Origin of the sequence: Nocardia amikacinitolerans (assembly GCF_900215415.1) — a bacterium.
GTDB lineage: Bacteria > Actinomycetota > Actinomycetes > Mycobacteriales > Mycobacteriaceae > Nocardia > Nocardia amikacinitolerans.
Genome location: NZ_OBEG01000006.1, coordinates 230,687 through 346,029 on the forward strand (window position 1 = coordinate 230,687; position 115,343 = coordinate 346,029).

94 protein-coding genes, 2 tRNA genes, 3 pseudogenes and 1 riboswitch (2 of these 100 running past the window's edge) are annotated in these 115,343 nt (G+C 68.1%); of the genes and pseudogenes, 65 read left to right on the forward strand and 34 right to left on the reverse strand.

What is annotated here, in order from left to right; translation table 11 throughout:
* From CRP45_RS25675 to CRP45_RS25685, 3 genes are all read left to right on the forward strand, one after another.
* Positions 1–1,253: the 3' portion of a vWA domain-containing protein gene (locus tag CRP45_RS25675; RefSeq protein ID WP_097247366.1), read on the forward strand. 163 nt of this gene lie to the left of the window's left edge; 1,253 of the gene's 1,416 nt are visible here — the last part of the coding sequence; the start codon falls outside the window, past its left edge; it ends in the stop codon at positions 1,251–1,253.
* A 147-nt stretch (positions 1,254–1,400) separates the two neighbouring features.
* A complete protein-coding gene (locus tag CRP45_RS25680; RefSeq protein ID WP_097247367.1) occupies positions 1,401–2,408 on the forward strand; it encodes a DNA cytosine methyltransferase in 1,008 nt (335 codons plus the stop codon).
* A complete protein-coding gene (locus tag CRP45_RS25685; RefSeq protein WP_097247368.1) occupies positions 2,405–3,721 on the forward strand; it encodes a DNA cytosine methyltransferase in 1,317 nt (438 codons plus the stop codon). Before CRP45_RS25680 ends, CRP45_RS25685 begins: the two co-directional genes overlap by 4 nt.
* Here CRP45_RS25685 and CRP45_RS25690 read toward each other — a convergent pair.
* Genes CRP45_RS25690 through CRP45_RS25700 form a run of 3 tightly spaced genes read right to left on the reverse strand, consistent with a single transcriptional unit; the run spans position 3,690 to position 9,108 of the window.
* Positions 3,690–4,577: a DUF6339 family protein gene (locus CRP45_RS25690; protein WP_097247369.1), complete on the reverse strand. Its 888-nt coding sequence runs from the start codon at positions 4,575–4,577 to the stop codon at positions 3,690–3,692. The two genes, CRP45_RS25685 and CRP45_RS25690, sit on opposite strands and share 32 nt — an antisense overlap.
* Positions 4,574–5,566 carry a hypothetical protein gene (locus tag CRP45_RS25695; RefSeq protein WP_179831016.1) on the reverse strand — a complete coding sequence of 331 codons (993 nt, stop codon included), beginning with the start codon at positions 5,564–5,566 and terminating at the stop codon, positions 4,574–4,576. The genes CRP45_RS25690 and CRP45_RS25695 overlap by 4 nt, the downstream gene beginning before the upstream one ends.
* Entirely contained in the window at positions 5,563–9,108 is a 3,546-nt protein-coding gene (locus CRP45_RS25700) for a sigma-70 family RNA polymerase sigma factor (RefSeq protein WP_179831017.1), read from the reverse strand. The genes CRP45_RS25695 and CRP45_RS25700 overlap by 4 nt, the downstream gene beginning before the upstream one ends.
* Positions 9,109–9,289: 181 nt before the next feature.
* Here CRP45_RS25700 and CRP45_RS25705 point away from each other — a divergent pair, with 181 nt between their 5' ends.
* From CRP45_RS25705 to CRP45_RS25720, 5 genes are all read left to right on the forward strand, one after another.
* Positions 9,290–10,906, forward strand: coding sequence for a nuclease-related domain-containing DEAD/DEAH box helicase (locus CRP45_RS25705; protein ID WP_097247371.1), 1,617 nt, complete (start codon positions 9,290–9,292; stop codon positions 10,904–10,906).
* Entirely contained in the window at positions 10,903–14,067 is a 3,165-nt protein-coding gene (locus CRP45_RS25710; protein ID WP_097247372.1) for a helicase-related protein, read from the forward strand. Before CRP45_RS25705 ends, CRP45_RS25710 begins: the two co-directional genes overlap by 4 nt.
* Positions 14,064–15,956: a DUF1998 domain-containing protein gene (gene drmB, locus CRP45_RS33515; protein ID WP_143861543.1), complete on the forward strand. Its 1,893-nt coding sequence runs from the start codon at positions 14,064–14,066 to the stop codon at positions 15,954–15,956. Before CRP45_RS25710 ends, drmB begins: the two co-directional genes overlap by 4 nt.
* Positions 15,953–17,053 carry a DEAD/DEAH box helicase gene (locus tag CRP45_RS25715; RefSeq protein WP_097247373.1) on the forward strand — a complete coding sequence of 367 codons (1,101 nt, stop codon included), beginning with the start codon at positions 15,953–15,955 and terminating at the stop codon, positions 17,051–17,053. Before drmB ends, CRP45_RS25715 begins: the two co-directional genes overlap by 4 nt.
* An 89-nt stretch (positions 17,054–17,142) precedes the next feature.
* Positions 17,143–17,649, forward strand: coding sequence for a hypothetical protein (locus tag CRP45_RS25720; protein ID WP_245910435.1), 507 nt, complete (start codon positions 17,143–17,145; stop codon positions 17,647–17,649).
* A gap of 6 nt (positions 17,650–17,655) precedes the next feature.
* On the opposite strand, the gene CRP45_RS25725 is transcribed toward CRP45_RS25720, so the two are convergent.
* The 3 genes from CRP45_RS25725 to CRP45_RS25735 all read right to left on the reverse strand — a co-directional run bounded on the left by CRP45_RS25725 (position 17,656) and on the right by CRP45_RS25735 (position 20,157).
* Positions 17,656–17,946 carry a hypothetical protein gene (locus CRP45_RS25725; protein ID WP_097247374.1) on the reverse strand — a complete coding sequence of 97 codons (291 nt, stop codon included), beginning with the start codon at positions 17,944–17,946 and terminating at the stop codon, positions 17,656–17,658.
* Between the two features lie 154 nt (positions 17,947–18,100).
* Positions 18,101–19,114: a Gfo/Idh/MocA family protein gene (locus tag CRP45_RS25730; protein WP_097247375.1), complete on the reverse strand. Its 1,014-nt coding sequence runs from the start codon at positions 19,112–19,114 to the stop codon at positions 18,101–18,103.
* A gap of 41 nt (positions 19,115–19,155) precedes the next feature.
* Entirely contained in the window at positions 19,156–20,157 is a 1,002-nt protein-coding gene (locus CRP45_RS25735) for a LacI family DNA-binding transcriptional regulator (protein ID WP_097247616.1), read from the reverse strand.
* Between the two features lie 277 nt (positions 20,158–20,434).
* Here CRP45_RS25735 and CRP45_RS25740 point away from each other — a divergent pair, with 277 nt between their 5' ends.
* From CRP45_RS25740 to CRP45_RS25785, 10 genes are all read left to right on the forward strand, one after another.
* The gene (locus CRP45_RS25740) at positions 20,435–21,331 is read left to right on the forward strand and encodes a TIM barrel protein (RefSeq protein ID WP_097247376.1); all 897 of its coding nucleotides are present in this window, start codon (positions 20,435–20,437) and stop codon (positions 21,329–21,331) included.
* A 12-nt stretch (positions 21,332–21,343) separates the two neighbouring features.
* Positions 21,344–22,342 carry a sugar ABC transporter substrate-binding protein gene (locus CRP45_RS25745; protein ID WP_097247377.1) on the forward strand — a complete coding sequence of 333 codons (999 nt, stop codon included), beginning with the start codon at positions 21,344–21,346 and terminating at the stop codon, positions 22,340–22,342.
* 11 nt (positions 22,343–22,353) lie between these two features.
* A complete protein-coding gene (locus CRP45_RS25750) occupies positions 22,354–23,406 on the forward strand; it encodes an ABC transporter permease (RefSeq protein ID WP_179831018.1) in 1,053 nt (350 codons plus the stop codon).
* Positions 23,403–24,188: an ATP-binding cassette domain-containing protein gene (locus tag CRP45_RS25755; protein ID WP_097247378.1), complete on the forward strand. Its 786-nt coding sequence runs from the start codon at positions 23,403–23,405 to the stop codon at positions 24,186–24,188. Before CRP45_RS25750 ends, CRP45_RS25755 begins: the two co-directional genes overlap by 4 nt.
* Positions 24,185–25,141 carry a 5-dehydro-2-deoxygluconokinase gene (gene iolC / locus CRP45_RS25760; RefSeq protein ID WP_097247379.1) on the forward strand — a complete coding sequence of 319 codons (957 nt, stop codon included), beginning with the start codon at positions 24,185–24,187 and terminating at the stop codon, positions 25,139–25,141. The genes CRP45_RS25755 and iolC overlap by 4 nt, the downstream gene beginning before the upstream one ends.
* Entirely contained in the window at positions 25,138–26,043 is a 906-nt protein-coding gene (locus tag CRP45_RS25765; protein ID WP_097247380.1) for a Cgl0159 family (beta/alpha)8-fold protein, read from the forward strand. The genes iolC and CRP45_RS25765 overlap by 4 nt, the downstream gene beginning before the upstream one ends.
* Positions 26,040–26,933, forward strand: coding sequence for a 5-deoxy-glucuronate isomerase (iolB, locus tag CRP45_RS25770; protein ID WP_067781899.1), 894 nt, complete (start codon positions 26,040–26,042; stop codon positions 26,931–26,933). Before CRP45_RS25765 ends, iolB begins: the two co-directional genes overlap by 4 nt.
* Positions 26,924–28,768 (forward strand): 3D-(3,5/4)-trihydroxycyclohexane-1,2-dione acylhydrolase (decyclizing), encoded by a 1,845-nt coding sequence (iolD, locus tag CRP45_RS25775; protein ID WP_097247381.1) that lies wholly within the window; start codon positions 26,924–26,926, stop codon positions 28,766–28,768. Before iolB ends, iolD begins: the two co-directional genes overlap by 10 nt.
* Before the next feature lie 221 nt (positions 28,769–28,989).
* Positions 28,990–29,196, forward strand: coding sequence for a cold-shock protein (locus tag CRP45_RS25780; protein ID WP_011210759.1), 207 nt, complete (start codon positions 28,990–28,992; stop codon positions 29,194–29,196).
* 155 nt (positions 29,197–29,351) lie between these two features.
* Positions 29,352–29,558 carry a cold-shock protein gene (locus tag CRP45_RS25785; RefSeq protein WP_067781904.1) on the forward strand — a complete coding sequence of 69 codons (207 nt, stop codon included), beginning with the start codon at positions 29,352–29,354 and terminating at the stop codon, positions 29,556–29,558.
* Positions 29,559–29,596: 38 nt separating this feature from the next.
* Here CRP45_RS25785 and CRP45_RS25790 read toward each other — a convergent pair whose 3' ends face one another.
* Positions 29,597–30,406, reverse strand: coding sequence for a nucleotidyltransferase domain-containing protein (locus CRP45_RS25790; protein ID WP_097247382.1), 810 nt, complete (start codon positions 30,404–30,406; stop codon positions 29,597–29,599).
* Between the two features lie 1,286 nt (positions 30,407–31,692).
* Between CRP45_RS25790 and serA the strand changes: the two genes are divergently transcribed.
* The 3 genes from serA (at position 31,693) to CRP45_RS25805 (ending at position 35,259) form a co-directional block, all read left to right on the forward strand.
* Positions 31,693–33,291 carry a phosphoglycerate dehydrogenase gene (gene serA / locus CRP45_RS25795; RefSeq protein ID WP_067781910.1) on the forward strand — a complete coding sequence of 533 codons (1,599 nt, stop codon included), beginning with the start codon at positions 31,693–31,695 and terminating at the stop codon, positions 33,289–33,291.
* A gap of 264 nt (positions 33,292–33,555) precedes the next feature.
* Entirely contained in the window at positions 33,556–34,563 is a 1,008-nt protein-coding gene (locus tag CRP45_RS25800) for a 3-isopropylmalate dehydrogenase (RefSeq protein ID WP_097247383.1), read from the forward strand.
* 96 nt (positions 34,564–34,659) lie between these two features.
* Positions 34,660–35,259: a Uma2 family endonuclease gene (locus CRP45_RS25805; RefSeq protein ID WP_097247384.1), complete on the forward strand. Its 600-nt coding sequence runs from the start codon at positions 34,660–34,662 to the stop codon at positions 35,257–35,259.
* Positions 35,260–35,592: 333 nt separating this feature from the next.
* Here the strand turns inward: CRP45_RS25805 and CRP45_RS25810 are convergent, their stop codons facing one another.
* Positions 35,593–36,774, reverse strand: a complete 1,182-nt coding sequence (locus CRP45_RS25810) for an MFS transporter (protein ID WP_067781927.1) — start codon at positions 36,772–36,774, stop codon at positions 35,593–35,595.
* A gap of 296 nt (positions 36,775–37,070) precedes the next feature.
* Here CRP45_RS25810 and CRP45_RS25815 point away from each other — a divergent pair, with 296 nt between their 5' ends.
* The 4 genes from CRP45_RS25815 to CRP45_RS25830 all read left to right on the forward strand — a co-directional run bounded on the left by CRP45_RS25815 (position 37,071) and on the right by CRP45_RS25830 (position 39,878).
* On the forward strand, positions 37,071–37,844 hold the full coding sequence (locus CRP45_RS25815; protein WP_097247385.1) for a fumarylacetoacetate hydrolase family protein: 774 nt from the start codon (positions 37,071–37,073) through the stop codon (positions 37,842–37,844).
* 13 nt (positions 37,845–37,857) lie between these two features.
* A complete protein-coding gene (gene gltX / locus CRP45_RS25820; RefSeq protein WP_097247386.1) occupies positions 37,858–39,333 on the forward strand; it encodes a glutamate--tRNA ligase in 1,476 nt (491 codons plus the stop codon).
* 252 nt (positions 39,334–39,585) lie between these two features.
* Positions 39,586–39,657 (forward strand) — tRNA-Gln (locus CRP45_RS25825).
* Between the two features lie 148 nt (positions 39,658–39,805).
* Positions 39,806–39,878: transfer RNA gene (locus CRP45_RS25830), tRNA-Glu, on the forward strand.
* 772 nt (positions 39,879–40,650) lie between these two features.
* Here CRP45_RS25830 and CRP45_RS25835 read toward each other — a convergent pair.
* The 3 genes from CRP45_RS25835 to CRP45_RS25845 form a co-directional block, all read right to left on the reverse strand.
* A complete protein-coding gene (locus CRP45_RS25835; RefSeq protein WP_067782659.1) occupies positions 40,651–40,833 on the reverse strand; it encodes a DUF5302 domain-containing protein in 183 nt (60 codons plus the stop codon).
* 527 nt (positions 40,834–41,360) lie between these two features.
* Positions 41,361–41,861, reverse strand: coding sequence for a pyridoxamine 5'-phosphate oxidase family protein (locus tag CRP45_RS25840; protein WP_097247387.1), 501 nt, complete (start codon positions 41,859–41,861; stop codon positions 41,361–41,363).
* Positions 41,862–41,894: 33 nt separating this feature from the next.
* Positions 41,895–42,596 (reverse strand): IclR family transcriptional regulator, encoded by a 702-nt coding sequence (locus CRP45_RS25845; protein WP_067781941.1) that lies wholly within the window; start codon positions 42,594–42,596, stop codon positions 41,895–41,897.
* Between the two features lie 188 nt (positions 42,597–42,784).
* Here CRP45_RS25845 and leuC point away from each other — a divergent pair, with 188 nt between their 5' ends.
* The 3 genes from leuC to CRP45_RS25860 all read left to right on the forward strand — a co-directional run bounded on the left by leuC (position 42,785) and on the right by CRP45_RS25860 (position 45,661).
* On the forward strand, positions 42,785–44,209 hold the full coding sequence (leuC, locus tag CRP45_RS25850) for a 3-isopropylmalate dehydratase large subunit (RefSeq protein ID WP_097247388.1): 1,425 nt from the start codon (positions 42,785–42,787) through the stop codon (positions 44,207–44,209).
* 37 nt (positions 44,210–44,246) lie between these two features.
* The gene (leuD, locus tag CRP45_RS25855; protein WP_097247389.1) at positions 44,247–44,855 is read left to right on the forward strand and encodes a 3-isopropylmalate dehydratase small subunit; all 609 of its coding nucleotides are present in this window, start codon (positions 44,247–44,249) and stop codon (positions 44,853–44,855) included.
* A gap of 158 nt (positions 44,856–45,013) precedes the next feature.
* The gene (locus CRP45_RS25860; RefSeq protein ID WP_067781950.1) at positions 45,014–45,661 is read left to right on the forward strand and encodes an HU family DNA-binding protein; all 648 of its coding nucleotides are present in this window, start codon (positions 45,014–45,016) and stop codon (positions 45,659–45,661) included.
* 118 nt (positions 45,662–45,779) lie between these two features.
* Here the strand turns inward: CRP45_RS25860 and CRP45_RS25865 are convergent, their stop codons facing one another.
* The 3 genes from CRP45_RS25865 to cofC form a co-directional block, all read right to left on the reverse strand.
* A complete protein-coding gene (locus CRP45_RS25865) occupies positions 45,780–46,724 on the reverse strand; it encodes an NUDIX hydrolase (RefSeq protein WP_097247390.1) in 945 nt (314 codons plus the stop codon).
* Positions 46,725–46,744: 20 nt separating this feature from the next.
* Positions 46,745–48,919, reverse strand: coding sequence for an RNA degradosome polyphosphate kinase (locus tag CRP45_RS25870; RefSeq protein ID WP_097247391.1), 2,175 nt, complete (start codon positions 48,917–48,919; stop codon positions 46,745–46,747).
* Between the two features lie 71 nt (positions 48,920–48,990).
* Entirely contained in the window at positions 48,991–49,674 is a 684-nt protein-coding gene (gene cofC / locus CRP45_RS25875; protein ID WP_097247392.1) for a 2-phospho-L-lactate guanylyltransferase, read from the reverse strand.
* Between the two features lie 31 nt (positions 49,675–49,705).
* Here cofC and CRP45_RS25880 point away from each other — a divergent pair, with 31 nt between their 5' ends.
* Together CRP45_RS25880 and CRP45_RS25885 are read left to right on the forward strand one after the other, a co-directional pair.
* Entirely contained in the window at positions 49,706–50,716 is a 1,011-nt protein-coding gene (locus CRP45_RS25880; protein ID WP_067781961.1) for an NAD(P)H-dependent glycerol-3-phosphate dehydrogenase, read from the forward strand.
* Positions 50,717–50,803: 87 nt separating this feature from the next.
* Positions 50,804–51,895 carry a D-alanine--D-alanine ligase family protein gene (locus CRP45_RS25885; protein WP_097247393.1) on the forward strand — a complete coding sequence of 364 codons (1,092 nt, stop codon included), beginning with the start codon at positions 50,804–50,806 and terminating at the stop codon, positions 51,893–51,895.
* A 151-nt stretch (positions 51,896–52,046) separates the two neighbouring features.
* On the opposite strand, the gene CRP45_RS25890 is transcribed toward CRP45_RS25885, so the two are convergent.
* Positions 52,047–53,015: a DUF3515 domain-containing protein gene (locus tag CRP45_RS25890; RefSeq protein WP_097247394.1), complete on the reverse strand. Its 969-nt coding sequence runs from the start codon at positions 53,013–53,015 to the stop codon at positions 52,047–52,049.
* A 189-nt stretch (positions 53,016–53,204) separates the two neighbouring features.
* On the opposite strand from CRP45_RS25890, the gene CRP45_RS25895 reads away from it, so the two are divergent.
* From CRP45_RS25895 to CRP45_RS25910, 4 genes are all read left to right on the forward strand, one after another.
* Positions 53,205–54,173, forward strand: coding sequence for a thiamine-phosphate kinase (locus tag CRP45_RS25895; RefSeq protein ID WP_097247395.1), 969 nt, complete (start codon positions 53,205–53,207; stop codon positions 54,171–54,173).
* A gap of 11 nt (positions 54,174–54,184) precedes the next feature.
* Entirely contained in the window at positions 54,185–54,868 is a 684-nt protein-coding gene (locus CRP45_RS25900; RefSeq protein WP_097247396.1) for a uracil-DNA glycosylase, read from the forward strand.
* Positions 54,869–54,944: 76 nt separating this feature from the next.
* Positions 54,945–55,199 carry a hypothetical protein gene (locus tag CRP45_RS25905; RefSeq protein WP_067781970.1) on the forward strand — a complete coding sequence of 85 codons (255 nt, stop codon included), beginning with the start codon at positions 54,945–54,947 and terminating at the stop codon, positions 55,197–55,199.
* A gap of 58 nt (positions 55,200–55,257) precedes the next feature.
* Positions 55,258–56,139, forward strand: a complete 882-nt coding sequence (locus CRP45_RS25910) for an alpha/beta fold hydrolase (RefSeq protein ID WP_097247397.1) — start codon at positions 55,258–55,260, stop codon at positions 56,137–56,139.
* A 1-nt stretch (position 56,140) separates the two neighbouring features.
* On the opposite strand, the gene CRP45_RS25915 is transcribed toward CRP45_RS25910, so the two are convergent.
* The 3 genes and pseudogenes from CRP45_RS25915 to rpmB all read right to left on the reverse strand — a co-directional run bounded on the left by CRP45_RS25915 (position 56,141) and on the right by rpmB (position 57,792).
* Positions 56,141–56,929, reverse strand: a complete 789-nt coding sequence (locus CRP45_RS25915; protein ID WP_097247398.1) for an enoyl-CoA hydratase/isomerase family protein — start codon at positions 56,927–56,929, stop codon at positions 56,141–56,143.
* A 187-nt stretch (positions 56,930–57,116) separates the two neighbouring features.
* A pseudogene (locus CRP45_RS25920) lies at positions 57,117–57,491 on the reverse strand (N-acetyltransferase family protein); the annotation flags it as partial.
* 109 nt (positions 57,492–57,600) lie between these two features.
* Positions 57,601–57,792 carry a 50S ribosomal protein L28 gene (rpmB, locus tag CRP45_RS25925; protein WP_039799620.1) on the reverse strand — a complete coding sequence of 64 codons (192 nt, stop codon included), beginning with the start codon at positions 57,790–57,792 and terminating at the stop codon, positions 57,601–57,603.
* Positions 57,793–58,069: 277 nt separating this feature from the next.
* Here rpmB and CRP45_RS25930 point away from each other — a divergent pair, with 277 nt between their 5' ends.
* The gene (locus tag CRP45_RS25930; RefSeq protein WP_097247399.1) at positions 58,070–59,917 is read left to right on the forward strand and encodes a DAK2 domain-containing protein; all 1,848 of its coding nucleotides are present in this window, start codon (positions 58,070–58,072) and stop codon (positions 59,915–59,917) included.
* 10 nt (positions 59,918–59,927) lie between these two features.
* Positions 59,928–62,204 carry an ATP-dependent DNA helicase RecG gene (gene recG / locus CRP45_RS25935; protein WP_097247400.1) on the forward strand — a complete coding sequence of 759 codons (2,277 nt, stop codon included), beginning with the start codon at positions 59,928–59,930 and terminating at the stop codon, positions 62,202–62,204.
* Positions 62,205–62,250: 46 nt separating this feature from the next.
* Here the strand turns inward: recG and CRP45_RS25940 are convergent, their stop codons facing one another.
* Positions 62,251–63,720, reverse strand: a complete 1,470-nt coding sequence (locus tag CRP45_RS25940; RefSeq protein ID WP_245910438.1) for an MFS transporter — start codon at positions 63,718–63,720, stop codon at positions 62,251–62,253.
* A 184-nt stretch (positions 63,721–63,904) separates the two neighbouring features.
* Here CRP45_RS25940 and sigJ point away from each other — a divergent pair, with 184 nt between their 5' ends.
* Positions 63,905–64,819: an RNA polymerase sigma factor SigJ gene (gene sigJ, locus CRP45_RS25945; protein ID WP_097247402.1), complete on the forward strand. Its 915-nt coding sequence runs from the start codon at positions 63,905–63,907 to the stop codon at positions 64,817–64,819.
* A 3-nt stretch (positions 64,820–64,822) separates the two neighbouring features.
* Here sigJ and CRP45_RS25950 read toward each other — a convergent pair whose 3' ends face one another.
* A complete protein-coding gene (locus tag CRP45_RS25950; RefSeq protein ID WP_174554785.1) occupies positions 64,823–66,244 on the reverse strand; it encodes a short-chain fatty acyl-CoA regulator family protein in 1,422 nt (473 codons plus the stop codon).
* Between the two features lie 158 nt (positions 66,245–66,402).
* Here CRP45_RS25950 and CRP45_RS25955 point away from each other — a divergent pair.
* The 4 genes and pseudogenes from CRP45_RS25955 to CRP45_RS25970 all read left to right on the forward strand — a co-directional run bounded on the left by CRP45_RS25955 (position 66,403) and on the right by CRP45_RS25970 (position 70,478).
* A pseudogene (locus tag CRP45_RS25955) lies at positions 66,403–67,771 on the forward strand (MmgE/PrpD family protein).
* Positions 67,771–68,694, forward strand: a complete 924-nt coding sequence (prpB, locus tag CRP45_RS25960) for a methylisocitrate lyase (protein WP_097247403.1) — start codon at positions 67,771–67,773, stop codon at positions 68,692–68,694. Before CRP45_RS25955 ends, prpB begins: the two are co-directional and overlap by 1 nt.
* Entirely contained in the window at positions 68,691–69,833 is a 1,143-nt protein-coding gene (locus CRP45_RS25965; RefSeq protein ID WP_097247404.1) for a bifunctional 2-methylcitrate synthase/citrate synthase, read from the forward strand. Before prpB ends, CRP45_RS25965 begins: the two co-directional genes overlap by 4 nt.
* A 267-nt stretch (positions 69,834–70,100) precedes the next feature.
* On the forward strand, positions 70,101–70,478 hold the full coding sequence (locus CRP45_RS25970; protein ID WP_097247405.1) for a nuclear transport factor 2 family protein: 378 nt from the start codon (positions 70,101–70,103) through the stop codon (positions 70,476–70,478).
* 485 nt (positions 70,479–70,963) lie between these two features.
* Here the strand turns inward: CRP45_RS25970 and metE are convergent, their stop codons facing one another.
* Positions 70,964–73,231 carry a 5-methyltetrahydropteroyltriglutamate--homocysteine S-methyltransferase gene (gene metE / locus CRP45_RS25975; protein WP_097247406.1) on the reverse strand — a complete coding sequence of 756 codons (2,268 nt, stop codon included), beginning with the start codon at positions 73,229–73,231 and terminating at the stop codon, positions 70,964–70,966.
* Positions 73,232–73,380: 149 nt separating this feature from the next.
* Positions 73,381–73,588, reverse strand: a riboswitch (cobalamin riboswitch).
* 248 nt (positions 73,589–73,836) lie between these two features.
* Here metE and CRP45_RS25980 point away from each other — a divergent pair.
* Genes CRP45_RS25980 through coaD form a run of 3 tightly spaced genes read left to right on the forward strand, consistent with a single transcriptional unit; the run spans position 73,837 to position 78,301 of the window.
* On the forward strand, positions 73,837–77,241 hold the full coding sequence (locus CRP45_RS25980) for a pyruvate carboxylase (RefSeq protein ID WP_097247407.1): 3,405 nt from the start codon (positions 73,837–73,839) through the stop codon (positions 77,239–77,241).
* Entirely contained in the window at positions 77,238–77,795 is a 558-nt protein-coding gene (gene rsmD / locus CRP45_RS25985) for a 16S rRNA (guanine(966)-N(2))-methyltransferase RsmD (RefSeq protein WP_097247408.1), read from the forward strand. Before CRP45_RS25980 ends, rsmD begins: the two co-directional genes overlap by 4 nt.
* Before the next feature lie 20 nt (positions 77,796–77,815).
* Entirely contained in the window at positions 77,816–78,301 is a 486-nt protein-coding gene (coaD, locus tag CRP45_RS25990) for a pantetheine-phosphate adenylyltransferase (RefSeq protein ID WP_067782022.1), read from the forward strand.
* A 69-nt stretch (positions 78,302–78,370) separates the two neighbouring features.
* Here the strand turns inward: coaD and CRP45_RS25995 are convergent, their stop codons facing one another.
* A complete protein-coding gene (locus tag CRP45_RS25995) occupies positions 78,371–78,883 on the reverse strand; it encodes a GtrA family protein (RefSeq protein ID WP_067782026.1) in 513 nt (170 codons plus the stop codon).
* Positions 78,884–79,187: 304 nt separating this feature from the next.
* Between CRP45_RS25995 and CRP45_RS26000 the strand changes: the two genes are divergently transcribed.
* The 8 genes from CRP45_RS26000 (at position 79,188) to CRP45_RS26035 (ending at position 85,930) form a co-directional block, all read left to right on the forward strand.
* Positions 79,188–79,934, forward strand: coding sequence for a DivIVA domain-containing protein (locus CRP45_RS26000; RefSeq protein WP_067782028.1), 747 nt, complete (start codon positions 79,188–79,190; stop codon positions 79,932–79,934).
* A gap of 151 nt (positions 79,935–80,085) precedes the next feature.
* Entirely contained in the window at positions 80,086–80,712 is a 627-nt protein-coding gene (locus CRP45_RS26005; RefSeq protein ID WP_067782035.1) for a YceD family protein, read from the forward strand.
* Positions 80,713–80,766: 54 nt separating this feature from the next.
* Positions 80,767–80,949 carry a 50S ribosomal protein L32 gene (gene rpmF, locus CRP45_RS26010; RefSeq protein WP_014987105.1) on the forward strand — a complete coding sequence of 61 codons (183 nt, stop codon included), beginning with the start codon at positions 80,767–80,769 and terminating at the stop codon, positions 80,947–80,949.
* Between the two features lie 22 nt (positions 80,950–80,971).
* Positions 80,972–81,694, forward strand: coding sequence for a ribonuclease III (rnc, locus tag CRP45_RS26015; protein WP_067782039.1), 723 nt, complete (start codon positions 80,972–80,974; stop codon positions 81,692–81,694).
* Between the two features lies 1 nt (position 81,695).
* The gene (gene mutM, locus CRP45_RS26020; RefSeq protein WP_097247409.1) at positions 81,696–82,556 is read left to right on the forward strand and encodes a bifunctional DNA-formamidopyrimidine glycosylase/DNA-(apurinic or apyrimidinic site) lyase; all 861 of its coding nucleotides are present in this window, start codon (positions 81,696–81,698) and stop codon (positions 82,554–82,556) included.
* Positions 82,557–82,622: 66 nt separating this feature from the next.
* Positions 82,623–83,204: a dihydrofolate reductase family protein gene (locus CRP45_RS26025; RefSeq protein ID WP_097247410.1), complete on the forward strand. Its 582-nt coding sequence runs from the start codon at positions 82,623–82,625 to the stop codon at positions 83,202–83,204.
* Between the two features lie 4 nt (positions 83,205–83,208).
* Positions 83,209–84,267 (forward strand): PHP domain-containing protein, encoded by a 1,059-nt coding sequence (locus tag CRP45_RS26030; RefSeq protein ID WP_245910440.1) that lies wholly within the window; start codon positions 83,209–83,211, stop codon positions 84,265–84,267.
* A 100-nt stretch (positions 84,268–84,367) separates the two neighbouring features.
* A complete protein-coding gene (locus tag CRP45_RS26035; RefSeq protein ID WP_245910442.1) occupies positions 84,368–85,930 on the forward strand; it encodes a substrate-binding domain-containing protein in 1,563 nt (520 codons plus the stop codon).
* 30 nt (positions 85,931–85,960) lie between these two features.
* Here the strand turns inward: CRP45_RS26035 and CRP45_RS26040 are convergent, their stop codons facing one another.
* The 5 genes from CRP45_RS26040 to CRP45_RS26060 all read right to left on the reverse strand — a co-directional run bounded on the left by CRP45_RS26040 (position 85,961) and on the right by CRP45_RS26060 (position 91,417).
* A complete protein-coding gene (locus tag CRP45_RS26040; RefSeq protein ID WP_097247411.1) occupies positions 85,961–86,146 on the reverse strand; it encodes a hypothetical protein in 186 nt (61 codons plus the stop codon).
* Positions 86,147–86,219: 73 nt separating this feature from the next.
* On the reverse strand, positions 86,220–88,355 hold the full coding sequence (locus tag CRP45_RS26045) for an amylo-alpha-1,6-glucosidase (RefSeq protein ID WP_097247412.1): 2,136 nt from the start codon (positions 88,353–88,355) through the stop codon (positions 86,220–86,222).
* Entirely contained in the window at positions 88,352–89,539 is a 1,188-nt protein-coding gene (locus tag CRP45_RS26050) for a glycosyltransferase family 4 protein (protein WP_067782056.1), read from the reverse strand. The genes CRP45_RS26045 and CRP45_RS26050 overlap by 4 nt, the downstream gene beginning before the upstream one ends.
* A gap of 289 nt (positions 89,540–89,828) precedes the next feature.
* The gene (locus tag CRP45_RS26055; RefSeq protein ID WP_097247414.1) at positions 89,829–90,917 is read right to left on the reverse strand and encodes a winged helix DNA-binding domain-containing protein; all 1,089 of its coding nucleotides are present in this window, start codon (positions 90,915–90,917) and stop codon (positions 89,829–89,831) included.
* A 59-nt stretch (positions 90,918–90,976) separates the two neighbouring features.
* Complete coding sequence (locus CRP45_RS26060; protein WP_245910446.1) at positions 90,977–91,417, reverse strand: carboxymuconolactone decarboxylase family protein; 441 nt, start codon at positions 91,415–91,417, stop codon at positions 90,977–90,979.
* 192 nt (positions 91,418–91,609) lie between these two features.
* Between CRP45_RS26060 and CRP45_RS26065 the strand changes: the two genes are divergently transcribed.
* On the forward strand, positions 91,610–92,131 hold the full coding sequence (locus tag CRP45_RS26065) for a hypothetical protein (RefSeq protein WP_097247416.1): 522 nt from the start codon (positions 91,610–91,612) through the stop codon (positions 92,129–92,131).
* 97 nt (positions 92,132–92,228) lie between these two features.
* Here the strand turns inward: CRP45_RS26065 and CRP45_RS26070 are convergent, their stop codons facing one another.
* From CRP45_RS26070 to CRP45_RS35350, 4 genes are read right to left on the reverse strand one after another with little or no spacing between them, the layout of a single operon-like run.
* Complete coding sequence (locus CRP45_RS26070) at positions 92,229–93,113, reverse strand: potassium-transporting ATPase subunit C (protein ID WP_097247417.1); 885 nt, start codon at positions 93,111–93,113, stop codon at positions 92,229–92,231.
* A gap of 1 nt (position 93,114) precedes the next feature.
* Positions 93,115–95,268, reverse strand: a complete 2,154-nt coding sequence (kdpB, locus tag CRP45_RS26075) for a potassium-transporting ATPase subunit KdpB (RefSeq protein WP_097247418.1) — start codon at positions 95,266–95,268, stop codon at positions 93,115–93,117.
* Position 95,269: 1 nt separating this feature from the next.
* Positions 95,270–96,940: a potassium-transporting ATPase subunit KdpA gene (gene kdpA, locus CRP45_RS26080; protein WP_097247419.1), complete on the reverse strand. Its 1,671-nt coding sequence runs from the start codon at positions 96,938–96,940 to the stop codon at positions 95,270–95,272.
* Entirely contained in the window at positions 96,941–97,168 is a 228-nt protein-coding gene (locus CRP45_RS35350) for a potassium-transporting ATPase subunit F (protein ID WP_097247420.1), read from the reverse strand. It abuts the gene before it with no gap.
* A gap of 327 nt (positions 97,169–97,495) precedes the next feature.
* Between CRP45_RS35350 and CRP45_RS34035 the strand changes: the two genes are divergently transcribed.
* The 8 genes and pseudogenes from CRP45_RS34035 (at position 97,496) to CRP45_RS26120 (ending at position 104,914) form a co-directional block, all read left to right on the forward strand.
* Positions 97,496–97,654, forward strand: a complete 159-nt coding sequence (locus tag CRP45_RS34035) for a hypothetical protein (protein WP_157107645.1) — start codon at positions 97,496–97,498, stop codon at positions 97,652–97,654.
* Positions 97,655–97,725: 71 nt separating this feature from the next.
* Positions 97,726–100,200, forward strand: a pseudogene (locus CRP45_RS26090) (DUF4118 domain-containing protein); the annotation flags it as partial.
* Between the two features lie 605 nt (positions 100,201–100,805).
* Positions 100,806–101,477 (forward strand): response regulator, encoded by a 672-nt coding sequence (locus CRP45_RS26095; RefSeq protein ID WP_253809573.1) that lies wholly within the window; start codon positions 100,806–100,808, stop codon positions 101,475–101,477.
* A 137-nt stretch (positions 101,478–101,614) separates the two neighbouring features.
* Positions 101,615–102,082, forward strand: coding sequence for an OsmC family protein (locus tag CRP45_RS26100; RefSeq protein WP_067782082.1), 468 nt, complete (start codon positions 101,615–101,617; stop codon positions 102,080–102,082).
* A 138-nt stretch (positions 102,083–102,220) separates the two neighbouring features.
* The gene (locus CRP45_RS26105) at positions 102,221–102,529 is read left to right on the forward strand and encodes an acylphosphatase (RefSeq protein ID WP_067782085.1); all 309 of its coding nucleotides are present in this window, start codon (positions 102,221–102,223) and stop codon (positions 102,527–102,529) included.
* Between the two features lie 31 nt (positions 102,530–102,560).
* Positions 102,561–103,259 (forward strand): hypothetical protein, encoded by a 699-nt coding sequence (locus tag CRP45_RS26110; protein WP_097247421.1) that lies wholly within the window; start codon positions 102,561–102,563, stop codon positions 103,257–103,259.
* The gene (locus tag CRP45_RS26115; protein WP_067782091.1) at positions 103,259–104,425 is read left to right on the forward strand and encodes a glutathionylspermidine synthase family protein; all 1,167 of its coding nucleotides are present in this window, start codon (positions 103,259–103,261) and stop codon (positions 104,423–104,425) included. Before CRP45_RS26110 ends, CRP45_RS26115 begins: the two co-directional genes overlap by 1 nt.
* 39 nt (positions 104,426–104,464) lie before the next feature.
* Positions 104,465–104,914, forward strand: a complete 450-nt coding sequence (locus CRP45_RS26120; RefSeq protein WP_097247422.1) for a DUF350 domain-containing protein — start codon at positions 104,465–104,467, stop codon at positions 104,912–104,914.
* A 59-nt stretch (positions 104,915–104,973) separates the two neighbouring features.
* Here CRP45_RS26120 and CRP45_RS26125 read toward each other — a convergent pair whose 3' ends face one another.
* Together CRP45_RS26125 and CRP45_RS26130 are read right to left on the reverse strand one after the other, a co-directional pair.
* The gene (locus CRP45_RS26125; RefSeq protein WP_097247423.1) at positions 104,974–105,600 is read right to left on the reverse strand and encodes an MBL fold metallo-hydrolase; all 627 of its coding nucleotides are present in this window, start codon (positions 105,598–105,600) and stop codon (positions 104,974–104,976) included.
* The gene (locus CRP45_RS26130) at positions 105,597–106,682 is read right to left on the reverse strand and encodes an S-(hydroxymethyl)mycothiol dehydrogenase (RefSeq protein ID WP_097247424.1); all 1,086 of its coding nucleotides are present in this window, start codon (positions 106,680–106,682) and stop codon (positions 105,597–105,599) included. The genes CRP45_RS26125 and CRP45_RS26130 overlap by 4 nt, the downstream gene beginning before the upstream one ends.
* Positions 106,683–106,853: 171 nt before the next feature.
* On the opposite strand from CRP45_RS26130, the gene CRP45_RS26135 reads away from it, so the two are divergent.
* The 3 genes from CRP45_RS26135 to CRP45_RS26145 all read left to right on the forward strand — a co-directional run bounded on the left by CRP45_RS26135 (position 106,854) and on the right by CRP45_RS26145 (position 112,767).
* Positions 106,854–107,279 carry a DUF1707 SHOCT-like domain-containing protein gene (locus CRP45_RS26135; protein ID WP_067782105.1) on the forward strand — a complete coding sequence of 142 codons (426 nt, stop codon included), beginning with the start codon at positions 106,854–106,856 and terminating at the stop codon, positions 107,277–107,279.
* 65 nt (positions 107,280–107,344) lie between these two features.
* Positions 107,345–108,280: a DUF4231 domain-containing protein gene (locus tag CRP45_RS26140; RefSeq protein ID WP_097247425.1), complete on the forward strand. Its 936-nt coding sequence runs from the start codon at positions 107,345–107,347 to the stop codon at positions 108,278–108,280.
* Positions 108,281–108,396: 116 nt separating this feature from the next.
* Positions 108,397–112,767 carry an nSTAND1 domain-containing NTPase gene (locus CRP45_RS26145; protein WP_097247426.1) on the forward strand — a complete coding sequence of 1,457 codons (4,371 nt, stop codon included), beginning with the start codon at positions 108,397–108,399 and terminating at the stop codon, positions 112,765–112,767.
* Positions 112,768–112,778: 11 nt separating this feature from the next.
* Here the strand turns inward: CRP45_RS26145 and CRP45_RS26150 are convergent, their stop codons facing one another.
* Positions 112,779–114,203, reverse strand: coding sequence for a hypothetical protein (locus CRP45_RS26150; protein ID WP_097247427.1), 1,425 nt, complete (start codon positions 114,201–114,203; stop codon positions 112,779–112,781).
* Between the two features lie 465 nt (positions 114,204–114,668).
* Here CRP45_RS26150 and smc point away from each other — a divergent pair, with 465 nt between their 5' ends.
* A protein-coding gene (gene smc, locus CRP45_RS26155; RefSeq protein ID WP_097247428.1) for a chromosome segregation protein SMC crosses the window boundary here: on the forward strand, positions 114,669–115,343 show its 5' portion. Its footprint extends 2,940 nt past the window's final position; the window shows 675 of its 3,615 coding nt (coding positions 1–675); its start codon is at positions 114,669–114,671; its stop codon lies beyond the right edge, outside the window.

Sequence of the window (115,343 nt, forward strand, 5' to 3'; positions counted from 1 at the left end):
GCGAACGCCTGCGCTCCGGTCTCGCCGCCTGCCTGCTGCGCCGCAACGGCCAACGCGCCGTCTTCGACCAGCTCTTCGACCTCTATTTCTTGACCGCCGAACGGCCTACTCTCGCAACGGTTCCCGAGTCCGTCGAGACGCTGCGCGAACGTCTCGCCGCCGCGCTGGCCGCCGACGACCAGGCCGCGCTCGCCGAACTCGCCAGCCAATCCCTCACCGAACTGGGCGGTTACGGAGGTGCGGGTGGGGCGGGCCAATCGTCCCGCCCGGTCACCACCGCGTCCGGCGCGGGCTGGTCCTCGTACCAGACCATGAAAGCCCTTCGCCCGGAAGAACTTCTGGATCGTATCGTCGCGAGTATGGGCGGCGCGGGCGAACTCGACTCCGCCGTCCAAACCATCGAGGCCCAACGCAGGCTGCGCTCCTTCCGCACCGCCGTCCAAACCCAGGCCCGTCTCCGCTCGGCCGACCTGCGCGGCACCGACTACATCGCCCGGCGCGGCGTCGAAATGGCAACGGACCGAATAGATTTTCTCGGCGCCCGCGAACAGGACCTCGCCGAGATGCGCCGCCTCGTCAACCCGCTGGCCCGCAAACTCGCCACCCGCCTCGCCGCCCGCCGCCGCAAGGCGGTCCGCGGCCAGATCGACATGCGCCGCACCCTGCGCCGCTCCATGGCCACCGGCGGCGTCCCCGTCGACCCGGTACTGCGCGCCCGCAAACACGGCCGCCCCGACCTCGTCGTCCTCGCCGACCTCTCCGGCTCCGTCACCGGCTTCGCCGAATTCACCCTCCAACTCGTCCAGGCGCTGCAGGACCAATTCAGCAAGGTCCGCAGCTTCGGTTTCATCGATACCTGCGACGAGATCACCGGCTTCTTCACCCCCGGCGAACCACCCCAACCCGGCCTCTCCGCCCGAATCATCCGCGAGGCCAACGTCTCTCGCTTCGGCAGCAGCAACTACGGCGAAGCCCTCCGCACCTTCGCCGACACCCACCTCGATGCCCTCGGCCCCCGCACCTCCCTCCTCATCCTCGGCGACGCCCGCACCAACCGCACCGACCCCAACCTCCCCGCCCTGCAATCGATGACCGATCGAGCCAAACACGCCCACTGGCTCAACCCCGAACCCGCCCGGTCTTGGTCCACCGGCGACTCCGCCGCGTTGACCTACGCGGAGCACGTCACCATGCACGAATGCCGCAACGTGCGCCAGCTGACGGAAGTAATCAGTCGGCTACTTCCTATATGAGGCGCGAGTGAATCGCCCTATAGCATGTGCCTCCGAATTATGTTCTCTCACTAGATGATTGGGAACACGACTTACCGGAACTCGTCATGCGCCAGGTGGCTGCGGCTGTCGAGTGGGAGAATGCGAGCATCCCACGAAGGGGGTCCGATGACCGAACTACGATTCGTCGATGTGTGCGCGGGAGCGGGTGGGTTGGCGTTGGGACTCGAGCAAGCTGGCTTCGAACCCGTACTGCTTTTGGACAAGAAAGCCGTGGCCTGCGGCACGTTGCGATTGAATCGTCCAGCTTGGCAGGTAATAGAGACGGATTTGCTGGACTTTGCCCCTGCGCTGCACCAGGAGGTATACGACGTCGATCTCCTGTCGGCCGGGCTGCCCCGCGTCAAATCCAGCGCGACTGTCGCCCGGACCGAAACGGAGGAGGAGCTGCGTTTGCTGGAGGCAACGGTGTATCTTGCCCACGCTGTCCAGCCGAGGGCGCTGCTCATAGAGAACGTGCCGGAGCTGGCGAGTGCGCCGAGCTACGAGCCAATACGTGACTTCATTCGCAAGGAGCTCGATCACCTCGGCTACCGCTTCCGCTGGTTCGTTTTGAACGCAGCCCACTACGGGGTACCGCAGGACCGTAAGCAAGGGGTGCTCGTCGCGCTCAAAGAGCCCTACTTCGATGCATTCCGCCCACCGGAGCGAAAAGTGCGCGAACATCAGTCCGTCGGACAAGCTTTGCGTCAGTCCATGGCCATGGGTGGTTGGCAGGACGTCGATCGTTGGGCAGCCCAGGCGGTCAGCGTGGCCCCAACCCTAGTGGGCGGGTCAGACAGACGGGGTGGTGCAGACCTCGGACCGACAGGAACGAGGAAGGCGTGGGCCCGCATGGGTGTCGACGGAGGCACCGTCGCTGACGATGTGCCCCGCCCGGACTTCGTCTGGGCACCGGAGACGGGACGGCAAGGGATGGTGAGGATCACGACGGACCAGGCCGCGCTCCTGCAGGGTTTCCCGTCCGAGTGGAAGTTCGTCGGAAAGAAGACGGCCCGCTATCGACAGATCGGGCACGCCTCCCCACCGCCGGTGAGCAACGCACTTGGGCTGGCCATCCGAAGCGCATTGGCGAAGCCCGGAACCCCTGTCGCCGGCTACACTTCAACCCCATGAACAACCCGGAAGCACTGGCCCGTCACCTCGACGGAGTGCGCATTCTAGACCTCTTCGCCGGCCCTGGTGGACTCGACGCGGCGGCGCACTTTCTGGGTTTCAAAAGCATTGGGATAGAATTGGATCAGAATGCGTGCGAAACGCGTTATGCGGCAGGCCTGCCGACTATTCATGCCGATGTGAGCGTCATGCGCGAGACCCGCTTCGATGAGATCCCGAAATCGGTTGACGTACTTGCTGGGGGGCCTCCCTGCCAGTCTTACTCCGTTGCGGGGAACGGTGCGGGACGGCGGGCGCTGGACCTGGTAGAGCAGTTCATCCACCGTCTCGTGAGCGGGGAGGACGAAGCCAAGATCGATGAGGATCTACGCGCCCTCGACGACTCACGCACAGCCCTGGTCCTGGAACCACTTCGTTGGCTCCTCAAAGCGATTGAAACAGAGGGCCGCGATCCGTACGAGGTGATCGTCCTTGAGCAGGTACCTGCGGTTCTGCCTCTCTGGGAGGTTTATGCGGAAATTCTGCGCGGTGGCGAAGGAAGGCTGCAAGGCGTCAAGTACGAAGCCGAATGCTGGGAGTTGAAGACAGAGCAATTCGGGGTGCCGCAGACCCGGACGCGCGCCCTACTCGTCGCGCGCCGCCCGGGGCGTGGAGCCATCGAACCGATCAAGACGACCCACCTGGCATTCGACGTGCGTCGGGGCAAACGTATCTCTGCCCAAACGGATACGCTGCTGACCGACTCTGCGATACCCGGAACCATGCAGCCCTGTGTTCCCATGGCAGACGCCCTTGATGCCGCGGGCCAACTGCAAGACTCTCCCGTGGATGTGTCTCGACTTCGCACAACAGACCAGTTGAACTTCTTCGTCGTCTCGAACTACGGCTCCGGAGGGGACCCGAAGAATCGAGGCAGGCGCCTGTCCTCCGAGCCCGCATTCACGGTCACCGGAAAGGTCTCTCGAAACAAGATTTACAAGAGCATCGCGGACTATGAGGCAGGCCGGTCCGACCGTTTCACCATTCCAGAGGCCGGAGTTCTCCAGACCTTCCCGCACAATTTTCCCTGGTCCGGAAAGGACCAGGCCCAGCAGGTCGGCAATGCTGTGCCTCCGCGGCTGGGCATGCATGTACTCAGCGCGGCAGTACGCGGATACGCCCCTTCGGAAGACGAATTGGCGGCCGCAATTACATGGCCGACCGCGTCAAGGTCAACCTCGGATGAGCTGCGTCAACTCGGCTGTGGTGACCAGGGCAAATGTCCTCCCAAGTCACACAAGGTCACTCGCTCCGATCGGACTTCCGCCCTCTGACCTGTGCATCTATGAACAGCTCCTCGAAGTGTCGGACTAGTCTCTCGACAGCCTCTTTCGGGGCCGGATCTTCTTCCGGGCCTTCGGGCAGGCTATTCCTGGGATATGGAAGCGATGATTCGGCACCTGCAATCCAGTCGCGCAACGGCTCACCGTCCCGCTCCACATCCGGAGCGATCACGTCGTACATCAAGGTCGCGGCCGCCGCGTTGATCGCGGTCGTCAGGGCGTTTACTTCTCGACCGGTGCGCACAGTCCCGCGTTCCATCAGCCTGACGAGAGCTAGAGCGGTAGGGCGGTGGTCGATGACATCGAGTCGAAGTGCAGAGTTGAGCATGTCTTGATTCCCACAGGCCACCACAACGGGTTGGTAGTCCGAGCCGTCGCGGAAGAGTTCGGCTGCCCACCAGAGCCGGGCGAACACCTGCTTGTAGTGCGCACCGACGAATCTGTCGCGGGCTACGCGAGTGCGTGGCGAATCTGCTTTGGGCTCAGGCAGATGCCGCCACACGACGTAATCCGGCGCCACACCGAGGGCCAGGTACGTCCAAAGCCCTTTCTCGGCCGCTTCTCGACGAGTCAGTCGAAGGGTCTGATGAAGACGGGGTGCCAGCCACGCATCCGCTGCCGTGGTGCGCTGGTCCCGGAATCTCGCCATGGTGTCATCGATTAGATCTCGTACGCGGTGCACGCCCCAGCGTGCTTCGTTGCCCGGCAGCGTGTTGGCAATCTTGTTCAGCGCGATGGAAGGAACATCCTCGCGGCCCTCGAGCAACCCTGTCGAGATGTACTCGGCGGCCTGCGAATCGGAGATCAAAGCAAGCCGTTCCGGTAGGTACTCAGGACGGGATGTCATGCGTGGGTCTCCTGATTGAGTCGCTCGATGTCACGGATCGCGTCGGCCAATACCTTAGGGACATCGGCACGACGTGCGGCTGCATACTGGATACGCGGTTGCAAATCCGTCCAGCTTCCCTCACCGGTGCGTCGGATGTGTACCTCTCGCAGAGCGTCCTCGGGCGATCGCCCCGGCACAATATCCGGTAGCATTTCTCTGAGTACCGCTCCTCGCCAGTCAGGTGGGAAGAGCGGGGTTCCATCGTCCTCGATCTCCAGATCGCCTATAGCGGTATGGAATACAGCAGTCCACACGTCTGCACAAATATGGGCTAGCAGCATCTCGCCCATGACGCTCTCTGCCTTCGAGCCCCGGCCGTCTACGAGTGCAGTGAGGCCCTCGAAATCCGAGTTCAGGCGGACGGCGGGCATCCGGCCCGCGGTGTCGACAATCCAGGGCATGTCACGAAAACTCCCCAGTCGCTCGGCGCTACGAGCGAAACTGACTGTGCTCACCTCGAGTTGACGGTCTCGGAGTGGCGCGTCGGCCGTCATATCGATTATCCAATCCTCGTCGGTGGAAGCTATGACCCGACCCTCTGTACCCCCGACCGTGGCCACCATGTGGACCGCCAGAGACGCACGGTCCAGATAGTCGTCTCGGTTGAGATCGATATTTCCGGTCCATTCCCTGCCGGCCACCGAACCAGGCTCCAAGCGGGCAACTGTACGTGCGTTTGTGGCTCCCTCCGTCAAAACGGCGACAACCACGATGTCGGACCAGTGGCCCTTCGTCTCGATCTCACGGATGGGCACGTTCGCAGTCAGGGAAAGTCTTGCAGTTTGCCAGTTTTCGCGTTCGGCCCTACCGAGTGCTACGACCTGCTCGACAACCGAGTATCCCTTTGAGTCCAGCTGTTCGCTGCTTTCACCAGGTCCGCGGAGTCGTACGGCCGTAACCCGCATCGTCACCGCCCCGGTCAGTCGCGGGTAAGGATATGCCCTCACGCAGCACCTCCATGGCTCTCCTGGAGTTCGACGACGAGACCGGTCAACGTGGCCCGCACTGGATGCGCGGAAACGTCGGTAGTGCCCCGAAATACGGCGCGGCGGGCGCCCGGCGTGAACTGGAGTACTCCGTCGGTCAGGTCGCAGTTGCTGACAGCGATGAGGCTGGCCCATTTCACCACTGGACGCGGACCGGAGCGAACCTCGAGCTTGGCGATGGGGCACATGCGCCAGGAGTTTTCTCCGGGCGGCAACTTGATCTCTGCGGTGATCTGCCACGCGCCGGAGGAGTCGACGACGGCCTCCAGACTGTCCAGCCTTGGAGGCGTCGGCGCTCCTTTGGACTTGGCACTTCGCTTGTCTGAGATCTTGAGTCGCTTGCTCACTTTGGTCGTGCCACCGGGCTTCTTCTCCTTGGGAATCGCCACGAGCTCGTGCACGGCCCTGTTGGTCGCCGCCGTCAAGGCTGCGATCCGCCGATGGGCCGATGGGGAGTAGCGCATCCTCAACTCCTCGGTCTGGCCCCACTTGTTGTGCTCTGGTGGCTCGGCCGAACGTAAAAACTCCTCTGCTTCGGCTGCGAACGGCGCGTTCTCACCAGCCGCCATGCCTGCGAGGAGAACAGCCTGGAAGGGGTTAGTTCCAACTGGAAGGCCAGGCACCCAGCTGGTTTTGACGGTCATGCGATTGGCCCGCATCGCGGTAACCTGATTGATTTTGCCGTCGTCGTCCGTAGCTTCGGTGACGAGGAGCACCGCCCGGTGCTCACCGGCCGTTCCGGTACGGCGATCCCGATCGGGCACATTCAACGGCACGGTTGTGAGCGCTACTTGGCCCGCCTCAATGAGACGGTCCACCGTGGTGCCGTTCAGGAAGGCCTGGAGCGCACGTGTGCGGGCGGGTTGATGAATCTGTGGTTCGACCCGCTCCTCTTCGAGGTACTCGACGCCATTGCGCAGTGTCCGTACGGATGCCTCCAACAACGGTGGGCGGTTGCCTCCCGCTGTCATCGCGGCCCAGAAGTTGCGTCCAAGAGCACGAACCAACCTCTGATGCATACGCTCCAGGCTGTCCTCATCGTCAGTCATATCGCCATCTCGATCGTGGTCAACCTCAGCAAGGCTGGCCACGTCGTGTGCTCCGACAATCAAGAAAGATGTACCGGGATCATCGTCTTCGCGGGTGAGATGCAGTTTCTCCACGATTTCTTCGTCTGCCCACCACGAACGGGCGACCTCAGCGTTCTCCGCTGCAGTATCCGGCCGACCCAACCAAGCGGGACCTGCGAATCTCCTGCCGTCAACTTCCCGCCACGGCAGATCGAGTCGTCCGATCAGACGTCGCTGGGTTTGTCCCTCGTGTGGCTCAGAGAGCGTGGAATTGATGAGGACGAGACCCAGCCGGCTGGTCGCCCAGAGAGTGGCCTTTCCGAGTCCGTACGACCCGCCCGCCACCGCATCCTCTTTACGGCTTTCGAGTTGGCGGCGCACAACGGCGGCGAATCGGCCGTCTTCGTAGTCGTCACCCGTCAGCCCGTTTGCGTTGTAGTCATCGACGCGAAGAAGTATCAACCGATCTCGCTCATACATCTCTTTCAGTCCAGCGCTGATTACGCGGCCGACCTTCTGATCCTGTGCTGCGGCCGCTTCGTAATGCGGGCGAAGGTCGTTCCAGCGGATCGCCGTGCGGAATCGAGCCAAAGCCTCACCGGTCAGCTCGTTCAGGATGTAACGGACTCGAACCGGTCGGTCGTTGTGCTTGTCGCGCTCGTCCAGGCTGTTCTGCGTGGCTTCGCGAGCCAGAACCTCCAAATCGGCCTCGAAGGCGAAAGCCGCTGCGTTGCCGAAATCGCGACCACCGTCGTCATGTCCAGGTCGGTGGTACCACACGATCGCGGGTTCGTCCTGGCACTCCGAACCGATTGCGGCCTCTTGTCGGGTTTCGTCCGCAGGGCCAAAAATCTCCTTCACCTTGACCAAAAGGTCCGGGTGGGGCTCAGAACGGTTATCGAGCCAGGCGCCGACTAGCGCCCGTGTCACGCCCAACCGGTACGCTAGGTCGCGTTCGTCCATGCCATTTCCTTGCATCCGCTCGGTCAACCATCGACCGAAGCCCATGTCCTTTGGAACCACCGTTCCCTCTCTGATGTCAGAACTACTTTCTGTCTCGGGTATGTCGACGGTGTCGCGTGGCCGCGGCTCGACATCTTTTGATTTCTTCCACCCGCCCGGCCTGCTATTTATTCGGGCTTGTTTGTTGTAGTCTCGGGAAAGTTTTCGAGCAGCCTTCGCGCGACGTCGTTTCGGGGCGGGATCCCCAGGTGCCAATCCAAGCTTAATCCTCAAGCCCTCCAGGGCACTCTTCTCGATCTGTCGAATGCGTTCGCGTGTGACGCCGAATTCTTTTCCGATATCATCCAACGTCCATTCTGTGTCATTGATGAATCCGAATCGCAGTAAAAGAATATTCCGTTCCCTCTCCTGGAACTTGCATGCGTCGAAGAGTTGGAAGAGCGCCTGGCGAGTAAATGTCTGCCAGAGTGCCTGCTCAGGAGAGGGGGCAGTCAGGGACTCGTCGGCGACAAGTTCCCCGAGGGCGATATTATTGCCGACTGGCATGTCGAGAGACAGAATATCCCGCTGGCGACTCAAGTGCAGGAGTTGTTGAATCTTTGTGGTGCTGATCTCGCAAGCCAGGGAAAAATCATCTAGATTTGGAGTCCGGCCCTGTTCGAAAAAATTTCGCTCGACTTTCCGTAACTTTTCAACAGCACTCCATACATGAACCGGAATCCTGATGGGCGCCTCTTCGTCGGCAACAGCGCGAGTTATTCTCTGGCGAATCCACCAGTTGGCATAGGTTGAAAATTTGCATCCGAGGGATATGTCGAACTTCTCCACGGCGCGCATCAGGCCTATTGCGCCATGCTGCGCAAGATCCTCGTACATAGGGTTATCTCTAAACCGCCCCAAGCTGCTCAGGGCTTTATGAACGAGCTTTTGGTTGTGCAGGACCATCGCGGCAAATGATCTGTACTCCTCGCTGTCCCGCGAAAGTCGCTTCACATAGTCATCGGGCAACGGATCCGAGGGATTCGCATCCCCTCGGAACAAGAGGCAGAGCCCCACTTCTTCCTCGGCGCTCAGTATGTACTTTTCAGGGTGCGCTCGCCAACGATCGGCCGTGAGCAGGTCGCGAGCGGCGTGCCGAGCCGCTTCCAGGTCTTCGACACGGACCGTCCCCCGGAGGGACTCGAGGTCCGGGACCTCATCTTCCTCTTCCTCCTCCTCTGGGTGCCTGAAGTCGTGGGGAAGCTCATCGATGCCACCGCTCGCGTCGTCGGATTCACTTTGCGTGCAGCCCTGCCCTGCTTCGGCATATCCGTTCGCCGTAGCAGTCACGGCTGAATGCAAGACTCGAGCTCCGCGCGTGTCCAGACGTGCAGCCCGCACAACCTGATCCAAAGCTGTGTCGAGCTCGATCCCCTCGGCGATGAAGCGGCGGACGAGATCGATGAGACGACCCCGGTCGAACTCGTTCATCCGTCTATCGGATTCACTGTTCGGCGCCATGGTCACTCGCCCCGCCCCCACTCTGTCACCGCTCGGCAGTAGTCGTCACTCGGTGTGCTGCCGCTGTCCTAATCACCTCGTCAGATTCGCTCCCTGAGCGAATCTGGCCCGATAGCTTGATGATACGTTTACGAGACCGTTGGGAGGGTATATGCGGGTCGTTCCGAGTGAGATCTCGAGAAGCACCAAGAGTCACGCCGAGCGCAGTGTGTTCGCAGCGCTCAAGAAGATCCCTGATGATCAGAGCGTCGCACTGCACGCCGTTCATCTGCCCCAACACCACAAGAAGCGCGTCGGCGAGATCGACTTCGTCGTCATCATGCCGCACATGTTGCTCTTCATCGAAGTCAAAGGTGGCCGCGTCTGTGTCCGAGACGGGCGCTGGTACTACGGGCCACCTGGCCGTGAAGAAGGCCCGAAGGAGAGCCCTTTCGCACAGGCTAGTGGAGGTATGCACGAGTTCGAACGCGAGATCGGCGAGCGGATCGGCCACCTGCGAGACCACGGTGTCCCCAGCGGATATCTCGTGATCACTACGGATGTCGACATCCAACGCACGACCGAGTTCGAGCCGGAGCAGTACATCGGCGCAACTGCGTACGCAGGAGGACGAGGCCTGGAGCAAGGCATTAAGCGCGCCACTCGTTTCTGGCTGGCGCGAAACAGGTGGGCCCGTACTCCCATCTCCGCCTCGCTGCGTGCGAAGATGCTCGATGCCGTACGGCCTGAGTTCGACCGTGTACCCAATCTGCAGTCCCGGTTGACGAGTCTCGAGGTCGCCTTCGAACGCCTCACCAATGAACAAATCGACAGACTCGACGAGCTGGAGTCCAACCCGCGCCTCATATGGACCGGCGGCGCAGGCACCGGCAAGACGTTCCTCGCCGCCGAGGCAGCTCGACGAAAGTCCGCCCACGGCAGCGTCCTATTCACCTGTGCGAGTCCTACACTGGCTACCCACCTGCGTCGAATCCTCGCCGACCACCCGATCACCGTCCTGCCGTTCGACCGCCTGGACGAACTCCGCGGCCGTACCTTCGACCAGCTCATCGTAGACGAGGCACAAGACCTGATGACCTTCGAGAGTCTTGGCATCTTGGAGGAACTCGTCTCCGACGGCCTCACCGGCGGCCGATGGATCTTCATGCTCGATCAGAACAACCAGGTATTGGCTCCGGACACCTACGAGGCCGACGCGTGGAACCTCCTGCAGTCTATGGGCTCCACATACGGGCCAATGAAACGGAATTGCCGCAATACTGTGCAGATCGTCACCCAGGTTCGCGCCTACACCGGAGCGGACCTCGGCGTCGCGTCTGCAGGCGAGGGAGAGCCGGTCCGCTTCATCGACGTACAGAATGCTCAGGAGGAGGCCACTGCTCTCGACGACTACGTGAACGAACTCGTGGCGGAGGACGTTTCGCCGCGTGACGTCACGCTGTTGTCCGCTTCCGGGGAGTGGGAATCGAGTTCGGCTCGCCTGTCGCAGCGATCCTCCAGGATCGAGCGATTCACGGACGTAGTCGGGGCTGACCGTAGGAAGCCCCGTCTAACCTGGTCCTCCGTCTCGGACTTCAAGGGGCATGAGAATCACGTCGTCTGCCTGATCGACTTCGGACCGGAGCACCTCGAGGATCGCCTCGACGCGCTATATGTAGCTTGGACCAGGGCTCGTGCCCAGCTCTGGGTCGCTTGCCAGCCTGGCGTTCGCGAGAGATTGAAAGAGTTGAGCATCGCCGTACTGGTGGAGGAGGGGCGTCTGGTATGAACGACTCGGAATCGGCACTTTCTGAGCACCGGCGCCAGTTCGTGAGATATCTCCGCCGGCAATTGGTCGGCCCGGCAGGCGCCGACGACGAGACTCTCGTCGACCCCCCTGACCGACGGTACTTGATGGGCACGTTATATCCGCGTGGAGCTTCCTTACTGGAGCACTCGCAGGAGGATGCCGAGCAGACTTTCAGCGAGACGGCGGCCGGCAACGGTGAGGAGGACAGGTTCGCCGACGATCCTGTGGCCGAAGCAAATGCGTGGCTTCCCTCATCGCTCGGATTCTCCTTTTTCACCGATGCCCGACAGATCGAGGTGTCCTGCAAGGCTTCTCGCTACTTGACACTGCGCGAGGGAGGGCGCCGCAGCTGGCAACGACAACCTCGACTTTCCGCAACGGTGCCCGTCGTTGCGGAACAGCAGACAACAGCGATCGATGTTCTCGATGGGCACGGTCGTCTCCATATACGTTGGCGCCCTTATGGACTGGGACATCTCGTAACTTGTGTGCTGGCGAATGCGCACAACGAAGAGGAGAGTGCTCACCGGGACCGGGATCTGATGCTTTTCCAGGCTGAGTTGGAGGCAACAACACTCGGAGGAAAGATCCTCGAGTATCCGAGCACCCGTCTCAACAGTCGAGACGAAGAAGAGCAGGAGCTTCGCGTTCAATACCGGCACATCGTTACCAGAGCGGTGGGTCACGGCTGTGCCGTCGTGTGGAACGAAAAGTCCGACCAAGTCACCACAGTGCGAGCGCAGGTCATGCCTGAGCAGGTGGTTGAGCACATCAAACCTGATGGGCCCAAGGATCTCCCGGTACTCAATCTCGCGCACTTGTCCCAACCTGAGCTTGCGGAAGACGACCTCCGGACCGGTCTGCACTCTTTTATCCTGGGCTATCGAAAGTGGTTCGAAACCCAGCAGTCGGAAGCGGAATCCCTGAAGGAATGGGCGGCCAACCCCGCCAAGCGCATCCTCGAACGCATCGATACCGTGCTCGAACGCATGACGTCAGGTGTGGAGGCACTTACTGCATCGACACTGGCAGGAGCCAAGGCGCGCGAGGCATTCCGTCTTGCCAACCGGGCTATGGCGCTTCAGATGCTCCACAGCCGTCGGGAACTGGCGGGCAGCCGTCGGCGCAGGGGAAGTGAAGTGCTCGAACAGACAGAGCCTGACGGAGACTATGCGTGGCACCCGTTCCAACTCGCCTACTTTCTTCTAGTGGTCGAGAGCCTGATGTATCCAGGTAGCGAACACCGCAAGACAGTCGACCTCATCTGGTTTCCCACCGGTGGCGGCAAGACAGAGGCGTACCTTCTCACTGCCTGCTTCGAGATCCTTTGGCGCCGACTTCGATACGGACCAGAGGGAGGCGGTACAGCAGTTCTGAGCCGATACACACTGAGTCTGCTCACCACCCAGCAGTTCCAGCGCACGGCGACGGCTGTCTGTGCACTGGAATACATCAGGAGAGGACACGACGGCCCCCTACTTCACGACCTGGGAGACGAGCCCATCTCCATCGGGCTCTGGGTCGGTCGGGAAACGACGCCCAACAGGATCTCCGCCGCTCAAGACGAGCTTCATGTGTTGAAGGGGATGCCCAAACCTGATGATCGCTTTCTGCTGGAGCGCTGCCCCTGGTGCGGCACCGAAATCGTTCCGAAACGAGGCGGGAAGGACAAGGACTTCGGTATTCGTGCTGACGGAGTCACCACCTCGTTCTTCTGTCCCCGCAACTCGTGTGTCTTCCACGACTGGCTTCCGGTTTCCGTTGTAGACGAACAGATCTACAAGGAACCTCCGACCTTCGTGCTCGGGACCGTGGACAAGTTCGCGCGCCTGGCGTGGGAGCCAGACGCGGGGAACCTATTCGGTAGCGAGGGGAAGCGCGCGCCTTCCCTGGTGATTCAGGACGAGTTGCACCTGCTGGCTGGACCTTTGGGAACAACGGTCGGTCTGTACGAGTCGGCGATCCTCGAACTGTGTGCCTGGGGCGGCACCGTGCCGAAGATTGTCGCCTCGACCGCTACCATCCGACGTTCGCAGGATCAGATTCGCCACCTTTATGGGCGCCCGGCGCAACTCTTTCCACCGGCGGGGATCAACGCTGGGCGCTCCTACTTCGCCTCGCCAGACGAAGAAAAGCCCGGACGTCTGTACGTGGGTGTCATGGCTCAGGGGCACACCGCCTCCACCGCGACAATTCACGTGGGGGCCGCCGCGCTACAGGCACCGATGGAGATCTGCGCCGACGACGCCCTTCGCGATGCCTACTGGACGGTGGTTGCGTACCACAACAGCCTTCGGGAACTTGGTCGAACGGTCACGATCGCGCGCGACGACATCCCTGCACGTCTCGAGCATCTGACCAAGGACCACACTCTGCGCAGGAGTTTGAGCGACGATTCGGTAGCCGAGCTCACGAGCAATATTCCGCGCACTGATCAACCGGAGCTTCTCGACCGTCTGGGCAAAAGCTTGGAAGAACATGACAGCATCTCGTTTCTCGCCACTACCAACATGCTTGCTGTGGGCGTCGACGTGCCACGGCTCGGCCTCATGCTCATGAACGGGCAACCCAAGACGACGTCGGAGTACATCCAGGCCACTAGCCGGGTGGGTCGAAAAAAAGTGCCCGGATTGATCGTCACGCTCTTTCGCTCGACCAAGCCCCGCGACCGTTCTCACTACGAGTCGTTCGGCGCCTACCATCGCTCGCTGTACCGGCACGTCGAGCCCACCAGTGTCACACCGTGGTCCATGCCCTCCCGCAACCGCGCCCTACACGCGGTGCTCACGATCCTCGTTCGTCACGGAATCGGCTTGAACGCGGAGAACAAGGCGGGGGAAATACTCGATCACACAGACGAAGTGGTGCGCGTCCGCGACATTGTCGTGAATCACGTACGGCGGGCCGATCCAGAGGAGGCCGATGCCGCGGCCGAACAACTCGACGCGCTGATAGCGGCTTGGCAGCAGGAGGCTGAGATCTTGCGCGGTGACGGCGGCCGACTCTACTACCAACCGCAGGGTCGCTTGTACACATCGCTCCTCACCGATTTCGGCAAGCAAGGTGGCCTGTGGGAGACGCCACAGTCGATGCGCAACGTCGATCGCGAGTGTCTTGTTGCCGTGAGAGGAACGCCGTGAAGGATATTCGCCGCAAGGTGCGCAGAGCACAGACCATTGTTCCCTTCGGCGTCGGCGGGATTATCGACCTCCGCGGCGAATCATTCGTAGGTGCCGATATCCGGAGTTGGGCAGCCAATGGCGAGCGCGTGGAATCGCCGCGGCTCGCAATGAAGCTGGGGGTTGAGGGCTTCCGATCAGCCCCCGTCATCCCCTCCGGCAAGGCTGCTTACACGACCCGTATCGGGCCTACATACGTACGATTTCCGAAGTGGCTGTTCTGCCCTCAGTGCAGAGGCATGCAGTACTGGCGCCAGGATCTCGAGCAGCGGGACAAGCCACCGACCTGCCGTCGGTGTCCAGCAAAGGCGCACCTGGCTCCGATGCGTTTCATCCAGGTATGCAGGGCAGGTCACATGTCTGACATCGATTGGCACTGGTGGGCTCACTCCAAGCACGAAGGACATGCTCAGCGCCAATGCCAGGTTGTTGACAGGCTACGATTCGTCGCTACTCCCGAATCCTCCGGGTTGGAGGCCCTCCGAGTCGTCTGCCTCGTCTGCCGGGCCGAACGCAGTCTGGCGGGGCTCAGCCAAAAGGACATCCTCAAGCAGTCACGCGTGAAGTGCCGCGGAACCCATCCCTGGCAGTACGGGACCGATGAGGCCGTTTCATGCGAGGAAGTGCCCCAAGCGGTACAGCGTGGTGCATCCAACGTGTACTTCCCAATCACGCACTCGGCGCTCGACATTCCGGCGCCCAGTGGTTTGCCCGAAGATGACGAGTTGACACAGAAAGTCATCAACAACGCGCTGTGGCCAGATTTCGTCAGTTCGGATAGCAGCCCGGCCGCCGACGCCTACAAAAAGGTTATTGCTATTCAGTGTGGAGTGTCGGAGGAATTCGTCGAGAATTTGCGAAACCATCATGTTTCCAGGGCTAGGTCGAGCGTGAAGGCGGTTGACCCGGACGAGGATCTCAGCATTGCTGAATGGGCGGCTTTCTCCGCGCCTGAATCCGTCGCTGAATCGCAGACGTTCTCGGTCCGCCGAACTGATCTCGGTATCAGGCCAGGTGATCCCGGATCCATGCGAATATTGGCCGCGGCGATCTCTGCGGTCGTTGTGGCGGATCGTGTCCGTGAGGTTCGTGCGCTCGAAGGATTCTCACGTTACGAGCCCAGCGCGGGCGACGAGGAGGATAGGGGCGGGATCGTGGTGTCGGTCAACACAGCGAGCCGGGCGCGGTGGCTGCCCGCCATCGAAACGTATGGCGAAGGTATCTTCATTGCCGTTGACGAGAAAAGGTTGAGTGCCTGGGAGCGTCTTGAACCGGTCCGCGGATGGACGCGACGGATCGAGCGCAACTTGGACGCCTCCTTTCAAGCCGATCGTCTGAGAAGTAAGTCCGGTCCGGAACTTCTCCCGCGATTTGTGATGCTGCACACCCTTGCTCATCACTTCATCCGCCAGCTCTCCTACGACAGCGGGTATAATGCCGCGGCGCTGCGAGAACGTGTTTATGCTCGAAGTCATCCCACGGCTAGTAAACTTCCGCCACAATCAGGGGTTTTCATCTACACGGCGGCTGGGGACGCTGAAGGGACATTGGGCGGACTCGTTCGCCAGGGGCAACCACCGAACCTCTCGGAGACTCTTATCCGTTTGCTCGAATCGGCGCAGTGGTGCTCCCAGGACCCGCTATGCGCCGACTCCACCGGAAGGTCTCTGGCAAACCTCAACCGAGCTGCGTGCCACGCTTGTACGCTTCTCCCCGAAACATGCTGCGAGATCGGAAACACCCTTTTGGACAGAATATTGCTGATCGGAAACGGCGAAGTTCCCGGGTTCTTCCAGGAAGTCGTTCAGGCCGCACTCGAGGAATCGGCCGAAGCTGTCGATCGACAATGAATGTCCCTTCCCTCCTCGACCTCGACGGTGAGCAGCGGAAAGTCATTGATCTTCCGTTCGATGGATGTTACATCATCACTGGAGCCACTGGGGCAGGAAAGAGCGTAATGGCAATTTACCGCGCGTGGATGCTGGCAACTGCTGGGCGCGCAGTCACCTTGTTGACGCACTCCAATCTCCTGCATCAATATCTCGGACAACTGGCCCCTGATCTCACGGAAGCCCTCGATGTCACCACCTATCATCGGTGGATCAGAAAATTCTGGTGCGAACATTTCGAAACCGATCTCCCAAAGATAGACGATGATGGCTGGAACTACGACTGGGTTGAGATGCAGCGGAATTGCATCCGTAAGAAGGTCAGATCTGCCGCGCATTTGGTGATCGACGAGGGGCAGAACCTGCCCGTCGGCTTGTATCAATTTTGTCGCATCATTGGTATCGACATCACAATTATTGCGGACCAGAATGAGCCAATCGGTGATGATCAAACTACTGTGGCTGAGATGTGCCGTATACTGGCCGTTGGTGCTGATCCGATCGTGCTGCATGAGAACCGCCGGAGCACTCGTGAAATTGCCTTGCTGGCATCAAAATTCGCTATGGACACCCGCCGCGAGATGTCCTTGCCGCGACGCGGCGGCTGTTCCCCGAGGGTACTGAGAGTGTCCTCTCTGAAACAATTCCTCGGCGAAGTCCGCCAACGCTTCGACAAACATCCCGAGCAAAGTGTGGGGATCATATGTCGGTCAACTTATCTGCTACGAGAGGTTCAGGGCGAACTCACGCAGCTTGGCCTATCGAAATACACCCAGGCCTATGTGAACGGCGATCAGTATCGCAATACTGTCGATTTCTCGATGCGCCCAATACGGATCCTCAGCACGGCCAGTATGAAGGGCCTGGAGTTCGACAGCGTCTTCGTCCCGGACCTGGACGCGTACACGGAGGATCCGACGAGTGTAGAGGCGCGCCTTCGATTTTTCGTGCTATGCAGTCGCGCTCGCGAAGATCTCTGCTTTGCCCACCGCGGCCCTCGAGAGCCAGCCATAGTGGCAACCATCCCGGAGTCCGTGCTGCTACGCCTCACCGGCTGACTTTGCAGCGCCGTGCAACGCGGCATCGACGTTGCACCCCATGACCCACACTTGCCGCATCGGCGATCGCATGGGTGCGCACCCGCCGCGTGAGGCTCGGCCTCGACGGCGTGGGGACGTTCGCCGCGACGACGTTGATAGAGCGGGCGAAGTGGCGGAGAAATCAAGATGGGCGGTGGGACGACAAGCGGTTGGCCGCGCATTCGGAGTACGCGAACTCCGTCAAAACCTGTGCGCAGCTGGCTTATCGGGTGACGGCGACGAGGGGGTATCCCGCGAACGATCAGCCGATCGACGGGCTGATGGCCTTGGCGTCGGCGGATGCGGACAGAACAGTGAAGTGGGAGAGCGTGCTGCTGCTCGGTTCTCCCGCGGCGATCTCCGCCTCCGCTGCACGCCATTGGCACGAAGGGATGTGGAAGCTGAGCCTGGTCGCGAGGCTGCAGGATGTCGATCACGCGGTGTACGTTGAGCTGTTCGATTCGATCGGGCGGAGGCGCAACGAATTCTACGAGTGCGCCCGCGCCGATCTCGGTATCAGGAGCGGCACTCTCCCGCCGGATGACCGAGCTTGGCTTCCTCCGGCGGGGGCGTGAGACCGGTCAACGCGCGGTGTGTATGAACTGCCAGGCCGCCAATCCCAGCACTGCGATCCCGACAACTAACGTCACCAACCCACTCATCATCAACCGCACCGTAATCCGGTGCAGCCGCTCATGCCGCTGGCGGTTCTCGAAGAACTTGTCGGTAGGGACGATGTCGCCGATGAAGCAGGATTCGGAGGATTTGATGGCGCGGGCGGCGAGGGAGTCGGTGATGCCGCCTGCGGTGAGGGTGAGGAGGGCGGTGGCGATGCAGGTGATGGAGACGGTGGTGAGCGCGACGTTGAGCATGGGACCCCCGGTGAGCCGGGCCCGCCGGTGTGCGGCGGGCAGTTGTCCTGGTGGCACTAGTTTGGCGGTGGGGTCCGACATGTTCGGCTGACATCTGGGATCGTTGCGGCGGGGTGGGCGAGGGGCTCCTTTCGGGAAAGGGCAGGCGGCGGGCTCAGCGGCGCACTTCGGTGAGGGCGACCGGCCGGCGCTCGGCGCGGGAGAGTTCGCAAGCCTCGGCGATGTAGAAGGCTTCGAGGGCGTCGGCGATGGTGCAGGGGCTGGGTGCGGTTCCGGTGGCGACGGCGACGAAGGTGGTGAGTTCCTCGGTGTAGGCGCGGCGGAATCGTTCCATGAAGCCGGGGTAGGCGGGGTCGGGGGAGGTGGGGTGGTCGGGTTCGACGGAGTGGAGCGGGGCGCGGTCGTCGAGGCCGACGATGGCGTTGCCTCGGGAGCCGAGCACTTCGAGGCGGACGTCGTATCCCGCGCCGTTGTAGCGGCCGAGGTTGACGGTCGCGAGGGTGCCGTCGTCGAGGGTGAGCAGGACCGCGGCGGTGTCGATATCGCCTGCGGCGGTGAAGAATTCGTCGCCGCGGTTGGCGCCGCGAGCGTAGACCTCGGTGACTTCGCGGCCGGTGACCCAGCGGATGATGTCGAAGTCGTGGACGCCGCAATCGCGGAAAAGGCCACCGGAGCGGGGGATGTAGTCGGCGGGTGGCGGGGCGGGGTCCAGTGTGGTGGCTCGCAGGGTGTGCAGCCAGCCGAGTTCGCCGCCGGCGACGGCCGCGCGGGCGGCGCGGTAGCCGGCGTCGAAGCGGCGTTGGAAGCCGATCTGCACGGGAACGGCGCTGTCGCGCACACGGTCGAGCACGGCCAGCGTGCCGTCGATGTCGCGGGCGACCGGCTTCTCGCAGAAGACCGGGATACCGCGGTCGATGGCCGCCGCGATCAGCGCGGGATGGGAATCGGTCGCGGTGGCGATGACGAGCCCGGTGAGGTCGGCGGCGAGGAGCGTCTCGATGTCCCCAACAGCCTCGACGCCGAGTTTGGCCGCGGTGGTGCGCGCGCGGGTGGCGTCGAGGTCGGCGACGACGACGCGATCGACGCCGGGGAGTCCGTGCAGTGTTTCGGCGTGCGCCGTGCCGATGCGGCCGACGCCCGCGAGGCCTAATGTGACGGTGCTGCTCATCGATCCTCCTCGGTGGGAATGCGATTGCGTGCCTGAAGGTTTCAGCCGGGCGCGGCGGTGGTGCCGCGGACGACGAGCTCGGGTTCGAGCCTGCGACGGACGGGGTCGGTGCGGTTGTCGCGCAGACGTTCGGCGAGCGCTTCCACGGCCAGCTCGCCCATCCGGACGCGCGGCTGGTCGATGGTGGTGAGCGCGATGTGGCGCAGCGCGGCGAGCGAGGTGTTGTCGTAACCGACGACCGAGACGTCCTCCGGCACACGCAGTCCGGCTTCCTCGAGCGCGGACATGGCGCCGACCGCGTTGAAGTCGTTGCCGCACACCAGCGCGGTGGGAAAGTTGCCGGGCGAGAAGATCTTCAGCAGTTTGCGCACCCCGGCCATGCCTGCCGAGTCGGTGTGTTCGCTGGAGATCACCATCGGTTCCAGACCGTGTCGCGCCATCGCGATGCGGTAGCCGCGGCGGCGCGCGGCGGCGGTGAACGCGGCTCCGCCGTCGAGGTGCACGATTCGACTGTGGCCCAACGAGACCAGATGGTCGACGGCCAGTGCCGCGCCGAGTTCGCCGTCGTCGTTGACGGTGTCGACGCCCGCGATCGTGGAGCCGCGTGAGACCAACACGAGCGGAACCTGCTGCGCCGCTTGACGAATCGCCGCAGCGGGCAACACGGGGGAGAGCAGGATGATCCCGCCGGGCCGGAACGACAGCAGGCTCTCCAGCGCGGTGCGCTCGCGAGCGGCACTGCGGCGGCCGGTGTTCAGGATCAGTTCGAGCCCCGACCGCTGCGCGGCGGCGTCCATCCCCTCCACCACGTCGGCGAAGAAGGCGTTGCGCAGATCCGAGACGAGGACGCCGACGATATTGGAGGTCCGGCTGGCCAGCGATCTCGCCATGATGTGCGGCTGATAGCCGAGCTCACGCGCGGCCTCGAGCACGGCACGGCGCCGGTGCGCGCTGACCTTGGGCGAATCCCGCATGACAAGGGAGACCAGCGCGCGGGAGACGCCCGCGCGTGCGGCGACGTCCTCCATCGTCGGTCGCGCCATCTCGCCTCCGTCCGCCATTCCGAACCCCGGCTCGCCGAAGCCGCGCCGGCTGCCGGATCGGACGTTACACGGGGCGCGGCGCGGCATCAATGGAGCGCTCTAATCGGACATTGCCAGACGATCGCCCCGCGTCCTCTTGCCATGCCGGGCAAAGAAATACGAGGTGGAGGCGCGGAAACGCGCGGGAGTCGCACCCCTTGACACGATGTGGCCTGCGTTACATAGTTGGAGCGCTCCAAAGCGAGGGCACCTGTTCACCTCGAAGGTCGGAGAGACGATGACCGAACCTCTCTACCCGCTACGCATCGCGGCCGCACCGATCTCCTGGGGCGTGTGCGAAGTCCCCGGCTGGGGCCATGTGCTCGAGGCGGGAACCGTGCTGGCCGAGATGGCGCGGTTGGGCATCACCGCGACCGAACTGGGCCCACCCGGCTACCTCCCGGATGACCCGGCGGTGCTGCGCGCTTTGCTGGACCGCTTCGGCATCCGCGCCGTCGGCGGGTTCCTCGCGCTGCCGCTGCACCGTGCGCCGGAGGACGCGCTGGCCGCAGCGCAACGAGCGGCCGCGCTGTTCGCCGCCACCGGAGCGGAGGTCCTGGTGCTGGCCGCTGCCACCGGCCTGGACGGTTACGACGCGCGCCCCGAACTCGACGTCGCCGAGTGGCGAACCCTGCTGGACACCGCCGCGGCCGTCCGCGACCTCGCTGCGGCGCACGGCCTGCGCACCGTGCTGCACCCGCACGTCGGCACGCACGTGGAGACCGAGGCCGAGGTCGAACGGTTCCTCGCGGACTCCGACCTCGATCTCTGCCTCGACACCGGCCATCTGCTGATCGGCGGAACCGACCCCGTCGACCTGGCCCGCAGGCACCCGCGCCGCATCGGACACGTCCACCTCAAGGACGTGCGCGCCGAACTGGCCAACGAAGTGCACAGTGGCGCAATCGAATACAGCGAGGCGGTGCGACGCGGGCTCTACGCACCGCTCGGCCGGGGCGACATCGATATCGCGGCACTCGTGCGCGCGGTCCGCGAGGCGGGCTATCGCGGCTGGTACGTCATCGAGCAGGACACCGCGCTGCGACCGACCGACCCCGTGACCTCGGCAAGCCGCGACGCGCAACACAGTCTGCGCTACCTCGCCGAGCTGGGCGTCGCATCGGCGTCACGGTAGGAGGCGTGCCGGATGTTCGGACGAAAAGTCGCTGCCACCCAGAGATTCTCGTTGCGCGCGGCCCTGTCGCTGGCGGCCGTCGCGGCACTGGCCGCATGCAGCGGCCCGGGCGCGGACGTAGTCGGCACCACCCAATCACCTGTCGCCGCAGGCGAATTGGAGTCCGTCGCGGTGGTGACCCACGGCAGCGCGGGCGACGCCTTCTGGAACGTGGTCAAGAACGGTGCGGAGGCCGCGGGCAAGGAACTCGGCGTCGCCGTGCAATACAACTCTTCCGGCGATCCCGGCCAGCAGGCGAAGCTGATCGACAACGCGGTGGCGCAGGGCGTGGACGGTCTGGTGGTCTCGATGGCCAACCCGGAGGCGCTGCGGCCCTCGGTGGAGCGCGCGGTGGCGGCCGGAATCCCGGTGGTCACCATCAACTCGGGCGAGAGCGAGAGCGCGAAGTACGGCGCGTTCGCGCACGTCGGACAAAGCGAGGGCTTGGCGGGCCAGGCGGCGGGCAGGCGGCTCGCCGACGCCGGACGCACGAAGCTGCTGTGCGTCATCCACGAGGCGGGCAATATCGGTGCCAATCAGCGCTGTGACGGCGCGACCCGCGCGTTCGGCAACGGCGCGACGCTCCAGGTCGACATCAACAACCCCACCGACGCCCAATCCCGAATCAAGGGGGCGCTGGAGGCCGATCGCTCGATCGATGCCGTGCTGACGCTGAACTCCCAGGTCGCGGCCCGCGCGGTGGACGCGGTGCGCGAATCGAGATCCGCCGCCACGGTGGCGACGTTCGACCTGAACACCGACGTGGTCGAGGCCATCCGGGCGGGTGCGCTGCTGTTCGCGGTCGATCAGCAACAGTACGAACAGGGCTACCTGCCGATCGTGCTGCTCCAGCTGTATCGCACGAATCTGAACACGGTCGGCGGCGGCGCGCCGGTGCAGACGGGCCCCGGCTTCGTGGACGCCGACAACGTCGAGGCCGTCGCCACGCTCGTCGCCCAGGGCACCCGGTGAGGAGCACGAACATGACCACGACGACCGAGCCCACCGAGGTCACGCCGACCGGCCGCGCCGAAGGACCGAGCCTCCTACAGCGCTTGGCGGTGCGACCGGAGATCGGAGCCGCCCTCGGCGCGCTGCTGGTGTTCGTCTTCTTCTCGCTCGTCACCGACCGCTTCCTCAGCCCGCTCGGGATCGCGACCTGGCTGGACGACGCGTCCACGCTCGGCATCATGGCGGTCGCGGTGGCGCTGCTGATGATCGGCGGCGAATTCGACCTCTCGGCGGGCGTGATGACCGCCTCGACCGCGCTCGTCACGGCGCTGCTCGCGGTGCACGCGGGGTGGAACGTCTGGTTCGCGCTGCTGGCCTCGCTGGTGTTCGCGCTGACCGTCGGCGCGTTCAACGGCTGGGTCGTGATGCGCACGGGGCTACCGAGTTTCATCGTCACGCTCGGCACTTTCCTTGCGCTGCAAGGGCTCAACCTCGGCGTCACCCGGTTGGTCACCGACACGGTCCAGGTGTCCGGCGTGCGGGCCGCGGACGGCTACGAGTCGGCGGGCTGGGTGTTCGCTGCCACGCTGAACATCGGCGACGCGCGCATCCAGGCCTCGGTGGTGTGGTGGATCGTGCTCACCGCGATCGCCTCGATCATCCTGGTGCGCACCAAGTTCGGCAATTGGATCTTCGCGGTCGGCGGCTCGCTGACCAGCGCGCGGGCGGTGGGTGTCCCGGCGGACCGGACGAAGATCCTGCTGTTCATGGGGACCGCGTTCGCGGGCTGGGTGGTCGGCTCCTGCAACATCTTGCGTTTCGCCAGCGTGCAGGCCAACCAGGGCGTCGGACTCGAGCTGCACTACATCATCGCGGCCGTGGTCGGCGGCTGCCTGCTGACCGGCGGCTTCGGCTCGGCGATCGGCGCGGCCATCGGCGCGCTCATCTTCGGCATGGCGCGCCAGGGCATCGTGTTCGCGCGCTGGGACAGCGACTGGTTCATGCTGTTCCTCGGCGTGCTGCTGCTGGCCGCGGTGCTGGTGAACAACAGATTCCAGAAGCGAGCGGAAAGGGTGCGCCGATGACCGCCCCCCTGATCGAGACGATCGACATCGGCAAGAGCTACGGCGGCGTCGTCGCGCTGCGCGACGTGTCGACCGTAGTGCGGGCGGGCGAAGTCACCTGTGTGCTCGGCGACAACGGCGCGGGCAAATCCACACTCATCAAGATCCTCGCCGGTGTGCACCGGCACGACAGGGGCGAATTGCGCGTCGAGGGCGAGCGGGTCCGATTCGATTCGCCGCGTGCGGCATTGGATCGCGGCATCGCGACCGTGTACCAGGATCTCGCGGTGGTGCCGTTGATGAGCGTCTGGCGCAACTTCGTGCTCGGTTTCGAGCCCACGATCGGATACGGGCCTTTCCGGCTGCTCGATCGCAACGCCGGGCGCGAGATCGCGCGAAAGGCGCTGGCCGACATGGGCATCGAGATCGAGGACATGGAACAGCCGGTCGGCACCCTCTCCGGCGGACAGCGGCAGTGCGTCGCGATCGCCAGGGCCGTACATCGCGGCGCCAAGGTGCTCATCCTCGACGAGCCGACCGCCGCGCTGGGCGTGAAACAGGCCGGGGTGGTGCTGAAATACGTGGTGCAGGCGCGCGAACGAGGCCTCGGCGTCGTCCTGATCACGCACAATCCGCACCACGCCTACCCCGTCGGCGATCGCTTCCTGTTGCTCGAGCGCGGCACGGTGCTCGGCGCCTACGAGAAGTCCGAGATCGACCTGCCCGAGCTGACCAGGCAGATGGCGGGCGGAGCCGAATTGGACGCGCTGCAACACGAATTGGCGCGGGTGATCGGCTCGTGACCGGGTCCGCAGGGGCGGGCACGATCGAGGCGCTGACCATCGGCCGCGTCGGGGTCGATCTGTATCCGGAGCAGAGCGGCGTCCCGCTCGCCGAGGTGCGGTCGTTCGCGAAATCGTTGGGCGGCACGGCGACCAACGTCGCGGTCGCCGCCGCGCGCCTCGGCCGTCGCTCGGCGGTCCTCACCAAAGTCGGCCCGGACGGCTTCGGCGCGTACGTGCGCGCGGCGCTCACCGAGTTCGGGGTCGCGGCGGACTATGTCGGCACCGCGCCGAATCTGCTGACACCCGTGGTCTTCTGCGAGCTGAACCCGCCAGCCGATCCGCCGCTGCTCTTCTACCGCGCCCCGATCGCGCCCGACCTCACCCTCACACCCGAGGACGTGCCGTGGGATCTCGTCGACGCCGTGCCGCTGCTGTGGGTGACCGGCACCGGCGTCAGTGCCGAACCCGCGCGCGGCACCCAGCGCGCGATCCTGGAGCGCCGCGCCCGGCGCGGCTACACGGTCCTCGACCTGGACTATCGGCCGATGTTCTGGCCGGACGAGGCGACCGCGCGCGCCGAGATCGGCTGGATGCTCGACCACGTGAACGTCGTCGTCGGTAACCGCGCCGAGGTCGGCATCGCGGTCGGCACGACCGATCCCGACGCGGCGGCCGATCGGCTGCTGGCGCGCGGGGTCCGGCTGGCGGTGATCAAGCGCGGCGCCGAGGGCGTGCTCGTGGCCACCGCAGACGGGCGCTGGACCGTACCGCCGTGCCCGGTGGCGGTGGTCTGCGGGCTCGGCGCGGGCGACGGCTTCGGCGGCGCGCTGATCCACGGGCTGCTCGCCGACTGGGACCCGCACCGCATCGGCGTCTACGCCAATGCGGCGGGTGCGCTGGTCGCGTCCCGGCTGGCCTGCGCGGACGCCATGCCGACGGCGGCGGAGATCGAGGAGCTGCTGTGCCGATGAACCCCGTTCCGCACCTGACCGACGAGCGCTGGGCCGAGCTGCTGCGCGTGCGCGCGACGGACCCCGCCGCCGTCGAACGGGCCTACGCCAAGCGAATGCGGCGGTCCGCCCTGCTCTCGGAACGCGAGACGCTGTTCCTCGTCGCCGCCGACCATCCCGCGCGCGGCGCGCTCGGCGTCGGTTCGGACCGCACCGCGATGGCCGATCGGCGCACCCTGCTGGAACGGCTGCTGATCGCGCTGGCCGACCCGGCGGTGGACGGCGTGCTCGGATCGCCGGACGTGGTCGAGGAGCTGCTGTTGCTCGACGCGCTGGACGACAAGGTGGTGATCGGTTCGATGAACCGCGGCGGCCTCGCGGGCGCCGAATGGGAGATCGACGACAGGTTCACCGGTTACGACGCCGACGCCCTGGTCCGCTACCGCCTCGACGGCGGCAAAATGCTGCTGCGCCTTGTCGATTCGGATCCCGGCACGGTGCCCACCCTGCACGCCTGCGCGCAGGCGGTGTCCGAACTCGCCGCGCACGGGCTGATGGCGATGGTGGAACCGCTGCCGTACCACCGCGACGCGTCCGGCGCGCTGGTGATGAGCAAGGACGCGCCCTCGCTCACGCGGGCCATCACGGTCGCCTCGGGCCTCGGGGTCACCTCGGCCTACACCTGGCTGAAAATTCCGGCCCCCGAGGACAGTTCGGTGTTGGACGCCACCACGCTGCCGGTCGTCGTGCTCGGCGGCGTGCCCTCCGGTGATCCGGCGGCGGACCTGGCCGCCTGGGGCGGCGCGCTGCACCACGACGTCGTGCGCGGCCTTGTGGTCGGGCGCACCTTGCTCTATCCGCCGGACGGCGATGTCGCCGCCGCCGTCGACGCGGCGGCACGAATGCTGAAGGAGTCCCGATGACACTGCATCGTCCGGCCGGGACATTGGCCGACGGCCGAGATCCGGTCCTGCTCACCGCCGAGGACGCCGGATGGCGCTACACAGGGCTGCGGGTGCTCGAGCTCGCACCCGGCGAGACCAGAACCCTGTCCACCGGCGAGTACGAGGCGTTCGTGCTGCCGCTGTCCGGCTCCTGCGTCGTCCGGGCGGACACGCTCGTCCTCGAATTGCGCGGGCGCGACTCGGTTTTCACCCGCGTCACCGACTTCGCGTACGTACCGCGCGATGCCGAGGTGACGTTGTCCAGCGCCGGTGGCGCGGTCCTTGCCATGCCCATGGCCAAATGCGGGCGGCGGCTGTCGCCGAAATACGGCCCGGCCGAAGAAGTTCCGGTCGAGGTGCGGGGCGCGGGCCGGGCGACGCGGCAGGTCAACAACTTCGGCGTGCCCGGTGTGTGGGCACACGCGGACAAGCTCAACGCCTGCGAGCTGATCACGCCGGACGGCAACTGGTCGTCGTACCCGCCGCACAAGCACGACGAGGCGAGCGCGTGCGAGGTGGTCAACGAGGAGATCTACTACTTCCGCATCGCAGGCCGCGACGGCGTCACCCCATCCCGCGAGGGCTTCGGCCTGCACCGCGTCTACACCGCCGACGCCGAGGTGGACGAGAACGTGGCGGTGCGCGACGGCGACGTGTTCCTGGTGCCGCGCGGCTACCACGGTCCGTGCGTGGCGGCGCCCGGCTACCCGATGTACTACCTCAACGTGCTGGCCGGTCCGGCGCCCGAGCGGTCGATGGCCTTCTGCGACGATCCGGCGCACGCCTGGATCCGGGACGGCTGGGCGGGGGAGCAGCCCGACCCGCGCTGCCCGGTCACCGGCCCGGAGGGGCGGTCGTCGTGGAACTGACCACCGCGCAGGCCCTGGTGTCCTGGCTGATCGCGCAGCGCTCGGAGACGCTGGACGGCGCGGACGTGCCGCTGTTCCCTGCCGTCTTCGCGATCTTCGGACACGGCAACGTGCTCGGCCTCGGCACCGCGCTGCACGAACGCCGCGACGAGCTGCCCGTCTGGCGCGGACACACCGAGCAGGGGATGGCGCTGGCGGCCGTCGGCTACGCCAAGGCCACGCATCGACGCCAAGTCGGCGTCGCCACGTCCTCCATCGGGCCGGGTGCGCTGAACATGGTGACCGCCGCCGGCGTCGCGCACGCGAACCGGCTGCCGCTGCTGCTGCTTCCCGGCGACACGTTCACCGGACGCGCCCCCGACCCGGTGCTGCAACAGGTCGAACACTTCGGGGACGCGACCGCGACGGTGAACGACGCGTTCCGCGCGGTGAGCCGCTACTTCGACCGGATCACCAGACCCGAACAGCTCATCGCGACGCTGCCGCAGGTGGCGCGGGTGCTGACCGATCCCGCCGACGCCGGACCGGTCACCCTTGCGCTGCCACAGGACGTGCAGGCGGAGACCTTCGACTTCCCTGACGCGCTGTTCACCCCCGTGCAGCACCGCGTACCGCGTCCCCGCCCCGATGTGCGCGCGCTGACCGAGGCCGCCGCGGCCATACGCGCCGCGCGGCGACCGCTGCTGGTGCTCGGCGGCGGCGTGCGGTACGCGGGCGCGGGCGCGATCGCGGTGGAATTCGCGGAGCGGCACGGCATTCCGATCACCGAGACCACCGCAGGCCGCACACTGGTGCCGCACGACCATCCGTTGCACGCGGGCCCACTCGGCATCACCGGCTCCGCGTCGGCGAACACGCTCGCCGCGGACGCGGACCTGGTGCTCGCCGTCGGCACCCGGTTGCAGGACTTCACGACGGCCTCGTGGACGGTCTTCGCGCCCGACGTCCGCGTGGTCACGATCAACGCGGCCCGCTTCGACGCGGTCAAGCACGGCGCGTTGCCGGTCGTCGGCGACGCGGCCGCCACCCTCACCGAGCTGGGCGAACACCTGCCCGGATGGACCGCGCCTGGCGACTGGACTCGGCGCGCCGCACCGCTGCGGGAAACCTGGGACGCCCAGATCGACAAGCTGCGCGCGCCGACGCCGGGCACGCCCAGCTATGCCCAGGTCGTCGGCATCGTCAACGAGCTCTCGACGCCCGAGGACTACGTCATGACGGCTTCCGGCGGGCTGCCGGGCGAGCTGATCGGCGGCTGGCGCGGCGCGGGCGGGACACCGAGCATGGACGTGGAGTACGGATTCTCTTGTATGGGTTACGAACTCGCGGGAGCGTGGGGCGCCGCCATGGCGCACGGGGGCGGTCTGGTCACCACGTTGCTCGGCGACGGCTCCTACCTGATGCTGAATTCGGAACTGTTCTCGGCGGCCTTCGCCGGGCACCCGTTCGTCGCCGTGGTGTGCGACAACGACGGCTACGCGGTGATCGCGCGCCTCCAGGAGGGACAGGGCGGCGCGGCGTTCAACAATCAGTACGCCGACTGTCGGACCACCCTCGCCGACCCGCCGCGCGTCGATTTCGCGGCGCACGCCACCGCGCTCGGTTGCTCGGTATTCGCTGCAACTAGTACCGACCAGTTTCGAATCGCCTACCACCGAGCGCGGGCGGCCGCGGTCGCGGCGTCGCGTCCGGCGGTCGTCGTCGTGCGGACGCGGGCCGCCGACTGGACCGAGGCCGGTGCGTGGTGGGAAGTCGGTGTGCCGCAATACCTTTCCGGCCGCGGCGACTACGATGCGAACAAGCCCGCGCAGCTGCGCTATGTGCGGGGGCGATGACCCGTTCGCATGCTCGGCCGTGTACGTCGGTGTACAGACCTGTTCGCTGGGCGGTCGACACCCGGTCCGGATGCGAGGTGACAGACACAGACCCCGATGAGCGTTGAATAGCTCACAGTGGATGGGGCCGAATGTGGAGAAATTCGTCGGATGATGGCATTGTGGATCTACGAGACCGGGGTGTCAATGCAAGTCCCTGGCTCGTCAACAGAAAGTATGAAATGGCTCAAGGCATCGTTAAGTGGTTCAACAGCGAGAAGGGCTTCGGCTTCATTGCCCAGGACGGCGGCGGTCCCGACGTCTTCGTGCACTACTCGGCTGTGAGCGGCTCGGGTTTCCGGTCCCTCGATGAGGGGCAGCGCGTGGAGTTCGAGATCGGCCAGGGACAGAAGGGTCCGCAGGCCCAGGACGTCCGCGTCGTCGCCTGATTCGACACGCACTTCGAGGCTCCGCACCAGTACGGTGCGGGGCCTCTCGTCTTTCTCGGCTCGGTGGGACTCGCCGGAACCGGCACACGATGGACCGAGCGGCACCGGCCGTTGTACCCTTCCCCGGTTCTGCGCGTTCGGAGAAGGTGCGGCGTATGGCTCTGGGCACAGTGATGTGGTTCGACACCGAAAAGGGATTCGGTTTCATCGCCCAAGACGGTGGTGGCAAGGACGTGTTCGTGGACTACCTGGATCTCCAGGGTTCCGGGTTCCGATCCTTGACGGCCGGGCAGCGGGTGGAGTTCGAGCTGCGCCAAAGCAAGTCGGGGCCGGAGGCGATCGCCGTGCGGGTCATCGAATAGGCGTACCCCGGCGCGTGACCGCCACCTTCCAACGGCGTCTACCGAGTCGACAGTGCTTGCGCGCGGAAGAACTCAGCGGTCAGCGCCCGTGCGCGTCCCAGGTCCCGCTCGCCGGGCCGCGGGAAAGCATCTGCCGCGCCGTCGAATTCGCTCGCGATGAACCTGGCGATCGGCGTGGGCACGGCGCCGCTGCCCATTTCCCTTGTCCGCGATTTGAGTTCGGTCAGCTCGGCCACGGCCGCGACCAGGTCGGCGGGCAATGCGCACTGCGCGAGCAGCGTCGGCAGATGCATCGGCGCCACCGCGGCTTCGGGATGCTCGCGCAGCCACCGCAGCGCCATCGCGGGACGCAGCGCGTAGAAGACCTTCTTCAGTGATCGGTTGCGGTCGAACAGTTCCCACTGCCGAGCGCCGAGGTGCAGGTAGTGCCGCGCCACCTGATCGCGGGCGGCGACCTGCTCGGCCAGCGCCCGCAAGTCGGCGCGAAAGCTCGCGTCGCCGCGGTACACGATCGGCGACATCAACCACTCGATCAGCACCGCGTTGCCTTTGGCCAACAGCCGCAACGCTTTACCCAGATCCCAGCCGTTGACGTCGAGCAGCCCGACGAGCGGCGTCTCGATCACATCGCGCGTCCGCCACGGCGACAGATAGGTGTCCAGCGGCGCCACGTACACGAAGCGGCAATCGTAGTCGGAGTCCGGCGAGGGGAAACCCCAAGCCCGGCTGCCACTTTCGATGGCCAAGCGCACCTGGACGCGCTGCTCGCGCTCGATCCGGTCCAGCTCGGCGTCGACGGACCCGACCACGGTCGGATCCATCGACTCCGGAACAGCGCGCAACGACATGGGCCGATCGTATGCGCGAGGGTGTGTTCGCTTCAGCTCATTTTCGGGCCTGCTGGGACGCCGCCGGACGCGGTGCGATGGTGTTGCGTGTCGTGACCGCGGCGTATCCAGGTCGGTCCTCGGCGGCGTTCGTCGCCGGTGCGCGGTCCACGAAACCCCGCCGGGATCCTGCGGCGTCGCGTGACGGAGAACGGGCGGGTTCGTGCGTTCTCGCAAGCTCAGGGCGGCGGTGTACGGAAGGAGGCTCGGGGGAGTGTCCAGCCCGCCGTCCGCACCGCGCCGCGCGGTTCGGCTCGACCGACGTCGCGGGTCGCGCAGCCGGTTGCTGTGGCGCGCGGTCGGCATCCGTGTCCCCCGTGGAATCGGCGTTTTCGGCTGCCATTGTCGAATATGCAGCGAATTGCCGACCAATAACCCGAGTGGATGCGAGCCGAAAAATATCGGCATTACCACGACCCCCGTTTCCGGGCGGGTTCGTGCCCGCAGTGGGCCCGTGAGCCAATTCCGCGACCGCCTCGGAAGTCGCCATTCTCAGAGTTTCTCCGGCGATTCCTCAGAGTTCTCTCAGAAATTGACATAAGCTGCACGCGCGTATGATCTGGACGGCTGACCATCCTCTGGCAGCTGCAAACATGCAGGTAGATGCCTGTTTTTGGAGGCAGATTCATGGGATGTGTAGTGATCGGCGCCGCATCGAATATTCGAATGTAGTGTGCGTCACAATTTTCCAGAATTTCGTAACCGCGTTCGCGACACCGCCGATGTGCCGTGTGTCAGCCAGTTCGACTGGATAATTTCGAGGAAGAGGAATTCTTATGATCCCCGTTATCATCGACACCGGTAGTGCCGCCATCGACGGTCTGTTCAACACTCTCGGTGCCGCGCTGCACGGTGTGCTGAACACCCTGTGGACGGGTTCCTTCGGCGGCCGCTGATACGACTCCGCGATCGAGCGACTCGATCGTGTCCGTGCCGTCCGCTCGGCACGACCATGGAAGACCCCGCATCCCCTCGGTGCGGGGTCTTCCCGTCTTTTCCGCGTGTTTCGGACCCAACGCTGGTCTCGGAGAACGCGCTCGTCCGGGGCGTGCGCCTGACCCCCGACGTCCAGATGGACCCGGTGGCCTTACGGCAGAACGCCATTCGCTTTCGTCCGCCCGCCGCCCCGCCGCGCCGCCCGCACACTGACGGCAGCCGCCTACCGGGTGGTACAGCCGGATGAAATGCCGACCACTAAGCTTGTCGGCGGTAACTGCCGACCCCCATTTCCCCAGGAGTACCCCACAGTGAGCCAAGCAGGCCGTCCTGTTGTTCTGATCGCCGACAAGCTCGCCCAGTCGACCGTCGACGCGCTCGGTGACGGTGTCGAGGTTCGCTGGGTCGACGGCCCCGACCGCCCGGCCCTGCTCGCCGCGGTTCCGGAGGCCGACGCGCTGCTCGTGCGTTCCGCCACCACCGTCGACGCCGAGGTGCTCGAGGCAGGCAAGAACCTGAAGATCGTCGCCCGCGCCGGCGTCGGCCTCGACAATGTCGACGTGCCCGCGGCCACCGAGCGCGGCGTCATGGTCGTCAACGCGCCGACCTCCAACATCCACACCGCCGCCGAGCACGCGGTCACCCTGCTGCTCGCCGCCGCCCGCCAGGTCCCCGCCGCCGACGCGACCCTGCGCGAGCGCACCTGGCAGCGCAGCAAGTTCAACGGCGTCGAGATCTTCGGCAAGACCGTCGGCGTCGTCGGCCTCGGCCGCATCGGCCAGCTGTTCGCCGCGCGCCTCGCCGCGTTCGAGACCAAGCTCATCGCGTACGACCCCTACGTCTCCCCGGCCCGCGCCGCCCAGCTCGGCATCGAGCTGGTCACGCTGGACGAGCTGCTGCAGCGCGCCGACCTGATCTCGGTGCACCTGCCCAAGACCCCGGAGACCAAGGGTCTGCTGAGCAAGGAGAAGCTCGCCCTCACCAAGCCGGGCGTCATCATCGTCAACGCCGCGCGCGGCGGCCTGATCGACGAGGCCGCGCTGGCCGAGGCCATCAAGTCCGGCCACGTGCGCGCCGCCGGTCTGGACGTGTTCGACACCGAGCCGTGCACCGACAGCCCGCTGTTCGAGCTGCCGCAGGTCGTCGTCACCCCGCACCTGGGCGCGTCCACCTCCGAGGCGCAGGACCGCGCGGGCACCGATGTCGCGAAGTCGGTGCTGCTTGCCCTGGCGGGCGAGTTCGTTCCCGGCGCGGTGAACGTCACCGGCGGCGCGGTCGGCGAAGAGGTCGCCCCGTGGCTGGAGATCGTGCGCAAGCAGGGCGCGCTGGTCGGCGCGCTGTCCGACGAGCTGCCCGTCAGCATCGAGGTGCAGGTGCGCGGCGAGCTCGCCTCCGAGGACGTCGCGGTGCTGGAGCTCTCGGCGCTGCGCGGCATCTTCTCGGCGCTGGTCGAGGACCAGGTCACCTTCGTCAACGCGCCCGCGCTGGCCAAGGAGCGCGGCATCACCGCGCAGGTCACCACCGCGTCGGAGAGCCCGAGCCACCGCAGCGTCGTCGACCTGCGCGCCGTGTTCGGCGACGGCCGCACCCTGAACGTCGCGGGCACGCTCACCGAGCCGCAGCAGGTGCAGAAGATCGTCAACATCAACGGCCGCAACTACGACATGCGCGCCGAGGGCCTGAACCTGGCGATCCTGAACTACGAGGACCGTCCTGGCGCGCTGGGCAAAATCGGCACCAAGCTCGGCGAGGCCGACATCGACATCCTGGCCGCGCAGCTGAGCCAGGACGTGGACAAGGAAGGCGCCACCGTCGTCCTCCGCGTGAACAAGGAAGTGCCCGCCGACGTGCAGGCCGCCATCGCCGAGTCGGTCGGCGCCGCCAAGATCGCGCTGGTCGACCTGTTCTGATCCGATCGGCGCGTCCAGCGCCGAGGGAAACAAGTGCCGCGCGCCGTCACCGCAGGGTGGCGGCGCGCCGCACGTTCCCGGCGGGTCGGCCGGGAGGGCGTACCTCCGCCTTCGCTCCGGCCGTGCGCGCAATGGACGAACTGTGTCCGGCTGTGTGGATCAGCGTTGTCCCGCCCGGCCGGCCGGACGCGGCGGGGCGCCTAGTACCGTGTCGGTGCTCGCCGAGCGTCCGGCCAGATCCGGTCGAAAATGAACGGAGTTGTCATGAAGCTTGCTGTCATCCCCGGTGACGGTATCGGGCCCGAGGTCATCGCCGAGGCGCTCAAGGTGCTGGACGTCGTCGTGCCCGGCGTCGAGAAGACCGAGTACGACCTCGGCGCGAAGCGCTACCACGCGACCGGCGAGATCCTGCCGGACTCGGTGCTGCCCGAGCTGAAGCAGCACGACGCCATTCTGCTCGGCGCCATCGGCGATCCGTCGGTGCCCAGCGGCGTGCTCGAGCGCGGTCTGCTGCTGCGCATCCGGTTCGCGCTGGACCACCACGTGAACCTGCGCCCGTCGAAGCTGTTCCCCGGCGTCACCAGCCCGCTAGCGGGCAACCCCGACATCGACTTCGTCGTGGTGCGCGAAGGCACCGAGGGCCCGTACACCGGCACCGGCGGCGCGATCCGCGTCGAGACCCCGCACGAGGTCGCCACCGAGGTGAGCACCAACACCCGCTTCGGCATCGAGCGCGTCGTCCGCTACGCCTTCGCCAAGGCGCAGGCCCGCCGCAAGCACCTCACCCTGGTGCACAAGAACAACGTCCTGACCTTCGCCGGATCGCTGTGGCAGCGCACCGTCGACGAGGTCGCCGCGGAGTTCCCCGAGGTCACCACCGCGTACCAGCACATCGACGCGGCGACCATCCACATGGTCAACGATCCCGGCCGCTTCGACGTGATCGTCACCGACAACCTGTTCGGCGACATCATCACCGACCTCGCGGCCGCGGTCAGCGGCGGCATCGGCCTGGCGGCCAGCGGCAATATCGACGCGTCCGGCGCCAACCCGAGCATGTTCGAGCCGGTGCACGGCAGCGCCCCCGACATCGCGGGCCAGTCGAAGGCCGACCCGACCGCCGCGATCCTGTCGGTCTCCTTGCTGCTCAACCACCTCGGCAACACCGAGGGCGCCGCCCGCATCGAGGCCGCCGTCGCCAAGGACCTGTCCTCGCGGTCCGGCGCGTCGTCCACCGTCGAGGTCGGCGACCGGATCGCCGCTTCGGTCTGAGCGATCGTCCGCGAATCCCCGCGTCCGCCCGCGGCGCGGGGATTCGTCGTGCTCGAACCGGTTACCCTCGGGTCGAGTGCGGAACAGGGAGATCAGGTGGCCAAGCGACGGACCAGCCGTAAGCCGGAGCCGGGTCCCTACACGATTCGGGACCTGCACGCGCTGCCCGCGCGGGGCAAGAGCTTCGAGCTGGAGGACGGCTGGCTCGTCGAGGTCGACCGCGGCGCGCGGCACAATCACGTGGCGCAGCGGCTGGCACGGTTCCTCGACGTCGCCGCCGACGTCGAGGTGCACGTCTGCCTCGGCGGCGGCTGGGAAGTGAGCACGCCGGGCGGAATCCGCAAACCCGACATCGTCGTGGTGCCGCGGGAAGTGGTGCGCTCCGCCCTCGTCGCCGACCCGCCGCGGCTGCTGCCCGGCTCCGAGGTGCAGCTGGCCGTGGAGGTGATCGCGCCGGGGACCGGCAGCGAACGCACCGACCGGGTGCGAAAGGTCCACGAGTACGCGGCCGTTGGTATCCCGCAGTACTGGATCGTCGAACACCACCCGAACGTACGAATCCACCCGCTGGTCCTCGACGGTGACATCTATCGCGCAGAACCGCCGGTCGGCCCCGGTTCGACACTCCGTGCGAACATCGGCCACCACAACCACTTTCGCGTCGAGGTGGATCCGGCGGCGTTGCTCGAAGTGTGAGTAGGCTTCGCCCACCAGCGGTTTCACGCTCCAGCCCTGGTTCGGGCTGCCCCGGTGCGCATTCCGTCGAGGGGCGGGTTCTCGGGTGCGTCCGGTGTGCTTGGGCGCGGCGGACTTCGGTGCCCGATATTACGGAGATGGACATGGTTGGCGCCGTCGATGATCGTCCAACGCGTCCAACGCGTCCAACGCGTCCGACGCGGTGCGCGCGAGGTCGGTGCGCCGTAGCAGGATTCGGTACGCGCGACCCGAATGCCGGTCGAGGGCGAAGGCGCGGTGCGGAGGGGAGCCCCGGTCGCTGCCGACCGGGGCTCCCCTCTGGAAACGGCGCGATCAGCGCGGATTTCGGCTGTCGGTGGGAACCAACGGGATTGCGGCCGTGGCAAGCGCTGCGGCGGCCAAGTAAGCGGCGGGGAAACCTCCGACGGTGATCAGTGCGCCGAAAACCGGTGGGATGGCGGCGATCGCGAGGTTCTGGCCGGTGTTCTGGATGCCGAGTCCGCGTCCGCTCCAGTACGGGCCCGCGATCTCGGCGACGGCCGTGAAGGCGAGACCGTTGTCGGACACCGTGATCACCGAGGCGACGATCAGCAGCGGGATGGCGGCCCACCACCACTGCGTCCACGCGGTGAGACCCAGTGCGGCCATGGACAACACGGCCGCCACGGCCACCGTCCGCAGCGGACCGAGCCTGCTGCCGACCCGGTCGGACCACGCGCCCGCGCCGATTCGACCGAACGCACCGAGGATTTGGGTCACGGTCACCAGCGCGCCCGCGGCGGGCAGCGACCAGCCGATGTCGCGGTGCAGCCACAGCAGCGCGAAGGTCCACACCACGCCCTGCGGCACGCACAGCAGCACAGACACGGCGTGGATACGCCACAGCGTGGCGTCGCCGCGATACGGATTGGCCCGGTCGACGCCCTTGCCCTCCGGGCGCGGGGGATCGATGATGCCCAGGTAGCAGGCGGCCGCAGCGACGCCCGCCATGATCGCAGGCACCAGAATCGCGGTCGAAATGCCGTGCGCCGCAGCGACTGCGGGAACGGCGAGCGCGCCGACGCCGACACCGAGGGGCTGCGCGGTCTGCCGGATGCCCATCGCCAGCCCGCGCCGCTCCGGTGGGAACCAGCCGACGATGACGCGACCGCTCGCGCCGTTGGTGCTTGCCGCACCCGCGCCGCCGAGGAACAGCAGCGCACCGAGCGTTATGTCGTTGGTGGTGACCGCTGCCGCGGCGCCCGCGACGAACATGACCAGCGGCCCGCCGACCAACACCTTCCGCTCACCGATGCGGTCCACCACGTACCCCCACGCGATCAGTGTGCAGACCAACCCGACGGTCGGCATCGCCACCAGCAGACCCGCTGTGGGCAAGGACATTCCGCGCGCCGTCAGTGCGGGCAGCAGGAAGGGCGTCCCATGGATGAACACGGCGCTCGATGCCTGCGCGAAGACGCCGAGGGCGAGCATGGACCACCGTCGTGCCGCGCGAATCTCTGTCACGGTCGCCATGGGCCACACCTCGATCTCAAAATATGGAACTCAAGTCTCACTGATTGAACATCGAAACTACGGTACACCGGACGGGAGGCCGATTTCTCCCCCTGAGCCTCGGTGCGCACGCTTCGGCCGCTGCGCGACCGGCGCGAACGCGGCGCCCGCGAGTCGGAACTCACACTCGACCTCCCGAGCTCGCCGCCGGTGAGGTTGCCGCTGTCGCGTGCCGAAGCGGTCGGCCGCGCACGCCGATCGGACCGCTCGGTCGGGTGCGTTCGGGCAGGTCGATGCCGGTCGATAGACTTCGGGGCATGCGTCTAGGTCGAGTTGCCAGTCCCGATGGGGTCGCGTTCGTCAGCATCGAGGGGGAGGAAAGCGACAGCATCGCCAAAGAGATCGCGGAACACCCGTTCGGTACGCCGACGTTCACCGGACGGAGCTGGCCGCTTGCCGACGTGCGCCTGCTCGCGCCGATCCTGGCCAGCAAGGTGGTGTGCGTAGGCAAGAACTACACCGCGCACGCCGCGGAGATGGGTGGTCCCGCGCCGGAGGAGCCGGTGATCTTCATGAAGCCGAGCACCGCGATCGTCGGGCCCAACGCCCCGATCATCTTGCCGCCCAGCTCCTCTCAGGTCGACTACGAGGGCGAGCTCGCCGTCGTCATCGGCCGCCCGTGCAAGGACGTGCCCGCCGCCCGTGCCAAGGACGTGATCCTTGGCTACACCGTCGCCAACGACGTCACCGCCCGCGATCAGCAGCGCCAAGACGGCCAGTGGACGCGTGCCAAAGGCTACGACACCTTCTGCCCGCTCGGCCCGTGGATCGAAACCTCGCTGGACCCTTCGGATCTGGAGATCGTCACCGAACTCGACGGCGAGGTCCGCCAGCGCAGCCGCACTTCGCTACTGCTGCACGACATTCCGAAGCTGGTCGAATGGGTGAGCACGGTCATGACGCTGCTTCCCGGCGACGTGATCCTGACCGGAACACCGGAGGGCGTCGGCCCCGTCCAGAGCGGGCAGCAGGTGTCCGTCACCGTCGAGGGCGTCGGAACCCTCACCAATCCCGTTGCCGCCAAACGCTGATCGAAAGAGAGCCATGACTGAAGTACGGGTCCGATTCTGCCCGTCACCCACCGGCACACCGCACGTCGGCCTGATCCGGACGGCGCTGTTCAACTGGGCGTACGCCCGCCACACCGGCGGCACCTTCGTCTTCCGCATCGAGGACACCGACGCCGCGCGCGATTCCGAGGAGTCCTACAACGCGATCCTCGACGCGTTGCGCTGGCTCGGCCTGAACTGGGACGAGGGTCCCGAGGTCGGCGGCCCCTACGGCCCCTACCGCCAGTCGCAGCGCCGCGAGCTGCACCTCGACGTGGTACGCAAACTGCTCGAGGCCGGCGAGGCCTACGAATCCTACTCCACGCCAGACGAAGTCGAGGCGCGCCATCGCGCAGCGGGCCGGGACCCCAAGCTCGGCTACGACAACTTCGACCGCGACCTGAGCGCCGAGGCCGTCGCCGCCTACCGGGCCGACGGCAGGGCCCCGGTGATCCGGCTGCGCATGCCCGACGAGGACCTCACCTGGCACGACCTGGTGCGCGGCGAGACCACCTTCAAGGCGGGCACTGTGCCCGACTTCGCGCTCACCCGCGGCAACGGCGACCCGCTCTACACGCTGGTCAACCCGGTCGACGACGCCCTGATGAAGATCACCCACGTGCTGCGCGGCGAGGATCTGCTCTCCTCGACGCCGCGCCAGCTGGCGCTGTACGCCGCGCTGCGCCGGATCGGGGTGGCGGAGTTCACCCCGGAGTTCGGCCACCTGCCGTTCGTCATGGGGCAGGGCAACAAGAAGTTGTCCAAGCGTGATCCGGAGTCGAATCTGTTCGCCCACCGCGACCGCGGATTCATCCCCGAGGGTTTGCTGAATTACCTGGCGTTACTCGGTTGGGGCATCTCCGACGATCACGATGTGTTCTCGATGGCCGAGATGGTTGCGGCCTTCGACATATCGAAAGTGAATTCGAATCCGGCGCGTTTCGATCAGAAGAAGGCCGACGCGCTGAACGCCGAGCACATCCGATTGCTGGAGCCCGGCGATTTCGCGAGCAGACTGCGCGAGTTCCTAACCGAACACAACCACATCGGCGCCGAGGTGGACGAGAAGGTGTTCGCCGCGGCGGCGGAATTGGTGCAGACCAGAATCGTGGTTCTGGCCGACGCCTGGGATCTCTTGCGATTCCTCTTCGCGCCCGCCGAAGAGTTCGCCATCGATCCCACGGCGGGCGCCAAGAATCTGGGCGCGGACGCCGTTCCGGTACTCGACGCCGCGATCGCCGCGCTGGAGCCTTTGGCGTCCTGGACCACCGCGGCCATCGAAGAGGCGCTGAAAACCGCGCTGATCGATGATTTGGGGCTCAAACCGCGCAAGGCTTTCGCGCCGGTGCGGGTCGCGGTGACCGGCTCGCACATCAGCCCGCCGCTGTACGAGTCGCTGGAACTGCTCGGTCGCGAGACGACGATGGCGCGGCTGGCCGCGGCGCGGGAGTGGACAGCCCCCGCGGACTGAGATTTACCTCACGCTCGCCGGACCCGCGTGTGCCGTGGACGGATCCCGTCCGGCGGTGCGCTCGGGTCCGTGCGGGCCGCCGGTGCCGGTTCGCTCGACGTGCGCGGGCCGGCCTCGGCAACCGCATTTTCGGCCGAAAACCTGCCTTTGACCAGGCGATTTGTAGTTTACCGGTAGGGGTTTGGTAATCTCTTTCTCGGCCGGAACGCGGCCCCGAAGTCAGCCAGACGGCGGGGTCGAGAGACTGGTCACTGGGGTATGGTGTAATTGGCAACACAGCTGATTCTGGTTCAGCCATTCTAGGTTCGAGTCCTGGTACCCCAGCGGAGAAGTTGTTCTGCTCTCGGTTCGCGACCGAAAGTTGTTCAGCATCCGGCGATTTGGTCGCCGAGCTTCGGTCAGCTAAACTAACCGAGCTTCCAACGATCGAAAGATCAACCGGAGATCATCGCGAAAGCGAATGATCAGTCCTGGCCCCGTCGTCTAGCGGCCTAGGACGCCGCCCTCTCAAGGCGGTAGCGCGGGTTCGAATCCCGTCGGGGCTACGCAAGTGGAAGGCCCATGCTCATGGAGAGCATGGGCCTTTCTTGCTTCGCAAGTGTTTTGTGGGGGCGCAGCCCCCACGCCCCGCCCGGAGGGGCGTTGCCCCCCGGACCCCCCTGGTGCGTGGTTGCGTTTGGGGCGGGTTGTCACCTCGAGGCTTTGGTTGCGTCGCGGGTTTGTTGCCTCAGCTGTTTCGGTTCTTGGACGCAGTTGTCGGACCGGTGCTGTCGTTGAGGCTGGTGGCGTCACTTTCGCTATGCCCACTGCGTGCCGCAGGGTCGCGGGGTGGGCGTGCCGCAGAGTCGCGGGGGTGTGTGCTCGAGGCCGTCAGCGGTGTCCTCCCAGGTTGGCGGAACGCTATGCGCGGGAGCTTGTGGGCCTGTGGTGAGGAGTAAGAGGTCGATCGCTGGGGCCTGGATTTCGTCGGCCTCGGCCGTGGGTCCAATCGGTGTCGGTCGCGGTCAGGCGGATGCTATGGGGGCGTTTGTGGGCGCCGTAGAAGCGGCTGGTGAGGAACGTGGTCCAAGGCGGTGGTCACGCGGTCGGTGGGGGTGTGCCTAGGGCGACCCAAGGGGCGGAGGATGTCTTGGCCGTGCACGATGATGTCGACGAGTGGGTCGACGGAGGTGGACGCCGCAACTCATCGGCGTAGCGCACTGTGCGGTGTGCTCGAAGACGTTTCGGGGCGGGGAAATGAGGACGGGGCGCCTTCGATGGGAGGGCGGCGCGTGTGCGGCCGCTCGTGATCCCTGGCGCCCCGTTCCGGATGGGTGGTTATCCGCTCTTGCGGCGGAACTCCCGCTTGTGGCTGGCGTTGCCGTGCGCGGCGGTCGCCTTCGAGTGGCCGTCCAGGTGGTCCGTCGACTTGGCGTGCTGGGCGTTCTTCTTCTCCAGCGCCTCGCGGAACTTGCGCTTCACTTCTTCGGCACTGCCGTTGGAACTACCCGATTCCGTCATCGCCTGCTCCTCGTCGTCGCGGCCGCGGCGCAGCGCCACCCGCTGGGCGGCGCTGCCCGGCCGAATCGTGTCGAACGACTCGACGCTAACGCGCGACAGCGCCGATGTCAGCTCGATTTCCGATGCGCCGCGCGCGATCCAGTCGACACAGCCGGACGAATGCCGCCGGTAGCCCGCCGCTTGGCCGGAGGGAATGCGGAGGTGCGCCCAGCGCGCACGGTCGGGAGCGAACGCCGCGGAGGCACGCAGTGACGCCGCGGAGGCACGCAGTGAGCGCAGGGCCGAAGGAACGCGGAGGTACGCAAGGAGCGCACGGCCGGAGCTGACGCGGAGGTGCGCCCAGCGCGCACGGTCGGGAGCGAACGCCGCGTGGGCACCCAGAGAGTGCAGGGCCGAAGCGAACGCAGAGGTACGCCAAGAGCGAGCTGCCGGAACGAATGCCGCGGAGGTGCGCAAAGACGCACCGCCGGAGTGAACGCTGCGGAGGTACGCACAGCGGACACTGCCGGAGCGAACGCGGAGAACGTTCAGTCCAACGCGTTGGCGGTGGTACCGCCGAGCGGCAGCGCGGGCAGCCCGAGTTTGCGATGGTCCCAGCTGCGTACCCGCTCGGGCACCACGCGCACCGCGACCCGCTTGTTGAGCATGTTCTCCACCAGCGGCCGGACCTCTTCGCTGTACGGGCCGGTGTAGCGCTCCCAGACGCTCACGCCGACCGCGAAGAGCTTCTCCGGGTCATCGATGATCTCGGCGTGGCCCTCGATGGACACTCCGCGCAGCTGGTCGTAGGTCTGCCCGGCCTCGATCATGCAGGTGACGCGCGGATCGCGGCGCAGGTTCACCGCCTTCTGCGATTTGGCCTTGGTCTCGAACCAGATCTCGCCGTCGATCAGCGCGTACCACATGGCGGTCAGGTGCGGCCTGCCCTGCGGACCGAGGGTGGCCAGCGTCGCGATGCGGCTGCGCTCCAGGAACTCGGCGATCTCGGCGTCCGTCATGACGATCTGCGCCCGTTGGTTGACTCCCATGGGCCAACTCTAGAGAACGAAATCTGAAACGTGTTACAGGCGCTTGTGCAGTGCGTCCGCGGCGGCGACCAAGTCGGCCGCCCAGCGCGCGCCGGGTCTGCGACCCATCCGGTCGATCGGGCCGGAGACCGAGACCGCGGCGATGACGTTGCCCGCGGTGTCGCGCACCGGCGCCGAAACGCTGGCCACGCCTGCCGCCCGCTCGGCCGCGCTCTGCGCCCAGCCGCGCTTGCGCACCTCGGCGAGCGCGCGCTCGCCGAACACCGCGTCGGCGAGAATGGTGCGCTGCAACTCCGGATCCGCCCAGGCGAGCAACACCTTCGCGGCCGAGCCTGCGGTCAGCGGTAGCCGGGCGCCGATCGGGACGGTGTCGCGCAGGCCGACGGGCGGTTCCATCGCGGCGATACAGACCCTGGCGCCGCCGTCGCGGCAATACAGTTGGACGCTCTCGCCGGTGATCTCGCGCAGCCGGGGCAGAATGGCCGCCGCGGCCTCCTGGAGCGGATCGGTGGCGCCCGCGGCGAGCTCGGCGAGGGCCGGACCTGGCCGCCACGTTCCGTTGTTGTCGCGAGCGAGCAGACGGTGTACCTCGAGCCCGACGGCCAGCCGGTGCGCGGTGGCCCTCGGCAGGCCGGTGCGGGTGCACAGCTCGTTGAGACCGCAGGGATGCTCGGCGACGGCGTAGAGGACCGCCACTGCTTTGTCGAGGACGCCGATACCGCTATGCTGTCTCATAGAACGATATTAGCGTCTCGGATATTGAGATAGTCAAACTCCGCCGAGAAAGTCGCCGCCGACTAGCGGCCAGGGCGGGGCGGCACGGTCGAGATGTCCGTCGACCCAATCCACAACTCTGTGCAGCAGGCGCCGCGCGCTCAGCCCGAATCGCGCGGACCCGCTGCTCGTCCGAAAGGTGATCGAGAATGGCCGACCGCCCACGCACCCTGGCCGAAAAGGTGTGGGATCAGCACGTCGTAGCCCGCGGCGAGGGCGAAGGCGCCTCGCGCGAGCCCGATCTGATCTACATCGATCTGCACCTGGTGCACGAAGTGACGAGTCCGCAGGCCTTCGACGGACTGCGGGCCGCGGGCAGGAAGGTGCGCCGCCCCGACCTGACCATCGCGACCGAGGACCACAACGTCCCCACCATCGATATCGATAAGCCGATCGCCGACCCCATTTCCCGCACCCAGGTCGAGACGCTGCGGCGCAACTGCGCGGAATTCGGTGTCCGGCTGCACCCGATGGGTGATCTGGATCAGGGAATCGTGCACGTGGTCGGTCCGCAGCTCGGCCTGACCCAGCCCGGCACGACGGTGGTGTGCGGCGACAGCCACACCTCGACGCACGGCGCGTTCGGCGCGCTGGCGATGGGCATCGGCACCAGCGAGGTCGAACACGTGCTGGCGACACAGACTTTGTCGCTGCGCCCGTTCAAGACGATGGCCATCAACATCGACGGTCAGCTGCCGCACGGGGTCACGAGCAAGGACGTGATCCTCGCCGTCATCGCCCAGATCGGCACCGGCGGCGGCCAGGGCTACGTCTTGGAGTACCGCGGCGAGGCCGTGCGCGCCATGTCCATGGAGGCGCGGATGACGATGTGCAACATGTCCATCGAGGCGGGCGCCCGCGCGGGCATGATCGCGCCGGACGAGGTCACCTACGAGTTCCTGAAGGGCCGTCCGCACGCGCCGCAGGGCGCCGACTGGGATGCCGCGGTGGCGGCCTGGGACGCGCTGAAGACGGACGAGGGCGCCGTTTTCGACGCCGAGGTGCACATCGACGCGAGCAAACTGAGTCCGTTCGTCACCTGGGGCACCAACCCGGGTCAGGGCTTGCCGCTGGGCGAGACCGTGCCCGACCCCGCCGAGATTGCCGACGAGACGGCGCGCGAGGCCGCGGAGAAAGCGCTGCGGTACATGGATTTGGAGCCGGGAACTCCGCTTCGGCAGATCCCGATCGACACCGTATTCGTCGGATCGTGCACCAACGGACGCATCGAGGATTTGCGCGCTGTGGCCGGGATTTTGAAGGGACGGCGCGTCGCGGACGGCGTGCGAATGCTGGTTGTACCGGGCTCGATGCGGGTTCGCGCGCAGGCGGAAAAAGAAGGATTGGGCGAGATTTTCACCGCGGCGGGCGCCGAATGGCGGCAGGCCGGTTGTTCGATGTGCCTGGGAATGAACCCGGATCAGCTTTCGCCGGGCCAGCGCTGCGCCTCCACCTCGAACCGCAACTTCGAAGGCAGGCAGGGCAAAGGCGGGCGTACCCACCTGGTTTCCCCGCTGGTGGCCGCCGCGACGGCGGTCCGCGGAACTCTGTCCTCGCCCGCGGATCTGAACTGACGCCGCGCGACACCCCCTACGTATCCAGGAGAATCTGATGGAAGCCTTCACCGTGCACAAGGGGATCGGCGTGCCGCTGCGCCGCTCCAACGTCGACACCGACCAGATCATCCCGGCGGTCTATCTGAAGCGGGTCACTCGAACCGGATTCGAGGACGGCCTGTTCGCGGCCTGGCGAACGGACCCCGACTTCATTTTGAACACCGAGCCCTACAAGCGGGGTAGTGTGCTGGTTGCGGGTCCGGATTTCGGTACCGGTTCCTCACGCGAGCATGCCGTATGGGCGCTGTCGGACTACGGCTTTCGGGTGGTCATCTCGCCGCGATTCGCCGACATCTTCCGTGGCAATGCGGGCAAGGGCGGCCTGTTGGCGGCCCAGATGTCACAGAACGATGTCGAATTGCTCTGGAAGATGATCGAGGAACAGCCCGGTCTCGAATTGGTAGTGGATCTCCAGGCGCGCACCGTGACGGCGGGAACCGTCGTGTTGCCGTTCGATATTGATGACTACACCCGGTGGCGCCTGCTCGAGGGTTTGGACGACATCGGTCTGACACTGCGGCGTAGCGACGTCATCGCCGAGTTCGAAAAGGCAAGGCCGACTTGGAAGCCCACCACCCTGCCCGCGCATATTTCGCAGGCGTAATCAATCAGGTGCGATAGCTGGACGTCATGGCGGACGGGTAGCTAGACGTGTGCTAAACCACCATGAATTTTGGCGTGGCACATAGACTCTTGCCCAAAGTGGGTTTACCGTGGTACCTAGTCGGTCCGACGACGGGCCATTAGTCTGCGGAGGATTCAATGAACAAGGCGGAACTGATCGACGTTCTGACCGAAAAGTTGGGTACGGACAGGCGCACGGCTACCGCGGCAGTCGAGCATGTTGTGGACACCATCGTGCGCGCGGTGCACAAAGGCCAGAGCGTCACGATCACCGGATTCGGTGTGTTCGAACAGCGTAAGCGTGCCGCCCGTGTGGCTCGGAACCCGCGCACCGGCGAAACCGTCAAGGTGAAGCCGACTTCGGTGCCCGCGTTCCGTCCCGGCGCCCAATTCAAGGCGGTCATCGCGGGCAAGCAGAAGCTCGCGGCGACCGGTCCTGCGGTCAAGCGTGGCGTGAATGCCCCTGTGGCGGCGAAGAAGGCCGCCGCCAAGAAGACGGCGGCGAAGAAGGCCGCCGCCAAGAAGGCGACCGCCACCAAGGCGCCCGCCAAGACGACGGCCAAGAAGGCCGCGGCCAAGGCTCCGGCGAAGACCACCGCCAGGAAGACCGCCGCGAAGAAGGCGCCCGCCGCCAAGAAGACGGCCACCAAGGCCACCGCGGCCAAGAAGACCGCGGCCAAGAAGACGGCCACCAAGGCCACCGCCGCGAAGAAGACCACGGCGGCCAAGAAGGCTCCGGCCAAGAAGACCGCGGCCAAGAAGGCTCCGGCCCGCCGCGCGCGCTGAGGCGTAGTCGGCGGCCCGGCCGACTACCCCACCCATACGGACCGGAAACGGCCCCGGTGTTGATCCCGGGGCCGTTTCGGTCTGTCCGCGTCCGGTTTTCGGGGCCGGAAACCCCGCCCTACGGCTTCACCAAGCCTGTCGACAGCGACCGGTCGAGGTGGTCGGCGGCCACCATCCGGCCGTCCGCGAAGGACAGCACCCAGACGCTGCCCTTGCGATTCCGCGCCGGTGGGAGGGTGAGCCCGGACCGGCCCGCCCACCAGCTCAGCAGATCGGGAATCACCTTGCCCTGGCTGCACACAACTCGCACCGCGCCGCGCGGCTCCAGCTCGACGGCGCGTTCGCGAGCCGCGTCCCGCGCTGCCGTATAACCGGTTTCGGACAGCAGCGGCTCCAGATGGATCTCCACGCCGAGTTTCTCCGCCAGCGGCTGCACCGTCTGCACGCAGCGCAGCGGATCGGCCGAATAGATCTCGCTCGCGCCGAAAGCCAGCAGATGCGGCACCAACGCCTGCGCTTGGTCGCGCCCTGCCCGCTCCAGCGGCCGTTCGTCGTCCGGACCGTCGAAACGGTCACGGTGGCCTGCCTTCGCGTGCCGCACGAGCAACAGGGTCTCGGTGGTGGCAGGCAGTCGGCTGAAGGCCCGTACGACCTGCCGATCCATCGGATAGGACAGCTCGTCCATCACCCGATCCAGCGGATGCCAGGTCAGCACATCCACTTCGGTATTGGCGGTGAATTCGCCGCCCGCCACTTCCGCGGCCCAATAATCGACGCGTTTGAGCTTGCGGTGCCCGGGAATGGGGTAGGTGACGTACCCGAGGTACCGGCCGAGGCGGGAATCCAGGCCGGTCTCCTCGCGCACCTCGCGTACGGCGGCGAGCACCGGTGTCTCACCCGGATCGATCTTGCCTTTGGGCAGGGACCAGTCCTGGTACTTGGGCCGGTGCACGACCGCGATCTCCACGCCGCCGGGCGCATCGGGGGCGCGGCGCCAGAGCACGGCGCCCGCGGCGTGAATATTGGCCGTCACTCGGGGATCCCAGAACGGTCCCCCGTCCATCTCGTATCCCGTCGTCGCTTTCACTGCTGTTCCGGTCTCCGCAGTCGCATCAGGAATTCTTGGTGGTCGCGGACCTGCTCACCGTCCTCGCCGGTGCGGGCCGGTGCGGCATGCCAGCTGCCATCCGCTTGGAGTACCCAGCAGCGGGTGGTCGGATACAGGGCCGAGTCGAAGACACCGCCCAACTGCTCGCACAGCTTCGGATCCTTCACCTGGGCCATCACCTCGACCCGGCGGTCCAGATTGCGGTGCATCATGTCGGCGCTGCCGATCCAGTACTCGTCCTGGGCCTGGAAGTGCATGATCCGCGAATGCTCGAGGAAGCGGCCGAGGATGGAGCGCACCTCGATGTTGTCGCTCATGCCAGGCACGCCGGGGCGCAGCCCGCAGATGCCGCGCACCACGATCTGCACCGGTACGCCGGCTTGCGAGGCGCGGTACAGCGCGTCGATCACCTGCTCGTCCACGATCGCGTTGGCCTTCAACCGGATTCGCGCCTCGGTGCCCTGCAGCGCCAGCTCGGTCTCGCGCTGGATGCGATCGATGATGCCCGCGCGCACGCCCTGCGGTGCGACAAGCAGGTTGCGGTAGTTGGCTTTTCGGGAGTAGCCGGTCAGCGAGTTGAACAGATCTGTCAGGTCGGCACCGATTTCCGGTGCCGCCGTTAGTAATCCGACGTCCTCGTATAGTCGGGCCGTCTTCGGGTTGTAGTTGCCGGTGCCGATGTGGCAGTAGCGGCGGATGGTCGAACCCTCGCGCCGCACCACCAGACACGTCTTGCAGTGCGTCTTCAGACCGATGAGGCCGTAGACCACGTGCACGCCCGCCTGCTCCAGCGCCCGTGCCCATTTGATGTTGGCCTGCTCGTCGAAGCGGGCCTTGATCTCCACCAGCGCGACCACCTGCTTGCCCGCCTCGGCCGCGTCGATGAGCGCGTTGACGATGGGGGAGTCGCCGGAGGTGCGGTAGAGGGTCTGCTTGATCGCGAGCACCTGCGGGTCGGCCGCGGCCTGCTCGATGAAGCGCTGCACGCTGGTGGAGAACGAGTCGTACGGGTGGTGCACCAGCACGTCGCCCTCGCGCAGCGCCTGGAATACGTTGCGCGGAGTTTCGCGCTCGCCGAACGCGGGCGGGGTGGCCGGAACGTACGGCGCGTCCTTCAGGTTCGGCCGGTCCACGCCGTACACCTGCCACAGGCAGGACAGATCGAGCAGGCCGGGCACCTGGATCACGTCGCCGGGATCGACGTCGAGCTCGCGCAACAGCAGATCGAGCATGTGCTCGGTCATGTCGTCGGAGACCTCCAGCCGCACCGGTGAACCGAAGCGGCGGCGGGCCAGTTCGCGCTCGAGCGCCTGCAGCAGGTCCTCGTCACGGTCCTCGTCGACCTCGAAATCGGCGTTGCGGGTGATGCGGAAGGAATGGTGCTCCACCACGTCCATGCCGGGGAAGAGTAGATCCAGGTGCGCGGCGATGAGCGATTCCATCGGAAGGAAGGCGGCCACCGGGTTGCCCGACGAGTTGCGCCGGACTCGCACGAAGCGGTCCACGTTGTCGGGGACCTTGACCCTGGCGAAGTGTTCGCCGCCGGTGGCGGAGTCCTTCACCGTCACGGCGAGGTTGAGGCTCAGCCCGCTGATGTAGGGGAACGGATGCGCAGGATCCACCGCGAGCGGGGTGAGCACCGGAAAGACCTGATCCTGGAAGTAGGCCGAAAGACGCTGGCGCTCATCGTCGTTGAGGTCACGCCACTCGATGATGGCGATGCCCTCCGCGGTGAGCGCGGGCAGCACCGAATCCAGGAAGGCCCGCGCGTGCCGGTCCGCGATCTCCTGCGTGCGGACCGCGATCAGTTCCAATTGCTCGCTCGGCGAGCGACCGTCGGCCGAGCGCACCGACAACCCGGTCTCGGCGCGACGCTTCAGCCCGGCGACCCGGACCATGTAGAACTCGTCGAGGTTGGAGGCGAAGATCGCCAGGAATTTCGCGCGTTCGAGCAACGGCAGCGAAGCGTCCTCGGCGAGCGCGAGCACCCTGGCGTTGAAGTCGAGCCAGCTCAGCTCCCTGTTCAAGTAGCGATCGCGTGGCAACTGCTGCGTCGCCTGCTCGGCCCGCAGCGGAGTCACGGCGGGCGGAGGCGTGGGAAGCAGCTGCTGTTGCTTGACGGTTTCCGTATCGCTCACGTCACCGATCATCCCCTACGAACCGCGCGGTGTGCAGGTCGACATCGGGATTGCCGGGCGGATCACGCCTTATCGGCGACCAGCTAGCACACGCGGCGAACAGGTTCGTGAACACGGCAGGACCAGCCGATGTCGCGCAGGACAGCGCGGGTGGCGGCGCCCGCGCCGAGTTCGACGGCCAAGTCGAGATCCGCGGCGGTGTCGACATCGAGACGCAGCCCTGGCCAGTGGCCGGTGAGATCGGCTGCACCCGCCGCGATGTGCCGCCGCGCGGAGTCGGCGCCGAACCGAGGATCAAGCGGCGCGGCGCCGTCGCGGACGACGAGGGCGGCCGTGCCGGTCCCCGCGTGATCGACGACCACCGCGCGCCGTCCGACGGGCGCGACCGTCAGCATGTCGGCGAGTTCCTCGGTGCGCAGCGCGGGCAGATCGGCTTGCAGCGCCAGCAGTTCGACCGCACCGTAGCGACGGCGCAAAGCGGCGGCGGCGTCCGACAGCGCGGTGTTCAAACCGTCGGAGTCGGTGATGCGCGGCTCCGGATGGACGTGCGCGCCGAGCCCGTCCGCCAGCTCGGCGACCGCGGGATCCGGGGTGACGACGGTGACCGAACGAACCTGCGGGACCGCCGCGGCGGCCGACACGGTGTCGGCGAGCATGGCGAGCACGAGCCGCGCCCGGTGCTCCGGGCGCAGCCGCTCGGCCAGTCGGCTCTTGGCCAGATCGAGGCTCTTGACCGCGATCACGGCGTGCACGGCGTGCGGGCGCATGGCCCCAATCCTTCCATGGCATATTGGGCAGATGACGAGGGCGGCAGTACTTGGTGCGGGATCGTGGGGGACGGCGTTCGCGAAGGTGTTGGCGGACGCCGGAACCGAGGTCACGATCTGGGCGCGGCGCGCCGAGGTGGCCGAGGCGCTCGCCACCGAGCACCGCAACCCCTTCTATCTGCCCGACGTGCAGCTGCCCGCCGTTGCCGCAACCAACGATCCGGAACGGGCGCTCGAGGGCGCGGAGCTCGTGGTGCTCGCGGTGCCTTCTCAATCCCTGCGCGCGAATCTCGAGACGTGGAAACCCGCGCTGCACACCGCGATCACCGAACACGACGCGACGCTGCTGAGCCTGGCCAAGGGCATCGAGACCGGAACGCTGCTGCGGATGAGCCAGGTCATCGCCGAGGTGACCGGCACCGAGCCGAGCCGCATCGCGGTGCTGTCCGGACCGAACCTGGCCAAGGAGATCGCCGCGGGACAGCCCGCAGCCACCGTGATCGCCTGCTCCGACGCCGCGCGCGCCGAGGCCGTCCAGCAGGCCAGCTACACCGGCTACTTCCGGCCGTACACCAACACCGACGTGATCGGCTGCGAGATCGGCGGCGCCTGCAAGAACGTCATCGCGCTGGCCTGCGGCATCGCCTCCGGCATGGGTCTCGGCGACAACTCCATCGCCAGCCTGATCACCCGCGGCCTCGCCGAGATCATCCGGCTCGGCGTCGCGCTCGGCGCCGAGCCGGTGACGCTCGCGGGATTGGCCGGTGTCGGCGATCTGGTGGCCACCTGCACCTCGCCGCTGTCGCGCAACCGGTCCTTCGGGCACGTGCTCGGCGCGGGCGGCTCGATGGAGGCGGCACAGGAGGCCACCCAGGGGCAGGTCGCCGAGGGTGTGAAATCGTGCACATCGGTGCGCGCGCTCGCCGCCGCGCACAACGTGGAAATGCCGCTCACCAACGCGGTGCACCAGGTGTGCCACGAGGGCCTCTCGGTGCGCGAAGCCGTCGGCAATCTGCTCGGGCGGCGGGTCAAGCCGGAGTGATCGTCGCAGGGTAGCGGTCGCTATCACCACCGCGCGGCGGCCCGGTCCGCGCTCGCGGCGGTGCCCGGTGCGGGTACGGTTCGGTGCATGACGAACCGGATCAGGGTGGCTGTGGTGTTCGGCGGGCGCAGCAATGAGCACGCCGTCTCGTGTCTGTCGGCCGGCAGCGTGCTGCGCAACCTGGATCCGGAGAAGTACGAGGCCGTCCCGATCGGCATCACCACCGAGGGCGCCTGGGTGCTCGGCGGGGCCGAGGTGGCCGCGCTGCGCCGCACGGACGACGAACTGCCTTCCGTCGACGCCTCCGGCACCGCCCTGACGCTGACCGCGGACCCGCAGCGCGCGGGGTCGCTGGTCGCCCTCGACGATCCCGCCGCCGCCCTCGGCTCGGTCGACGTGGTCTTCCCGATCCTGCACGGCCCGTTCGGCGAGGACGGCACCCTGCAGGGCATGCTCGAGCTCGCGGGCATCCCGTACGTGGGCCCCGGCGTGCTGGCCAGCGCGGCGGGCATGGACAAGGAGTTCACCAAGAAGCTGCTCGCGGCCGACGGTCTGCCGATCGGCACGCAGGTGGTGCTGCGCCCCGGCGTCGCGACGTTGTCCGCCGACGAGCGGGAGCGGCTCGGCCTTCCGGTGTTCGTCAAGCCCGCGCGCGCGGGTTCCTCGCTCGGCATCACGAAGGTGGACGACTGGAGCGAGCTGGACACCGCCATCGCGACGGCGCGCGAGCACGATCCGAAGGTGATCGTGGAGTCGGGCATCGTCGGGCGCGAGGTCGAATGCGGCGTGCTGGAATTCCCGGACGGCCGGATCGAGGCCAGCGTGATCGCCGAGATCCGGATGCCCGACGACGACGCGCCGGAGTTCTACGACTTCGACACCAAATACCTCGACGACGTCTGCGAGTTCGACGTTCCTGCGAAGCTGGACGACGAGGTGGCCGAGCAGATCAGGGAACTGGCGGTCCGCGCCTTCCGCGCGCTCGACTGCCAGGGTCTCGCGCGGGTGGACTTCTTCGTCACCGAGCAGGGGCCGGTGATCAACGAGATCAACACCATGCCGGGCTTCACGGCCATCTCCATGTATCCCCGCATGTGGGAGGCGACCGGCGTGGAGTACGGCGCGCTGGTCTCGACGTTGATCGAAACCGCGCTGGCTCGGGGGACCGGCCTGCGCTGAGCGGCTCGACCGAAGGTGGCCTTTGGTCGATTCTGGCGGGTGATGGTCACCTTCAGTCGACAGTTGTCTCCTGACCGGCCGGGCTCGGGACGCACATGTCCAGGGCGAAACCTGCTGGTGACAGTAGGAATTCGTGGACCGGCGGTTGTGGTCAGTTCGGCAGCGGGCCCGGGTCGAGCGGCTTGGGGGGCAGGTTGGCGGTGATGGTGTCGGAGACCTCTTGCAGCGGGGTGGGTCCCGAACCGTCCGGCACCGTCAGCGCGATGTAGGTCTCGCGGTCGACGGCGAACCAGGTGCTGGCCTTAGCGGCGTCGTCGCGCGCTTCGAACCACTGGACGTCGTTGACGATCTGGAGCGGTGAGGCGCGGTGGAATTCGAGCGGCCGGTCCAAGCCGCAGCGCAGCACGATGGCGTCCCCGCCGTCCGGGCGCTGCCAGGCGCGGGTGGCGGGGGGAGCGGGTTCGACCAGGGTCGACTTGGTGAACTCGCCGAGGTCGGCTGGCAACGCGGGCAGCAGCTTGGTGCAGGCCTCACCGGTAGCGGCGGGCGCGGGCACCGGTCCGAGCACCAGCGGTTCGCGTTCCACGGGCATGCGGCGGGCGAGTACGGCGGCGACCAAGACGGCGACGACAAGGACGACCGGCAGGGCGACGGCGGTCGCGATCAATGCCGGGGGATACGGGCGGGATTCGTCGCTTTCGGTCTCGGACTCCGAGGTGGCGCTTGGCTTTTCGTCGGCGTCGGGTGTCTCGGTGGTGCGGGACCGCTCGATGATCTCGGACTTGCTGTCGGGGCGGGCCTGCTCGGTGGCCGTGGACTCGTCGGCGTCGGGTGTCTCGGTGGTCTCGCGCTGGTTGGTGGCGCGGGGCCGCGCGGCGGCTTGGGACTCGCCCGCGCCGGGCGTCTTGGACCTGCCGGTGACCTCTGGCTCGTGGTCGGCGCGCGATTCCCCGGCGGCCCGGGCCTCGTCGGTCGCGCCGGGCTGCTCGCTGGCGACGGTCTTCTCGGCGGGCCCCGGCGCTGCCTTCCCGGCATCGCCCTTGCCGAGGTCGGTCGGCTTCCGACCCTCGGCGGGTTCTTGCCCCTGCGCCGAGTCGCTGTCCGACGAGTCCGCCGCCATGCGTACCGGTCCTTCCTCTTCGCGCTCGCTGGAGCCGGTCGGCGCGGGTCGCGCGGGCTGCGTCGCGGCGGGCGCCGCGCACCGGCTCGGTGGTCTCGATTGCCCTGCACAGGGTACCGTCGAGCCGATTCCAGCTGGCACTACCTCGGGAAGGGACCGGTCATCAGCGAGAGTTCGGCGCCGCGGACGGTGCGTGAGCTGGGCGAGTTCGCGCTGATCGAGCGCATCAACGCCCGCAGGGTGCAGGCGCCCGCCGTGCTGCTCGGTCCCGGCGACGACGCTGCGCTGGTCGCCGCGCCCGACGGCCGCTTCGTGGTGACCACCGACATGCTGGTCGAGGGTCGACACTTCCGGCGCGACTGGTCGAGCCCGCGCGAGATCGGCCGCAAGGCGATCGCGCAGAACGCCGCCGACGTGGTCGCCATGGGCGCGGCGCCGACGGCTTTCGTGGTGGCGCTCGGCTGCCCCGCGGAAACGCCCGTCGAGGTAGTCGACGAACTGGCCGACGGCATGTGGGCGGAGGCGGCGCGCGCGGGCGGCTCGATCGCGGGCGGCGACCTGGTGCGCAGCCCCGAACTAGTCGTCTCGGTCACCGCGTTCGGTGACCTGCGTGGCAAGGCGCCGGTCACCAGAGCCGGTGCGCGAGTGGGCGACACGGTGGCGGTGGCCGGTCGGCTGGGTTGGTCGGCCGCGGGGCTGGCCGCGCTCACCGCGTCCGCCGACGCCGAGGAGTTCGCCGAAGCCCTTGCGGCCCATCGGGTCCCGCAACCACCGTACGAGGCGGTGCTCGGATCGTCCTGGCGGGCGGGGCACTCGCTCACCGACGTCTCCGACGGACTGCTCGCCGATCTCGGCCACATCGCCGAGGCCTCCGGCGTCGGGATCGATCTCGACGCGGCCGCGCTGCGTGACCCCGCTCTCGACGCGCTGGCCCGCCGACTGGATGCCGATGCGGCGCAATGGATTCTGGCCGGGGGCGAGGATCACGCCTTCGCGGGAACCTGGCCGAGTGGCGCTGAGCTGCCGGAAGGCTGGCGCGCGATCGGCCGGGTGACGGCCGGGTCGGGGGTCACCGTGGACGGCGCGCGGCACGAGGGCGGCAACGGTTGGGAATCGTTCCGTGGGGCGGACTCTGCGTCCGGCCCCGACCCACGATAGGTTGTGCGGTCATGGGCGCGAAACCATTGTCGGAAATCATGGATCCGGGCTGGGCACAGGCCTTGGAACCGGTCGCGGACCGGATCAGGGAGATGGGCGAGTTCCTGCGGGTCGAGAACGCCGAGGGCCGCGGCTACCTCCCCGCGGGTGAGAACGTGCTACGCGCCTTCCAGCGACCGTTCGACAAGGTCCGCGTGCTGATCGTGGGCCAGGATCCGTATCCGACGCCCGGTCATCCCATGGGCCTGAGTTTCTCTGTGGCGCCGGACGTTTCGCCGATTCCGCGCAGCCTCGCCAACATCTTCGCCGAGCTGCACAAGGACCTCGGCCACCCGACGCCTTCCTGCGGCGATCTGAGCCCGTGGTCGGATCAGGGCGTGCTGCTGCTCAACCGCGTGCTCACCGTCTCGCCGGGCAAGCCGGCCTCGCACCGCGGCAAAGGCTGGGAGGCGGTCACCGAGCAGGCCATTCGCGCGCTCGTCGCGCGGGACGAGCCGCTGGTGGCTATCCTCTGGGGCCGCGACGCCTCGACGCTGAAGCCGCTGCTGGGCGAGGCCGAGGTGCCCTACATCGAGTCCGCGCACCCCTCCCCACTGTCCGCGTCCCGCGGCTTCTTCGGCTCGCGTCCGTTCTCGCGGGTCAACGAGCTGCTCGACGAACTGGGCGCCGAACCCGTCGACTGGCGCCTGCCCTGATCCCCTTCTCCGCCCGGCCCGCCGGGAACCAGCACCACCAGCACCACCGCACGAACACCAGATGAGGAGCACTGCAATGCAGCACAACACCGTTCGCGGCGCCTTGCGCGGCACCACCGCCACGCTGGCCATGGCCGCCGCCATCGCGGGCGCGACGTCGGCGGCGACCGCCGCGCCGCTTCCGCTGGAGCCCGCCACGGCGACCAGCGAGACCGCACCGGTGGCCGAGGAGTTCACCTCGACCGGCTCCTCCACCATCTCCGCCTCGGTGAACGCGAAGGTCGCGTGCCTGTTCCAGCGCACCTTCAGCGCCATGCGCCTGGACTGCTGAGCGCCGCGTTACCAGAGGCTCACGACGAGGCGTACGCGTCCTGTGCGATGCTCAGATCGTGAGTAATGCGAACAATCTCCTCGAGCCCACTCGGCTGCGGTTGCGCGGTTCGGGTGGGCTCGAGCTGGCTGCCGACCAATTCGGCCCGGTCGACGGCCCGCTCGTCGTCTTTCTGCACGGCGGCGGACAGACCAGGCACTCGTGGAAGCAGACCGGCGCCAAGCTGGCCGCGGCCGGGATGCGAGTGATCACCCTGGACGCGCGCGGCCACGGCGACAGCGAGTGGTCGCCGGACCGCGACTACAGGCGCGAGACGATGGTCGCGGACCTGACCCTCGTGCTGGAACAGCTCGACGCCGCGAGCGCACCTGGCGGGGGTGCGGTCGTGGTCGGCGCCAGCATGGGCGGCATCACCGGCCTGCTGACCACGGCGTCGCCGGGCGGTGCGTCGATCCGCGCCCTGGTCCTCGTCGACATCGTCACCCGGCCCGAGCCCGAGGGCGTCGCAAGGGTCATCGACTTCCTCAGCAAGCACCGCGACGGCTTCGACACCCTCGACCAGGTCGCCGACGCGGTCGCCGAGTACCTGCCGCACCGGCCGCGGCCGGAGAACACCGATGGTCTGCGGCGCAATCTGCGTCAGCGTGACGGCCGCTGGTACTGGCACTGGGATCCGGACATGCTGCGCGACCGCGTCGAGGATCCGAGCGCGATGATCGAGCCGATGGAGGCGGCGGCCAGAGCCCTGCGGATTCCGGTGCTGCTGGTGCGCGGCATGCAGTCCGACGTGGTGAGCGCCGAGGGTGCCGCGGCGTTCCAAGCGCTGGTGCCGCACGCCGAGATCGTCGAGATCGGCGGTGCCGCGCACACCGCGGCCGGTGACGACAACGACTCGTTCACCGACGCGGTCGCGAAGTTCGTGGTGGAGAACCTGAAGTAGGTCAGGCCTGGTCGCGGTAGTCGGGCTTGCGCTTGGCGACGAACGCGTCGACGCCTTCGCGTCCCGTGCGGCTGTTCGCCGCCGCGGCGATGAAATCGCGCTCCAGATCCAGCTGTTCGCTCAGTGACGTCGAATCCGACTGTGCCATCAGCGATTTGATGGCGGCATAGGTGGAGCGCGGCCCGCGCGCCAGTTCCTGTGCGAGCGCGAGCGTCTCGGCGCGCACGTCGTCGTCGGCCACCAGGCGGCTGAGGATGCCGAGCCGCACGGCCTCGTCGGCGTCCAGGACGGCGTCGGTGAGCAGGATCTCGGCGGCGCGCCCCGCGCCGACGATGCGCGGCAGCGTCCAGGACATGCCGCCGTCGGGGCTCAGGCCGATGCCGGGATAGGCGGGACGCAGCTTGGTGGACGGGCCGCCGAACGCGATGTCGGCGGCGCAGACCAGGCTCATGCCCGCGCCTGCCGCCCAGCCCTGCACGGCGGCGAGCACCGGAACGCGGGTTTCGTCCAGCGCGCGCACGAACGCGTGCAGATCCGTCGCGAGGCCGTGGATGTGGGCGCCGCGGTCCTCGGCGGCGGCGAAGCCGCGCACGTTGCCGCCCGCGCAGAAGTTCGCGCCCGATCCGGTGAGGACGACCGCGCCGATTTCCGGGGCGAGGTCGGTCAGCGCCGCGGTGCCCGCGTTGATCCCGGCGAAATCCATCGAGGTGCCGTTGGCGGCGGTGGCGATCGTGATCTGGAGGACGCCGTCGGTGGTCGTGACGTACTCGGTTTGCGCGGTGGAGGTCATGAGGGAACCCTATCGTTCGCTCGGGCCCGGCTTCGATTCTCGCTTCCGCTACCCGCTGGTTCCGGCGGCGCGCACCATCCGCACCTGCATGGCGATGGTGAAGTCCTCGACCTTGCGCCCCTTCCAGCACGAAACCGTGCTTGCGGTAGAAGGCCTGCGCGCGCGGGTTCTCCTCGAACACCCACAGCGAGCACGGCAGGCCGGGGGTGACGGCGGTGTCGAGCAACTCGCTCGCCAGCCCGGTCCCGTACCAGCCGGCGCGCACGTACAGGGCGTTCAGTTCGAGCGGCGCGACGGGCGCCCGGTCGCGGGGCGGGCCCGCATGGGCGAAACCGACGACGAGGCTCTCGACGACGGCCACGTGCGTGCGGTCGGGATGCGCGATGCGGACGCGCTCGAAGGCCTCGGCCCGTCGGTCCACGTCGAAGGCGTCGAGGACGTGATCCGGGACCAGGCCGCGGTAGGCCTCACGCCAGCAGGCGATATGGCATTCGGCCAGGCCGCGGACGTGTTCGGCGGCGAGCGGCGTGATCCGCCACGCTCGGCTGTTCACCTCGGCCATGCGAGGCCTCCGGATCGCTGGAGTGGAACACCTACCGACGACGACGCCCCGGAACACCCTTGTCGGGCGCCGGGGCGTATGTCTTGGTGCTGATCGACCGGCGGCCGAATCAGCCGCGAGCCACCTTGCCCGCCTTCAGGCAGGAGGTGCACACGTTCATGCGGCGGGTGTTGCCCGGGGCAACCTGCGCGCGCACGGTCTGGATGTTCGGGTTCCAGCGACGGTTGGTGCGCCGGTGCGAGTGCGAGACCGACTTCCCGAAGCCGGGGCCCTTGGCGCAGACGTCGCAGACGGCAGCCATAGTCGCGAACTCCTTCATGTCATGTGGGGACCGCCGCACAATGATGCGGCATGTCCGGAAACAATGTCGTGATGTGCCCTGCCGACTGACGTCGACCAGCGCAGGCCAGCTTCAGGCCGCACGAGCAACCCAGCAAGGGTAGCCAATGCCGTGCCGATCCGCCAAACCGGGACCCGGTCGGACGGGCCGTCCCGACCGTCGAACACCCCCACAGCATACCGATTCGGTGTCACGCGGCCGCTGTCGGTATCGCCAGCTAACCTGGCGGACGGCGGTGATGTGCGGGCGGTGCGAAGGGAGCGAGGTGACGGTGCCGGGGCAGCGGGAGGAGATCGACGGCGCGGCGCTGCGGGACTGGAGCCGCCTCTGTCTGGACGGTCTCGAAGAGCGGCGCGCGGAGATCAACGCGCTCAATGTCTTCCCGATCGCCGACGCCGACACCGGCACCAACCTGCTCGCCACCATGCGCGCGGCGGTCCGAGCGGCCGACGCCGCGCCGGACGACACGAGCGCGAATCGGGTCGCCGCCGCGTTGGCGCGCGGCGCCACCGCGGGCGCGCGCGGGAACAGCGGCATTCTCCTCTCGCAGGTGCTGCGCGGCATCGCCGAAGCGACGACGGACGGGCCGCTCACCGCCGAGACCTTGCGTTCAGCCCTGCGCCGCGCCGCCGAGCTGGTCCGCGAATCGCTGAGCGATCCGGTGGAAGGCACCCTGCTCACCGTGCTGGAGTGCGCGGCCGAGTGCGCGGCGAACTGCCCCGAGGACACGCTCGCCGAGGTGGCCGTCGCTGCCGCCGACGGCGCGGCCAAGGCGCTCGGCGACACCCCGTCCCAGCTCGGGGTGCTGCGGGCGGCCGGTGTGGTGGACGCGGGCGCGCGCGGGTTGGTTGTGTTGCTCGACGCGCTGGTGGCCGTCACTCTCGGCGAGACTCCGACCAGACCCGACTACTTGCCGGGTGAATTCGCCGCGGTGGCAGACGCTTCCGACGACGTCGTGGAGTTCGACGGCGCGCACTTCGAGGTCATGTACCTACTCGCCGATACCGATCTGCCGCGCGTCACCCGGCTGCGCGAGCGCCTTGCCGAACTCGGCGATTCCGTCGTGGTGGTGGGCGACGGCAGCGGAAATTGGTCCGCCCACGTGCACTGCGCCGACGCGGGCGCGGCGGTGGAGGCGGGGCTCGCGGCGGGCGTCGTGCGCGACATTCGCATCGAGAGCTTCGCCATCACGGCACCGATCGGCCGCGATCACCTCGAACCGCCGCGCTCCGATGGGAATCGCGCCGATCGAGGTCATGCCGATAGGTCCCACGAGAACGACGCCGATCGAGCCTGCGCCGATCGGTCCCGGTCCGATGAGAACCACGCCGATCGGACGCGTGCCGACCGGGCCTGGACCGGCGAGAGTCATCTCGATCGGGCAGGCGCTGATCGGTCCCGGGGCGGCGAGAGCTACGCCGACCGCGGCCCCGCCGATCGCGGTGTGCTCGCCGTCGCGGCAGGGTCGGACGCCGCGGCGCTGTTCGAGGCGGCGGGCGCGCGGGTGCTCGATGCGCACCCGGTGACCTCGGCCGCGCTGCTCACCGCGATTCGCAGGATGCCGCACCGCGAGGTGCTCGTGCTTCCGAACGGCGCGCTGCCCGCGCACGAACTGGTGGCCGTCGGTGTCGCCGCGCGCGACGTGCACCGCGACGTGCTGCTTTTGCCGAGCGGTTCCATGGTCCAAGGCCTGGCGGCATTGGCCGTGCACGATCGTGGCCGGATCGCCGTGGACGACGCGTTCGCGATGTCGGAGGCGGCCGCGGCCACGCGGTGGGGTTCGCTGCGCGCGGCCACCGAGCGCGCGCTGACCATGGTCGGCACCTGCGAACCTGGCGACGGACTCGGGTTGGTCGGCCACGACGTGGTGGTGATCGACCGCGACGTGCGCGGCGCGGCGCTGACGCTGCTGGACCGGATGCTCGGCCTCGGCGGCGAATTGGTCACCCTGCTGATGGGCGCGGACGCCCCCGCCGGGCTGGCCGAGGAGTTGAGCGCGCACATCGCACAAGGCTTTCCCGGCGTCGAGGTCACGGTGTATTCCGGTGGCCAGCAAGGGGATCTGGCGCAGATCGGGGTGGAGTGAGGGTGGAGACATGGCGACACTGAGCGATCGGCTGGACCACATCCTGGGTGCGAAGGCCGCGGATTCGCTGTCCGACGCCTTCGACATGCACACCGTCGAGGACCTGCTGCGGCACTACCCGTTGCGCTACGCGACCCAGGGGCAGCCGCTCACCGAGGAAGCGCCCGAGGACGGTTCGCACATCACCGTCATCGGCCGGATCACCAAGACCGAGCTCAAGCCGATGCGCAACCGGCGCGGATCGCTGCTCAAGGTCTTGCTCGACACCGGGTCCGGTCGCCCGGTCGACGTCACGTTCTTCAACGGCGACAAGGTGAAATACGTTGTCAAAGAAGGACTTCGGGCGATGATGTCGGGCACGGTGAGCTACTGGCGTCCCGGCAGCTGGAACCTCAGCCATCCCGGCTACCTGATCCTGCCCGAGACCGAGGACGATTCGGTGGGCACCTTCACCAAGGTGCGCGGTGGCGGCGACCTGCGCGGTCTGGCGCAGAGCGCGAAAGGCGCAGGGGGAGTGGATGTCTCGTTCATGGAGCGCGAGTTCATCCCGGTGTACCCGGCCACCGCGAAAGTGCAGAGCTGGGACCTGCTCGCCTGCGTGCGCCAGGTGCTCGAACAGCTCGACCCGATCGATGATCCGCTGCCGGAGGACATTCGCGAGGACCGCGCCCTCATGCCGGTCTCCGACGCGCTGCGGCTGATCCATCTGCCGGAGCGCAAATCCGATATCGACCGCGCCAAGGACCGGCTGCGCTTCGACGAGGCGCTTGCGCTGCAACTGGTGCTCGCCGAGCGGCGCCACGAGGTCGCGGGCCGGGTCGCGCGCCCGTGCCCGCCGCGCACCGACGGCATCGCCGCGGCCTTCGACCGGCAGCTGCCCTTCGAGCTCACCGCCGGTCAGCGACAGGTGATCTCGGAGATCTCCGCCGATCTCGGGCGCACCCAGCCGATGCACCGGCTGCTGCAGGGCGAGGTCGGCTCCGGCAAGACGATCGTCGCGCTGCACGCCATGCTCCAGGTGGTCGACGCCGGTCAGCAGTGCGCGCTGCTCGCGCCCACGGAAGTACTTGCCGCCCAGCACTATCGGTCGCTGCGCGCGATGCTCGGCGAACTCGGCACGGCGGGCGAGCTCGGCGCGGCGGAGCAGTCGACCCGGGTGGTGCTGGTGACCGGCTCCATGTCGGCCGCGGCGAAGAAGGCCGCGCTGCTCGAGGCCGTCACCGGCGAGGCGGGCATCGTCATCGGCACGCACGCGCTGATCCAGGACAACGTCGAATTCTTCGACCTCGGCATGGTGGTGGTCGACGAACAGCACCGCTTCGGCGTCGAACAGCGTGACGCGTTGCGCGCCAAGGCGAAAGCTGGCTCGAGCCCGCACCTGCTCGTGATGACCGCGACCCCGATTCCGCGCACCATCGCGATGACCACCCTCGGCGATCTGGAGACCTCCACCCTCACCGAGCTGCCCCGCGGCCGTTCGCCCATCACCTCGAAAGTCGTTCCGCGCAAACTGCATCCGAACTGGGTCGACCGTGCTTGGGAACGCATTCTCGAAGAGGTCAAAGAGGGCCGCCAAGCGTACGTGGTGTGCTCGCGCATCGGCGACGACGAGGAGAACGGCGGCTCCGGTAAGGGCCGGGGTCGCGGGAAGGCGGCCGAGGAGAAGGAAGCGCCGACCACACAGGCTGTCGTCGACGTCTTCGAGATGCTGCGCGCAGGACCGATGGCGGGCGTCCGGGTCGGCCTGCTGCACGGCAGGCTGCCCTCGGACGAGAAGGACCAGGTCATGCGTGCCTTCAACGACGCGGAGATCGATGTGCTCGTCTGCACCACGGTCGTCGAGGTCGGCGTCGACGTGCCGAACGCGACGGTGATGGTGATCGTGGACGCCGACCGGTTCGGCGTCAGCCAGCTGCACCAGCTGCGCGGGCGGATCGGTCGCGGCAAGCACCCCGGCCTGTGCCTGCTGATCACCGACGCCGCGCCCGGCGGTTCTGCCATGACCCGGCTGGAGGCGGTGGCCGCAACGACCGACGGTTTCGAGCTCGCCGTACTCGATCTGCGCCAGCGCCGCGAGGGCGACGTGCTCGGCGCGGCCCAGTCCGGCACAGCCAGCTCGCTCAAGCTGCTCTCCCTGCTCGACGACCTCGAAGTCATCACTGCGGCACAGGATTTGGCCAGGCAATTGGTCGAGGCTGATCCCGGGCTGCGCGAGCACCCCGGTTTGGCGGGCATGATGCACGCCGCCGTCGACGGCGAGCGACTGGAGTACCTGGCCAAGTCGTGACGCGAACGAGGGACGGACCGCGTTGGTCCGTCCCTCGCTCGGATGGTTATGCCGCGAAGACTTTCGGCTGGTCATCGGCCGCGTCGGCGTCGTTCTCGCCGCGCGAGTCCGCGGTCCACAGCCCGATGATCGCCCCGGCGATCGCGATCAGGCCGCCGACCAGCAGCGCGCGCTGGAAGCCGTCGGTCATCGCGTCCAGATGCGGTTCGCCCGCCGCCAGTTGCGCGGTGGTGCGGGAGGTGGCGATCGCGGTCAGCACGGCGATACCGAGCGCGCCGCCGATCTGCTGGGCGGTGTTGAGCAGGGCCGCGGCAAGTCCAGCCTGTTCGGCGGGCACGCCTGCGTTGGCGGCGGTGGTGTTCGCGACGAACACCGCGCCCGCACCGATCGACATGACCAGCATGCCGGGCAGCAGGTGCGCCAGGTAGGACCCGTCGGTCGGGATGAACGACAGCCACACGATGCCGAGCCCGGTGATCGCCGCGCCGCCCACGATGACCGGCCTGGTGCCCACCCTGGCGAACAGCTTCGCCGAAAGTCCCGCCGCCACACCGATGGTCAGGCTCACCGGCAAATACGCCACGCCCGCCGTGAATTCGCCATAGCCGAGCACCGACTGCATGTACAGCGTCACGAAGAAGAACATCGCCAGCATGCCCGCCGCGACGATCAGGTGGGTGAGGTTCGCCGCGGCCAGACCGCGGATGCGGAAGATCGACAGCGGCACCAGCGGATCGGCAGAGCGGTGCTCGTTGACCACGAAGGCGATGAGCAGCGCGGCCGCGCCGCCGAGCAGGGCCAGCGTCGTCGCGTCGCCCCAGCCGTGCTCCGGCGCCTTCACCAGGCCGTACACCAGCAGCATCAGGCCGCCGGTGCCCAGCGCGGTGCCGAAAAGGTCGAAGCCGCCGCGGATCTCGTTGCGCCGATCGTTGGGGACGAGCGCCGGGATGGCCGCGAGCACCAGCAGGCAGACCGGGGTGTTGACGTAGAACACCCAGCGCCAGCCGGGTCCCTCGGCCAGCACGCCGCCGAGGAAGACGCCCGCCGCCGACGCCAGCCCCGCCGCCCCGCCCCACACGCTCAGCGCTGTGGTGCGGTCGGAGCCTTCGCGGAAGGTAGTGGTGAGGATGGACAGCGCGGCGGGCAGCATCAGCGCCGCGCCGACGCCCTGGGCCAGCCGCGCGCCGATCAGCAACCCGCTGTCGTCGGCGAGTCCGCCGACCGCCGAGGCGACGGCGATGAGCAGCGTGCCCGCCACGAGCACGCGGCGACGGCCGAGCAGGTCGGCGAGGCGGCCGCCGAGCAGCATCAAGCCGCCGTAGGTCAGTAGGTAGCCGCTGGTGACCCATTGCAGGGTCGCCACGTCCATGCCGAGCTCGCGCTGAATGGTCGGCAGCGCGACGTTGACGATCGAGCCGTCGACGAAGTCGAGGAACGCGACCGTGCACAGCAGCGCCAGCGTGAGTTTGCCGCGGCGGGTCGCCAGATACGAGGGTGATTCGGTCGGTGATCGCACGTGTCGGGTCCTTCTCTGCGATTCCGGACGGTTTTCGTCCTGTCGCCAACCAAGAGCGACGGCGCCGAGGGGAGGTGACGCCGGGAGAGTCAGATCACACTTCGCGGCCCCGATGTCACGTTCCGCGCGTCGAAACACTCTCGGGATACGACAGCCGCGCGAGCTTTCCGGCACAGGAGGAACGATGATCGAGACCATGGACGAACAGGCGACGGAAGTCTTCGCCGAGCATCGCGAACTGCTCTTCTCGATCGTGTACAACATGCTCGGTACCGTCACCGACACCGAGGACGTCCTGCAGGACACCTGGCTGGCCTGGGTGTCGCGCCACCGTTCCGACCTCGGCAAGATCACCAGCCCGCGGGCGTACCTGGTGCGGATCGCGGTGAACAACGCGCTCTCGCGCAGGGAGACGCTGGCCCGTCGGCGCGAGACCTACGTCGGGCCGTGGTTGCCCGAGCCGCTGGTGGCCGACACCCCGGAGGTGAGGGACAGCGCGGACGCCGCCGAGATCGCGTTGCGCGGCGAGTCCGTGTCGCTGGCGATGCTCGTCGTCCTGGAGACCCTCACTCCGCTGGAGCGGGCGGTGTTCGTGCTGCACGAGGTGTTCGGCTATCCGCACGCCGAGATCGGCGCGCTGCTCGGCAAGGAGACCCCGGCGATCCGCCAGCTGGCGCACCGGGCAAGGAATCACGTGCAGGCCAGGCGCCCGCGCTACCAGGCCGACGCGCGGACTCAGCGGGCGGTGACCGAGCGCTTCCTCGCCGCTCAGCTGAGCGGGGACGTGACGGGTCTGCTCGAATTGCTCTCCCCGGACGTCACATTCCTGTCCGACAGCGGCGGGCTGCGTCGGGCGGCGCTGCGGCCGGTGCACGGACCGGACAAGGTCGCGCGCCTGCTCACCAGCCGCATGGTGTTGACCTCCGTCCCCGACATGACGATTCGGTACGGGTGGACCAACGGCGAGCCGTCCGCGGTCGTCTATTCCGGCGGTGCGTTGGCCGCCGTCCTGCTGCTGGATGTCGACCCGGACACCGGAAAGGTGCGCACGGTCTACGCGATTCGCAATCCGGAGAAGCTGGCCCACCTGCGCGGGTGATGCTCAGCGCAGCATCCGCGGATACGGCAGGTCGGTGCTGGTGTTCTCCGACACCGCCAGCGGACTGCCGATCTGCGGGAACGCCCGCTGCGGGCAGGCGGGCCGCTCGCACACTTTGCATCCCGCGCCGATCGGCACCGCGGCGCCGGGGTCGTCCAGGTGCAAGCCGGTCGAATACACCAGGCGGTCGGCGTATTCGATGTCGCAGCCGAGTCCGATGGCGAAATTCTTTGTCGCCGTGCCGAATCCGTGCGGTGCGATGAAGGCCGTCCGGGCGATCCACAGGTAGCGCCTGCCGTCGGGCATGGACGAGATCTGGGTGAGGATGCGGCCCGGATGGGCGAACGCCTCGTGCACCACCCACAGCGGGCAGCTGCCGCCGACGCGGGAGAAGTGAAAAGCCGTGGCGGACTGGCGTTTCGAGATGTTGCCCGCGCGGTCGGTGCGGACGAGGAAGAACGGAACCCCGCGCTGGCCCTGCCGTTGCAGCGTGCTCAGGCGGTGGCAGATGGTCTCGAAGCCGACCTCGAAACGCAGGCTCAGCAGGTCGATGTCGTAGCGCAGTTCCTCGGCCGAGCGCAGGAACCGGCCGTAGGGCAGGATCAGCGCGCCCGCGAAGTAGTTGGCCAGACCTATTCGGGCCAGCGCGCGGGATTCACCGGTCAGCGAGGGGGTTTCGCTGAGCACCGCGTCGAGCTCGGCGCCGAAGAGCAGGAAGCCGAGGGTCGTCGCGATCTGGAAGGCGCGCTGGCCGGGACGCAGTCTGCGGGCCAGGGTCAGGGTTCGGCTCTCGGGGTCGTAGTGGCGCTTCGGGATCGAGGGGTCTGCGCCGTCGCCGCGCACCAGAACGGTCACGCCAGCGCGCTCCTCGGCGATCCTGGCGAGCTGGCGGTCCAGCGAACCGATCGTCAGGCCGCACTCCTCGAAGAGCTGTTCGGCGAGGTGGTCCAGGTGCGGGATGTGGTTGTGGTGGTCGTAGAAGAAGTCGCGGACGTCCTCGTAGGGCATCGGGACGCCGGGTCCGCCGGTGGGCGCGGCCACCCGGGAGGACAGGAGATCGAGTTGGTCGGTGGCGGCGCGCAACCGCCGGTGCATGGCGACCAGGATGCGAGCCACCTCCGGCTGGCGGGTGGCCAGCTCCTCGACCTCGGTCAGCGGGGCGCTGTCGCCGCCCGCGGCGTCGACGAGCACCTCGTGTAGGTCGGAGACCAGACGCGCGTCGGAGTCGGCGGCGAAGAACTGCACGTCCAGGTCGAAGGTGGAGTTGAGCTTCAACAGCACCGGAATGGTGAGCGGTCGCTGGTCGCGTTCCAGCTGGTTGAGATAACTGGGCGAGAGATCGAGGGATTTCGCCAGTGCAGCCTGCGTCATCCGCCGTTCCTCGCGCAATCGCCGCAGCCGGGCGCCCGCATACATCTTGCGCACGGGCGAATCCTAGCGGCTTCGCCTTCGCAAACATCGCAGAATCGGTACTTCTCGCCCACAAAAATCGGCATATGCAAGGGGTTTTTGCTTCGACATTCGCTGCGTAGCGTGCGAAGAGAGGCCCTTGGGTCGGTAGCCGTCCAGAACCAGGAGGATGCATGAAGACCCATATAGTACGCGCTCGCGCCGCCGACGAGGCTTTTCCGCGCGGCGAACATCTCGCCGCGAAATCGCTGAGGTCGCCGCCGATCCGGTCGAGGTGACCGACGAGGTCGCCGAGATGATCGTGAACCGGATCATCGACAACGCGGCCATCGCCGCGGCGTCGGTGCTGCGTCGTCCGGTGACCAGCGCCCGCACCCAGGCGACGGCCCAGCCGTACCGGCCGCGTGAGGGGCGGTCGGGCGGCACGGTGTTCGGCCTGTCGACGCAGACCAGGGTCTCGCCGGAGTGGGCCGCGTGGGCCAACGGGGTCGCGGTGCGCGAGCTGGACTTCCACGACACGTTCCTCGCCGCGGAGTACTCACACCCCGGCGACAACATCCCGCCGATCCTCGCCGTCGCCCAGCACACCGGCCGCACCGGAGCCGAGCTGATCCGCGGCCTGGCCACCGGCTACGAGATCCAGATCGACCTGGTGCGCGGAATCTGCCTGCACGAGCACAAGATCGACCACGTCGCCCACCTCGGCCCTTCGGCCGCCGCGGGCATCGGCACGCTGCTCGGCTTGGACACCGAGACCATCTACCAGGCCATCGGCCAGGCGCTGCACACCACCACCGCGACCAGGCAGTCGCGCAAGGGCGAGATCTCCAGCTGGAAGGCCTACGCACCGGCGTTCGCGGGCAAGATGGCGGTCGAAGCGGTGGACAGGGCGATGCGCGGCGAAGGCGCGCCCGCGCCGATCTGGGAGGGCGCCGACGGCGTCATCGCGTGGCTGCTGGGCGGAACGGACGTCGAATACCAGGTGCCGCTGCCCGCGCCCGGCGAGGCGAAGCGAGCCATTCTGGACAGCTACACCAAGGAGCACTCGGCCGAGTACCAGAGCCAGGCCCAGACCACTCCGTTCCTTATATCTTCGCGGTGGCGCTGCAGGACGGCGGCTGGCACCACGAGCGCTCCTACACGCCCGAGCGCGCGCAGCGGCCGGACACCGTCGAGCTGTGGCACAAGATCTCCACGGTCGAGGACCCCGAGTGGACCCGCCGCTACCACTCGACCGACCCGAACGAGAAGGCGTTCGGCGCGCGTGCGGTGGTGACGTTGAAGAGCGGCGAGATCATCGTCGACGAACTGGCCGTGGCCGACGCGCACCCGCTCGGCGCGCGTCCGTTCGCCCGCGCCCAGTACATCGAGAAGTTTCGGACGCTGGCCGACGGGGTAGTAGATCCTGCGGAGCAGGACCGTCTTCTCGACGCGGCGCAGCGCACCGCGAAACTCGGTGCGGGCGAACTCGATCAGCTGACGTTCACCGTGGCGCCCGAGGTCCTCGGCCGGGCACCGGAGGTTCGTGAGGGGATCTTCTGATGCCCGACCAACTCCGTTCCGGCCTGATGGCCGCCGCCACCACCGCCGCCGACAAGCGGGCGGCCTTTCGTGCCGGACTGAACTCCGGTCGCATCCAGCGCTTGCCCGGGGCGTTCAATCCGCTGGTGGCCACGCTGATCCAGCAACTGGGCTTCGAGGGCGTGTACGTCTCCGGTGCGGTGGTGTCGGCCGAATTGGCGCTGCCCGACATCGGTTTGACCACGCTGACCGAGGTGGTCGAGCGCGGTCGCCAGATCGCCAGAATGACCGACCTGCCCGTGCTCATCGACGCCGACACCGGTTTCGGCGAGCCGATGAACGCCGCGCGCACGGTGACCATGCTCGAGGACGCGGGCCTCGCGGGCTGCCACATCGAGGATCAGGTGAATCCCAAACGCTGCGGTCACCTCGACGGCAAAGCCGTTGTGCCGGTGGACGATATGGTGCGCAGACTGCGCGCCGCTGTCTCGGCGCGGCGCGATCCCGGCTTCGTGATCTGCGCAAGGACCGACGCGCGCGGCACCGAGGGTTTGGACGCGGCCATCGATCGCGCCAAGGCCTATGCCGACGCGGGGGCGGACCTGATCTTCACCGAAGCGCTCGCCGACGCGGCCGAGTTTGCGAAGTTCCGTGCCGCCGTTGATGTTCCGCTGCTGGCCAACATGACCGAGTTCGGCAAGTCCGAACTGCTCTCGGCGGGGACGCTGGAGGATCTCGGCTTCAACGCGGTGATCTACCCGGTGACCACATTGCGGCTGGCGATGCACGCGGTGGAAGAAGGACTGGCCGAGATCGCCTCGACCGGAACGCAATCCGGGCTGCTCGACCGCATGCAGCACCGTGCCCGGCTCTACGAGTTGCTGGAATACCAGCGCTACAACGACTTCGACTCCGGAATATTCACCTTCACGCTGAGCGAGTGAACCATGACCGAGATCAGAAAGGGCCTGGCGGAGTGGTGGTCGATACCACCGCCATCTCCAAGGTCGTGCCCGAGACCAATTCGCTGACCTACCGCGGTTACGCGGTCCAGGATCTGGCCGCGCACTGTAGTTTCGAAGAGGTCGCCTACCTGCTGTGGTACGGCGAGCTTCCCGACGTCGCCCAGCTCGAACTGCTGTGCCAGCGGGAGCGCGCGCAGCGGCGGATCGACCGGTCGATCCTGTCGCTGATCGAGAAGATGCCCGACAGCTGCCACCCGATGGACGTCGTCCGCACGGTGGTGAGCTACCTCGGCGCGGAGGACGCGGGCATCGACCCGGACGGCGTCGCCGCGCCAAAAGACTTGCTGGCCAGGGCATTACGGTTGACCGCCGTGCTGCCGACCGTGGTCGCCGCCGACAAGCGCCGCCGCCGCGGCCTCGATCCCATTGCGCCGCACTCGCACCTGGGTTTAGCGGAGAACTTCCTGAACATGTGCTTCGGCGAGGTGCCGGACCAGCGGATCGTCCGCGCCTTCGAGGCGTCGCTGATCCTCTACGCCGAGCACAGCTTCAACGCCTCCACCTTCGCCGCCCGCGTCGTCACCTCCACCCGCTCCGACCTCTACAGCGCGGTCACCGCCGCCATCGGCGCACTCAAGGGGCCGCTGCACGGCGGAGCCAACGAGGCCGTGATGCACATGATGTTGGAGATCGGCGAGCCGGAGCGCGCGGCGGACTGGTTGCGCGCCAAGCTCGCCGCCAAACACAAGGTGATGGGCTTCGGCCACCGCGTCTACAAGAACGGCGACTCCCGCGTCCCCACCATGAAGGCGGCGCTGGACGAGGTGGCCGCGGTGACCGGCGGCGAGCGCTGGCTGCGAATGTACGACGAGCTGGAACGAACCATGCTCGAGGCCACCGGCATTCGCCCGAACCTCGACTTCCCGGCCGGACCCGCGTACTACCTGATGGGTTTCGACATCGAAATGTTCACCCCCATCTTCGTGCTCAGCCGCATCACCGGCTGGACCGCCCACATCGCCGAACGGTCGGCGGCCAACGCGCTCATCCGACCGCTGTCGGAGTACACCGGGGTGCCCCAACGCGAGCTGCTCGCCGCGGGGTCAGCGCGCCGCTAGGCCGAGGCGGAGGCGCCTGCCACAAAGGTTTCGTACGCGTCACATAGGCACCGGCTATGTGGCGCGTGCAGAACGTGTGTGGGATCGCCTCGGTGCGGCCGGTGGGCCGGGAGGCGGCACCGGCGGTCTTGCGGGTGGCCAGAGCGGTGGTGCGACGGGTGCGGCATGGCCGGGCGGGCTTGGGTAACCGCTGTTCAACCAAGCAATTGTTTGGTTGAATCGGTTGATCGAGCCGATGACCCCGGTGCCAAGGAAGCGAGCGTTGCTATGACCGATCCCGACGAACTCGTCCGCGCGATGTGTCGGAGCTGGTCGGATCCCGACCCCGATCGGATCGCTTCGTATTTCGCCGAAGACGCGGTGTACCACAACATTCCGATGGAGCCGATCGTCGGCCGTACCGCCATCCGAGACTTCATCGCAGGCTTCCTCACCACCTTCGACGCCATCGATTTCGACATCCACCACCAGGTGACCTCGGGCAACGTCGTCATGAACGAACGCACCGACACCTTGCGCGGCAACGGCCGCGACACCCCACTCCCCGTAATGGGCGTCTTCGAGGTCGACAACGGCGCCATCACCGCCTGGCGCGACTACTTCGACATGGCCGCCATCAACCGCGCCTTCGGCCTGCCCACCTGAGCGGAGCCGCCACCTTACACCGCCGGGAGCCGCGCCATCTCCGGCCTCGACTCGATCCAGGCTGAGCGGACTCGGTGGCGTTGTGAGCGAGCCGGGTCGGCCATCGGCTGTGCCCTCGGCCTATCCGGTCGAAATCGATGTTTGCCGGAGAGGGAACCGAATGGTCACCGCGCGCGTCGAACAAAGACAGCAGGGGAGAACTGTTGATCGACGTGTGAGGAGGGGTGGCGCATGGAACGGTCGAGGTGTGTGCCGTCGTGGCGGCAGGGGGTGAGTCCCAAGGCGCGGGAGCGTCGGGTGCGGCAGGCGGGGGAGGCTTGCGAGAGTTACCCGCCGAGAAGGCGGCGGCAGCAAGGGCGTCCGCCTGAGGTCGAGTGAGATCGTCTCCGGTGGAGGGCGGTTCGGATTCCGCCAAGGGCTGCGATCGGTGTCCCCGAGGAGCGCAGCGGCCGGGCCGCGCGGGGAAGCGCGGCCCGGCCGGAGTTCTAGCGCACGGCCTTGGCCGCCGCGACCATGTTGCGCAGCGAGGCTTCCACCTCGACCGGGCCGCGGGTCTTCAGGCCGCAGTCCGGGTTGACCCAGAGCCGTTCGGCGGGAACGGCTTTCAGGGCGGCGCGGAGCGAGGTGGTGATCTCCTCGACGCTGGGGACGCGCGGGGAGTGGATGTCGTAGACACCCGGGCCGACGCCGAGGTCGAAGCCCGCGGCGTTGAGGTCGTCGAGCACCTCCATGCGGGAGCGGGCCGCCTCGATGGAGGTCACGTCGGCGTCCAGGCCCGCGATCGCGTCGATGACCTCACCGAACTCCGAGTAGCACAGGTGGGTGTGGATCTGGGTGGCGTCGGAGACGCCGGAGGTCGCCAGGCGGAACGCGCCCACCGACCAGTCCAGGTAGGCGGGCTGGTCGGCGGCGCGCAGCGGGAGCAGTTCGCGCAGGGCGGGTTCGTCGACCTGGATGATGCGGATGCCCGCGGACTGCAGATCCACGGTCTCGTCCCGGATCGCCAGCGCCACCTGGCGCGCCGAGTCGGCCAGCGGCTGGTCGTCGCGCACGAACGACCAGGCGAGGATGGTGACCGGGCCGGTCAGCATGCCCTTGACCGGCTTGTCGGTCAGCGACTGGGCGTAGGTGATCCAGTCGACGGTCATCGGCGTGCGCCGGGTGACGTCGCCGAACAGGATCGGCGGCCGCACGCAGCGGGTGCCGTAGGACTGCACCCAGCCGTTCTCGGTGGCCGCGAAACCGTCGAGCTGTTCGGCGAAGTACTGCACCATGTCGTTGCGCTCCGGCTCGCCGTGCACGAGCACGTCCAGGTCGAGCTTCTCCTGCAACGCGACGACGTCGGCGATCTCGGCGCGCATCCGGCGCACGTACTCGGCCTGGTCGATCTCGCCCTTGCGCAGCGCCGCCCTGGCCAGCCGGATCGCCGAGGTCTGCGGGTAGGAGCCGATCGTGGTGGTCGGCAGCGCGGGCAGATCGAGCCGCTGGGCCTGGAGGGCACGGCGTTCCTCGGCGGGCGCGCGGCGGGTGGCGTCCGGGCCGAGCGAATCGAGCCGCGCCCGAACCTGCGCGTCGGAGAGTCGCGGGTCGGCGGTGCGGGACTCCGCTGCCGCACGCGCGGCCGCGAGATCGTCCGCGATGGCCTCGGTACCCTGCGCCAAAGCCGTTGCCAGCAGCCGCACTTCGGTCACCTTCTCGGCGCCGAAGGCCAGCCAGGAGCGCAGCTTCTCGTCCAGCCCGGTCTCGGGTTCCAGCGAGTACGGCACGTGCAGCAGCGAGCATGAGCTCGACACCGTCACCGACGACGCGCTGCCGAGCAGCGTCCCGAGGGTGGACAGCGCGCGGTCGAGGTCGGTGCGCCACACATTGCGTCCGTCGACCACGCCCGCCACCAGCAGCTTGTCCGCCAGCGATGGCAGCGAGGCCACCGCGGACAGGTCCAGCGCCGCGGTGAAGTCGAGCGCGATGCCCTCGACGGCGGTGCTCGCGAGCGCGGGAAGAGCGTCGCCCGGCGTGCCGAAGTAGGTGGCGACCAGGATCGCGGGCCGCTCGCTCGCCTCGGCCAGCTCGGCGTAGGTGCGCCGGACCAGCTCGATCTCGTCCGCTGTGAGATCGGTGACCAGCACCGGCTCATCGATCTGCACCCACGCCGCACCCGCGGCGGCCAGCTGACGCAGCAGGTCGCGGTAGAGCGGGACCAGCTCGCCGAGCCGATCCAGCGCCGCGCCGCCGGTGGCCTTGGCCAGCTTCAGGAAGGTGACCGGCCCGACCACCACCGGACGCGCGGGCACACCGAGCTCGATCGCCTCGCTCAGCTCGGCGAGCAGCTTCTCCGGGTGCAGCGCGAACGTCGTCTCCGGGCCGATCTCGGGGACGAGGTAGTGGTAGTTGGTGTCGAACCACTTGGTCATCTCCAGCGGTTCCACGGTGTCGGTGCCGCGGGCGGCGGCGAAGTAGCGGTCGAGCGGATCGGCGATCCCGGCCACCCGCTCGGGCAGCGCGCCGAGCAGGACAGCGGTGTCGAGCACCTGGTCGTAGTAGGAGAAGGTGCCGACCGGGATCGAGTCCAGCCCGGCAGCCAGCAGCTCGGTCAGCTGGGTTCGCCGCAGGTCGCGGGCGACAGTGTGCAGCTGCTCGGCGTCGAGGCGCCCGGCCCAGTACGACTCGGTGGCGCGCTTCAGCTCGCGCCGCGGCCCCACGCGCGGTAGCCCGAGAACAGTCGCGGTGAATGGTGCGTGTTCGGAAACAGTCACGGTGTGCTCCAGTGCTTTTCAGGTCGTGAGCCATCGCCATGCGAGCGCGCGGCGACCAGCGAACGTCGCGGGCAACCGAAGACAGACGGAGCCCGGGAAGCACTGGTGGTCCGCGCGCCCAATCCACGAGGCGGTGGCCGCCGGATACGGCGTATCCGGCACAACTGGCAGGTCTTCGGACTCGCGGGCACCGGCTGGGGAGATTTCCCCTCGCCGACCTACTGACCGCCGCTTCCCAGGCCTTCGCCCAGTGCGTGATGACGGTGTTCGTTCCTGCTCACCGCTGCGGGACAGTCCCGGATTCCCACCGGGTTCCCTCTCGCCCGCCACCGGCAAACCGGGAGCGGACTTCGACTCCGGCGCTCGACGTCGGGGCTCCATCTCGTCGGGCGCACTGGAGAACCAGCTGCGTTGTCCAGCATAAACGGACGGCGGAATATTCCGTGCGCACCCCTCGGCCTGCCCGCACAGACCGGCGGGGCGGATGGTGAGATGTGACGCAGGGATGAACGCAACTTCGCAAGCCTGCTAGGTCTCGTTGTGAAGATTGCTGCGAAGGGGACTTCCATGTCGTCGCTGTATTCGGGGCCAGGTACCTTGGTTCAATGTTCTCGAAAGTCTTGGTTGCCAATCGTGGCGAGATCGCCATCCGCGCGTTCCGCGCCGCCTACGAACTCGGCATCGGGACCGTCGCCGTCTTCCCATACGAGGACCGCAACTCGGTCCACCGTTTGAAGGCGGCGGAGTCCTATCAGATCGGGGAGAAGGGCCACCCGGTCCGCGCCTACCTCTCCATCGAGGCGATCATCGACGCGGCCAAGTCCGCGGGCGCCGACGCGATCTACCCGGGCTACGGATTCCTCTCCGAGAATCCGGACCTGGCGGCGGCCTGCGCGCGCGAGGGCATCACCTTCATCGGCCCCTCGGCCGAAGTGCTGGAGCTGGCGGGCAACAAGGCGCGCGCCATCGAGGCCGCAAGGGCGGCAGGACTTCCGGTGCTGAAGTCCAGCGCGCCGTCGGCGGACGTGGACGAATTGCTCTCCGCCGCAAACGAACTCGAATACCCGATCTTCGTCAAGGCGGTCGCGGGCGGTGGCGGTCGCGGCATGCGCCGGGTCGCCGCGCCCGAGCAGCTGCGCGAATCGATCGAGGCCGCTTCGCGTGAGGCCGAATCCGCGTTCGGCGACCCGACCGTGTTCCTCGAGCAGGCGGTGGTGAACCCGCGCCACATCGAGGTGCAGATCCTGGCCGACCAGCACGGCAACGTCATGCACCTGTTCGAGCGCGACTGTTCGGTGCAGCGTCGCCACCAGAAGGTGATCGAGCTGGCGCCCGCGCCGAACCTGGATCCGGCGCTGCGCGAACGCATCTGCGCCGACGCGGTGGCCTTCGCCCGCCAGATCGGCTACAGCTGCGCGGGCACCGTGGAGTTTCTGCTCGACGAGCGCGGCAACCACGTCTTCATCGAGATGAATCCGCGCATCCAGGTCGAGCACACGGTGACCGAGGAGATCACCGATGTCGACCTCGTGCAGTCGCAGCTGCGCATCGCGGCGGGTGAGACTCTCGCCGACCTCGGCCTGAGCCAGGACTCCGTCGCCATTCGGGGCGCGGCGCTGCAGTGCCGCATCACCACCGAGGACCCGGCCAACGGATTCCGTCCCGACACCGGCCGCATCACCGCCTACCGCACCCCCGGCGGCGCGGGCATCCGCCTGGACGGCGGCGCCAACCTCGGCGCGGAGATCGGCGCCTACTTCGACTCCATGCTGGTGAAGCTGACCTGCCGCGGCCGGGACCTGCCCGCGGCGGCGGCCCGTGCGCGGCGCGCGCTCGCCGAATTTCGCATCCGCGGCGTCACCACCAACATCCCGTTCCTGCAGGCGGTGCTCGACGACCCCGACTTCAAGGCGGGCCGGGTCACCACCTCGTTCATCGACGAGCGCCCGCAGTTGCTGACGCTGCGCCAGTCCGCCGACCGCGGCACCAAGATCCTCGAGTACCTGGCCGACGTCACCGTCAACAAGCCGCACGGCGAGCGCCCGACCACGGTGTATCCGCACGACAAGCTGCCCGCCATCGACCTGAGCGTGCCGCCGCCGGACGGCTCGCGCCAGCGGCTGATTCGCCTCGGCCCGGAGGGTTTCGCGCAGGCGCTGCGCGAGCAGAAGGCGGTCGGCGTCACCGACACCACCTTCCGTGACGCACACCAGTCGCTGCTCGCGACGCGCGTGCGGTCCAACGGCCTGTTGCAGGTCGCCGGGCACGTCGCACGGATGACCCCCGAGCTGCTCTCGGTCGAATGCTGGGGTGGCGCGACCTACGACGTGGCGCTGCGCTTCCTCTACGAGGACCCGTGGGAGCGGCTCGCCGCGCTGCGCGAGGCGATCCCCAACATCTGCTTGCAGATGCTGCTGCGCGGACGCAACACCGTCGGCTACACCCCGTACCCGGAGCAGGTGACCAGGTCCTTCGTCTCCGAGGCGACGGCCACCGGCATCGATATCTTCCGCATCTTCGACGCGCTCAACAACGTCGACCAGATGCGCCCGGCCATCGACGCGGTGCGCGAAACCGGTACGGCCATCGCCGAAGTCGCGATGAGCTACACCGGCGATCTGTCGAACCCGAACGAGAACCTCTACACCCTCGACTACTACCTCAAGCTGGCCGAGCAGATCGTGGACGCGGGCGCGCACGTGCTCGCCATCAAGGACATGGCCGGCCTGCTGCGCGCTCCGGCGGCCGCGACCCTGGTCACCGCGCTGCGCAGCAACTTCGACCTGCCGGTGCACGTGCACACCCACGACACACCGGGCGGTCAGCTGGCCACCTACCTGGCGGCCTGGCAGGCGGGCGCCGACGCGGTGGACGGCGCGAGCGCCGCGATGGCGGGCACCACCAGCCAGCCCGCGCTCTCGGCGATCGTCGCGGCCGCGGCCAACAGCGAGCACGACACCGGACTGGATCTGCAGAACGTGTGCGACCTGGAGCCGTACTGGGAGGCGCTGCGAAAGGTGTACGCGCCCTTCGAATCCGGGCTGCCCGCGCCGACCGGACGCGTCTACACCCACGAGATCCCCGGCGGTCAGCTGTCGAACCTGCGCCAGCAGGCCATCGCGCTCGGCCTCGGCGATCGGTTCGAGGAGGTCGAGGCCAAGTACGCGGCCGCCGACCGGCTGCTCGGCCGCCTGGTGAAGGTGACGCCGTCGTCGAAGGTCGTGGGCGATCTCGCGCTCGCGCTGGTCGGCACCGGCGTCGACATCGAGGACTTCGCCGCCGATCCCGGCCGCTACGACATCCCCGACTCGGTGATCGGCTTCCTGCGTGGCGAACTCGGCACCCCGGCGGGCGGCTGGCCCGAACCGTTCCGCAGCAAGGCGCTCGCCGGGCGCGGCGCGGCCAAGCCGGAGACCCCGCTTTCGGCCGCGGATCAGGCGGGGCTGGAAGGGGATTCGCTGGAGCGACGCGCGACGCTGAACCGGCTGCTGTTCCCCGGCCCGACGGCGGAGTTCCTCGCCCACCGCGAAAAGTACGGCGACACTTCGGGTCTGAGCGCCAACCAGTTCTTCTACGGCCTGCGCCGCGGCGAGGAACACCGCGTGCAGCTGGAGAAGGGTGTCACCCTGCTGATCGGCCTGGAGGCCATCTCCGAGCCCGACGAGCGCGGCATGCGCACGGTGATGTGCATCATCAACGGCCAGCTGCGGCCGGTGTCGGTGCGCGACCGGTCCGTCGCGAGCGAGATCCCGGTGGCGGAGAAGGCGGACAAGACCAACCCCGGTCATCTCGCCGCGCCGTTCGCCGGTGTCGTCACCCTGGTCGTCGCGGAGGGCGACACCGTCGAGACCGGCGACACCATCGGCACCATCGAGGCCATGAAGATGGAGGCCGCCATCACCGCGCCGCGCGCGGGCACCGTCGCCCGCGTCGCGATCGGCAAGGTGCAGCAGGTCGAGGGCGGTGACCTGCTGGTCGAACTCGCCGTGCGCGAGTCCACCGCGGAATGACCCGGATCGTCGCCGGTGCGGCAGGCGGGCGGCGCCTCAGGGTGCCGCCCGCGGGCACCAGGCCGACCTCCGACCGGGTGCGCGAGGCGTTGTTCAGCGCGCTCGACGCCAGGATGGATCTGGACGGCGTCCGGGTGCTCGACCTGTACGCGGGCTCCGGCGCGCTCGGGCTGGAGGCGCTGTCCCGCGGCGCGTCCTACGCGCTGCTGGTGGAGTCGGATCGCAAGGCGGCAGCCGTCGTGCGCGGCAACATCGCCGACCTCGGCCTGCCCGGCGCGGAACTGCGCGTCGGGCCGGTCGCCGCGGTGCTCGCCCAGGGCGGTGCTGGACAGTTCGATCTCGTGCTCTCAGACCCGCCCTACGACGTGGACACGGCGGCGGTGACCGCCGATCTGACCGCGCTGGCCGACGGCGGCTGGCTGCACCCCGACGCACTGATCGTCGTCGAACGGTCCAGCCGTTCCCCCGAAATCGCTTGGCCCGCAGCCTTCGTCCCCGCCAAGCCGCGCCGCTACGGCGAAACCCGCCTGGAACTGGCCGACTACCGGCCGTGACCGGGTGGTAGCGTCGGCTCATGGCTGGAGCACTGTGTCCCGGTTCGTTCGATCCGGTCACCAACGGGCATCTCGACGTATTCGCCCGCGCGGCGGCGCAATTCGACGAGGTCGTGGTGACCGTCATGGTGAACCCGAAGAAGCAGGGCATGTTCACCGTCGAGGAGCGGATGGAGATGCTGCGCGAGGCGACCGCGCACCTGCCGAACCTGCGGGTCACCTCCTGGCAGGGCCTGCTGGTCGACTTCGCGAAGGAGCAGGGCATCACCGCCATCGTCAAGGGCCTGCGCGACGCCACCGACTTCGGCTACGAACTGCAGATGGCCCAGATGAACAAGAAGCTCTCCGGCGTCGACACGTTCTTCATCGCCACCAACCCGACCTTCAGCTTCCTGTCCAGCTCGCTGGTCAAGGAGGTGGCGACCTACGGCGGAGACGTCAGCGACATGCTCCCGCCCTCGGTGCACAAGCGGCTGCTCGATCGCCTCGCCGAACAGCGCGGCTGAGCCTCCCGACAACAAAAGCCCCGGTTCCGAATCAGGAAACGGGGCGGTTTCGTCTGTGGAAAGTCTCGCTCAGAACACCAGACCGCGCAGGGCGAGGAAGCGCATGCCGCCGACCGCGGCGGTGATGGCGAGGACGGCCGCCGCCTGGGCGGTGTCGCCGAGACCGGGCGCCCAGATCTCCAGCCCGGCCAGCGCCGCGGTGGTGATACCGAGGCCGACCAGCGCGAGTCCGCCGCCCTCCCACTGCGCGGTGAACCAGCCGACCCGGCCCGCGGCGTGGAAGGTGAGCTGGCGGTGCAGCTCGTTGGCGATGATCGTGCTCACGACCGATCCGGCGATATTGGCCACGATCGGACCGATGCCGTGCATGGCGAAGAAGAGCAGGACGTAGGCGACATTGCTGGAACCGCCGACCAGTGCGAAACGCACGAGCTGGGCGAAGGCGCGATCACCGCGCAGGTACTGCAGCAGCTGCCCGAACCGGGCGACCGACACCGTGCGCACCGTGGGGTACGGGAAGGCCCACGGCGAGTAGATGCCGATCGGCACTCCTGCCGAGCGCGGTACTTCCAGAACCGTCATTGTTCTTCCGATCCAACCTGAGCCTTCGGTAGGAACAACCGCGGCGGGCGCCGCTTCCTTCCGTTGGCCTCCTGTGCTCCCACAGTCCGGGTTCAGGCCTGCGGTCCGCTTAAGAAGATCTTGTCGGGACCCTCTCCTGAAAAAATGTAGCACGAAGTGGAGGGTCTGCCTCCACTTGATTTTGTGGTGTGCGAGACACTGTCACGACACACCGGAACAGGACTCGGCATCCGCCGTGATGAGGGGCACACTGGGCGTCGGCGGAGAGTTTCGCCTGAGTCAGCAGGAGAGCGGGGTAGTGAGCATGTATCGCGTATTCGAGGCACTCGACGAGCTGGTCGCCATCGTCGAAGAGGCGCGCGGCATCCCGCCGACTCGCAGCTGCATCGTGCCGCGCGGTGACGTGCTCGAACTGCTCGACGACGTGCGCGACGCGCTGCCCGGCGAACTCGACGACGCCCAGGACGTGCTCGACCACCGCGACAAGATCGTCTCGGACGCCCGCTCGGCCGCCGAGTTCACCGTGACCACCGCCAACGAACAGGCCGAGCAGACCATCGGTTCGGCCCGCGAGGAGGCCGATCGCATCCTCGCCGACGCCAAGGCGCACGCCGACCGCATGGTCGCCGAGGCCAGCGCGCACGCCGATCACCTGGTCACCACCGCGCAGGCCGAGGCGGATCGCATCGTGGCCGACGGCAATGCCGAGTACGAGGCGGTGACCGGCCGGGCGCGGGTCGAGTCGGAGCGCATGATCGAGGCGGGCAAGGCGTCCTACGAGCGCTCGGTGGCCGAGGGTCTCGCCGAGCAGGAGCGCCTGGTGACCCAGACCGAGGTGGTGCGGGCCGCGCACGCTGAATCCGCGCGACTCATCGATGGCGCGCACGAGGAGGTCGACCGGATGCGCGACGAGTGCGACCACTACGTGGACTCGACGCTCGCGCAGTTCGAGGAAACCCTCAACAGCACCTTGCGCGTCGTCGGCCGCGGACGCCACCAGCTGCGCAGCGGCGCGGGCGCGCCCGATTACGCGGCGGAATTCCGCCGCTGACCCCAGCCGCGGCCCGCTGCCGCGCCGAAGCCGCCGCGGAGGAACCGCGCCGAACCGACTGCCCAGCGCCGTCGGCGTTTTGAGGTTCGACCGACACCTCGCGTATTGTTGAGTGGTTGCCCATTTCCCTTCGATCGTGAGTGAGTTCGTGATGCCCGCCCGTTCCGGTTCCGCATCGCGTCACCGTGCGGCCTCGCACCGCAAGGCGGACGCGGGTTTCGTGCTGGACACCCGCAGCCTTGGCCGTCGCCCCGGCACCATGCGGGAGCAGCAGCGCACGGTCACCACCGCCGCGCGAATCGGGTTGGACCTGATCCACATCCCGGAAGGGGCGGAGGTCGAGCTCGACCTGCAACTGCAGGCGGTGTCCGAGGGTGTGCTGGTCACCGGGACGGTGACCGCGCCGACGGCGGGGGAGTGCTCGCGCTGCCTCGAACCGTTCACCGACGAGGTCCGGCTGCATCTCACGGAGCTGTTCGCCTATCCCGACAGCACCACCGAGCAGACCACCGAGGACGACGAGGTCTACCGGATGGACGACGACTTCATCGACCTGGAACCGGTGATCGTCGACGCCATCGGCCTCGAGCTGCCGCTGCAGCCGCTGTGCACGCCGGACTGCGCCGGGCTGTGCCCGGAATGCGGCGTGCGGATGGCGATTGCGGGTTCCGATCATGGGCATGAGATACTTGACCCTCGCTGGGCCGGGCTGGCGAAGTTCGCCACCGAATCGCCCGGCAACGGCAGTCCCGACGCGGACGCCGACCCAGACCGATAAACGCAAGACCGTCAGCCGAACCGGCAGAGCAATTAGGACAGAGGAGAGTTAGTCGTGGCCGTTCCCAAGCGCCGGATGTCCCGTTCCAACACCAGGTCGCGGCGCAGCCAGTGGAAGGCCACCGCGCCGACCCTGATCACCTGCCCGAACCGCGCCTGCGGCGAGAAGACCCTGCCGCACATCGCGTGCCCGTCCTGCGGCACCTACAAGGGCCGCCAGGTCACCGCCGCCGTCTGACAGTTCGATCTGTCGTATCGACGTGACCGTCAGCAAGGACGAAGCCGGCTCGTCCGGTGAACACGCCAGTTTGCTCGAAGCCCTCGGCGTCGACGTACGACCGGATCTGTTACGCCTCGCGCTGACGCACCGGTCGTACGCCTACGAGAACGGCGGTCTGCCGACCAACGAGCGCCTGGAATTCCTGGGCGACTCCGTCCTCGGCCTCAGCATCACCGAGCGGCTCTACCACGAGCACCCGGACAAGTCCGAGGGCGAACTGGCCAAGCTGCGGGCGAGCGTGGTGAACATGCACGCGCTCGCCGAGGTGGCGCGCGGGCTCGGCGAAGGCGGGCTCGGCGTGCACCTGCTGCTCGGCAAGGGCGAAGAGCTCACCGGCGGCCGGGACAAGCCGAGCATCCTCGCCGACGGCATGGAGTCGCTGCTCGGCGCGGTGCACCTGCAGCACGGCATCGACGTGGCCCGCGGCGTGGTGCTGCGGCTGTTCGCCGAACTGCTCGAGCGCGGTCCCCGGATGGGCGCCGGTCTCGACTGGAAGACCAGCCTGCAGGAACTCACGGCGGAACGCGGTCTCGGCGTGCCCAGCTACGAGATCACCTCGACGGGGCCCGATCACGACAAGGAGTTCACCGCGACCACGGTGATCGGCGGCCGTGCCTACGGGCAGGGCATCGGCCGGTCCAAGAAGGAAGCGGAGCAGAAGGCCGCGGGCGCCGCCTACCAGGCGCTGACCGCCGAAGCCTGACGTGCCCGAACTCCCCGAGGTCGAGACCGTCCGTATCGGACTCGCCGAATTCGTCGTCGGCCGCACCATCGAATCGGTGACCGTCACGCACCCGAGATCGGTGCGCCGTCACCTCGAGGGCGCGGCCGATCTCGCGGCCCGCATGGCCGGCCAGCGGGTGGCCTCGGCCGAACGGCGCGGCAAGTACCTCTGGCTCACCTTCGACGACGGCGACGACGCGCTGGTCGTGCATCTCGGCATGAGCGGTCAGATGCTGGTGCAGCCCGCCGACGCGCCGCTGGAGAAGCACGCGCACATCCAGGCGACCTTGGACAACGGCACCCAGTTGCGTTTCGTCGACCAGCGCACCTTCGGCGGCTGGGCGCTCGCGCCGCTCGTCGAGGTGGACGGGACGCCGGTCCCCGAACCGGTCGCGCACATCGCCCGCGATCCGCTCGACCCGCGCTTCGATCGTGAGGCGGCGGTGGCGGCCATTCGCGCCAAACAGTCCGAGATCAAGCGGGTGCTGCTTGACCAGTCGGTGATCTCCGGCATCGGCAACATCTACGCCGACGAATCCCTCTGGCGCGCCCGCATCAACGGCAATCGCTTGGCCTCCGGCCTGACCCGGCCCGCGGTCCGCGCGCTGCTCGACGCGACCGTCGCCGTGATGGGCGATGCGCTCGTCGCGGGCGGAACCTCGTTCGACGCGCTCTACGTGAACGTCAACGGAGAGTCCGGCTACTTCGAACGCGCGCTCACCGTCTACGGCAGGGCGGACGAGCCGTGCCTGCGCTGCGGCGCGCCCATCGTCCGCGAGCGCTTCATGAACCGTTCTTCCTATTACTGTCCGCGCTGCCAGCCGAAGCCGCGCCGTCGCTGAGCCGAGCGAGCTACCGTTTCCTCATGCGGTCCGGGACCCCCGCCCGGTCGCCTGGAGGAAGGACATATGCGCAAGCTCACCTACTATGTCGCGTCGACGATCGACGGGTTCATCGCCACCGAGGATGGGTCGGTCGACTTCTTCCCGGTCGGCGGCGACCACGGCCCGGCGATCACCGCGCAGTATCCCGAGACGCTGCCGACCAAGGTGCGCGAGTCTCGCGGCATCGACAAGCGCAATGCCAACTTCGACACGGTGCTGATGGGCCGCAAGACGCACGACTTCGGCGTGCGCACCGGCACCTCGAGCCCGTACGCGCACCTGCGGCAGTTCGTCGTCTCCACGACGCTGCCGGAGAGCCCGGATCCTGCCGTCGAGCTGATCTCGGACGATCCGCTGGGACGGGTCCGAGAACTCAAGCGCGACAAGGGACTAGGCATCTGGCTGTGCGGCGGCGGCGAGCTGGCGCAGGCACTGCTTCCGGAGATCGATCAGATCTTCCTGAAGCTGTATCCGATCGTGCTCGGCCGCGGCCGCTCGCTGTTCGGCTCCGGGCCGCGGCTGCCGGACGCGGCCCGGTTCCGGGTGATCACCAGCCGGGTCTTCGAGGACGGTGTGGCATTCGTGAAGTACAGCCGGATTCGCTAGCCGCGTGACAGACGCCGATCACATCGCCGAACCGGGCGGGGCCGACGCGCCCGGTCCGGTGGAAGCGCTGCGCGAGATCGGCTTCTGGCTCGAACGGGAACGCGCCAAGAGCTACCGGGTCAAGGCCTACCGCGGCGCCGCCGATGTGGTGGCGGGACTGTCGGCCGATGAGCTCGCCATGTATCAGGCGGCGGGGATCTGGCAGGATCTGCCGGGCATCGGACCGAAGACCGCCGCCGTCATCGCGCAGGCCTGCGCGGGTCAGGTGCCCGACTACCTGGCCGATCTGCGCCGCGCCGCCCAGCCCATCGGCGTGCCTGGCAAGCCGCTGCGCACCCGGCTGCGCGGCGACCTGCACACCCACTCCGACTGGTCCGACGGCGGCAGCCCGATCGAGGAGATGATGAGCGTCGCCGCGGCGCTCGGGCACGAATACTGCGCGCTCACCGATCATTCGCCGCGCCTGACGGTCGCCAACGGCCTGTCCGCCGAACGGCTGCGCCGCCAGCGGGACCTGGTGGCCGAGCTGAACGAGCGCTTCGCGCCGTTCCGCATCCTGACCGGCATCGAGGTCGACATCCTCGACGACGGCGCCCTCGATCAGGAGGCCGACCTGCTCGCCGAGCTGGACATCGTGGTGGCCAGCGTGCATTCGCACCTGCGCGCCGACAGCGAGACGATGACCAAGCGCATGGTGTACGCGGTCGCGAACCCGAACGTGGACGTGCTCGGCCACTGCACCGGCAGACTGGTCACCGGTGGCCGCGGCACCCGCCCGGAATCCACCTTCGACGCCGAACTCGTCTTCGAGGCATGCAAGCAGTACGGCACCGCCGTCGAGATCAACTGCCGCCCAGAGCGTTTGGACCCGCCGTCGCGCCTGCTGCGGCTGGCCGTCGAGATCGGCTGCCACTTCGCCGTCGACACCGACGCGCACGCGCCGGGCCAATTGGACTGGCAGGGTTATGGTTGCGAGCGCGCCGTCGCCAACGGCGTCGATCCGGACCGGGTGATCAACACCTGGCCGGTGGAACAACTGCTCGCGTGGACGGCGTCGGCCTGAGCCGGATGGTCGGCCGATGAACGCCCGGCGAACACTCGGCGGCGACGCGGGCGAATCGCGGTGCGGCACCGCACAATGAGCGGCGAAAGGACTCTCGGGGGTGGGGCAAGCGTTGGACGATTTTCCGCTCGATACCATCCTCGCGTTCATCGGTATCGTGGTGCCGCTCGCGGCATTCCTGTGGGAGTTCGTCTTCGTCGGCCGCAGGCGGCTCGGTTACCGCGTGCAGATGGACACGCCCGTCACCGGCGAGATCGGGTCGGTGTACCCCGGTGTGCTGGAGCGGCTGCATCCCGACCCCGCCGGTACCGAAGCCGAACGGCGTGAACAGCTTCGCGAGCTTTCGGTGGTGCTGGTCCGCATCGAGAACAGCGGCAACACCGCGATCTCCGAGTCTGACTATCTGTCGCCCTCCCAGCAGGTCGGCCTGCATCTGCACTTCCCGCAGCGCCGGGTGATCGGCATGGCCGTGACCGAGTTGAGCGATCGCGACCTGGCCCCGAGACTCGGTCCCGCGTCGGGCATCGCCATCAATGTGGAGCCCGACGGGCGCACGGGCGTCATCGATCTGCCGAAAGTGCCGCTGATCCGGAACGCGCACTACAAGATCCTGGCCATCCTGCAGCGCGGCGAGGGTAACGGCGACCGGGACGGCAACGGCAACGATCAGGCTCCGGATCCCGTGCTGCGCGGCGACATTCGCGGCGGCAGCGTCGTCGAGACGCGCAGCCGCACCGGCATTTCCCGGGTGATGCTGCTGCTGACCGTGTTCCTGGTGTTGGTGATCATCGGGCAGTTCGTCGTCGACGCGCTCCAGCCTCCGCCGCCGCCGCTCGACTGTGCCGCGGGGAAACTCACGCTGGTCGGCTCCTCGGCGTTCGACCCGGTGATCCGCGACGCGGCGGCGCAGTACGAGAAGCGCTGCACGGCAGCGGAATTCGCCTTCGACTTCGAGGGCACCGAACGAGGTCTCGACCGGGTGGCCGAAGCCGGACGGGATTCCGGGCTCCTCACGATCAGCGACGGCGCGAAGGGCCCGGGTTACACCGCGCTGCAAGCTCGTCCGCTCGCTCTCTCGATGTTCGCCGTCGTCGTGCACCGAGACCTCGGAGTCACCGACCTCACGGTCGCCCAGGTCAGGGATCTGTATCGGGGGCGAATCACCAACTGGCGGGAGGTGGGCGGTCCGGACGTGCCTGTCGTGCTGATCGATCGGGCACCGGGATCGGGCACCCGGGTGATCTTCGAGGACGCGCTGCTCGGTGGCGCGCAACCGGCCCGCCCGCACCGCAGCTGCACTGCCATCAAGGACACCGCGGGCACCTACTGCGACGTGCCGGTCACCAAGGACATGCACAAGGCGGTCGGGGAGATTCCCGGTGCGATCGGCTATTCGGAGCTGTCCGAGGCGCGCAGGGCCGACATGCGGGTGCTCACGCTCGGCGGTGTCGCGCCGGGACGGCAGGCCGCGATCGATCGCTCCTACCCCTTCTGGGGCGTCGAATACGCGTACAGCAACGGCGATCTGCCCGGTGATTCGCTCGCGGCGAGCTTCCTGCACTACCTGACCGCGGACGTCGGCGCGGAAGTGCTTCGCGCGCACGGCAACGAGCCGTGTGCCAGCGATCTGCTCGAACCAGGTCGCTGCACTCCGGCGCGATGAGCCGGTCGCGACACGGTGCGGGATCGCCGCTCAGGATGTTTCGGCGTTGCTGAAACAGTAGGCGGCGGCCGCGAGGTATTGGCGACAGTCCGGCCCGTGCCCCGCGTGGACGCTGCGTAGGAACTGCGCGAGTTCCATGTCCAGGTCGGTCGGTTCGATTCCGCAGTCTCTGTGCTGAGTGCTCCACAGATCCCGCTTGTCCTGGGATGTCTGCATCGTGCACCTCCAGCCCGCGACACTGCGTTGCGGGATGCCCGATTCCCGTGCGCGGGCCGTTGTCATGAGCGTTTCACAGCGTGATCAGTTGCCAATCGTCCGGCAGTCGTGCCGCGTGAATCTGATGACCCTCCGCTTCCAGATCGACGCTGACGTCGCCGAGGCGCAGCGCGGTGAGAGTCACCCGGCCCCAGGACTGGGGCAGTCGCGGCCGCACCGTCAGCGTGCGATGCGGCACATCGGGATTCAGGCCGAGGAAGGCACGCACCAACAGCAGCGGTGCGGCGCTCGCCCACGCCTGCGGCGAGCAGGACGTGGGGTATGGCACCGGTACCGCGAACCGGGAGCGCGGGAATCCGCAGAACAGCTCGGGCAGGCGCCCGTCGAAAGCCTTTGCGGCGTCCAGCAATCCGGTGGCCAGCCGGGTGGCCAGCTTCGTCGCGCCTGGCACGTGCTCGTAGCGAAGCAGACCGGCGACGGCGATGGCGGTGTCGTGCGGCCAGACCGAGCCGCAGTGGTAACTCATCGGGTTGTAGGCGCCCATGTTGGAGGCAAGGGTGCGCAGCCCGAATCCGGTGTCCATCTCCTCCTTGGCCAGTTGACGCACGAGTTCCTCGGCGTGCTCGTCGCTGGCGATACCCGCCCAGAGACAGTGCGCCGCATTGCTGGTCAGCGCGTCGACGTGGCGTTTGGTGCCGTCCAGCGCGACCGCGTACCAGCCGCGATCCGGCATCCAGAACTGTTCGGTGAACTTGCCGCGCAGTTCGGCCGCCCGCTCGCGCAGGCGTCCGGCCAGGCGCGTCTCGTCGAAGGCTTCGGCCAGTTCGGCCCTGGCGAGCAGGGCGGCGTGCACGTAGCCCTGCACCTCGCACAGCGCGATCGGAGCCTCGGCGAGATGTCCTCCCGCGTCGTTGATTCCGTCGTAGCTGTCCTTCCAGCCCTGGTTGATCAGACCGCGATCGGTGGCGCGACGGTACTCGACGAAACCGTCGCCGTCGCGGTCGCCGTACTCGGTGATCCACTCCAGTGCCGCGTCGGCGGCGGGCAGCAGTTCCTCGATCGCCGCCGGATCCGCGCCCCACCGATGGCATTCGGCGAGCAGCATCACGAACAGCGGTGTGGCGTCGGCGGTTCCGTAGTAGATGTTGCCGCCGAGCACCTGCCCGCCCGATGGGCCGCGCCGCATCTCGTGCATGATCCGGCCCGGCTCTTCTTCGTTGAGCGGATTCAGTTCCTGCCCTTGCAGTTCCGCCAGCTGTTGCAGCGTGCCGAGAGCCAGGTCGACGGCGAGCGGCAACGCCATCCAGGCCGTGAGCAGGCTGTCGCGCCCGAACAGCGTCATGAACCACGGCGCGCCCGCCGCGACGAACGGTCTGCTCTCACCGGTGTCGTCGTGGATCTGCAGCGCGCCCAGATCGCTTTCGGTACGGCGCAGCACCTGGGTGAGCACCGGGTCCGCCGAGGAGATGTCGGTGGCGGTGTCGCGCCACGCCGCGATCTTGCGGCACGGTGCGCTGAAACCCATGTGCTCGCCGGGCGTGAGCGGCATCTGCACCTGCTGGTTGCCCAACGTCGGCTGCGCGATGACCTCGGTCTGCCACTTGCCGCCGACCGGAACGACGACCCGCCACACCAGTGTGCCGGGCAGCACCGAGGGTTCCACGGTGGCCGAGATCGTGATGCCCCGCATCCGGTCGGAGCGATCGTGCAGCAGCAGTTCGCCCTCGGCGACGGTCACATCGGCGCGCAGATGTCCCGCGCGTCCCTCCTTGACCGCGAACAGGTCGACGAAATCCGCGTCGACGTGCAGCTCCAAGGTGACCGCGGTGGGTTCGCGGCCCATGTTCTCCAACGTGAGCAACTCGTGCATGCCGTCGGCGACGATGCGCTCGCGCACGACGAGCAGGGTGCTGTCGGCCAGCCCGGCATGCGGCGGCCTGCGCATGACGAATCGGGCGATGAACGCCTCCGGGCTGAGGACCGACAGCGGCTCCGCCGGTCTGCCGTCGACGAGCAGTTCCCACCGCGACAGGACGCGCGCGTCTCGGAAGAACAGCCCGTGCGGGCGGCCGGGCTCGACGTCGCCGAGCCGGTTGGACAGGCAGAAGGTGCCACCTTCCACCAAGGTCACCGACCCGGCTCCGCCGAAGCCCGCGGGTTCACCCGAGTTGAGCGGCGCGGGGCCACTCGCGGCGGAGGCTCCCGTCACGCGAGCCTGCCCGCGACCGCGACGGGCACGGTGGGCTCGGCGACACGGGTGGCGACCCGGTTCTTCGGCCGCAGCAGCTTGCGGTAGACCTGCTCGTAGCCGCGGCCCGCGCCGTCGGCGCCGAAGTTCGCCTCGACGTGGGCCCGGCACGCGGCCGGATCCATCGTCTGCACCTCGGCGATCGCCGCGGTCAGTTCGGCGGGATCGTCGCAGATGCGTCCGGTGACGCCGTCGACGACCACCTCTTCGACCGCGCCGCCGCGCAGCGCGACCACCGGTGTGCCGCACACCATCGATTCGATCATCACCATGCCGAAGGGTTCCTCCCAGCGGATCGGGAACAGCAAGCAGCGCGCACCGGCGAGCAGCTTGCGCTTGGCCTTGGCGTCGGCCATCCCGAAGACGTGATCGCGGTCGGTGAGCAGCGGGCGCACCTTCTCTTCGAAGTACGCCAGCTCAGGTGGTTCGCTGCACTTGCCAGCCAGGATGAGTGGAATTCCGGCGGCGTGCGCGGCCTCCAGCGCCAGGTGCGGCGCCTTGCACTCGTTGAACCGGCCGAGGAACAGCGCGTAGTCCTCTTTCTCGGTCTGGAACGGCCAGTCCGCCACCTGCAGCGCGTTGTGCACCCGCCCGGCCCAGTGCAGGTCGGGGGCGAGCGCGCGCTGGCGGTCGCTGATCGCGACGAGCGACACCTCGTCGCCGAGCGCCTGGTAGTACCGGTAGCAGTCGTCCTGCACGGGTCCGTGCACGGTCACCACGGTGGGCAGTCCGAGGCCGTAGTACGCCGGTGCGTTGAGCGGACCGGCGAAGGTGTGGTCGTGCACGAGATCGACGCCGTGTGTCGCGTGCAGGCGTTCGATCGCCCTTCGCGCCTTCAGCGCGTGCACGACCTCGGGGAACGGATCGCCGAGGCGTTCGGGCAGTGCCCGATCCCAGAGGGGAACGAAGCGAGCCTTGGTACCCGGCTCGCCCGCACCGAACAGCGTCACATCATGGCCACGCGCTACCAACGAATCGACCAGATCGGCGACTACCGCCTCGACGCCGCCGTAAGCCTTCGGCGGCACGTCGAAATAGGGCGGAACAACCATGGCAATGCGGAATCGGGTACCAGGGTGATCGATCGAGAGAAGATCCGAAGCCACACGCTGCGCCGAAACCGGCGCCGAGAACACTGCGCTCATGACCCTCCTTCCAGGGACACAACCATTGCACTCGCATCCACCCAGCACACCGATGCGCCGGGTGCCTAACGTGGTGGCCGCCGCCGGCGGAGGTGGAGCGAGAACTTCACCGCCGTCCATGGGGCTTGGTTGGCCTGTCACAGTGGAACGTGTCAGGGGAGGCCGAAGGGGTTGTACCTCGTTTGGCGAGGCTCAAACCAAGCTGTTGCTGGAAATCTTCTTCGATCCGTTATCGTACCGATAGTTCCGTCTCGAATTTGTGCTTATCGGCAGCGGTTTTTTCGGATCTTTAGGCGCTCTCCACAAAAATCTTTCCATGCCCGTCGGGCGTGGCGAACTCCAGCAAACTTACAGCTTCCGCTCGGAGGGCGGCCTCGTCCGCGGCCGAGAGTGGATGCCACGGCGTGATGCGCACGGTGTCGTCCTCCAGTGCCCAGCGGCCGTGCACGAATCCGTCGACGAGGTACACGGGCACGCCCGCCGAGGCTTCCTTCGCGGTGCGCTGGCGGTCCTCCTCGCTGATCATCCTGCGGCGGTCCTTGTGGCCGAGCAGCGCGTTGTCGAAGGCGGGCAGGAAGCGCACGGGGACGTCGAGATCCGGATCGGCAAGCGGCGCGTCCGGCAGATCGAACAGCACGCGGTGCCGGTCGTCGGTGTAGACCACCAGCTCCGCGCGCATCTCGTCGACCACCTCGGCGAGGCGGGTGATGCCCGCCCACGCCTGCATGTCCGCGACGGTCGCCGGACCGAAGGCGGCGAGATAGCGCCGGATGAGCGTGGCTGGGTCGGGCTCGGCCATCGGCGCGCCGATCCACTCCTCGGCCAGACCCACGGTGACGTAGCGGTTGCGCCACCGGCCCCACGTCCCCGTTTCCGGGCCGTGCGCCAGCGGGACCAGCAGTTCGACGGTCTCGGCGAGCCTGCGGACGTGCCGGTCCGGGAACCGATCGGTGAGCAGCTTGCCGAAGTCGCTGCGGCTCAACTGCTTTCCGGCAAGCAGCTCGCGGCCCGCCGCGGCGAGCGCGGCCAGATCGATGCCGTCGATCTCCTCGCGGTAGTACGCGGCTTTGAGCGCCGCGTCGACCACCGGCTGCACGGTGGGGCGCAGCCAGCGGAAGTCGGCGCTGTCGGCCAGGTGCACGGTGCGGCGAATCATGGTGGAGCGCACAAGCTCTCGATCACGCAGCAGCGCGGCGAGATCGTCGTGCCGGAACTCGGCCAAGCGCGTCCACAGGCCGATGTAAGGCCAGTTGGGTTCCTGGCCCTGCACCGCTACGAGGTGCCTGACGAGCTCGAACGGCGTCAGATCCACCCGCTCGACCAGCTTCTGGCGCAGCAGCAGGGTCCGGTTCAGCTCGCGTAGCGATAGTTCCGTCATGACCCCATCCTGGCCGAGGGCACCGACAATCCGACCGGTCCGTCCCGCTCGTCGCCCCGTCAGACCGGCTCGGGCCGCATGCGCAGCGGCACGCCGATCCGGTTCCACATGTTGATCATCGCGGTGAGGGCGACCAGGCCCGCCCGCGCGCCCTCCTCGAAGTGTTTCTCCACCTCGGCCCAGATCTCGTCGCTCACGCCGTGCACGTCCAGGCGGGTCACGGCTTCGGCGTAGGCCAGCGCGGCCCGCTCGGCGTCGGTGTAGAGCTCCGACTCGCGCCAGGCGTCGAGCTGGTAGATGCGCTTCTCGGTCTCGCCCGCCAGCCGTGCGTCGGTGGTGTGCATGTCGACGCAGAACAGGCACCCGTTCATCTGGGAGGCCCGGATCTTCACCAGTTCCCGCACCACCGGGTCCAGCGGGCCGCGTTGGATCGCGCCCTCGGCGGCGATCCATGCCTGGTAGATCTCGGGCGCGAACTGCGGCAGCTTCATCCGTGACATGCGCTCGTCCTTTCGTCGAGAATTCGCCTTACACCAACCAAGACGGAACGGCGCCGAGAAACGTGACATCGCACGGGCTTCGGACCCGGCCGGTGCGTGTCCTCGCGCGGCGGGCGGACTCGCCGACTTGTAGGGTTCATGGCGAGCCGGAGGGTGTCCGGTGGGATGCGACGCAGGGAAGGGACGGCGGGGATGTCGAACGCATCGGTCGAGGTGCTGCTCGATGACTTCGAGAACAAGGACAAGTGGGAGCTCGCGGGGGACGGGGCGGGCCGCACGCACCTCACCACGTTCGCCGAGGGCGCGCCGAGCAAGACGCCCGGCGTCTACGCCGACGGTGTCGCGGGCGAGGATCACCGGGCGCTCGTGCTGCTGGTCAAGTCGGCGGAGAACGACCTCGAGGTCGAGCTCGTCGCCAAGCCCGGACAGTCGTTCTCGATCGCCGGCCGGCTGGCGGTGGTGAACCTGTGGGTGCGCTCGCCGCACGCGTCGATCCGGGTGTCCGCACGCCTCGGCGGCGAACAGGGTGAGCGAGAGTTGGTGCTCGGCGACATCACCGCGGGCCCGGACTGGCAGCACCTCGGTCACGAGCCTGCCGACGCGATCGCCGACGCCGACCTGCTGGCGCTGAAGATCCGGCTCACCGATGTCGTCAAGCGGGAAGGGGAGGTCATGGTCCTGCTGGACGACCTGACCGCCCGAACCGCTGTGTAACCGAGCGTATTTCGTACTGGGCGGTGGATGGTCCCATCGCACGAAGGCAGCCCCGGCACTCGGCGCGGGGCTGCCTTCGTTTCGGTGCGCCCGAGGCTCAGCCTCGGAACGGGTGGGTGCGGTCCAGGTCGAGATTCAACTCGACCACGTTGACCCGCGGCTCACCGAGGAACCCGAGGGTCCTTCCCTCGGTGTGCGCCGCGACGAGCCCGCGCACCTCGGCCTCGGACACGTTGCGCTCCTTGGCGATCCGCGGCACCTGGAGCTCCGCGTAGGCGGGGGAGATGTGCGGATCGAGGCCGCTGCCGCTCGCGGTGACCGCGTCGGCGGGCACCACCGGGTCGGCGGGCGCGTCGCCGCGGATCGGCACGAGACGGCCGACGGACCAGTCGACTCCCGGCTCGGCGCACTCGACCCGAACGCCGCGGTAGGCGTCGACGAACGGCACGGCGGGGCACGCCTGGTTCACGCTGATCACCTGGAGCGGGCGCGAGATCTCGCCGTCCGCGTCGCGCGGACCGATCACCGAAAGTACCGCGCCGACACCGTCGTTCGTGCAGAACGGCCGGGAACCGTCGACCCCCTCACGGTCGCCGATCTCCTTGCTGCGCGCGCACACGGTGCTCAACAGGCTCGCCCGGCCCTCGGCGTCGAAGACGTTCTGGTCCACGATGTCCTCGGGTCCCAGATTGCTCGCCGCGGTGGACAGCGGGTCGTAGCCGTCACCGGCCGCCGACGGGCGACTCTGGAAGTACTGGACGAGCGCGTTGCCGTCGGCGTCGGTGAACGACTGGCCGATCAGGCTGCTGCCCACCACGTTTCCCTCCGACGTGAGCAGTGAGCCGTCGGCCTTGTCGTTCAGCCCCGGCAGCTGGCCGACGGCGAAAACCGCCAGCGGATAGACGATTCCGGTGATCGCGGTCAGCACCAGCAGGGCGCGCAGCGCGGCGAGGTGTTGCCGGATCCAAGTGGACATACGCATTTCAGGACATCCCGGGGAGGAGGTGGACGACGAGATCGATGAGCTTGATGCCGAGGAACGGCGCGACGATGCCGCCGAGGCCGTACACGGTCAGGTTGCGGCTCAACAGCTTCGACGCGTGCGACGGGCGGTAGCGCACGCCGCGCAACGCCAGCGGGATCAGCGCCACGATGACGATCGCGTTGAAGATCACCGCGGAAAGGATCGCCGACTGCGGACTGGCCAAGCGCATGATGTTCAGCAGGTCCAGGCCGGGGAACAGCCCGACGAACAACGCCGGGATGATGGCGAAGTACTTGGCGATGTCGTTGGCGATGGAGAACGTGGTCAGCGCGCCCCGCGTGATGAGCAGCTGCTTGCCGATCTCCACGATCTCGATGAGTTTGGTCGGGTCGGAGTCGAGATCGACCATGTTGCCCGCTTCTTTGGCCGCCGAGGTGCCGGTGTTCATCGCGACGCCGACGTCGGCCTGGGCCAGTGCCGGGGCGTCGTTGGTGCCGTCGCCGGTCATGGCGACCAGCCGTCCGCCGTCCTGTTCCTTCTTGATCAGGGCGAGCTTGTCCTCGGGGGTGGCCTCGGCGAGGAAGTCGTCGACGCCCGCCTCGTCCGCGATCGCCTTGGCGGTCAACGGATTGTCGCCGGTGATCATGACGGTGCGGATGCCCATCCTGCGCATCTCGTCGAAGCGCTCCCGCATGCCTTGCTTCACCACGTCTTTCAGGTGGATCACGCCGAGCAGCCGGGCGACGCCGCCGTCGATCTCGCCGACGACGAGGGGAGTGCCGCCGGAGGCGGAGATACCGTCCACGATGACGCCGATCTCGTCGGGCACCGAACCGCCGTTGGCGCGAACCCATTCGGTCACCGCGCTCGCGGCGCCCTTGCGCAGCCGATGACCTCCGGCGAGGTCGACGCCCGACATGCGGGTCTGAGCGGTGAATTCCACCCACGTCGCGCCGGTCAGCTCGCCGGGCGTGCGCTCGCGCTTGTTGTAGGCCTGCTTGGCGTACACCACGATCGAACGGCCTTCCGGCGTTTCGTCCGCCAGGCTGGACAGCTGCGCGGCGTCGGCCAGCTCGTCATCCGGAATGCCGGGCATCGGAACGAATTCCGACGCCTGCCGGTTACCGAGGGTGATCGTTCCCGTCTTGTCGAGCAGCAGCGTGTTCACATCGCCCGCGGCCTCGACCGCGCGGCCGGACATGGCGAGCACGTTGCGCTGCACGAGGCGGTCCATGCCAGCGATGCCGATCGCCGACAGCAGCGCGCCGATGGTGGTCGGGATCAGGCAGACAAGCAGCGCGACCATGACGATCCCGGTGATGCCGTCGGCGTTCAGCGCCGCCGTGTCCGGCACGCCGGGGTTGTTCGCCTTCGAGAAGATGGCCAGCGGCTGCAAGGTGACGACGGCGAACACGAAGATGATCGTCAGCGCGGCGAGCAGGATGTTCAGCGCGATCTCGTTCGGCGTCTTCTGCCTGCTCGCGCCCTCGACCAGGGCGATCATCTTGTCGATGAAGCTCTGTCCCGGTTCCTGGGTGATCCGGACGACGATCCGGTCCGAGAGCACGGTGGTGCCGCCGGTGACGGCGGAACGGTCGCCGCCGGATTCCCGGATGACCGGGGCGGATTCGCCGGTGATGGCCGACTCGTCCACGGAGGCAATGCCTTCCACCACGTCACCGTCGCCGGGGATCACTTGACCCGCCTCGACAACCACGTGGTCACCGCGGCGCAATTCGGGTGCGGCGACCCGCTCTTCGACCACCCGCGCGCCGGGCGACCATTCGACGAGGCGGCGCGCGATGGTGTCGGTCTTGGCCTTGCGGAGCGTGTCGGCCTGCGCCTTGCCGCGTCCCTCGGCGACCGCCTCGGCCAGGTTGGCGAACAGCACGGTGAGCCAGAGCCACGCCACGATGGCCCAGGCGAACACGCTCGGATCGGCGATCGCGAGCACGGTCGACCAGAGCGCGCCGATCTCCACGATCAGCATCACCGGATTGCGCCACAGCGTGCGCGGATCCAGCTTGCGCACGGCATCGGGCAGCGAGGTCAGCAGCAAGGCGGGATCCAGTACCCCGCGCGCCACCTTGTGCTCGCCGCGTTCCGGCGTGGTCTCGGGCCGGGTGGCCGGTTCTGTTGCGGTACCGATCATGTCAGTGGATTCCCTCGGCGAGCGGCCCGAGCGCGAGCGCGGGCAGGAAGGTGAGCGCGACCAGGATCACGGTCACGCCGACCACCAGCCCGACGAACTGCGGGCGATGGGTCGGCAGCGTGCCGATCGACGCGGGCGTTGTGCCCTGCTTGGCAAGTGATCCGGCGAGCGCGAGCACGAAGACGATCGGCAGGAACCGGCCGAGCACCATGGCAAGGCCGAGCGCGGTGTTGTACCACTCGGTGTTGCCGGACAGGCCCGCGAAGGCGGAGCCGTTGTTGTTGGCGGCGGAGGTGAAGGCGTACAGCACCTCCGACAGACCGTGCGGCCCGCCGTTGAGCATGCTCGCGCGCTGGCCGGGCAGCGCCATGGCGAGCGCGGTGAAGGTCAGCACCAGCAGCGGGCTGATGAGGAAATACGAAGCGGCCAGCTTGATTTCGCGCGGAGTGATCTTCTTGCCAAGATACTCCGGGGTGCGTCCGACCATGAGGCCCGCGACGAAGACGGTGATCACCGCGAGGATCAGCATGCCGTACAGGCCGGAGCCGACGCCGCCGGGCGCGACCTCGCCGAGCTGCATATTGAACATCGTCATCAGGCCGCCGAGGCTGGTGTAGGAATCGTGGAACGAGTCCACGGCGCCGGTCGAGGTGAGCGTGGTCGAGGCCGCGAAGGTGGCCGAATTCGATACGCCGAAGCGGGTTTCCACGCCCTCGGTGGCGGCGCCGATGGCCGTCGGCACGGTCCCGTGGTGCTGGAGCTGGAACAGATTGGTCAGCGCGATGCTGGTCAGCGCGATCGTGCCCATCACCGCCACGATCGCGTAGCCCTGCTTGGCGCTGCCGACCATGCGACCGAAGGTGCGCGGCAGCGAGCAGGCGATGACCAGGATCAGGAAGATCTCGATCCAGTTCGTCCAGGTCGTCGGGTTCTCGAAGGGATGCGACGAGTTGGCGTTGTAGAAGCCGCCGCCGTTGGTGCCGAGTTCCTTGATGACCTCTTGGCTCGCGACCGGCCCGCCGGTGATCGTCTGCTGCGCGCCCGCGATGGTCTGCGCGACCTGGTCGTGCAGCTGGAAGTTCTGGATGACACCCCCCGCCACCAGCACGATCGCGAACACGAACGCGATCGGCAGCAGGATGCGCAGCGTTCCGCGCACCAGGTCGACCCAGAAGTTGCCGAGATCGCCGGTGTGCCTGCGGGCGAAGCCGCGCACCAGCGCGATCGCGACCGCCATGCCCACCGCGGCCGAGACGAAGTTCTGCACCGCGAGCCCGGCCATCTGCACCAGGTGTCCCTGGGTGGACTCGCCGGAGTAGTTCTGCCAGTTGGTGTTCGTCACGAAGCTGACCGCGGTGTTCCAGGCCAGCGCCGGGGTCATCTCGGTCGCCGGATCGTTCAGGTGCAGCGGCAGCTTGTCCTGGATCAACTGGAAGAAGAACAGGAACAGGATGCCGACCGCCGAGAACGCGAGCACGCTGCGGGCGTAGACGCCCCAGGTCTGCTCGACCTCCGGCTTCGCGCCGATCGCGCGGTAGATCAGCCGCTCCGCGCGGGTGTGCTTCGCGCTGCTGTAGACCCGGTACATGTAGTCGCCGAGCGGGACGTGCACCAAGGCCAGCGCGAGGACCAGGGACGCCACGAAGACGATCCCCGCGGTTGTCGTGTTCACCTAGAACCTCTCGGGGAAAAGCAGGGCCGCGACCATGTAGACGGCGACCAGGACGGCGAGCGCGAGACCGATCAGGTTCGCGGTCACAGCTTCTCCACCCCTCGTTGAATCAGACCGAGCAGTGCGAACACCGCGATCGTGAGCGCGGTGAACACCACGACAGACATGACTTTCCGAACCTCCTTGCGGCTCCCGGATGTGGAGCGCACAGCGAGTCAAGCGCCCCATCCGGGCCGAAGCCGATTCCCTGACGAGTTCTTAGCGCTCGGCGCCGCGGCATTGACGGTTCGTTGACGGGCGCGTCGCTCGGCGCGCGGGACGGACTCGCCGTCGCGATGCGGCTGCCCGCGCGCGAGCGGGTTCGTGCAGGTTGCGGCGCTGATCACACCCCACGTGGACGCGCACAAAGATGGCGTCAAGGACGGTGTCGAAGGCGTCAATAGAACGTAAAGATCCGTGGTGGGCGGCCGCGGCGGCGGTATTCCTGATGGGGCCGGCGAGGCGGGGCACATCCAGCGCGACCGGTGCCCTGCTCGTTTTGTGGAGAGGATCGATATGTCGACCGTCACCGTCGCGCTGCTGCTCGGCTTCGTGTGCTGCGCGCTGGTCATCCGGGGGTTCGCGCTGCGCGGGGAGGCGGTCCGGCCGCGGCGGGTGAGCGTCGGGGGCCGGCGCGTCCGGCCGCGGGATGCCGCGTGGACCGTCGATGCGTGAGGCGCGGTGCGGCGGGTCGACTGATCCGAGGGATTCGCGGCGTGGCTGCTCGGACGCGCGATGATGGACACGTGAAGCGCGGTCGACTACGGATCTATCTCGGTGCGGCGCCCGGTGTCGGCAAGACCTACGCCATGTTGGGCGAGGCCCACCGGCGGCTGGAGCGCGGCCGCGACGTGGTGGCCGCGGTGGTGGAGACGCACGGCCGGGCCAAGACCGAGAAGTTGCTGGCCGGTATCGAGCGGATTCCGCCGAAGATCATCGAGTACCGCGGCGCGCGATTCCCGGAGCTGGACGTGGCCGCGGTGCTGCGCCGCGCGCCCGCGGTCGTGCTGGTGGACGAGCTCGCGCACACCAACGCGCCGGGCAGCGCCAACCAGAAGCGCTGGCAGGACATCGAGCAGCTGCTCGACGCGGGCATCGACGTCATCTCGACGGTCAATGTCCAGCACCTGGAGAGCCTCAACGACGTGGTCGAGCGGATCACCGGCATCCAGCAGCGCGAGACGGTCCCGGACGCCGTTGTGCGCGGCGCCGAACAGGTCGAGCTGGTCGACATCACGCCGGAGGCGTTGCGGCGCAGGCTCTCCCACGGCAACGTCTACGCGGCCGACAAGGTCGACGCCGCGCTGCGCAACTACTTCCGGCCCGGCAACCTGACCGCGCTGCGCGAACTCGCGCTGCTGTGGCTGGCCGACCAGGTCGACGCCGCGCTGGCGAAATACCGCGCCGACCACCACATCACCGAGCTGTGGGAGGCGCGCGAACGCGTGGTCGTCGCGGTGACGGGCGGCCCTGAGTCGGAGACGATCGTGCGCCGGGCGAGCCGGATCGCGACGAAATCCAGCGCCGATCTGGTCGTCGTGCACGTGGTGCGCGGGGACGGGCTCGCGGGCGTGTCGACCGAACGGCTGGCCCGGCTGCGCGAGCTCGCCGCCAGTCTGGACGCCTCGCTGCACACCGTCACCGGTGACGACGTGCCCGGCACGCTGCTGGAATTCGCCCGCGAGGTGAACGCGACCCAGCTGGTGCTCGGCACCTCGCGGCGCTCCCGCTGGGCACGGATCTTCGACGAGGGCATCGGCTCGTCCGTCGTGCAGCGCTCCGGGAAGATCGACGTGCACATGGTCACCCACGAGGAGGCCCATCGCGGCGTGCGTTGGCGCGGACTCGTGCCGCGTCAGCCTGCTCTCGCCTGGACCGCGGCGATCCTGGTCCCGATGCTGGTGTGCGCGCTGAGCGCCGTGCTCGACACCTACCTCCAGCTGGGCGGGCTCAGCGCGGTGTTCTTCATCGGGGTCGTCGCGGTCGCGCTGCTCGGCGGCGTGCTGCCCGCCTCGTTCTCGGCGCTGCTGTCGGGACTGCTGCTGAACTGGTTCTTCACCGATCCGCGCTACAGCCTGACCATCGCCGAACCGGACAACTTCGTCACCGTGGTGGTGATGCTGTTCGTCGCGCTCGCGGTCGCGGCGCTGGTGGATGTCGCCGCCAAGCGAACGAGACAGGCGCGCAAGGCGTCTCGCGAGGCCGAGCTGCTGACCATGTTCGCCGGTGCGGTGCTGCACGGCGCCGATCTGCCCAATCTGCTCGAGCAGGTGCGCGAGACGTTCGGGCTGCGGGCGGTGAGCATGATGAGCGGCGGCGCGGTCGTCGCCCAGGTCGGCACGGAACCGCCACAGCGAACGAGCGCCGCGGACACCGTCATCGAGGCGGGGGACGGCGCCAGCCAGCTGTTGCTGGCCGGGCACACGCTCGACGCGGCCGACCTGCCGGTACTCAACGCGGTGACCAACCAGGCCGCGGCACTCCTGCGCCAGGCGAAGCTGGCCGAGGAGGCGAGCGCCGCGGCGGCGCTGCTCGAGGCCGACCGCCTGCGTCGCGCGCTGCTCTCGGCGGTGAGCCACGACCTGCGGACGCCGCTGGCGGGCGCCAAGGCCGCGGTGTCCAGTCTGCGCAGCGACGACATCGAGTTCTCCCCGGAGGACACCACCGAACTGCTGGAGACCATCGAGGAATCGGTGGACCAGCTGACCGCGCTGGTGGGCAACCTGCTCGACTCCTCGCGACTGGCCGTCGGCGTGGTGAGCCCGCAGCTGCGCCGGGTGTACATGGACGAGGTGGTGCATCGTGCGCTGGTGAGCGTCGGGATGGGCGCGCGCGGACTGCGGCGCGCCGCGATGAACCGGGTGGAGGTGTCCGTCGGCGAGGTGTCGGCGCTGGCCGACGCGGGTCTGTTGGAGCGGGTGCTCGCCAATCTGATCGACAACGCGATCCGCCACTCACCACCCGACACGCCGGTCCGGGTGACCGCCGAACGCGACGGTGACCACGTCGCGATCGCGGTGGTCGACCGCGGACGGGGGGTGCCGCCCGGCGCGGAGGAACAGCTCTTCGAACCGTTCCAGCGACTCGGCGACCGGGACAACACCACCGGCGTAGGCCTCGGCCTCTCGGTGGTGCGCGGCTTCGTCGAGGCGATGGGCGGCGTCGTGCGCGCCGAGCCGACACCGGGCGGCGGGCTGACGATGTTGGTCGACCTGCCCGCCGCCGATGCGGCGGTGTCGGTGACGGAAGAGACCGGCGTGACGCGATCCGCGGCGTCGGAGGGCGGGGGCGACGGTGCGAAGGCGAGCGAGGCCGACGTGCCGGAGCGAAGCACATCCGCGTCGGCGCCCGCGGGTGGCGAGGATGCCAGCGAGGTCGAGGTGCCCCAGCGGCATGGTTCGGCGACCGAGCCGTCCAGGTCGGCGGCTGGTGATGCCGGGGCGGCGAGTCGGCCCGAGGAACCGGAGCGGCTCGGTTCTGCGTCTGCGTCCGCGTCGGAGGGCGGGGGCGAGGCTGCGAGTGCGGCCGAGGTGGTGCAGCGGAACGGATCCGCATCCGAACCCGCTCCACCATCGGCAGGGGGTGACTGGATCGCGGCGAACGAGTGGCGGGGGTCCGGGGCCGGGGACGGTCGCGAGTCGTCCGGCGCGGCTTCGGGGGAGCGCGTCGGTGCGGGGGAGGATGGCAGGGATGGCGGTGGCGCGGGGCGGGGCGCGCCCGGATGACGAAGGTGGTGGAACGTGGTGAAACGGATCGTGCCGCACGGGAATTCGTGGTGAGCGAGATCAGGCCGGAGGCCGAAGCCGCGAAGGCGCCGCCGATCAAGGTGCTCGTCGTCGACGACGAGCCGCAGATCGTGCGCGCGCTGCGGATCAACCTGTCGGTGCGCGGCTACGAGGTGATCACCGCGGGCACGGGCGCGGCCGCACTGCGCGCCGCCGCGGACAAGCACCCCGACGTGGTCATCCTCGATCTCGGCCTGCCCGATATGGACGGCATCGAGGTGCTCGGCGGTCTGCGCGGCTGGACCGGCGCGCCGGTCATCGTGCTCTCGGCGCGCACCGATTCCACCGACAAGGTGGAGGCGCTCGACGCGGGCGCCGACGACTACGTGACCAAGCCGTTCGGCATGGACGAACTGCTCGCCCGGCTGCGCGCGGCCGTGCGGCGCGGCGCGACCGACGGCGAGACGTCCGATCCGGTGGTGGTGACCGATTCGTTCACCGTCGACCTGTCCGCCAAGCAGGTCACCAAGAACGGCGCGGCCGTCCATCTCACGCCGACCGAATGGGGGATGCTCGAGATGCTGGTCCGCAACAAGGGCAAACTCGTCGGCCGCAAGGAACTGCTGCGCGAGGTGTGGGGACCCTCCTACGCGACCGAAACCCATTATCTGCGCGTCTATCTCGCGCAACTGCGCCGCAAACTGGAGGATGATCCGTCGCGGCCGAAGCACCTGCTGACCGAGGCGGGCATGGGGTATCGCTTCCAGGTCTGAGCACACCGCGGACGCGCGCGAGTCGAGAACGGGCGTCGAGTGGCGGGTGTGGCCGAGGTCGCACCGTGGAATGGCGTCCACCCGCGCGCTGTTGGCAGGCGTGAGCCGTTCCCGACGAAGATGGCAGGATCGAACCCATGGCTGAACCAACCGTTGCCCCTGCGACCGGCACCACGGCGTCGACCACCGTGGAGCCGACCACCCTCTGGGTCGAGCGCACCGGCACCCGCGCGTACACCGGACGCAGCTCGCGTGGCGCCGAGGTGCTGATCGGGTCGCAGGGCGTGCCCGGAGTGTTCACGCCCGGCGAGCTGCTGAAGATCGCGCTGGCCGCCTGCTCCGGCCTGAGCGCGGACTTCCCGCTCTCGCGCAAGCTGGGCGACAACTTCGACGCGACCATCCACGTCGCGGGCGACGCCGACCGGGAGAACGAGGTCTACCCGCAGCTGGACGAGGTGTTCGAGCTGGATCTGAGCGAGCTGGACGAGGCGGCGCGCGAGCGGCTGCTCGTCACAGTGCAGCGGGCCATCGACAAGGTGTGCACCGTGGGCCGCACGCTGAAGGCGGGCACCAAGGTCACGCTCGCCTTCGACGTCGACTCCTGACAGCACTGTCGGGCGACGTCCGAAGCCGCGGAGGCCCCGACGCGTTCCCGAGCGCCCGTCCGCACCGATTCGCGGCCGGGTGCCCGGCATGTCCGGCCCCCTGCGCCCGCGCGGCAACCGGTACGGCATCCTGAGCGAATGACTGAGACTCCGCACGGCGCGGCCGAATCCACCGACCGGGTCCGGCTCGGCGCCTGGGTGCACGGCACGGTGCAGGGCGTCGGTTTCCGCTGGTGGACGCGGTCGCGCGCGCTGGAACTCGGCCTGGTCGGTTCCGCGCGCAACGCCAGCGACGGACGCGTGCACGTGATCGCGGAGGGCACCCGCGCGGCGTGCGAGCGTTTGCTGGAACTGCTGCGATCGGGCGATACGCCTGGCCGGGTGACTTTGGTTGTGGAAAGCTGGGAGCCTCCGCGGGGTGATTCGACCGGATTCGAGGAGCGCTAGTGGTGGATCCGACGGCCATGGGGAGGGATCGGTGAGCACGCAGAACCCGGGCGACGGGGACCGACGACGTCCCGAGGAGCCCGCCGAGCAACCGGAGTGGACCACCCCTGAGCTGAACGTGCCCGAGCCGCCGGACATGCCGGGGCAGGGTCAGGAACCGCCGCCGGGTCCGAAACCGGGCAGCATCCAGCGCCAGGAGCCCGGCGTCACCCAGCCTCGCCCGCCCAGCGTCGCCGAGGCTCGCGCCAGGGACAAGGCCCGCAAACGCGCCGCGGAGGCGCAGCGCGCGGCGGAGGCGGCGGCCGAGGCCAAGAAGCGCACTCGCAAACGCGTACTGATCGGCGGTGTCGCGATCGTCGGCGTCGCGGGACTCGTCGGCGGCGGCTACCTCGCGTATCGGGCGCTCACCGCGCCGGACGAGGTCACCGCCTACTGCGTGCAGACCGAGAACGGCCAGGAGATCGTCGTCGAGGACAAGTACTGCACGCCGGGCACGGCGGGTTTCGTCGACGACAGCGGCGGCGGCTCGCACGGCCACGCGGGCCCGATCATCATCTACGGCGGCGGCCCGCAGTACCGCTACTACTACGGCGGCGCCAACACCGTCGGCATGCCGCCCGTCGGCGGCTCCACCCTGAAACCCAAGGGAGCGCAGATCACCACCAAGTCCGGCACCACCATCCAGCGCGGCGGCCTCGGCAGCAAGAGCACCGGCGGGAGTGGCTCCTGATGCGTCGGGTTCGCAGCACGCCGCGCCAGGACTGGAAGCGGATCATCGAGGGGCAGGGACTCGTCTACGGCGCACCGGGCCGCGACGCCAGCGGCCAGCCGCGCCCGTACTGGGACGAGTCGGTGCACTACGAGTTCGACATGCCGGAGATCCTCGCGCTCGAGGCCGACGTCGAACTGCTGCACTCGATGTGCCTGAACGCCGTCGAGCACGTCGTGCTGACCGAGCGGTTCCGGGATTTCGGTCTGCCGGAATGGAGTTGGGAGCCGATCGCCGAATCATGGCGGCGCGGCGACCCGCACGTGTACGGCCGCTTCGACCTGCGCTACGACGCGCGCCGCCCGGCGAAACTGCTGGAGTACAACGCCGATACGCCGACCTCGCTGCTGGAGGCGGCGATCGTGCAGTGGCACTGGCTGACCGCGCAGTACCCCGACGACGACCAGTGGAACTCGTTGCACGAGAAGCTGGTCGAACGCTGGGGCGAGCTGCGCGACCAATTGCCCTCGCCGCAGCTGCATTTCACCTGGTCCTCCGCCGACGCCACCGGCGAGGACAACGTCACGACGGCCTACATGCAGGAGACCGCCGCCGAGGCGGGCTTCGACACCATCGCGCTGCCCATCGAGGAAGTCGGATTCGACACGGAGCTCGAGCGTTTCGTCGATCTGGCCGAGGCGCCGATCGAGTCCGTCTTCAAGCTCTACCCCTGGGAGTGGGTGCTCGACGACGATTTCGGCAAGCGCGTGGTGCAGAGCCTGCCGCAGACCATGTGGGTCGAGCCGCTGTGGAAGACGTTGCTCAGCAACAAGGCGATCCTGGCGATCCTCTGGGAGATGTACCCCGGGCACCCGAATCTGTTGCCCGCCTATCTCGATCAGCCCAACGAGCTCACCGAGTACATCCGCAAGCCCAAGCTCGGCCGCGAGGGCGCCAACATGACCATCGTCGGCGCGGGACTGGAGACCGCCACCGGCGGCGTCTACGGCGCCGAGGGCTTCGTGTACCAATTGCTCGACCCGCTACCGGAATTCGACGACATGCGGCCCGTGCTCGGCGCCTGGATCGTCGGCGACGCTTCGGCGGGCCTCGGCATCCGGGAGACCGCGGGCCTGATCACCGACGACGGCGCGGCGTTCGTGCCGCACCGCATACCGACCGAATAGACCACTCACCCATACGGGAACACCTCCGGAAGGACCACGATGACCGCAGTCGCCCTCGAATCGGGGTACTGGAGCGCGCTCGGCGAAGGCGTGGGGGCGATCGTCCTCTACGCGCTCGTCGGCCTCGCGCTGATGCTCGTCGGCTTCTACGCCATCGACCTGACCACCCCCGGCAAGCTGCGCGCGCTGGTCGCCGAGGGCAAGCCCAACGCGATCATCGTCACGGCGGCGGGCATGCTGAGCATGGCGTTCATCGTGGTGCTCGCGATCTTCGCCGCGGGCGGCAAGCTCGCCGAGGGCCTGATCGCCGCGCTGGTCTTCGGTCTGGTCGGCATCATCGCCCAGGTGATCTCGGTGCGGGTCGTCGAGCGCGTGCTCGGCATCGACATCGGGGGCGCGCTGCACGCGGAGAAGTTCACCACCGAGGTGCTCGTGGTGGCTGCGGCCCACTTCGCGCTCGGCCTGGTGGTCGCGGTCGCCATTCTCTGACGACCGAAGGTGACCGTCACGGTGTCCGGAGTGTCGAAGGTGACCTCCGGTCGGGCCGGCTAGTGGCCGCGGGCGATCCAGTCGGCCAGTGATGGCTTCTCGGCGCCGATGGTGGTGCCCTCGCCATGGCCGGTGTGGACTGTGGTCTCGTCGGGGAGGGTGAGCAGGCGGTCGCGGATGGAATCGATGATGGTGTCGAAGTCGGAGTAGGAGCGGCCGGTCGCGCCTGGTCCTCCGGCGAAGAGTGTGTCGCCGGTGCACAGCGCGTGCAGCTCCGGGAGGTAGAGGCAGACCGAGCCGGGCGAGTGGCCCGGCGTGTGCAGGATCTCGATCTCGGTGTCCGCCACCGAGATTCGCGCCGTGTCGGCGAGCGAACGGTAGCCGGCGTCCGGGTGGGTCATCCGCCACAGCGGGTCGTCGCCGGGATGCAGCAGGACGGGCGCGTCCAGGCGCTCGGCGAGTTCCGGCGCGACGGTGACGTGGTCGTTGTGGCCGTGCGTGCAGAGCACCGCGACGACGTGCCGCCCGCCGACCGCGGCGCCGATGGCGTCGGCGTCGTGCGCCGCGTCCACCACGAGCACCTCGCGGTCGTCGCCGATGAGCCAGACATTGTTGTCGACCGCCCAGGTGCCGCCGTCCAGTGAGAAGGTGCCGGAGGTGACCACCCGGTCGATGCGCGCGCTCACCAGACCACCACCGAGCGAAGCACCTCGCCCGCGTGCATGGCGGCGAAGGCCCGCTCCACCTCGTCGAGCGCGATCCGCTCGGTGACGAAGCGGTCCAGCGGCAATCTGCCCTGCCGGTACAGCTCGACGAGCATCGGGAAGTCGCGCTCCGGCAGGCAATCGCCGTACCAGGACGACTTCAGCGCGCCACCGTGGGAGAACAGATCGATCAGCGGCATCTCGATGGTCATGTCGGGGGTCGGGACGCCGACCAGCACGACGGTGCCCGCGAGATCGCGGCTGTAGAAGGCCTGCTTCCAGGTCTCCGGTCGACCGACGGCGTCGATCACCACGTCGGCGCCGAAACCGTCGGTGAGCTCCTGGACCCGGCTCACCACGTCCTCGGCGCTCGCGTCGACGGTGTGGGTGGCGCCGAACTCCTTGGCCCAGGTCAGTTTTCGCGGGTCGCGGTCGATCGCGACGATAGTGCGGGCGCCTGCCAGCCGGGCGCCCGCGATGGCGGCATCGCCGACACCGCCGCAGCCGATCACCGCGACGGTGTCGCCGCGCGAGACGTTGCCGGTGTTCATCGCGGCGCCGAGGCCCGCCATCACGCCGCAGCCGAGCAGGCCCGCGACGGCGGGGTCGGCCTCGGGATCGACCTTGGTGCACTGTCCTTCGTGCACCAGCGTCTTGTCGGCGAAGGCGCCGATGCCCAGTGCTGGGCTCAGTTCGGTGCCGTCGGTGAGCGTCATCTTCTTGCTCGCGTTGTGGCTGGCGAAGCAGTACCAGGGGCGTCCGCGTTTGCACGCGCGACATTCGCCGCAGACGGCGCGCCAGTTCAGCACCACGAAGTCGCCGGGCGCCACGTGCGTGACCGCCGCGCCGACGGTTTCCACCACACCCGCCGCCTCGTGGCCGAGCAGGAACGGGAACTCGTCGTTGATGCCGCCCTCGCGGTAGTGCAGATCCGTGTGGCAGACGCCGCAGGACTGGACGCGCACCACCACGTCGTGCGGACCGGGATCGGGGATGACCACGTCGACCAGTTCGACCGGAGCGCCGATGGCTCGGGCGATGACGCCGCGCACGGTTTCGGACACGAAATCCTCCTCGAAGCTCGCATGCCGCCGTCGGCACCCGCTCCATCTTGCCGTGCCGGACCCCGCGCGGGGAGGCGTCCGGCGAAGTCCGGGGTTGACATTCCACATTGGAGGGTGCACGCTAGGGGCAATATTCCACTGTGGAGGGTGGAATCGTCGATAGGAACTGGAATGGACATCTCGCCCGGTACCCGCGCCTCCGATGCCGAACGCGACCAAGTCGTCCGGCTGCTCGGGAGGCACATGGCCGACGGTCGCCTCGACCTGGCCGAATACGACCAGCGGGTCGCGCGCGTCTACGGCACCACCACCCGCGACGACCTGCAACTCGTGCTCTCCGACCTGCCGAAGCTGACGAAAGAGGCCGCCGCGCCGCCGAAGTCGCGGCCGCGGATTCCGGTGTGGCAGCGCATCGAGGGCGGCAGCTGGCTCGGTGTCAGCATCCTGGTGCTGGTCATCTGGGCCGCCATCTCGATCGGCGTCGGCGAGTTCACCTACCCTTGGCCGATCTGGGTCATCGGGCCGTGGGGCGCGGTGCTGGTCTTCCGCATGCTCACCGGCTGGGAATCCGGTCACGGCTGCAAGCGGGCGGGTTAGGCGCTTTTCCCGGACGGCGCCCGCGCGGCAGGTGACAATCGAGGCGTGCAGGCGAGGAGGGCGTCATGAGCGACGACGAGGCCGTCGCGGCGCTGTGGGCGCGGCGAATGCGCTGGGCCCGCGCCGCCGACACCGCGAAGCGGCGTGCCGACCGCACTCGGGTCGCCGTCCTCTGCCTCAGCGGCGTGGGTGCGATCGCCACGGCGGCGACCGCCACCGTCTTGCGCACCTCGAGCATGCCGCAGCTCGTCGTCGCCGCCCTCGGCGCGGTCTGCCTCGCCCTTGCGACGTTCCTGGCCGCGCATTTCCTGACCCCCGCCGAGCTCCGTCGCTGGACCCGAGCCCGCGCCGTCGCGGAGAACATCAAACAGGTGATCTACCGGTTTCGGGCAGGGGCACAGCCCTTTCGCGACGACGACGCGCTGCTCCGGCTACACCAGGCCGTAGGCGAAATCGAGGAGCCCGCCGACGATCTGCTGCCATTTCTGACGTCGAACGGTGCCGACACCGCCGGGCTCGCCTCCGGCGCACCGCCGGTCCTGACCCCCGAGGAGTACGTGCGGGATCGGGTGCAGGGCCAGATCTCCGGCTACTACGAACGCAGGGCGCGCGAATACGCCGTACGGGCGCGACGGCTACGCGGGGCGGCCCTGCTGCTCGGCGTGGCCGCGACGGTGGTCGCCGCCCTCGGCGCCGTCCTCGTCGGCGCCTCTGGCCGAAACAGCTGGGCCGCCAACCTCACACCGTGGGTCGCCGTGCTGACGACGCTCGGCGCGGGGGTCGCCGGTTATCTGGCAGGCCGCCGGTACGAGTTCCTGGTGATGAGCTACTCCGCGACCGCCCGTCGGCTCGGGCAGCTGCTGCGCGAGTGGCGGGCGGAAGGCTCACCCACCGACGAGCCACGGTGGACGGCCTTCGTCGACGACTGCGAAACGGTGATCGCCCAGCAGAACGAGACGTGGGTGGCGAAATGGACGGAGCCGCAACCCGATGGACGGTGAGCGTCGCTTCGCGTACCGAACCGAGATCATGTCGGGTAGTGCGCTACTCGATACTCGGTGCCCGTCGAGTGTGAAGGTTGTGGGGACAGCCCGTTCCCCGCACCCGGGGGTGTCACATGGCCCGCATATTCCTGAGTCATTCCAGCCGAGACGATCGCGCGGCGATCGCGCTGAAACAGTGGCTGGTCGAACAGGATCGCGCGTTGGCGGAGGAGATCTTCCTCGACCTGGACCGGACCACCGGCATCCGGCCGGGTGTCCGATGGAAGGACGCCCTGGTCCGCGCGGCCGAACGGTGCGAAGCCGTGATCTGTCTGCTCTCCACGAACTGGGAGCGCTCCGCGGAATGCAAGACGGAGTTCCGCACGGCCGAGAATCTGCACAAACCGATCTACTGCCTGCGGTTGGAGAAACTGACCAGCCGTGAGCCCGCCGCCGAGTGGCAGCAGGTGGACCTGTTCGGCGCGGGACCCCACACCGCCATCGTCATCGACGACGGGCCGCCGGTCGAGCTGCTGACCGAAGGCCTTCGCCGACTGTGGGACGCCTTGCGCGCCTCAGGAATCGGAGCCGAACACTTCCCGTGGCCGCCGCCCGGCGAGCCGAACCGAGCGCCCTATCGAGGATGGGAGCCCTTCGACGCGGTGGACGCGGCCGTGTACTTCGGCCGTGACGGCCAGATCGTGCGAGCCCTCGACGCGATGCGCGGTATGCGGTCCATCGGCCTCGAGCGCCTGTTCGTGATCCTCGGTCCCTCCGGCTGCGGCAAGTCGTCGTTCCTGCGCGCCGGGCTCGTGCCGCGGCTGGTCCGCGACGACCGGCACTTCGTCGTCCTCGACACCGTTCGACCGGAACGGGCGGCGGTCACCGGACCACTCGGCCTGGCCCGGTCGTTGCACGCGAGCCGAGCCCGGCTGCGGCTCGGCGGCCCGCCGCTGGGGGCGATCAAGTCCGCGTGCCTGTCGAACATCGACGACGTTCGCGAGCTGTTCGTGCAGCTTCGGAAGGCTGCTGAAAGGCGGTTGCTCGATGACGCGGCGCCGCCGACGATCGTCTTGCCGATCGACCAGGGCGAGGAGCTGTTCAACCCGGACGCCGGACGCGAAGCCGAGCAGCTGCTGCGAATCATCGCCCGGCTCACCGAGGATTCGGCCGTGGACCTGCTCGTGGTCATGGCCATCCGCGCCGACCGCTACGAACCGTTGCAGACCTCGCCGACGCTGGACAGCGTGTCGCGCGTCGTGTTCGACGAACTGCGTCCGCTCGGCCCCGCGCAGTTCGCCGACGTGATCCGCGGACCAGCGGCCCGCGCCTCCGAAGGCGGAACTCCGCTGCGGGTACAGCCCGAGCTCGTCGAGCGACTGGTGGACGAATGCGCGTCCAGCGCCGACCCGCTACCGCTGCTGTCCCTGACGATGTCGCGACTGTTCACCGACTACGGCAGCAGCGGTGCGCTGACCGTGCGGGACTACGAGTCGATGGGCGGCATGCGCCACGTCGTGGAGTCGGAGATCGCCGCGGTGCTCAGCGGTGATCCCGCCGAACGCGCCCGGCAGCTGGAAAGCCTTCGGCACGCGTTCGTTCCGTGGCTGGCGACCATCAACCCCGATACCGATCAACCGCTGCGGCGGGTGGCGCGCTGGTCGGACCTGCCCGAGGACAGCCGCGCGCTGATCGACGACTTGGTCGCTCGTCGTCTGCTGGTCAAAGACGAACGCGACGGCGAAACCGTTGTGGAAGTCGCACTGGAAAGCCTGTTCCGGGAATGGGGCGCACTCGCGGGGTGGCTCACCGAGGAACGCGCCAACTTGCGATCCGCCGACGCGCTCGACCGCGCCGCGGCGGCCTGGCAGGACAACGATCGAGACGAGGCGTGGCTCATCGAGGGCACCCGCCTCACCGACGCCGAGCAGCTCATCGCCGATCCGCGATACCGGCAACGACTATCCGGCACAACCGAATTCGTCCGGGCATCGCGACAGCGCGCGGACGATCGCGCCGAGCTCGAACGGCAGCGGCAAGCCGCGGAACTCGAGACCGCCATGGCGCATGCCGCGGTGTTGCGGAAACGGTCGCGGATTCTGCGTGCGGTGCTCGCGGTGACGGTTGTGATCGCGGTGGTCGCGGTGTACGGGCTGGTGCGCGCGCGGTCGGAGGAGAAGGAGGCCCAAGCGCGTTTCCGAGAAGCGACCGCGGCGCGGCTCGCCACCAACGCGCAGTCGGCGTTGTCCGGCGCTCGTCCCGCCGACGACGTTCGCACGATCCAGGAAACGCTGGCGGCGCATCACCTTTCGGCGACCGATGGACCAGATGTGCTGCTGCGCACGCTGACCCACACGGCAGGCGTGCAGAAGGTCGTCAAGACCGGTCTTCCCTTCTCGATTCGGCTCTACGACACCGCCGAGGAGGTCGGGCACCACTACCGCACGGCGCGTCCGGATTTCGCCGTCGCATTCAGCCCGGACAACCGTCATATCCTGACCGGCGGGATGGAACTGCGCCTGTGGGACGCGGACACCGGTGCGCAGGTCGACCGATCGTTCGAATCCTTTCGTGGCGCGCTGCGGGTCGCGTTCAGCCCCGACGGGCGGCGCATCGCCGCCGTCGCCGCGGACTACACGGTCCAGCTCTGGGAGGCCGACTCGGGTCGTCTCCTCGGTGAATTCCCCGGACACACCAGCACGATCTACGCCATCGCGTTCGGTCCCGACGGTCGGCTGCTCGCCTCCGCGGACGACAGTGGAACGATTCGGCTGTGGGACACCGAATCCCGTCGCGGTCACGGCGAACCACTGACGGGACACACCGGCACGGTCAACGGCCTCGCTTTCAGTCCAGATGGCCGCCGTCTCGTGTCCGCGGGCAAAGACACCACTCTCCAGGTCTGGAACGTGGATTCCGGGCAGCCGGTCGCGAAACTCGAGCGTCATGCCCAATCAGTGCAAGCGGTCGCCTGGAGCAGAGACGGACAGCGAATCGTCTCCGGAAGTACCGGGCTGCCGCCGGCGGCGGGCGTCACCGAGGATCTCAGTTCCGGCCTGCTGCTGTGGAACGCCGAGACTTTGGCGCCGATCGGCGGCCCGTTGCAGGGTCACGAGGGAATGATCACCAGCGTCGCGTTCAGCCCGGACAGCCGCCGCGTCGTCTCGGCAGCCACGGACGCGACACTGCGCCTGTGGGATGCCGAAACCGGTAAGGAATCCGGCGCCCCACTGACCGGTCACACCGCTCAGATCATGGGCGTCGCTTTCAGCCCGGACGGCACCCGCCTCGCCTCGACCAGTCACGATGGAACCCTGCGCGTGTGGAACGCCGACCCGCGCCGTTCCGTCGGCCACAAGTGGCAATCGGGTGCGCCGGGCCCGGGATACGGGCCGATCCTGGCATTTCAGGACGAGGGGCGACGACTGGTCAAGGGAGACAACGCCGATGGCACCATCTGGATTCTCGACCTCGACACGCGCCGGTACATCGGCCCGATCGCCGACTATCCCGGAGGTCCGGTCGTCGCTTCGTTCAGTCCCGACGGCCAAAAGATCGCGCTGGCCGGGCCGGAGAAGACGATCGAGATCTTGAATGCCGATGGTCAGCCGTCGGGTCCGACGTTGACGGGTTTCGACAGTCCCGCAACCCTTCTCGAATTCAGCGAGGACAACCGACTGCTCGTCGCCGCCACCGGCGAATCGATCCGGCTCTGGGATACGGTCACCGGACAGCCGATCGGCGAGCCGCTCACCGGGATCGGCGTTGTCAATGCGGTCGCGATCAGTCCCGACGGAGAGCGCATCGCGGCAGGAGGCGGCGACAAGAGCGTCCGGATCTGGGATATGGATTCCGGAGCGCCGATCGGCGGCGCACTCACGGGCCACAGCTTGGAGGTTTCCTCGGTCTGGTTCAGTCCCGACGGCGCCGCCGTGTTGTCCTACAGTCCGGATTCCGTGCATCTGTGGGATGCGGGAACGGGTGCGGCGGTCCGTGAGCCACACAAAGCGAACTTCATCGACACACTGGCGGTCAGCCCGAACGGTGACTTCTACGTCACCGCCGAGAATCTGGTGCTGCACCGCTGGGATCTGCGCACCGGCAAGCCGATCGGCGGCCCGATGACCGGACACGGTTCGCTGATGGTGCGCACCATCAGCGTCAGCAGCGACAGCCGTTACATCATCTCCGGCGGCAGCGACAGCACGCTCCGCTTCTGGGACGCCGCGACCGGCGACCCGATCGGCGACGCGCTCACCGGACCCGACGGCTGGATCATGAACGCCTACATCACTTCCGACAATCGCCGCGTCCGCACGGTCTTCGTCGGCTACGACCAGAGCAGCGGCATCTGGGAGTGGCCAGGACCGGACTCCTGGGCTCGCGAACTCTGCGCCAAGCTGACATTCAACATGAGCAGGGAGCAATGGGACGAATGGGTGTCGCCGGATATTCCCTACCGAAAGACTTGTGAGGACCTACCGGAACTTCCGGACGACCAGTAGGGCAATTGGTTTCACAGGTACCGGTGCGCGCGGCGGCCCTCGGGTGCCGGGGGCGGGTAGTCGCGCTCGGATGCTTCTGCGGAGTGCCAGGAGTCGGGGGCATCGTAGGCGGGCCTGCGTTGCGGTGGCGCGGCTCGGTCGGCCGCCTCGTAGGCGGCGGCCGCGGCGGGCATGCGCGGTATGGGTCGGTCCGGTGTGTACGACGAAGTGGCCGTCACCGGTGCACGTTTCGGTGACGGGTGGCGATCGCGCGGTGGTCGGTCGGACACGGGTTCTTCGGGCGGTCGCGGCGGTTCATAGGACTGCCTGGAGCGCCGGGTGCCCGCGCGTTCGGAGGCGCCGGTGCGCTCGCGCCGGGGCAGGGCGGGCCGGTCGTCCACGGCTTCGGGAATGGCTACGGCGCCGTTCGTTTCGGAGGCCGTTGCGGCACGCGCTGGGTCGGAGACGATTGCAGCGCGGTGCGTCGCGGAGGCGTTTGCGGTGCGGTGAGTTTCGGAAGTCGTTGCGGCGCGGCGTGTTTCGGAGACAGTTGCGGCGCGGTGCGACGCCGAGCCGTTTGTGGCGCGACGCGATTCGGAGACCGGGGCGGCGCGTCGGGAGTCGGGAACCTGTGCCGCTCGCCGGGTTTCAGACGCCGCCCGCGATGATCGCTCCCGCGACCCGGTGACGCTTGCCTTGGCGGCCACCTGCTCGCGACTGCTCTTCGACCGCGCGGACCGCACCGGCGGCTCGTCACTGCTCGCCGCCCGCACGGACCGTTCCCGTGGCTCGTCTTCGGCGCGGCCGCGTGACACCGCCCTGGCGCGTTCGGTCTCCGGTACCCGGCGCATGCCGACGCGGAAGATCGGCAGTTTGGCGGTGACGCGGCTCGGGTGGTCGCCTTTCTCGCGGTAGGCGGCGGCGATGCCGTGCGCGCGCAGCCATGCGCCGGGGTCGTCCCGGATCTCCGGGCGGGAGTCGAGAACGACGTCTTCCAAGAGCTCGATCAGATCGCTCTCGCTGTCGCCGCCGAGCGCGGCGCGGATGGCGGGGAACACGGCGGGACGGAAGGTCCAGGACCATTCGTGGCCGGGGTGGGGTCCGTCGTGGTCGTGTCCGTGCAGGACCAGATTGCCCGACTTGGCGATGCGGGCGCGCACCGTGCGCCCGTCGGACTCGATGCGGCACTCGCGCGGCGCGTCCGCCGGACCGGCGTCACCCGCTGGCTCGGGCGCTTCGGCTTCGTCGAGTTCTTCGGCGCGGGCGATCTCGAACCAGGCGACGACCATGGCGGCGACGCCGAGCGCGGCGGCGAGCGCCAGCTCGATCCAGACGTCGGTCGGGACGACCCGCCGCGTCCGTTCGCACGCGTGCAGGAAGAGCAGACAGCCCACGACGAGCGCGGCGATCCGGGCAAGACGGAGGGCCGTGCCGGTGTCGACCGTAGGTGCGCGCATCCGCTGATTGCTCCCGAACAAAGACATTGCCGCTGCCGAATCAGACAGGATCGTAAGGCCAGTAGCCCTCCGGTGGGAGACCATAGGCGCTCGGCAGGCCGACGGATCGAGCGGCCGGTGGATGCCGGTCGATTACTCGCGGGCGACAGCTACGCGCGAAAGCCCGATCCTTTGGAGCGGCCTCGTACCGAGCTGAAGGCGGTGCGGTGCGGCCGAGACGTCCGCCGAACGCGGCTCGGCGACCAGCGGCGATGGGGTGTCGCCGGGCCTGTGGCAAATCCCGAGCACATCGAATTGCGCGCGCTCGCGGGGCGACTCGTTAGGGTGGAGCCCATCGGTCGCGCCGAACCCACCCCGCGACTTGGTGCGCCGCCCGCCGACGAGCGATGCCGCGGCAGGCGGATACCATGGCTGGTCGCCCCGCGGGGATGTGTCCGACCACCGCGCACGGAAAGGTCGTCGAATTTGCACCTGAAGAGTTTGACGTTGAAGGGCTTCAAGTCCTTCGCGTCCGCGACGACGCTGCGCTTCGAACCCGGCATCACCTGTGTGGTCGGCCCGAACGGTTCCGGCAAGTCCAATGTCGTCGACGCGCTCACCTGGGTGATGGGCGAGCAGGGTGCGAAGGCGTTGCGCGGCGGCAAGATGCAGGACGTCATCTTCGCGGGCACGGCGGGACGCGCCCCGCTCGGCCGCGCCGAAGTCACGCTGACCATCGACAACTCCGACGGTGCGCTGCCCATCGACTACGCGGAGGTGTCGATCACCCGGCGCATGTTCCGCGACGGCGCGGGCGAGTACGAGATCAACGGCAGCTCCTGCCGGTTGATGGACGTGCAAGAACTGCTGAGCGACTCCGGCATCGGTCGCGAGATGCACGTCATCGTCGGGCAGGGACAGCTGTCCGCGATCCTGGAATCGCGGCCCGAGGACCGCCGCGCTTTCGTCGAAGAGGCCGCGGGCGTGCTCAAACACCGCAAGCGCAAGGAGAAGGCGGTCCGCAAGCTGGAGGCGATGCAGGCCAACCTCGCGCGCCTGACCGACCTCACCACCGAACTGCGCCGCCAGCTCAAACCGCTCGGCAGGCAAGCCGAGGTGGCGCGGCGCGCGCAGACCGTGCAGGCCGACCTGCGCGACGCG

Coding starts and splice junctions, on each gene's coding strand:
- CRP45_RS25680 (WP_097247367.1), top strand. CDS start 1,401: ATGACCGAACTACGATTCGTCGATGTGTGCGCGGGAGCGGGTGGGTTG.
- CRP45_RS25685 (WP_097247368.1), top strand. CDS start 2,405: ATGAACAACCCGGAAGCACTGGCCCGTCACCTCGACGGAGTGCGCATT.
- CRP45_RS25690 (WP_097247369.1), bottom strand. CDS start 4,577: ATGACATCCCGTCCTGAGTACCTACCGGAACGGCTTGCTTTGATCTCC.
- CRP45_RS25700 (WP_179831017.1), bottom strand. CDS start 9,108: ATGAACGAGTTCGACCGGGGTCGTCTCATCGATCTCGTCCGCCGCTTC.
- CRP45_RS25705 (WP_097247371.1), top strand. CDS start 9,290: ATGCGGGTCGTTCCGAGTGAGATCTCGAGAAGCACCAAGAGTCACGCC.
- CRP45_RS25710 (WP_097247372.1), top strand. CDS start 10,903: ATGAACGACTCGGAATCGGCACTTTCTGAGCACCGGCGCCAGTTCGTG.
- CRP45_RS25715 (WP_097247373.1), top strand. CDS start 15,953: ATGAATGTCCCTTCCCTCCTCGACCTCGACGGTGAGCAGCGGAAAGTC.
- CRP45_RS25725 (WP_097247374.1), bottom strand. CDS start 17,946: ATGCTCAACGTCGCGCTCACCACCGTCTCCATCACCTGCATCGCCACC.
- CRP45_RS25730 (WP_097247375.1), bottom strand. CDS start 19,114: ATGAGCAGCACCGTCACATTAGGCCTCGCGGGCGTCGGCCGCATCGGC.
- CRP45_RS25735 (WP_097247616.1), bottom strand. CDS start 20,157: ATGGCGCGACCGACGATGGAGGACGTCGCCGCACGCGCGGGCGTCTCC.
- CRP45_RS25740 (WP_097247376.1), top strand. CDS start 20,435: ATGACCGAACCTCTCTACCCGCTACGCATCGCGGCCGCACCGATCTCC.
- CRP45_RS25745 (WP_097247377.1), top strand. CDS start 21,344: ATGTTCGGACGAAAAGTCGCTGCCACCCAGAGATTCTCGTTGCGCGCG.
- CRP45_RS25750 (WP_179831018.1), top strand. CDS start 22,354: ATGACCACGACGACCGAGCCCACCGAGGTCACGCCGACCGGCCGCGCC.
- CRP45_RS25755 (WP_097247378.1), top strand. CDS start 23,403: ATGACCGCCCCCCTGATCGAGACGATCGACATCGGCAAGAGCTACGGC.
- CRP45_RS25765 (WP_097247380.1), top strand. CDS start 25,138: ATGAACCCCGTTCCGCACCTGACCGACGAGCGCTGGGCCGAGCTGCTG.
- iolB (WP_067781899.1), top strand. CDS start 26,040: ATGACACTGCATCGTCCGGCCGGGACATTGGCCGACGGCCGAGATCCG.
- CRP45_RS25780 (WP_011210759.1), top strand. CDS start 28,990: ATGGCTCAAGGCATCGTTAAGTGGTTCAACAGCGAGAAGGGCTTCGGC.
- CRP45_RS25785 (WP_067781904.1), top strand. CDS start 29,352: ATGGCTCTGGGCACAGTGATGTGGTTCGACACCGAAAAGGGATTCGGT.
- CRP45_RS25790 (WP_097247382.1), bottom strand. CDS start 30,406: ATGTCGTTGCGCGCTGTTCCGGAGTCGATGGATCCGACCGTGGTCGGG.
- CRP45_RS25800 (WP_097247383.1), top strand. CDS start 33,556: ATGAAGCTTGCTGTCATCCCCGGTGACGGTATCGGGCCCGAGGTCATC.
- CRP45_RS25810 (WP_067781927.1), bottom strand. CDS start 36,774: ATGGCGACCGTGACAGAGATTCGCGCGGCACGACGGTGGTCCATGCTC.
- CRP45_RS25815 (WP_097247385.1), top strand. CDS start 37,071: ATGCGTCTAGGTCGAGTTGCCAGTCCCGATGGGGTCGCGTTCGTCAGC.
- gltX (WP_097247386.1), top strand. CDS start 37,858: ATGACTGAAGTACGGGTCCGATTCTGCCCGTCACCCACCGGCACACCG.
- CRP45_RS25835 (WP_067782659.1), bottom strand. CDS start 40,833: ATGACGGAATCGGGTAGTTCCAACGGCAGTGCCGAAGAAGTGAAGCGC.
- CRP45_RS25840 (WP_097247387.1), bottom strand. CDS start 41,861: ATGGGAGTCAACCAACGGGCGCAGATCGTCATGACGGACGCCGAGATC.
- CRP45_RS25845 (WP_067781941.1), bottom strand. CDS start 42,596: ATGAGACAGCATAGCGGTATCGGCGTCCTCGACAAAGCAGTGGCGGTC.
- leuC (WP_097247388.1), top strand. CDS start 42,785: ATGGCCGACCGCCCACGCACCCTGGCCGAAAAGGTGTGGGATCAGCAC.
- leuD (WP_097247389.1), top strand. CDS start 44,247: ATGGAAGCCTTCACCGTGCACAAGGGGATCGGCGTGCCGCTGCGCCGC.
- CRP45_RS25860 (WP_067781950.1), top strand. CDS start 45,014: ATGAACAAGGCGGAACTGATCGACGTTCTGACCGAAAAGTTGGGTACG.
- CRP45_RS25865 (WP_097247390.1), bottom strand. CDS start 46,724: ATGGACGGGGGACCGTTCTGGGATCCCCGAGTGACGGCCAATATTCAC.
- CRP45_RS25870 (WP_097247391.1), bottom strand. CDS start 48,919: ATGATCGGTGACGTGAGCGATACGGAAACCGTCAAGCAACAGCAGCTG.
- cofC (WP_097247392.1), bottom strand. CDS start 49,674: ATGCGCCCGCACGCCGTGCACGCCGTGATCGCGGTCAAGAGCCTCGAT.
- CRP45_RS25880 (WP_067781961.1), top strand. CDS start 49,706: ATGACGAGGGCGGCAGTACTTGGTGCGGGATCGTGGGGGACGGCGTTC.
- CRP45_RS25885 (WP_097247393.1), top strand. CDS start 50,804: ATGACGAACCGGATCAGGGTGGCTGTGGTGTTCGGCGGGCGCAGCAAT.
- CRP45_RS25890 (WP_097247394.1), bottom strand. CDS start 53,015: ATGGCGGCGGACTCGTCGGACAGCGACTCGGCGCAGGGGCAAGAACCC.
- CRP45_RS25900 (WP_097247396.1), top strand. CDS start 54,185: ATGGGCGCGAAACCATTGTCGGAAATCATGGATCCGGGCTGGGCACAG.
- CRP45_RS25905 (WP_067781970.1), top strand. CDS start 54,945: ATGCAGCACAACACCGTTCGCGGCGCCTTGCGCGGCACCACCGCCACG.
- CRP45_RS25915 (WP_097247398.1), bottom strand. CDS start 56,929: ATGACCTCCACCGCGCAAACCGAGTACGTCACGACCACCGACGGCGTC.
- rpmB (WP_039799620.1), bottom strand. CDS start 57,792: ATGGCTGCCGTCTGCGACGTCTGCGCCAAGGGCCCCGGCTTCGGGAAG.
- CRP45_RS25930 (WP_097247399.1), top strand. CDS start 58,070: ATGTGCGGGCGGTGCGAAGGGAGCGAGGTGACGGTGCCGGGGCAGCGG.
- recG (WP_097247400.1), top strand. CDS start 59,928: ATGGCGACACTGAGCGATCGGCTGGACCACATCCTGGGTGCGAAGGCC.
- sigJ (WP_097247402.1), top strand. CDS start 63,905: ATGATCGAGACCATGGACGAACAGGCGACGGAAGTCTTCGCCGAGCAT.
- prpB (WP_097247403.1), top strand. CDS start 67,771: ATGCCCGACCAACTCCGTTCCGGCCTGATGGCCGCCGCCACCACCGCC.
- CRP45_RS25970 (WP_097247405.1), top strand. CDS start 70,101: ATGACCGATCCCGACGAACTCGTCCGCGCGATGTGTCGGAGCTGGTCG.
- CRP45_RS25980 (WP_097247407.1), top strand. CDS start 73,837: ATGTTCTCGAAAGTCTTGGTTGCCAATCGTGGCGAGATCGCCATCCGC.
- rsmD (WP_097247408.1), top strand. CDS start 77,238: ATGACCCGGATCGTCGCCGGTGCGGCAGGCGGGCGGCGCCTCAGGGTG.
- coaD (WP_067782022.1), top strand. CDS start 77,816: ATGGCTGGAGCACTGTGTCCCGGTTCGTTCGATCCGGTCACCAACGGG.
- CRP45_RS25995 (WP_067782026.1), bottom strand. CDS start 78,883: ATGACGGTTCTGGAAGTACCGCGCTCGGCAGGAGTGCCGATCGGCATC.
- CRP45_RS26000 (WP_067782028.1), top strand. CDS start 79,188: ATGTATCGCGTATTCGAGGCACTCGACGAGCTGGTCGCCATCGTCGAA.
- CRP45_RS26005 (WP_067782035.1), top strand. CDS start 80,086: ATGCCCGCCCGTTCCGGTTCCGCATCGCGTCACCGTGCGGCCTCGCAC.
- CRP45_RS26025 (WP_097247410.1), top strand. CDS start 82,623: ATGCGCAAGCTCACCTACTATGTCGCGTCGACGATCGACGGGTTCATC.
- CRP45_RS26040 (WP_097247411.1), bottom strand. CDS start 86,146: ATGCAGACATCCCAGGACAAGCGGGATCTGTGGAGCACTCAGCACAGA.
- CRP45_RS26050 (WP_067782056.1), bottom strand. CDS start 89,539: ATGAGCGCAGTGTTCTCGGCGCCGGTTTCGGCGCAGCGTGTGGCTTCG.
- CRP45_RS26055 (WP_097247414.1), bottom strand. CDS start 90,917: ATGACGGAACTATCGCTACGCGAGCTGAACCGGACCCTGCTGCTGCGC.
- CRP45_RS26060 (WP_245910446.1), bottom strand. CDS start 91,417: ATGTCACGGATGAAGCTGCCGCAGTTCGCGCCCGAGATCTACCAGGCA.
- CRP45_RS26065 (WP_097247416.1), top strand. CDS start 91,610: ATGTCGAACGCATCGGTCGAGGTGCTGCTCGATGACTTCGAGAACAAG.
- CRP45_RS26070 (WP_097247417.1), bottom strand. CDS start 93,113: ATGCGTATGTCCACTTGGATCCGGCAACACCTCGCCGCGCTGCGCGCC.
- kdpB (WP_097247418.1), bottom strand. CDS start 95,268: ATGATCGGTACCGCAACAGAACCGGCCACCCGGCCCGAGACCACGCCG.
- CRP45_RS35350 (WP_097247420.1), bottom strand. CDS start 97,168: ATGGGGCGCTTGACTCGCTGTGCGCTCCACATCCGGGAGCCGCAAGGA.
- CRP45_RS34035 (WP_157107645.1), top strand. CDS start 97,496: ATGTCGACCGTCACCGTCGCGCTGCTGCTCGGCTTCGTGTGCTGCGCG.
- CRP45_RS26100 (WP_067782082.1), top strand. CDS start 101,615: ATGGCTGAACCAACCGTTGCCCCTGCGACCGGCACCACGGCGTCGACC.
- CRP45_RS26105 (WP_067782085.1), top strand. CDS start 102,221: ATGACTGAGACTCCGCACGGCGCGGCCGAATCCACCGACCGGGTCCGG.
- CRP45_RS26115 (WP_067782091.1), top strand. CDS start 103,259: ATGCGTCGGGTTCGCAGCACGCCGCGCCAGGACTGGAAGCGGATCATC.
- CRP45_RS26120 (WP_097247422.1), top strand. CDS start 104,465: ATGACCGCAGTCGCCCTCGAATCGGGGTACTGGAGCGCGCTCGGCGAA.
- CRP45_RS26135 (WP_067782105.1), top strand. CDS start 106,854: ATGGACATCTCGCCCGGTACCCGCGCCTCCGATGCCGAACGCGACCAA.
- CRP45_RS26140 (WP_097247425.1), top strand. CDS start 107,345: ATGAGCGACGACGAGGCCGTCGCGGCGCTGTGGGCGCGGCGAATGCGC.
- CRP45_RS26145 (WP_097247426.1), top strand. CDS start 108,397: ATGGCCCGCATATTCCTGAGTCATTCCAGCCGAGACGATCGCGCGGCG.
- CRP45_RS26150 (WP_097247427.1), bottom strand. CDS start 114,203: ATGCGCGCACCTACGGTCGACACCGGCACGGCCCTCCGTCTTGCCCGG.